The organism is Chryseolinea sp. H1M3-3 (assembly GCF_029360725.1).
Lineage (GTDB): Bacteria > Bacteroidota > Bacteroidia > Cytophagales > Cyclobacteriaceae > Chryseolinea.
Genome location: NZ_JARKMY010000002.1, coordinates 807,400 through 922,742, shown reverse-complemented (window position 1 = coordinate 922,742; position 115,343 = coordinate 807,400). Strand labels below are relative to the sequence as shown.

The 115,343-nt window shown below is 42.0% G+C and carries 113 protein-coding genes (1 of these 113 running past the window's edge); 59 read left to right on the top strand and 54 right to left on the bottom strand.

The window, feature by feature from the left end; all coding sequences use genetic code 11:
• Positions 1-359: the 3' portion of a group 1 truncated hemoglobin gene (locus P2W71_RS11490; protein ID WP_276371011.1), read on the top strand. The gene continues 25 nt to the left of window position 1, outside the view; 359 of the gene's 384 nt are visible here — the last part of the coding sequence; its start codon lies beyond the left edge, outside the window; the stop codon is at positions 357-359.
• A gap of 207 nt (positions 360-566) precedes the next feature.
• Positions 567-839 carry a hypothetical protein gene (locus P2W71_RS11485; RefSeq protein WP_276371009.1) on the top strand — a complete coding sequence of 91 codons (273 nt, stop codon included), beginning with the start codon at positions 567-569 and terminating at the stop codon, positions 837-839.
• A 103-nt stretch (positions 840-942) separates the two neighbouring features.
• Here P2W71_RS11485 and P2W71_RS11480 read toward each other — a convergent pair whose 3' ends face one another.
• Both P2W71_RS11480 and P2W71_RS11475 read right to left on the bottom strand, forming a co-directional pair.
• The gene (locus P2W71_RS11480; RefSeq protein WP_276371006.1) at positions 943-3,330 is read right to left on the bottom strand and encodes an ABC transporter permease; all 2,388 of its coding nucleotides are present in this window, start codon (positions 3,328-3,330) and stop codon (positions 943-945) included.
• A gap of 224 nt (positions 3,331-3,554) precedes the next feature.
• Positions 3,555-4,289 carry a hypothetical protein gene (locus P2W71_RS11475; protein ID WP_276371004.1) on the bottom strand — a complete coding sequence of 245 codons (735 nt, stop codon included), beginning with the start codon at positions 4,287-4,289 and terminating at the stop codon, positions 3,555-3,557.
• 627 nt (positions 4,290-4,916) lie between these two features.
• Here P2W71_RS11475 and P2W71_RS11470 point away from each other — a divergent pair.
• On the top strand, positions 4,917-5,258 hold the full coding sequence (locus tag P2W71_RS11470; RefSeq protein WP_276371002.1) for a hypothetical protein: 342 nt from the start codon (positions 4,917-4,919) through the stop codon (positions 5,256-5,258).
• A gap of 133 nt (positions 5,259-5,391) precedes the next feature.
• On the opposite strand, the gene P2W71_RS11465 is transcribed toward P2W71_RS11470, so the two are convergent.
• On the bottom strand, positions 5,392-5,895 hold the full coding sequence (locus P2W71_RS11465; RefSeq protein ID WP_276371001.1) for a heme-binding domain-containing protein: 504 nt from the start codon (positions 5,893-5,895) through the stop codon (positions 5,392-5,394).
• Positions 5,896-6,424: 529 nt separating this feature from the next.
• On the opposite strand from P2W71_RS11465, the gene P2W71_RS11460 reads away from it, so the two are divergent.
• Positions 6,425-6,640, top strand: a complete 216-nt coding sequence (locus P2W71_RS11460) for a hypothetical protein (protein ID WP_276370999.1) — start codon at positions 6,425-6,427, stop codon at positions 6,638-6,640.
• A 50-nt stretch (positions 6,641-6,690) separates the two neighbouring features.
• Here the strand turns inward: P2W71_RS11460 and P2W71_RS11455 are convergent, their stop codons facing one another.
• The gene (locus P2W71_RS11455) at positions 6,691-7,368 is read right to left on the bottom strand and encodes a response regulator transcription factor (RefSeq protein WP_276370997.1); all 678 of its coding nucleotides are present in this window, start codon (positions 7,366-7,368) and stop codon (positions 6,691-6,693) included.
• A gap of 17 nt (positions 7,369-7,385) precedes the next feature.
• On the bottom strand, positions 7,386-8,615 hold the full coding sequence (locus tag P2W71_RS11450) for a HAMP domain-containing sensor histidine kinase (protein WP_276370994.1): 1,230 nt from the start codon (positions 8,613-8,615) through the stop codon (positions 7,386-7,388).
• A gap of 214 nt (positions 8,616-8,829) precedes the next feature.
• On the opposite strand from P2W71_RS11450, the gene P2W71_RS11445 reads away from it, so the two are divergent.
• On the top strand, positions 8,830-11,889 hold the full coding sequence (locus P2W71_RS11445; RefSeq protein WP_276370992.1) for a DUF2723 domain-containing protein: 3,060 nt from the start codon (positions 8,830-8,832) through the stop codon (positions 11,887-11,889).
• 81 nt (positions 11,890-11,970) lie between these two features.
• Here the strand turns inward: P2W71_RS11445 and P2W71_RS11440 are convergent, their stop codons facing one another.
• Positions 11,971-12,315 (bottom strand): helix-turn-helix domain-containing protein, encoded by a 345-nt coding sequence (locus P2W71_RS11440; protein ID WP_276370990.1) that lies wholly within the window; start codon positions 12,313-12,315, stop codon positions 11,971-11,973.
• Positions 12,316-12,438: 123 nt separating this feature from the next.
• On the opposite strand from P2W71_RS11440, the gene P2W71_RS11435 reads away from it, so the two are divergent.
• From P2W71_RS11435 to P2W71_RS11415, 5 genes are all read left to right on the top strand, one after another.
• Complete coding sequence (locus P2W71_RS11435; RefSeq protein ID WP_276370988.1) at positions 12,439-13,200, top strand: SDR family NAD(P)-dependent oxidoreductase; 762 nt, start codon at positions 12,439-12,441, stop codon at positions 13,198-13,200.
• Between the two features lie 334 nt (positions 13,201-13,534).
• The gene (locus P2W71_RS11430) at positions 13,535-15,130 is read left to right on the top strand and encodes a hypothetical protein (protein WP_276370986.1); all 1,596 of its coding nucleotides are present in this window, start codon (positions 13,535-13,537) and stop codon (positions 15,128-15,130) included.
• Positions 15,131-15,338: 208 nt separating this feature from the next.
• Complete coding sequence (locus P2W71_RS11425) at positions 15,339-15,902, top strand: ferritin-like domain-containing protein (protein WP_276370984.1); 564 nt, start codon at positions 15,339-15,341, stop codon at positions 15,900-15,902.
• Positions 15,903-15,971: 69 nt separating this feature from the next.
• Positions 15,972-16,352, top strand: coding sequence for a hypothetical protein (locus P2W71_RS11420; RefSeq protein WP_276370982.1), 381 nt, complete (start codon positions 15,972-15,974; stop codon positions 16,350-16,352).
• A 120-nt stretch (positions 16,353-16,472) separates the two neighbouring features.
• Positions 16,473-16,850: a hypothetical protein gene (locus P2W71_RS11415; RefSeq protein WP_276370979.1), complete on the top strand. Its 378-nt coding sequence runs from the start codon at positions 16,473-16,475 to the stop codon at positions 16,848-16,850.
• Positions 16,851-16,870: 20 nt separating this feature from the next.
• On the opposite strand, the gene P2W71_RS11410 is transcribed toward P2W71_RS11415, so the two are convergent.
• Positions 16,871-17,296 carry a response regulator gene (locus P2W71_RS11410; protein ID WP_276370977.1) on the bottom strand — a complete coding sequence of 142 codons (426 nt, stop codon included), beginning with the start codon at positions 17,294-17,296 and terminating at the stop codon, positions 16,871-16,873.
• A 138-nt stretch (positions 17,297-17,434) separates the two neighbouring features.
• Entirely contained in the window at positions 17,435-17,746 is a 312-nt protein-coding gene (locus P2W71_RS11405; protein WP_276370975.1) for a hypothetical protein, read from the bottom strand.
• A 360-nt stretch (positions 17,747-18,106) separates the two neighbouring features.
• Between P2W71_RS11405 and P2W71_RS11400 the strand changes: the two genes are divergently transcribed.
• The 10 genes from P2W71_RS11400 (at position 18,107) to P2W71_RS11355 (ending at position 26,436) form a co-directional block, all read left to right on the top strand.
• Entirely contained in the window at positions 18,107-19,405 is a 1,299-nt protein-coding gene (locus P2W71_RS11400) for a hypothetical protein (protein ID WP_276370973.1), read from the top strand.
• Positions 19,406-19,416: 11 nt separating this feature from the next.
• A complete protein-coding gene (locus P2W71_RS11395) occupies positions 19,417-20,127 on the top strand; it encodes a hypothetical protein (RefSeq protein ID WP_276370971.1) in 711 nt (236 codons plus the stop codon).
• A 158-nt stretch (positions 20,128-20,285) separates the two neighbouring features.
• Entirely contained in the window at positions 20,286-20,567 is a 282-nt protein-coding gene (locus P2W71_RS11390; protein WP_276370969.1) for a hypothetical protein, read from the top strand.
• 106 nt (positions 20,568-20,673) lie between these two features.
• Positions 20,674-20,931 (top strand): hypothetical protein, encoded by a 258-nt coding sequence (locus P2W71_RS11385; RefSeq protein WP_276370967.1) that lies wholly within the window; start codon positions 20,674-20,676, stop codon positions 20,929-20,931.
• A 167-nt stretch (positions 20,932-21,098) separates the two neighbouring features.
• The gene (locus P2W71_RS11380) at positions 21,099-21,302 is read left to right on the top strand and encodes a hypothetical protein (RefSeq protein ID WP_276370965.1); all 204 of its coding nucleotides are present in this window, start codon (positions 21,099-21,101) and stop codon (positions 21,300-21,302) included.
• Between the two features lie 176 nt (positions 21,303-21,478).
• Complete coding sequence (locus tag P2W71_RS11375; protein WP_276370963.1) at positions 21,479-21,835, top strand: nuclear transport factor 2 family protein; 357 nt, start codon at positions 21,479-21,481, stop codon at positions 21,833-21,835.
• 318 nt (positions 21,836-22,153) lie between these two features.
• Positions 22,154-22,591 carry a hypothetical protein gene (locus P2W71_RS11370; protein ID WP_276370961.1) on the top strand — a complete coding sequence of 146 codons (438 nt, stop codon included), beginning with the start codon at positions 22,154-22,156 and terminating at the stop codon, positions 22,589-22,591.
• A gap of 160 nt (positions 22,592-22,751) precedes the next feature.
• Positions 22,752-24,464, top strand: a complete 1,713-nt coding sequence (locus P2W71_RS11365) for a PQQ-dependent sugar dehydrogenase (protein WP_276370959.1) — start codon at positions 22,752-22,754, stop codon at positions 24,462-24,464.
• A 60-nt stretch (positions 24,465-24,524) separates the two neighbouring features.
• On the top strand, positions 24,525-25,700 hold the full coding sequence (locus tag P2W71_RS11360; RefSeq protein WP_276370957.1) for an aminotransferase class V-fold PLP-dependent enzyme: 1,176 nt from the start codon (positions 24,525-24,527) through the stop codon (positions 25,698-25,700).
• Positions 25,701-25,947: 247 nt separating this feature from the next.
• Positions 25,948-26,436, top strand: a complete 489-nt coding sequence (locus P2W71_RS11355; protein ID WP_276370955.1) for a DUF2061 domain-containing protein — start codon at positions 25,948-25,950, stop codon at positions 26,434-26,436.
• Between the two features lie 53 nt (positions 26,437-26,489).
• On the opposite strand, the gene P2W71_RS11350 is transcribed toward P2W71_RS11355, so the two are convergent.
• Positions 26,490-27,728 carry a DUF2264 domain-containing protein gene (locus tag P2W71_RS11350; RefSeq protein WP_276370952.1) on the bottom strand — a complete coding sequence of 413 codons (1,239 nt, stop codon included), beginning with the start codon at positions 27,726-27,728 and terminating at the stop codon, positions 26,490-26,492.
• A 530-nt stretch (positions 27,729-28,258) separates the two neighbouring features.
• Entirely contained in the window at positions 28,259-28,465 is a 207-nt protein-coding gene (locus P2W71_RS11345; RefSeq protein ID WP_276370950.1) for a hypothetical protein, read from the bottom strand.
• Positions 28,466-28,749: 284 nt separating this feature from the next.
• On the opposite strand from P2W71_RS11345, the gene P2W71_RS11340 reads away from it, so the two are divergent.
• The 4 genes from P2W71_RS11340 to P2W71_RS11325 all read left to right on the top strand — a co-directional run bounded on the left by P2W71_RS11340 (position 28,750) and on the right by P2W71_RS11325 (position 31,121).
• Positions 28,750-29,799, top strand: coding sequence for an LLM class flavin-dependent oxidoreductase (locus tag P2W71_RS11340; protein WP_276370948.1), 1,050 nt, complete (start codon positions 28,750-28,752; stop codon positions 29,797-29,799).
• Positions 29,800-29,847: 48 nt separating this feature from the next.
• Positions 29,848-30,030, top strand: a complete 183-nt coding sequence (locus P2W71_RS11335; protein WP_276370945.1) for a hypothetical protein — start codon at positions 29,848-29,850, stop codon at positions 30,028-30,030.
• Between the two features lie 132 nt (positions 30,031-30,162).
• Positions 30,163-30,663 carry a hypothetical protein gene (locus P2W71_RS11330; protein ID WP_276370943.1) on the top strand — a complete coding sequence of 167 codons (501 nt, stop codon included), beginning with the start codon at positions 30,163-30,165 and terminating at the stop codon, positions 30,661-30,663.
• A gap of 2 nt (positions 30,664-30,665) precedes the next feature.
• A complete protein-coding gene (locus P2W71_RS11325; protein WP_276370941.1) occupies positions 30,666-31,121 on the top strand; it encodes a YetF domain-containing protein in 456 nt (151 codons plus the stop codon).
• Between the two features lie 24 nt (positions 31,122-31,145).
• Here the strand turns inward: P2W71_RS11325 and lepB are convergent, their stop codons facing one another.
• The gene (gene lepB / locus P2W71_RS11320; protein ID WP_276370938.1) at positions 31,146-32,270 is read right to left on the bottom strand and encodes a signal peptidase I; all 1,125 of its coding nucleotides are present in this window, start codon (positions 32,268-32,270) and stop codon (positions 31,146-31,148) included.
• 130 nt (positions 32,271-32,400) lie between these two features.
• Between lepB and P2W71_RS11315 the strand changes: the two genes are divergently transcribed.
• Complete coding sequence (locus P2W71_RS11315) at positions 32,401-32,781, top strand: hypothetical protein (RefSeq protein WP_276370935.1); 381 nt, start codon at positions 32,401-32,403, stop codon at positions 32,779-32,781.
• A gap of 15 nt (positions 32,782-32,796) precedes the next feature.
• On the opposite strand, the gene P2W71_RS11310 is transcribed toward P2W71_RS11315, so the two are convergent.
• The 3 genes from P2W71_RS11310 to P2W71_RS11300 all read right to left on the bottom strand — a co-directional run bounded on the left by P2W71_RS11310 (position 32,797) and on the right by P2W71_RS11300 (position 34,429).
• Positions 32,797-33,495 carry a hypothetical protein gene (locus tag P2W71_RS11310; RefSeq protein WP_276370934.1) on the bottom strand — a complete coding sequence of 233 codons (699 nt, stop codon included), beginning with the start codon at positions 33,493-33,495 and terminating at the stop codon, positions 32,797-32,799.
• Positions 33,496-33,566: 71 nt separating this feature from the next.
• Positions 33,567-33,983, bottom strand: coding sequence for a response regulator (locus P2W71_RS11305; RefSeq protein WP_276370933.1), 417 nt, complete (start codon positions 33,981-33,983; stop codon positions 33,567-33,569).
• A gap of 122 nt (positions 33,984-34,105) precedes the next feature.
• The gene (locus P2W71_RS11300; RefSeq protein WP_276370932.1) at positions 34,106-34,429 is read right to left on the bottom strand and encodes a hypothetical protein; all 324 of its coding nucleotides are present in this window, start codon (positions 34,427-34,429) and stop codon (positions 34,106-34,108) included.
• A 127-nt stretch (positions 34,430-34,556) separates the two neighbouring features.
• Between P2W71_RS11300 and P2W71_RS11295 the strand changes: the two genes are divergently transcribed.
• The 3 genes from P2W71_RS11295 to P2W71_RS11285 all read left to right on the top strand — a co-directional run bounded on the left by P2W71_RS11295 (position 34,557) and on the right by P2W71_RS11285 (position 37,850).
• Positions 34,557-35,258 carry a response regulator transcription factor gene (locus tag P2W71_RS11295; RefSeq protein WP_276370931.1) on the top strand — a complete coding sequence of 234 codons (702 nt, stop codon included), beginning with the start codon at positions 34,557-34,559 and terminating at the stop codon, positions 35,256-35,258.
• A gap of 48 nt (positions 35,259-35,306) precedes the next feature.
• Positions 35,307-36,386 (top strand): HAMP domain-containing sensor histidine kinase, encoded by a 1,080-nt coding sequence (locus tag P2W71_RS11290; RefSeq protein WP_276370929.1) that lies wholly within the window; start codon positions 35,307-35,309, stop codon positions 36,384-36,386.
• A gap of 345 nt (positions 36,387-36,731) precedes the next feature.
• On the top strand, positions 36,732-37,850 hold the full coding sequence (locus tag P2W71_RS11285; protein WP_276370925.1) for a hypothetical protein: 1,119 nt from the start codon (positions 36,732-36,734) through the stop codon (positions 37,848-37,850).
• A 7-nt stretch (positions 37,851-37,857) separates the two neighbouring features.
• Here P2W71_RS11285 and P2W71_RS11280 read toward each other — a convergent pair whose 3' ends face one another.
• On the bottom strand, positions 37,858-38,679 hold the full coding sequence (locus tag P2W71_RS11280) for a ZIP family metal transporter (RefSeq protein WP_276370923.1): 822 nt from the start codon (positions 38,677-38,679) through the stop codon (positions 37,858-37,860).
• Between the two features lie 175 nt (positions 38,680-38,854).
• Between P2W71_RS11280 and P2W71_RS11275 the strand changes: the two genes are divergently transcribed.
• The gene (locus P2W71_RS11275; RefSeq protein WP_276370921.1) at positions 38,855-39,337 is read left to right on the top strand and encodes a DUF302 domain-containing protein; all 483 of its coding nucleotides are present in this window, start codon (positions 38,855-38,857) and stop codon (positions 39,335-39,337) included.
• 12 nt (positions 39,338-39,349) lie between these two features.
• Here P2W71_RS11275 and P2W71_RS11270 read toward each other — a convergent pair whose 3' ends face one another.
• The 3 genes from P2W71_RS11270 to P2W71_RS11260 form a co-directional block, all read right to left on the bottom strand.
• Positions 39,350-40,003, bottom strand: a complete 654-nt coding sequence (locus P2W71_RS11270; RefSeq protein ID WP_276370918.1) for a phosphatase PAP2-related protein — start codon at positions 40,001-40,003, stop codon at positions 39,350-39,352.
• Positions 40,003-41,241, bottom strand: a complete 1,239-nt coding sequence (locus tag P2W71_RS11265) for a GNAT family N-acetyltransferase (protein ID WP_276370915.1) — start codon at positions 41,239-41,241, stop codon at positions 40,003-40,005. The genes P2W71_RS11270 and P2W71_RS11265 overlap by 1 nt, the downstream gene beginning before the upstream one ends.
• Positions 41,242-42,458: 1,217 nt before the next feature.
• Positions 42,459-42,836, bottom strand: coding sequence for an SPW repeat protein (locus tag P2W71_RS11260; protein WP_276370913.1), 378 nt, complete (start codon positions 42,834-42,836; stop codon positions 42,459-42,461).
• 183 nt (positions 42,837-43,019) lie between these two features.
• On the opposite strand from P2W71_RS11260, the gene P2W71_RS11255 reads away from it, so the two are divergent.
• Positions 43,020-43,469 (top strand): GNAT family N-acetyltransferase, encoded by a 450-nt coding sequence (locus tag P2W71_RS11255; RefSeq protein ID WP_276370910.1) that lies wholly within the window; start codon positions 43,020-43,022, stop codon positions 43,467-43,469.
• Between the two features lie 71 nt (positions 43,470-43,540).
• Complete coding sequence (locus P2W71_RS11250; protein WP_276370908.1) at positions 43,541-44,107, top strand: alpha-ketoglutarate-dependent dioxygenase AlkB; 567 nt, start codon at positions 43,541-43,543, stop codon at positions 44,105-44,107.
• On the opposite strand, the gene P2W71_RS11245 is transcribed toward P2W71_RS11250, so the two are convergent.
• Positions 44,108-44,626: a hypothetical protein gene (locus P2W71_RS11245; protein WP_276370906.1), complete on the bottom strand. Its 519-nt coding sequence runs from the start codon at positions 44,624-44,626 to the stop codon at positions 44,108-44,110.
• Between the two features lie 11 nt (positions 44,627-44,637).
• Entirely contained in the window at positions 44,638-45,783 is a 1,146-nt protein-coding gene (locus P2W71_RS11240) for a zinc-dependent alcohol dehydrogenase (RefSeq protein WP_276370904.1), read from the bottom strand.
• Between the two features lie 344 nt (positions 45,784-46,127).
• On the opposite strand from P2W71_RS11240, the gene P2W71_RS11235 reads away from it, so the two are divergent.
• Positions 46,128-46,880, top strand: a complete 753-nt coding sequence (locus P2W71_RS11235) for an OBAP family protein (RefSeq protein ID WP_276370901.1) — start codon at positions 46,128-46,130, stop codon at positions 46,878-46,880.
• A 45-nt stretch (positions 46,881-46,925) separates the two neighbouring features.
• On the opposite strand, the gene P2W71_RS11230 is transcribed toward P2W71_RS11235, so the two are convergent.
• From P2W71_RS11230 to P2W71_RS11215, 4 genes are all read right to left on the bottom strand, one after another.
• Positions 46,926-47,315, bottom strand: coding sequence for a hypothetical protein (locus P2W71_RS11230; RefSeq protein WP_276370899.1), 390 nt, complete (start codon positions 47,313-47,315; stop codon positions 46,926-46,928).
• 75 nt (positions 47,316-47,390) lie between these two features.
• The gene (locus tag P2W71_RS11225; RefSeq protein ID WP_276370897.1) at positions 47,391-48,692 is read right to left on the bottom strand and encodes a family 1 glycosylhydrolase; all 1,302 of its coding nucleotides are present in this window, start codon (positions 48,690-48,692) and stop codon (positions 47,391-47,393) included.
• The gene (gene glf / locus P2W71_RS11220) at positions 48,670-49,800 is read right to left on the bottom strand and encodes a UDP-galactopyranose mutase (protein WP_276370895.1); all 1,131 of its coding nucleotides are present in this window, start codon (positions 49,798-49,800) and stop codon (positions 48,670-48,672) included. The genes P2W71_RS11225 and glf overlap by 23 nt, the downstream gene beginning before the upstream one ends.
• Positions 49,793-50,929, bottom strand: coding sequence for a glycosyltransferase family 1 protein (locus P2W71_RS11215; RefSeq protein WP_276370892.1), 1,137 nt, complete (start codon positions 50,927-50,929; stop codon positions 49,793-49,795). The genes glf and P2W71_RS11215 overlap by 8 nt, the downstream gene beginning before the upstream one ends.
• A 464-nt stretch (positions 50,930-51,393) precedes the next feature.
• Here P2W71_RS11215 and P2W71_RS11210 point away from each other — a divergent pair, with 464 nt between their 5' ends.
• The 3 genes from P2W71_RS11210 to P2W71_RS11200 are packed head-to-tail and all read left to right on the top strand — an operon-like array spanning position 51,394 to position 54,472.
• The gene (locus tag P2W71_RS11210) at positions 51,394-52,431 is read left to right on the top strand and encodes a manganese catalase family protein (protein WP_276370890.1); all 1,038 of its coding nucleotides are present in this window, start codon (positions 51,394-51,396) and stop codon (positions 52,429-52,431) included.
• Positions 52,385-53,107: a DsbA family protein gene (locus P2W71_RS11205; protein ID WP_276370888.1), complete on the top strand. Its 723-nt coding sequence runs from the start codon at positions 52,385-52,387 to the stop codon at positions 53,105-53,107. Before P2W71_RS11210 ends, P2W71_RS11205 begins: the two co-directional genes overlap by 47 nt.
• Positions 53,108-53,143: 36 nt before the next feature.
• Positions 53,144-54,472 carry a family 1 glycosylhydrolase gene (locus P2W71_RS11200; protein WP_276370886.1) on the top strand — a complete coding sequence of 443 codons (1,329 nt, stop codon included), beginning with the start codon at positions 53,144-53,146 and terminating at the stop codon, positions 54,470-54,472.
• A gap of 148 nt (positions 54,473-54,620) precedes the next feature.
• Here P2W71_RS11200 and P2W71_RS11195 read toward each other — a convergent pair whose 3' ends face one another.
• From P2W71_RS11195 to P2W71_RS11185, 3 genes are read right to left on the bottom strand one after another with little or no spacing between them, the layout of a single operon-like run.
• Positions 54,621-55,958 carry an SDR family oxidoreductase gene (locus P2W71_RS11195; protein ID WP_276370884.1) on the bottom strand — a complete coding sequence of 446 codons (1,338 nt, stop codon included), beginning with the start codon at positions 55,956-55,958 and terminating at the stop codon, positions 54,621-54,623.
• A 2-nt stretch (positions 55,959-55,960) separates the two neighbouring features.
• A complete protein-coding gene (locus P2W71_RS11190) occupies positions 55,961-56,524 on the bottom strand; it encodes a vitamin K epoxide reductase family protein (RefSeq protein WP_276370882.1) in 564 nt (187 codons plus the stop codon).
• Positions 56,525-56,527: 3 nt separating this feature from the next.
• Entirely contained in the window at positions 56,528-58,162 is a 1,635-nt protein-coding gene (locus tag P2W71_RS11185) for an alpha-amylase family protein (RefSeq protein ID WP_276370880.1), read from the bottom strand.
• Between the two features lie 588 nt (positions 58,163-58,750).
• Here P2W71_RS11185 and P2W71_RS11180 point away from each other — a divergent pair.
• On the top strand, positions 58,751-59,365 hold the full coding sequence (locus P2W71_RS11180; RefSeq protein ID WP_276370878.1) for a hypothetical protein: 615 nt from the start codon (positions 58,751-58,753) through the stop codon (positions 59,363-59,365).
• Positions 59,366-59,584: 219 nt separating this feature from the next.
• On the top strand, positions 59,585-60,706 hold the full coding sequence (locus P2W71_RS11175) for an AI-2E family transporter (RefSeq protein WP_276370875.1): 1,122 nt from the start codon (positions 59,585-59,587) through the stop codon (positions 60,704-60,706).
• Between the two features lie 165 nt (positions 60,707-60,871).
• Here P2W71_RS11175 and P2W71_RS11170 read toward each other — a convergent pair whose 3' ends face one another.
• The 3 genes from P2W71_RS11170 to P2W71_RS11160 are packed head-to-tail and all read right to left on the bottom strand — an operon-like array spanning position 60,872 to position 63,743.
• Positions 60,872-62,104 (bottom strand): hypothetical protein, encoded by a 1,233-nt coding sequence (locus P2W71_RS11170; protein ID WP_276370873.1) that lies wholly within the window; start codon positions 62,102-62,104, stop codon positions 60,872-60,874.
• Positions 62,101-62,541: a Rieske (2Fe-2S) protein gene (locus P2W71_RS11165; protein ID WP_276370871.1), complete on the bottom strand. Its 441-nt coding sequence runs from the start codon at positions 62,539-62,541 to the stop codon at positions 62,101-62,103. Before P2W71_RS11165 ends, P2W71_RS11170 begins: the two co-directional genes overlap by 4 nt.
• A gap of 5 nt (positions 62,542-62,546) precedes the next feature.
• Positions 62,547-63,743 (bottom strand): di-heme oxidoredictase family protein, encoded by a 1,197-nt coding sequence (locus P2W71_RS11160; protein ID WP_276370869.1) that lies wholly within the window; start codon positions 63,741-63,743, stop codon positions 62,547-62,549.
• 103 nt (positions 63,744-63,846) lie between these two features.
• Between P2W71_RS11160 and P2W71_RS11155 the strand changes: the two genes are divergently transcribed.
• Positions 63,847-64,500 carry a metal-dependent transcriptional regulator gene (locus P2W71_RS11155; protein ID WP_276370867.1) on the top strand — a complete coding sequence of 218 codons (654 nt, stop codon included), beginning with the start codon at positions 63,847-63,849 and terminating at the stop codon, positions 64,498-64,500.
• Between the two features lie 99 nt (positions 64,501-64,599).
• Here the strand turns inward: P2W71_RS11155 and P2W71_RS11150 are convergent, their stop codons facing one another.
• From P2W71_RS11150 to P2W71_RS11140, 3 genes are all read right to left on the bottom strand, one after another.
• On the bottom strand, positions 64,600-66,033 hold the full coding sequence (locus tag P2W71_RS11150) for a tetratricopeptide repeat protein (RefSeq protein ID WP_276370865.1): 1,434 nt from the start codon (positions 66,031-66,033) through the stop codon (positions 64,600-64,602).
• Between the two features lie 90 nt (positions 66,034-66,123).
• Positions 66,124-66,972: a GNAT family N-acetyltransferase gene (locus tag P2W71_RS11145; protein ID WP_276370863.1), complete on the bottom strand. Its 849-nt coding sequence runs from the start codon at positions 66,970-66,972 to the stop codon at positions 66,124-66,126.
• Positions 66,969-68,165, bottom strand: a complete 1,197-nt coding sequence (locus P2W71_RS11140; protein WP_276370861.1) for an MFS transporter — start codon at positions 68,163-68,165, stop codon at positions 66,969-66,971. Before P2W71_RS11140 ends, P2W71_RS11145 begins: the two co-directional genes overlap by 4 nt.
• 354 nt (positions 68,166-68,519) lie before the next feature.
• Between P2W71_RS11140 and P2W71_RS11135 the strand changes: the two genes are divergently transcribed.
• Positions 68,520-69,713 (top strand): M20 family metallopeptidase, encoded by a 1,194-nt coding sequence (locus tag P2W71_RS11135; protein WP_276370858.1) that lies wholly within the window; start codon positions 68,520-68,522, stop codon positions 69,711-69,713.
• A 98-nt stretch (positions 69,714-69,811) separates the two neighbouring features.
• Here P2W71_RS11135 and P2W71_RS11130 read toward each other — a convergent pair whose 3' ends face one another.
• Positions 69,812-70,312, bottom strand: coding sequence for a DinB family protein (locus P2W71_RS11130; protein ID WP_276370856.1), 501 nt, complete (start codon positions 70,310-70,312; stop codon positions 69,812-69,814).
• Positions 70,313-70,529: 217 nt separating this feature from the next.
• The gene (locus tag P2W71_RS11125; RefSeq protein ID WP_276370853.1) at positions 70,530-70,778 is read right to left on the bottom strand and encodes a hypothetical protein; all 249 of its coding nucleotides are present in this window, start codon (positions 70,776-70,778) and stop codon (positions 70,530-70,532) included.
• Between the two features lie 139 nt (positions 70,779-70,917).
• On the opposite strand from P2W71_RS11125, the gene P2W71_RS11120 reads away from it, so the two are divergent.
• The gene (locus P2W71_RS11120; RefSeq protein ID WP_276370851.1) at positions 70,918-72,489 is read left to right on the top strand and encodes a hypothetical protein; all 1,572 of its coding nucleotides are present in this window, start codon (positions 70,918-70,920) and stop codon (positions 72,487-72,489) included.
• 1,207 nt (positions 72,490-73,696) lie between these two features.
• Here P2W71_RS11120 and P2W71_RS11115 read toward each other — a convergent pair.
• Together P2W71_RS11115 and P2W71_RS11110 are read right to left on the bottom strand one after the other, a co-directional pair.
• Positions 73,697-74,260 (bottom strand): transposase, encoded by a 564-nt coding sequence (locus P2W71_RS11115; protein ID WP_276370849.1) that lies wholly within the window; start codon positions 74,258-74,260, stop codon positions 73,697-73,699.
• Positions 74,261-75,326: 1,066 nt separating this feature from the next.
• The gene (locus P2W71_RS11110) at positions 75,327-75,506 is read right to left on the bottom strand and encodes a hypothetical protein (protein ID WP_276370847.1); all 180 of its coding nucleotides are present in this window, start codon (positions 75,504-75,506) and stop codon (positions 75,327-75,329) included.
• Positions 75,507-75,730: 224 nt separating this feature from the next.
• On the opposite strand from P2W71_RS11110, the gene P2W71_RS11105 reads away from it, so the two are divergent.
• The gene (locus P2W71_RS11105) at positions 75,731-76,213 is read left to right on the top strand and encodes a DUF4251 domain-containing protein (protein WP_276370845.1); all 483 of its coding nucleotides are present in this window, start codon (positions 75,731-75,733) and stop codon (positions 76,211-76,213) included.
• Between the two features lie 262 nt (positions 76,214-76,475).
• Here P2W71_RS11105 and P2W71_RS11100 read toward each other — a convergent pair whose 3' ends face one another.
• Positions 76,476-78,410 (bottom strand): family 20 glycosylhydrolase, encoded by a 1,935-nt coding sequence (locus P2W71_RS11100; RefSeq protein ID WP_276370843.1) that lies wholly within the window; start codon positions 78,408-78,410, stop codon positions 76,476-76,478.
• Positions 78,411-78,720: 310 nt separating this feature from the next.
• Between P2W71_RS11100 and P2W71_RS11095 the strand changes: the two genes are divergently transcribed.
• From P2W71_RS11095 to P2W71_RS11055, 9 genes are all read left to right on the top strand, one after another.
• On the top strand, positions 78,721-79,335 hold the full coding sequence (locus tag P2W71_RS11095) for a GNAT family protein (protein ID WP_276370841.1): 615 nt from the start codon (positions 78,721-78,723) through the stop codon (positions 79,333-79,335).
• A 336-nt stretch (positions 79,336-79,671) separates the two neighbouring features.
• Complete coding sequence (locus tag P2W71_RS11090; RefSeq protein WP_276370839.1) at positions 79,672-80,109, top strand: helix-turn-helix transcriptional regulator; 438 nt, start codon at positions 79,672-79,674, stop codon at positions 80,107-80,109.
• Between the two features lie 193 nt (positions 80,110-80,302).
• A complete protein-coding gene (locus P2W71_RS11085; protein ID WP_276370837.1) occupies positions 80,303-82,864 on the top strand; it encodes a hypothetical protein in 2,562 nt (853 codons plus the stop codon).
• Between the two features lie 10 nt (positions 82,865-82,874).
• Complete coding sequence (locus P2W71_RS11080) at positions 82,875-84,131, top strand: hypothetical protein (protein ID WP_276370835.1); 1,257 nt, start codon at positions 82,875-82,877, stop codon at positions 84,129-84,131.
• A gap of 41 nt (positions 84,132-84,172) precedes the next feature.
• Positions 84,173-84,580, top strand: coding sequence for a hypothetical protein (locus P2W71_RS11075; protein ID WP_276370833.1), 408 nt, complete (start codon positions 84,173-84,175; stop codon positions 84,578-84,580).
• 20 nt (positions 84,581-84,600) lie between these two features.
• A complete protein-coding gene (locus tag P2W71_RS11070) occupies positions 84,601-85,872 on the top strand; it encodes a hypothetical protein (protein WP_276370831.1) in 1,272 nt (423 codons plus the stop codon).
• Between the two features lie 122 nt (positions 85,873-85,994).
• Positions 85,995-88,424: a peptidoglycan recognition family protein gene (locus P2W71_RS11065; protein ID WP_276370829.1), complete on the top strand. Its 2,430-nt coding sequence runs from the start codon at positions 85,995-85,997 to the stop codon at positions 88,422-88,424.
• Between the two features lie 12 nt (positions 88,425-88,436).
• Complete coding sequence (locus P2W71_RS11060; RefSeq protein ID WP_276370827.1) at positions 88,437-89,483, top strand: hypothetical protein; 1,047 nt, start codon at positions 88,437-88,439, stop codon at positions 89,481-89,483.
• Between the two features lie 433 nt (positions 89,484-89,916).
• Complete coding sequence (locus tag P2W71_RS11055; RefSeq protein WP_276370824.1) at positions 89,917-90,558, top strand: response regulator transcription factor; 642 nt, start codon at positions 89,917-89,919, stop codon at positions 90,556-90,558.
• Between the two features lie 107 nt (positions 90,559-90,665).
• Here the strand turns inward: P2W71_RS11055 and P2W71_RS11050 are convergent, their stop codons facing one another.
• Both P2W71_RS11050 and P2W71_RS11045 read right to left on the bottom strand, forming a co-directional pair.
• A complete protein-coding gene (locus tag P2W71_RS11050; RefSeq protein ID WP_276370821.1) occupies positions 90,666-91,103 on the bottom strand; it encodes a DUF302 domain-containing protein in 438 nt (145 codons plus the stop codon).
• Between the two features lie 11 nt (positions 91,104-91,114).
• Positions 91,115-91,768, bottom strand: coding sequence for a class I SAM-dependent methyltransferase (locus P2W71_RS11045; protein ID WP_276370819.1), 654 nt, complete (start codon positions 91,766-91,768; stop codon positions 91,115-91,117).
• 51 nt (positions 91,769-91,819) lie between these two features.
• Here P2W71_RS11045 and P2W71_RS11040 point away from each other — a divergent pair, with 51 nt between their 5' ends.
• Complete coding sequence (locus P2W71_RS11040) at positions 91,820-93,670, top strand: adenosylcobalamin-dependent ribonucleoside-diphosphate reductase (RefSeq protein ID WP_276370817.1); 1,851 nt, start codon at positions 91,820-91,822, stop codon at positions 93,668-93,670.
• Positions 93,671-93,719: 49 nt separating this feature from the next.
• On the opposite strand, the gene P2W71_RS11035 is transcribed toward P2W71_RS11040, so the two are convergent.
• Positions 93,720-94,607: a universal stress protein gene (locus tag P2W71_RS11035; protein ID WP_276370814.1), complete on the bottom strand. Its 888-nt coding sequence runs from the start codon at positions 94,605-94,607 to the stop codon at positions 93,720-93,722.
• A 343-nt stretch (positions 94,608-94,950) separates the two neighbouring features.
• Between P2W71_RS11035 and P2W71_RS11030 the strand changes: the two genes are divergently transcribed.
• Both P2W71_RS11030 and P2W71_RS11025 read left to right on the top strand, forming a co-directional pair.
• Positions 94,951-95,463 (top strand): hypothetical protein, encoded by a 513-nt coding sequence (locus P2W71_RS11030; protein WP_276370812.1) that lies wholly within the window; start codon positions 94,951-94,953, stop codon positions 95,461-95,463.
• Positions 95,464-95,507: 44 nt separating this feature from the next.
• Positions 95,508-96,182 carry a BON domain-containing protein gene (locus P2W71_RS11025; RefSeq protein ID WP_276370810.1) on the top strand — a complete coding sequence of 225 codons (675 nt, stop codon included), beginning with the start codon at positions 95,508-95,510 and terminating at the stop codon, positions 96,180-96,182.
• 64 nt (positions 96,183-96,246) lie between these two features.
• Here P2W71_RS11025 and P2W71_RS11020 read toward each other — a convergent pair whose 3' ends face one another.
• Positions 96,247-96,492: a hypothetical protein gene (locus P2W71_RS11020; protein ID WP_276370808.1), complete on the bottom strand. Its 246-nt coding sequence runs from the start codon at positions 96,490-96,492 to the stop codon at positions 96,247-96,249.
• A gap of 354 nt (positions 96,493-96,846) precedes the next feature.
• Between P2W71_RS11020 and P2W71_RS11015 the strand changes: the two genes are divergently transcribed.
• From P2W71_RS11015 to P2W71_RS11000, 4 genes are read left to right on the top strand one after another with little or no spacing between them, the layout of a single operon-like run.
• Positions 96,847-97,536 carry an alpha/beta hydrolase gene (locus tag P2W71_RS11015; RefSeq protein WP_276370805.1) on the top strand — a complete coding sequence of 230 codons (690 nt, stop codon included), beginning with the start codon at positions 96,847-96,849 and terminating at the stop codon, positions 97,534-97,536.
• A gap of 22 nt (positions 97,537-97,558) precedes the next feature.
• Entirely contained in the window at positions 97,559-98,050 is a 492-nt protein-coding gene (locus P2W71_RS11010; protein ID WP_276370803.1) for a DUF892 family protein, read from the top strand.
• Positions 98,047-99,042, top strand: a complete 996-nt coding sequence (locus tag P2W71_RS11005; RefSeq protein ID WP_276370800.1) for a CapA family protein — start codon at positions 98,047-98,049, stop codon at positions 99,040-99,042. Before P2W71_RS11010 ends, P2W71_RS11005 begins: the two co-directional genes overlap by 4 nt.
• 13 nt (positions 99,043-99,055) lie before the next feature.
• Positions 99,056-99,715 carry a phosphoribosyltransferase family protein gene (locus tag P2W71_RS11000; protein ID WP_276370798.1) on the top strand — a complete coding sequence of 220 codons (660 nt, stop codon included), beginning with the start codon at positions 99,056-99,058 and terminating at the stop codon, positions 99,713-99,715.
• A 49-nt stretch (positions 99,716-99,764) separates the two neighbouring features.
• Here P2W71_RS11000 and P2W71_RS10995 read toward each other — a convergent pair whose 3' ends face one another.
• The 3 genes from P2W71_RS10995 to P2W71_RS10985 are packed head-to-tail and all read right to left on the bottom strand — an operon-like array spanning position 99,765 to position 102,130.
• Positions 99,765-100,022, bottom strand: coding sequence for a hypothetical protein (locus tag P2W71_RS10995; RefSeq protein WP_276370796.1), 258 nt, complete (start codon positions 100,020-100,022; stop codon positions 99,765-99,767).
• A gap of 29 nt (positions 100,023-100,051) precedes the next feature.
• Positions 100,052-101,080 carry a hypothetical protein gene (locus tag P2W71_RS10990; RefSeq protein ID WP_276370793.1) on the bottom strand — a complete coding sequence of 343 codons (1,029 nt, stop codon included), beginning with the start codon at positions 101,078-101,080 and terminating at the stop codon, positions 100,052-100,054.
• 15 nt (positions 101,081-101,095) lie between these two features.
• A complete protein-coding gene (locus tag P2W71_RS10985; protein WP_276370791.1) occupies positions 101,096-102,130 on the bottom strand; it encodes a ribose-phosphate pyrophosphokinase in 1,035 nt (344 codons plus the stop codon).
• 122 nt (positions 102,131-102,252) lie between these two features.
• Between P2W71_RS10985 and P2W71_RS10980 the strand changes: the two genes are divergently transcribed.
• On the top strand, positions 102,253-102,738 hold the full coding sequence (locus P2W71_RS10980) for a hypothetical protein (protein ID WP_276370789.1): 486 nt from the start codon (positions 102,253-102,255) through the stop codon (positions 102,736-102,738).
• Between the two features lie 417 nt (positions 102,739-103,155).
• Here the strand turns inward: P2W71_RS10980 and P2W71_RS10975 are convergent, their stop codons facing one another.
• The 8 genes from P2W71_RS10975 to P2W71_RS10940 all read right to left on the bottom strand — a co-directional run bounded on the left by P2W71_RS10975 (position 103,156) and on the right by P2W71_RS10940 (position 111,778).
• Entirely contained in the window at positions 103,156-104,037 is an 882-nt protein-coding gene (locus P2W71_RS10975; protein WP_276370787.1) for a universal stress protein, read from the bottom strand.
• Positions 104,038-104,369: 332 nt separating this feature from the next.
• Complete coding sequence (locus tag P2W71_RS10970) at positions 104,370-105,656, bottom strand: glycoside hydrolase family 57 protein (protein WP_276370784.1); 1,287 nt, start codon at positions 105,654-105,656, stop codon at positions 104,370-104,372.
• Positions 105,625-106,959: a glycosyltransferase family 4 protein gene (locus P2W71_RS10965; RefSeq protein ID WP_276370782.1), complete on the bottom strand. Its 1,335-nt coding sequence runs from the start codon at positions 106,957-106,959 to the stop codon at positions 105,625-105,627. The genes P2W71_RS10970 and P2W71_RS10965 overlap by 32 nt, the downstream gene beginning before the upstream one ends.
• Before the next feature lie 295 nt (positions 106,960-107,254).
• The gene (locus P2W71_RS10960) at positions 107,255-107,725 is read right to left on the bottom strand and encodes a YbhB/YbcL family Raf kinase inhibitor-like protein (protein WP_276370779.1); all 471 of its coding nucleotides are present in this window, start codon (positions 107,723-107,725) and stop codon (positions 107,255-107,257) included.
• A gap of 9 nt (positions 107,726-107,734) precedes the next feature.
• Complete coding sequence (locus P2W71_RS10955) at positions 107,735-107,983, bottom strand: YtxH domain-containing protein (RefSeq protein ID WP_276370776.1); 249 nt, start codon at positions 107,981-107,983, stop codon at positions 107,735-107,737.
• 166 nt (positions 107,984-108,149) lie between these two features.
• Positions 108,150-109,478 (bottom strand): erythromycin esterase family protein, encoded by a 1,329-nt coding sequence (locus P2W71_RS10950; protein ID WP_276370774.1) that lies wholly within the window; start codon positions 109,476-109,478, stop codon positions 108,150-108,152.
• 9 nt (positions 109,479-109,487) lie between these two features.
• The gene (ftsH, locus tag P2W71_RS10945; RefSeq protein ID WP_276370772.1) at positions 109,488-111,425 is read right to left on the bottom strand and encodes an ATP-dependent zinc metalloprotease FtsH; all 1,938 of its coding nucleotides are present in this window, start codon (positions 111,423-111,425) and stop codon (positions 109,488-109,490) included.
• Between the two features lie 50 nt (positions 111,426-111,475).
• Positions 111,476-111,778, bottom strand: coding sequence for a phosphoribosylpyrophosphate synthetase (locus P2W71_RS10940; protein ID WP_276370769.1), 303 nt, complete (start codon positions 111,776-111,778; stop codon positions 111,476-111,478).
• A 230-nt stretch (positions 111,779-112,008) separates the two neighbouring features.
• On the opposite strand from P2W71_RS10940, the gene P2W71_RS10935 reads away from it, so the two are divergent.
• Entirely contained in the window at positions 112,009-113,718 is a 1,710-nt protein-coding gene (locus P2W71_RS10935) for an alpha-amylase family glycosyl hydrolase (protein ID WP_276370767.1), read from the top strand.
• A 16-nt stretch (positions 113,719-113,734) separates the two neighbouring features.
• Here P2W71_RS10935 and P2W71_RS10930 read toward each other — a convergent pair whose 3' ends face one another.
• Positions 113,735-115,315, bottom strand: a complete 1,581-nt coding sequence (locus P2W71_RS10930; RefSeq protein WP_276370764.1) for a PAS domain-containing sensor histidine kinase — start codon at positions 115,313-115,315, stop codon at positions 113,735-113,737.
• Positions 115,316-115,343 lie beyond the last annotated feature (28 nt).

Here is a 115,343-nt window from a genome sequence, read left to right as displayed (position 1 = left end):
GCTCCCTATTTGAACAGTTAGGGGGCATGCAGGCTGTAGAAGCAGCCGTGGATGTTTTTTATGCTTACGTAAGCAATGACGAACGGATAAGCTATTTTTTCAGATGGGTAGATATGGAAAAACAATCCAACAAAATGAAATTCTTTTTAGCGTATGCTTTGGGATCCCCAATAAATTACTCGGGCAAATCCTTAAAAGACAGTCATGCCCGGCTTGTAAAAATGGGATTAACCGATAAACATTTCGATGCAGTGGTAGAAAATTTAGTGCTCACCCTTCGCGAGTTGGGAATTGCAGAAAACTTGATTGCACAAGTAGGTAAGATAGCGGAAGGGACAAGGGAGGATATTTTACGATAACCTCCACACCATTCTGTTTCTGTATTGACTGGCTTGAGACGATTGTTCGATGAACGCAATTTTGGTCAGAGAGCAAAAAGTAGCCACGCTACATTGTGCTGCTTCGGGGTAAAAATATACAACCGGCTTAAAACGTCCCGGTAATTGATGTCTGGGCTAAAAACACAAGTGCAGTTTTATTGTTCTAAAGTTATTAGCAACAGAACCATGGATGCAGAACTCAAAGTAGGTGACGAAGTATACTACCGGAAATCTCCGGGTGAGGCACCAAAGAGAAAGGTATATCGGATCATTAAGATTGAGCCAATGGAAGTACCGGAGGCTGTCAAGCAAACATCAGTACAACAGCATAACAAATCGCTTTATGGACGAGAAACAGATAAAATCTCGCAGCCGGATTTCTCCTATGTCATTGAACCTTTAGGTGGTGGTGAGAATCTAACGGTGAGGCAAGGCGAAATTGATACGGTCGGGAAGTGACCAAAAGGCCGACGTAAAAATAACCAGCATCGCCTTGCTGCCTTTATACTCACTAAATATTTTTCATTTTTCCAAGAATCTTTCAGCGTACGCTATCAAGACCTTATTCCGATTTCAGCGTCTCTGCCGGATTTGAGAGTGCAGCCTTGATGCTTTGTAAACTGACCGTAAAAAACGCAATAGCAAGCGCCGATAGCGCAGCGATCACGAAGGTCCATCCGCTAATTTCTGTACGGTACGCAAAACCTTGCAGCCATTGTTTCATGAGCAGGTATGCAAGTGGTGAAGCTAGTAAAACGGCAAGAAGTACCAGCATCGTAAACTTACCCGAAAGAAGCTTTACAATATTGACCAGTGAAGCGCCAAGTATCTTTCGTATGCCGATTTCTTTAATACGTTGTTGAACGACAAAAGTGGACAAACCAAACAACCCCAGGCAAGCCAATACAATTGCAATACCCGAAAACAAATTCATGACTGTACCCAGTTGCTGTTCTGATTGATACAAAGAATTATAATCGTCGTCGAGGAAATGATATTCGAACGGAACAAAAGGCAGCAGTTGTTTCCACTTGGCTTCAAGAAATGAAATGGTTGATGATAACTCCTGTCCATTTACTTTTACCAACAAATTGCCGTGACTGCGAATTTCTGTAAACAACACAAGCGGCTTAATATTCGTATGCATAGATTCAAAATGAAAATCACGAATCACTCCCTTGACAAAACCTTCACGATGCCCCATAAACATTTTTTTTCCTACAGCTTCCGCCGTTGACCAGCCAAGTTCTTTGGCGGCGCTTTCGTTCAGAATAAAATGATAAGTTCTCTCCGCAGAATTTTTATGAGAAACATCTTTAATGTCCTGTTCTGTCAGATCAGTTCCGGCGATAATTTCAAGTCCTGTGGTCTTGATATAGTCTTCGTCCACAGGAGTTGCTGTCACAGAGATTTGCTCTTGCTCTCCCATGGCGGCGGACCGCATATTGTAACCACCGGCAATCTTCACCGGCGTGCTTACACATCGGGACACATTTTCAACAGCAGGATGGGTTTTAAACTCCTGTTTAATGACACTGAGGCGATCGAGGACTTGCTCATGCATTGGCAGTACAACAATATGATTGCGGTCGTATCCCAATTTTTTATGCTGAATAAAATAAAGTTGATTTTGGATGATCAGGGTAGCTACAATAAGGAATACGGAAATAGCAAACTGAAAGACGATTAAAGATTGCTGTACCCATTTGGCTGAATCCGTTTTGATGATTCCTTTTAAAACTTTGACGGGTTGAAAACCTGAGAGTATGATAGCAGGGTAACTTCCCGCCGCAAAACTTACCGTCAGTGCAACAAGCAAAGAGAAGCCGATAAAGGGCAGCGACAACAAAGAGGCAAGTGGCAATTCTTTTTTTATGAGCTGATTGAAAAAAGGAAGCGACAGGAAAATAAGTTGAAAGCTGAGTACTACTGCAACCAGGCAAATGATAACAGACTCATTAATAAACTGCCAGAATAATTGAGATCGTGCAGCGCCGATCGATTTGCGTATACCAACTTCCTTCGCTCGCGCTATGGAACGCGCCGTACTCAGATTGATGTAGGTGAACGAAACGATGACAAGAATGAGCATTGCGACACCAGATAGAATGTATAAATATGTAATGCTGGTGTTGGGCACAAATCCGGTGTACTCCGAGTGCAGGTGTATTTTATCAAACCGCTCGAGCATAAAGTTTACAGAGGCACCCGAACCTGCCATCGCCTTTTCCATGAAGGGTGTGATTTTTTTCTGCAACGGATCAAAGGCATTTTCATCCTTCAATAAAAGATAGGTAGTATAATTTGCGTCAAAATATGTTTCTTCCTGATTGGCGCCCAATGACGAAAACGACGCCAGGAAATCAAATTTAATCTGTGAGTTGGAAGGATAATCACGAACTACGCCGGTCACCTCATAAGGTTCTTCATCGCTGCCGGTCAACAGCATCTTACCGAGGGGATTTTCGTCGCCGAAATATTTATTAGCCGTGGATTCTGTCAACACTACTTTATTGGGACCGTTCAATGCGTTGTCCGGATTACCATGAATGACATCAGCGGAAAATATTTTAAAAAATGTAGAATCAGCAAACAGGAAATACGGTTCTGTAACGGCATTGTCATTGTGCTTCACGATCATATCACGATCTGTCATTCGTATGCCGTACTCAACTTCCGGAAAAGTTCTGGAAAATTCCGGCGCTACTTTGGTGCTGGTAAAATTGCCTCGCTTGCTTTCGGTGCTGCCATCGAAACTATATTCCATGATGACTCGTGCAATGCGCTTTCCATTTTTCTGAAACGCATCGAAGCTTGCCTCATGTTGAATGTATAACGAAATCAACAAACAGGAAGTGAGTCCTACGGTTAAACCAAAAATGTTGATGGCCGAGGAAACTTTATTTTTCCCCAGGCTACGCACGGTTATTTTGAAATTATTTCTGAGCATAAGGCGATCAATAAACCATCATTAATTTACTATAAAGACGCCAAAACTATAAAATCGTTGCTTGAGCTGCATTAGTTCGACGAAAGTACCCCATATTTCCTAGCAACGAAAGTTTCACCTAAAACGAAACGCTACTGAGACAAGTTACAGCGCATCGTAATGGATAAAAAAAAGGCACCCCGTCTGGAGTGCCTTAATTTTATTTACATCGAAATTTGTATCGTCTAATTATCGGGATCCTTCAACTGAAGTTCCGTAATAAAAACCTTATTACCTTCATTGTTGATATAGTAATACTTCCCTGCTTCGTTGACATAAACCGTCTCTCCACCAGGCCCTACTTTATCTTTGATTTTTTCATCTTTGATCGCAGCTGCTGCATCATTCACACCTTCCGAAATTTTGTCGCCCGCAGATTGGGCTTTCCGGTCAGCCTCTTCGGCAGTCTCATTTGCCTCACGTTTTACATCCTCTTTAGTCTCCTTAACATCCTGTTTCATGGCCTCCTTTTCATCCCGGTAACTATCGGCGCCACTGGGTTGACCGGTTTTTAATCCGTAAAGAGCCACGTCTGCCTTTTCGCCTGCAGTATTTTCTGTTGTCTTGTAAGTAAAAGCAACTTTATCAATGTCACGGTCGGGATGTTTTAATTTAATAACCCTTGATTCTGAACCAGCCTTCATATCACTCCGGACATTAATTTCTTCCATATCACCGGATTCATAAAACACTTGCAACCGTTCGATATGCAAAGGAGCCTCACTCACCTTTAGTTTAATTGCAGTAAATTCGTCAGCCCCCAAAACTTCGATTGATTCGTTTTGGGTTTTGAAACTTGCGCTCGTCTGACCAATATGCTGCCATCCTTCGTTATTGGTAGAAACCACCGCTGGCTTTTGCGCCTGGGTTGAACCAAAAATGGCGAGCAATGTTACCAACGTTAATCCTAATTTTTTCATAAATATTATAGTTAGTTTATAATTTCTGAGACCGGCAATTTTGCAGCCTCTCCGAATAATTTTTCAATAACTGTGCCATGCAATGTGTTACAGTTGATAATTTAATCTTCGTATAACAAGCCGGATTACTTCGAAAATGGGGTGAATGTTTTATGCCACCGAATACTATAATGTTCACAAACACTGGATAGAATTTCTTGAGGAATAAAAGTCACACCAAGTTGAATTAATCAACAGATACGATTGTAAACGGATCGCACCCTTACTTCCTTCAGCATCCTTGGAATAGATCAAATGGTCAAATATTTTTTTCGTCCATACTTCGCTTTTTGCTTCCAGATGGTCTCAAACTTTTATGGATTTATAATTATGGATTTATAATGATTTATTAGAGATGATGAGTCACACGCACGAGCCGCCTAAGAACTCAGTCTTATAATGAAGACCTTTTCCTTGTTGCCCAACGCTTGGGGTGAAGGCAAAATTTTCCCACTGTGGAATTCATTCAGCATATGTTAAAAAGAATTTAATTTAAATCGATTCGGCACGGCCGTCTGTTAAAATGGCACGATCTTTCTATCAGCCGAACAATAAAAAATTTAAATAAACAATAATTAAGATTACAACATGAAAAAGGTATTAATGACACTCTGCGGTGTAGCAATGATGAGCCTCGCTACAATGGCGCAACAGCAGGATACAGTAAAGAATTCTGCAGGACAAAGCAATGACATTAGAACGAATGAAAGCCAGTCATCTCAAGGAGCAACTCAGGATCAGGGCGTGACTCAAGATCAATCAACTCAGTCTTCACAGGACCAATCCACTCAAACCGGACAAACAAGCCAGGGCGCTGCCGGTCATACTGGAAGTGAAGCCACTCCACAGGATCAATCAACCCAGTCTGGTCAATCAGGACAAGATCAGACAGATAAAAACAGAAAAAAGACAAAGAAAGACAAACCATAGTCGGGTTTGATTTTCATGATAAAGGCCTCTGAGCATTCAGAGCCTTTCTTCATGTAAAGTATTTTAACAGAAAAAAAGTTTTCCCGTCTATGTCCAAGGCAAATACCCAACGGACCACTTGTTGCTTAGTCCATTATCTTTTCTTACGAACTAAACTATCCGCAGGATATTGTTGCTTCATGGCATTCATTTGCTCTTCAGCCCAATGGATAAGAAGATCTTTTTCCTCTTGTGAAAGCTTCGCCTCCGGATGCATGCCCACCCAGGTGTACGACGGCAAAGGCATCTCTCCCTCTTTGACGGTCTCTACTACTTCTTCGAACTTGTGAAATTGAATAGCCAATGGACGACTCGTAAAAGTCGAAAAGTTCAGTTCACCTTTACCTTCCTCCACGTGATCATTCATCCACCATGCAATAGGTTGAACTTGAGAATACCAGGGATATCTTGTGTTATTGCTATGACAATCAGTACAAGCTTTCTCGAGGACACCTTTTACAGGATCCGTTATTGAATACTTAGTGCTGATGTCTGTCGGACTAGGCTCGGATGAAACATTTTTTTCCGGACGAATAAACTGAATGATTACAATTATTGCTATAATAATCAGGAGGACTTTCGATTTCCAGGATCGCATGCGTGATAGTTTGTTAAGGTTTGTAATTAACGTTCAATATAACGTAAAAAATTCTTACGCAACAGCCGCTAAAGCAAGACAGTATTAGAAAGGATTTGTCGGTTCAATTTGTCATCCCTGCATTACATTTCGCATATAAATGTCTCTCGTCATATATTTATGGGAGCAATAACAGGGCTTACTTAATGCCTTTGTGACATCCTTCTCCAGGGTGTGTTGACATTTCTTCTCAATCCCAACAACAGTTGTCAGATAGTCCATTTTAGGAATGTAAAATACTGATACCCATCCTCACTTATTTTTTTCAATAATTTCATTTAGTTCGCTTCATTGGAGACCAATTCATTTAAAATTCTTAAGAAAAAAAATCATCAGCGCCTCCCACTGACCCTCCAATATTCTCTTCGAATTATCATTAAAAATAAGCCTGAACGTGATAAATTAAGGCATCCTTTTAGTACTACTTTTTGCAGCCGGTCTTCGCAGATCAGGCAGTTACTTAAGACGCCCATGATTAAAAATAATTCCTATGGCACACATTGATCAAAACATCATCATAAACTTTCTTTGTACGCACAAACTAGACAGTACCAAAGTGGATTTTGATCCTCAGCTAATGGAAAAGGATCTGATATTTTATCCTGTTAACCATCGAAGATTCCCCAAGCACATTGCTGGTGTAAATGACGATCGGTATTTGGAGCGGATGAACTTTTTGTTTTCTCCCGTCAGGGAAAAAAATTAGTTAAGATTATATCCATTCTTAAACATAGGATTGTTCAACGCAAGTAAGTTCTATCTAACCACCTTCATCACATATCCTATTCCCCGTATATTTTCGATCTTAAGTGCGTGATCGGTAGCCAGGTATTTTCGTAGTCTTGAAATAAAAACATCCATACTTCTTGCTACAAAGAATCCTTCATCTTCCCATATTGCTTTAAGAAAAACCTCTCGTTCTATCAACTTGTCAGAATGCCTGAAAAACATTTGCAGCAGTTTACACTCCTTATACGTCAAACGTGTAGACATACCGTTAGCATTCAATAAAAGATTGTGAATATCCAGTGAGGAGTTTGCAAGTTGCAGGACTGCGCTTTGATGAACTGAAGCGGTTGTTTTAAAGGATCTTTTTAAAACGGCCCCAATGCGATATTTGAATTCTTCAATACTAAAAGGTTTACTCACAAAATCATCGGCGCCCAGTTGAAAACCGCGTATACGATCGTCGATTTGACTTTTTGCTGTTAGGAAAACGATCGGCACGGCTGGATTATATTTTCTGATTTCGATCGCAAGCTCAAACCCACTTTTGACTGGTAGCATAATATCAAGGATGCAAAGATTAAATTCATGATGATGAAATGCCGTAAGTGCTTTTTCACCATCGGCACATAAACTCACCTTCCAGTTAGACGCTTCCAGGGCATCCTTTATGAGAAAGCCAAGACTCTCGTCATCTTCAACCAGCATTATTTGGGCAGTTTCATTCATATCTTCGGAAAAATAATTCTTACCTCTGTTCCTTTATTTAACTCACTAAAAAGGCTGATTTGTCCACGGTGCGAACGTATTATGCTTTTCACAAAGCTTAAGCCCAGGCCGAATCCTTTGACGCTGTGAACGTCGCCCGATGGTACTCTGTAAAACTTTTCAAAAACCTTTGACTTCATAGACTTTGAAATACCAATGCCGTGGTCGGTAACCATGATCTCGATGCCGCCTTCACAATCTCTTGTTTGAACCGAGATATGCGGCTTACTTAAGGAGTATTTCTCGGCATTATCGATAACGTTGTTGATCGCTTGGGCAAGTAAGTCTCGATCCCCTAAGATCAGCCCCTTGGATGCGTTGAAATTTAAAGTCAAGTTGCCATTCCGCTCCTGGATCTTAAGTTGAAACGAATCGGCACAATCGGAGATGAGCTGATGTACATCAACAACTTCTAACATGCGATGCTTCAAATGATCAGAAGCAGATCCTAACAAAACCTGATCAATTTTCTGTCGAAGCTTTTCATTTTCCTTAAGTACAATATCAAGATATACTTTTATATCCTCCCTGGCCGCTGTCTTGTCCCTAAGGATTTCCCCTGCAATTCCAATGTTAGTGACGGGTGTCTTGAATTCGTGAGTCATGTTGTTAACAAAATCATTTTTCAGCTCCGAAAATTTCTTTTCTCGGAGCAGAGAATGAATAGCATAAGCAAAAAAGCCCACCATCAACAAAAGGATGAAGGTGGAAAAAATCCAGATATCAAGCTTCGCCGTGATGTAGCTTCTTTTCGTCGGGAAATAAACAGCAAAGTTTTTTTTGGCCCCTACAACGTGCAGGTTAGAGTTTATATCGCTTTCCTTGGCTACTGTAGCTGATACATAGTTGCCATACACTAACGTATCATCCTCAGCATTATAAACGCCCAACTCATAATCCACCTCCAGATTTCGTTGTGAAAATTCGCGTGCCAGCAAGCTATCAACGTGATGATCATTCATTGCGTGGTTGGTTTGCACAAAAAAGAAATTAGAAGATACTTTCTCCACTTTAGAATATCTTGAAACAGAATCAGCTACTTTTTTCAAGGCCACCTGGACACTGTGATCAAATTGTTTCTCGGTCACATCAAAGGCCTTTTTGAACCAATACACTTGCAAAACCAAAAGACACATGAGAATGAGTGTTCCCAAAAGGATGACCGACTGTAAACGTTTATTCTTCATTCCATTAAGTTAAAGCTTTTAGCGAATTGCAGATGCTGCGTCCGCATTTTTTAACACTGCATTAACACTTCTTTACACTGTTTAACGCTTATCGTGACCAATTGAAAGTATCATTGCCAACCCTTGGAAGTTTATTTACTGTATAAACTTATCCCGTAGCTAATTCGATTCACGCATGTTCACTAAAAAAGATTATAAACTGTTTCTTATTTCCATGCTATTAATATCAGTAGGATATTTATGCATGGCGGTTGACCCAATGGCAAATGGCTTTGGTATACTAACACTGGGAATCGCGCCTCCCTTGCTTCTGCTTGGATTCTTTCTACCGATCGTGGGAATCATTGGGATCCAACAGGTGGCTCAATATTTTGCCATAGGAAGCCTAAAAAAAATCAACCGGTGGAAGGTTGCATTTGGACTGACAGCCTTTCTAATTTCGTTCATGGTCTACCTGATGACGCTGGAACCTACAGCAAGTCTTTGGGATTGCTCAGAGTTCATTGCCTCCGCATACAAGCTCGAAGTACCGCATACACCAGGGACGCCTTTGTCATTGCTTTTCGGGCGAATCTTTACAATAATTTCCTTCGGTGAGTCATCTAAAGTAGCATGGAGCATCAATGTGATGAGCGCCTTCTTTTCTGCGCTATCTGTGTTGTTGGTCTACAATATTATTTATTATGTCGGAGAACGGGCGACGCAGCCAATTAAAAACAAAAATTCGTTTTTGATCATTGCTGCATTGTCCGGAAGTCTATGTCTTGCTTTCTCAGACACATTTTGGTTCTCGGCAGTGGAAGCTGAAACCTACGGAATCGCTTGCTTTTTTCTGCTGCTCATTGTTTCGCTTATTATCAAAGCCAAAGGTCTTAAAGACTCATCGCGCAAGCGTCAGCTAGTCCTGATCTTTTACATCAGCGGGTTATCTTATTGTATTCACCCTATGTGCCTGCTCGCGCTGGCCATGTTGCCTTTTGAGTGGGTTATTCAATATGGCAAATTAACATTCGCAAGATTATGCTCTTCCTTCTTAGGTGGGCTCGTCATTGTGCTGGCCATTAACCGACTGGTAGCCGTTGGGTTGTTTGAATTGGCATTCTCCTTTGATTTATTCTTTGTCAACAAGGTCCATTTACCCTTTTATTCCGGCGCCATTTCTTTATCGGTGCTGCTTGCGATCACATTTGCCTTTTTGGTAAAAAAATACCCTCGTTACTCCTCTTACACCTGGGCTGTAATCTTCTTAGTTCTCGGTTTTACCCCCTACATGATGCTTTTTATTCGTTCCAATCATAACCCTCCGATCGATGAAACAAATCCTGAAAATCTAGCCATGATCAAAGCATACATGAACCGGGAATCATACGGTTCACGGCCATTACTCTTTGGTCCTTACTTCGATGCCGAAATCGACGCTGTCGCCTACAACAAGGAAATGTATTTCAAAAATGAAACACGCTATGACGTTGGTGGCATCCTACCCACTTATCAATATGAAAAAAACCGGAACACCATTTTGCCAAGAATATATAGTAACGATCAAGACCATATTCGTTCTTATCGGCTATGGACAGGTTTGGAGGACCACAAAAAACCAGGGTTTATCCACAACTTAAAATTTATGTTTTCCTATCAACTGGGTCATATGTACTTACGCTACTTCATGTGGAATTTTTCCGGACGAGAAAGTGATCGTCAAAATAGCAGATGGTTGACACCCTGGGACAGTTTCTTGTCTTCCGACCGATATAATAAAGCTCATAACCAATACTGGATGCTGCCCCTAGCCCTGGGGATATTCGGGATCTTTTATCAATACCGGAAAAATTGTAAAGATTTCTTTTCCATTTCTACATTTTTTCTGGTGACCGGACTTGTCCTTGCCCTATATCTTAACTCAACTCCAAACGAACCAAGAGAACGCGATTACATTTATATAGGATCCTATATCGCCTGGTGCATCTGGGTTGGTATGGGTACAGTAGCACTATACAACATTGGATCAACGGTACGGATAGTGAGTTACTTGATAGCCTTCATTTGTTTGGGTATCCCGGTCTGGATGTTATATCAGAACTATGACGACCATAATCGTTCTGGCAGAACATTTCAAATTGATAACGCCCGGAATACGTTGAGCAGTTGTGCTGCCAATTCAATTTTATTTACCGGGGGTGATAATGATACATTTCCGCTCTGGTATATTCAAGAAGTAGAAAAATTCAGGACAGATGTAAGAGTAGTGGTGTTAAGTTATTTTAATACCGATTGGTATATTAACCAACTTAGGAAGGGTTACTATGATTCAAAGCCATTCAAGTTAACACTGAATCACAAGAACTATCGGCAATACGGCCCCAACGACGTGTTGTATGTTCAGGAAACAATAAAAGGAGGAATCGATCTCAAAAAATTTCTTCAATTGTTAAAAGAAGAATATGCAGGGCTGACAATGCATACATCGACTGGTGATAGCTATAACATCGTTCCATCCAAAACACTGAAAGTGACGATAGAGGAGAAAAGTGTGGCAAAGGAAAAATTGCAAGCAACATCCATTTCTGCCGATAACATTTCCAGGGAAATAACACTTCCGATAAAACGAAAACATCTGCCAAAAAATGCCCTTGCTTTTCTCGACATCCTGGCAAGCAACAATTGGGAAAGGCCCATGTATTTCAATTTTACGTCACTGAACACAATAGACCTTGATTTAAGCGCTTATGTTGTCCAGGAAGGAAGTCTTTATAGGCTAACACCAATTAAAAACAATGAGAACAACATTCGGGTTGACACAGAAACCTCTCGCATTAACCTGTTAGAAAAAGCCGATTATAGAAATTTATCCGTTGACGAAATATATTTCAACTATGAGGATTATCACGCAAGAACGATCTCTCCTTTGAGAGAGTCGTTCAATATATTGGCTGTTGCATACGTGAACGAGGCAAATTTAGCTAAAGCAGAGGAAGTTTTATTGTTTGCAATGGCGCATTTATACGCTAACCATCTCAGGCCTTCCTTCAGCAATCTCCAGGCCGCTGAAATTTTTCTTTCGTTAAATAAGAAAGACTTGGCTCAAGCTTTATGCGTCTCCTTATTTGATTTTCATTTTGAGCAACTGCAAGCTAATCTGAAAGCTGATGAAGAGGCAGACAGACTTGACCTTTACCTCGCAAACCAATCCGCAGAATTGCTATCTCGAATTGGTGATGAACAATATTTAAATAAAATGAATGCATTGGCTGTGGGATTAAAAATTGATCGATAACCTCTCTTCTCCCTGCCAAAATCGTGGCCGTGTCTATGCACGGATTGACCCTATCCCGCTACGATCCCCTTAAAAAAATTACTATTGTTGCGTGACCTCCATTTTTCCGGTGCCTTTTCTGAATTTTTCTGACCACCTCATCATTTCCTCCAGTACCGGCTTTAGCGTTAAACCTTCTTGGGTTAGACTGTATTCTACAGTAATCGGAACGGTGTTGAATGTCGCACGATTTATTACACCAATCTCCTCCAGGTCCCTAAGTTCTTTACTTAACATTCTGGCAGAGATCCCTAGAATTTCCCGTTCTAGTTCTTTGAAGCGTTTCTTATCGTAATATAGAATCGACAAAATGTGAATTTTCCATTTCCCTCCCAACACATCCAGTACAAATCGCAGGGAGTTCAAATTTTTTTGACAATTGTTCATACTAATTTATTTCATAATGAATTGAATATCTTGAACGTTACTTTTTGTTTACCAATGCACTTTCAGGTAACTACTTTCGAATGTATTCTTATAAAACTACATTCGAAATCTTAAAAAAGAAACATGTTACACGGCAATACCATATTAATCACGGGTGGTGGATCAGGAATTGGAGAAGCTCTTGCTATTAATTTATCCAAAGAAAACAAGGTTGTGATTTGTGGTAGAAACGAAGACAAGCTGAAACGCGTATCCGCAAAGAGTGACAATATTGATTATGAAGTATCAGATCTATCAAACCCTGAGTCAATCGTAAAACTATTTGCCACCCTAAAAACTAAACACATTCTTCTCGATGTGCTGATCAACAATGCTGGTGTAGTTGAAATATGGAATTTAAGCAAACAACAGCTGACACCTTACGAAATATTTGAAAAAATAAGCACCAACCTGTCAGGAGCCATCGCACTGACACAGGAATTCATTCATCAGGCAGATCACGCTAAAGAGAATTTAATTATTAACAATACGTCCGAAATTGTGATAATGCCAGTACCTATTTTACCGCTGTATTCCGCCTCTAAGACAGGACTGAGCGTTTTTACAAAATGTCTAAGAATTCAATTAAAAAAAACCAAATTTAAAGTCATAGAAATCCTCCCGCCCGCCGTGGACACCGATATGCCAAAACAAATAAATAATCCAGGGGCACTTGTCAATACTGATGCATTTGCATCGGACGTTATAAAAAATATCCGACGAGGTGGCACAGAATATGCGCCGGGAGCAAACATTGTTTTATTGAAATTGTTTAAAAGTCTCTTCCCCAGCGCCGTAATAATTTTGATGGACCGGCTAAGCAAAAAACTATTGACGAACAGTTAAGAGGCATTTGGAATAGTCGGTTAATAACGCCTCGCCTACTAGTACTGGGAATATTCCCCATGTCCGGTCTGCACATTTAGCATATTTATGTATAAACGCTGTCCTCTGCGTAAATAAAGGAGATGTTAATCTAATAAACAGCGTGCGCGTCCCCTTAAATAAATGCCGAATTAGATGTTTAATCATGGAGGTTCGTGTAGGCTGGCTAAAAATATTCATTGCCTCCTAAAAGGTATTTATGGTTTTTCGGTCATTGTTGACTAACTTAAACCGAGTTATCTTGTTCGTTATCAAAAAGCCTTCAAGTGATAACTACTACCTTATTTAAATCCTGATGAGAAAATTAAAAATCGGCGTGATCGATCTGGTGAGCAAAGCTCCAACAAATACCCTATGGGCAAGATTTATGCATGCCAATTTAGCCAGTATTATGCCGCAGGTAGTGGCTACGTGGTGCGAGCAGGAAGGACATAGTGTAACGTTCGTTTGTTATACGGGGCTTGAAAACCTGCATGATGAATTACCAAAGGACGTTGATCTGGTTTTTATTTGTTCGTTTACACAAGCAGCATTCCTCGCTTATGCATTGAGTAACTACTTTAGGGCCAGTGGTGCAGTAACGGTCCTTGGAGGCCCGCATGCACGTTGTTATCCCGACGATGCCGTAAAATACTTTGATTATGTGTTGGGTCTCACGCACCACGCTACTATCAAAGAAGTTTTAGCTGATTGTTCACAACATCGGCCGCTAGGCCTTCACCTTTCTGCCAACAAGCAACCGGTAGAATTTCCAAGTTTGAAGGAGCGTTGGAAGTATATCGAACAAACGCATAAAAAAGCATATTTTCTCAAGTTTGTGCCCATGATGGGCAGCGTGGGTTGTCCATACACCTGTTCCTTTTGTATCGATGCAACGGAACCCTACCAGCAAATTAGTTTTGATATTATAAAAGAGGATCTGAAGTTCTTGCTTACGAAATATGAAAAACCGATGGTGGCATGGCAAGATCCGAACTGGGGAATACGCTTCAAAGAAAACATGGATGCTATCGCCTCGGTAGCCCCTCCAGACCGTTTTCGTTTTCTGGCCGAAAGCAGTTTATCCATACTCACGGAGGACCATTTAAAAATCATGCAGCAACATAATTTTATAGCGTTGTTGCCAGGGATAGAATCGTGGTACGATATGGGAAACAAGTCGATGGCCGCACAGCTGGGAGCAGAAGAAAAGATGAACAAAGTCTCCGAACAGGTTAACATGATTCTCCGCCATGTCCCTTATATACAAACCAATTTTGTTTTGGGTCTTGACTGTGATTCCGGAGCAGAGCCCTTCGAATTAACCAAACGTTTTGTCGATAAGTCACCAGGGGCATTTCCTGGTTATTCTCTGCTCACATCATTTGGTGAAGCAGCACCCATTAATCTGGAATATCAAAGGGAAGGCAGGGTACTTCCTTTTCCATTCCATTTTTTGAATAATCATCTTGCTATGAACCTGAAGCCAAAGAACTATGAGTGGGTGGATTTTTATGATAAGGTCATTGATTTAACAGAATACACTTTTTCCAAAAAGGCGATATACAATAGGTTCAAGTCGTCCACGCACTTTACAACGAAGGTCATGAACGTCATGCGCGCGATTTCTTCGGAAGGGTACGGACGTATTCGTTTTTATAAACTTGTAAAAGAAAAATTAATCAAGGATAAATCGTTCAGACAATACTTTGAAGGAGAAACGACGGAGCTACCCACGTTTTACCATCGTATAATAGAAAGGGATTTAGGAAAATGGATGCAATGGTTGCCCGAAGGCGCCCTGCAACACGATACAAGTGCTTACCTGAAAAAAAGATCCCAGGATTCAAAGACGAAAGCAAAAGCAGGTAAATGGACTGATTCACTTTCCCCGGTTATTCAACCATTGTAACCTCGTAATCTGAATGGGTGATTGAACGGCGTCTAATGAAACGCGGGCGAGCCAGTACCTTCGATTCTGTACGGGAATAAGTTCCACACATCCCATATTAACAAGGCATCTTATCCCATAATTAAAAAGGGATGTCCCGTTTTAATACTTTCCTTCCATATTATTCGATGGCACCCTTGTTGTCCTTTTGCAGGAAACAAACATCATTATGGCTAAGACCTCCACAACAAGAACAAAAAATCAAACAGGCGCTCCCCAAATGGATGACACCACAAAGTCAGCTTTGCAGGAATTATTTACAGATGAAATAAAAGACATCTATTGGGCGGAAAAACATTTGGTAAAAGCACTACCTAAAATGAAAAAAGCAGCTTCTTCAGAAGAACTTAAACAGGCAATTGAAACGCATCTGGAAGAAACACAAGGTCATGTCACACGATTAGAAGAAGTGTTCACCTTACTCGATGAAAAAGTTGAAGCTAAGAAATGTGATGCCATGGAAGGTCTCGTCAAGGAAGGCGAAGCCATTGTAGAAGATACTGAAGATGGTTCCGCTACCCGTGACGTTGGAATTATTTTAGCCTCACAAAAAATTGAGCATTACGAAATAGCGACATACGGCGGATTAACACAATTAGCAAAAACACTTGGACTGGATGACGTCGCCGATCTGTTAGGTGAAACACTTTCGGAGGAAAAAAAGACTGATGAGCTGTTGACCGAAATTGCAGAGAATAATATTAATTATGAAGCAAGTGAGGAAAAAGCCTAACGTTAACTTCGTTTTCAATCTTTAAACATTTTAAAAAATTTTAACTATCCTTTTAACTAAGGAACAAATATGAAACTATCGAAAATAATTTTACCATTAGCAATCGGTGCCTTATCCTTCTTTGCATTCGAATCTTCAGCGCAAGATCAATCACAAACAACGAGACAGGAAAACAGTAGCATGGACAGTATGAAGACAGTGTATGAGCGCGACCAAGCTAAAACGCAACGGCAACAAGAAAGCGATCGTATGACAGACGCAAAAAACGAACGCAGCGAAACAAAGGCAAAAGCGAAAGAAGCTCAGCGCATCGAAAACGATGCTGACGATGCCGCCAAACAATCTAAAGATGCATTGAAAGCTGAAAAGAAAGCACAGAAAAGCCGGAGAAAAGCCGACAAACAAGCTGAAACCGCCGAAGATGCTCGGCAAAAGTCAGATAGAAATTAACCTGTGAGTTATTTATAGGCAAAACCTGTAGGGATAAAGATTATGTCTTTGTCCCTATTTATTTGCAACACGTCGGAAGCAACATATAAAAGTATTAGCGTACCAGTTAAACCTCAAAGCATGATACGAGTTCTAATTATTGACGATGACGAAGATGATGTGATTATATTAGTTGAAGCTATTAACCATTTGTGGCCAAACGCCAGCTGCGAGTCCTCAACCATCGCCTTATGGAGAAGTTTGATTAACCATCTTCCACCCACGTTAATCTTTGTCGACGCTTTTTCCTCCTTAGGCAAAGATTGCCTGGCAGATTTGATAACTATAAGTAACAGGGATTGCACAACGGTGCTGGTATACAGCGACGACTCCAGAACATCGGCGCTAGAGGAATTCAAAATGATGGGAGCCTTCGATATAGTGTTGAAGACCGGTGATTATGACGAATTAAAAAAATCGCTCAGCAGGCTAAATGATATCGTTTTAAAGTCGGCTTAGCACAAATACATCAGTACACGTTACTTGACGTAATTTGGTGATATACATTCCTGCCAATATTCAACTATCGTTTTTACGGTACTTCTAAGCTTTTCGAAATTTGAGGGTTTGATAAAAAAACCCTGAATCGATTTAGAGTATGCGTCAATTACATGTTTTTGTTCAGCACTCGTAGTAAAAAACAAGTAAGGAATTGATTTCAATCTAAGATCCTCGTTGTTGTGAACTTTTTCTCTCAGTTCAACGCCATTCAATTTAGGCATGTTGATATCAGAGAAGATAATAAAAGGTTCAATTGCAGTGTTGATTAAAAATTCAAGGGCTGCTTCTCCATCCCCAAAAAAAATTATCTGGTTAGAATAATTTAGCTCTTTGAATATCTCGGTCAAAATTTCCTGATCATCGCTATCATCTTCAATAATGATTATTGGGCCACGCTTATTCATATTTACGTGAGGGTTAGTTGGTAAGTAATTATTAATTAACAGACAGAGGGTAATGATTCGCAATGTACTTACTCAGCAAAAAAAATAAGGCAACTTGAAAGTCACCTTATGTTATTTTTAAAGTAAAGGTCCCTGGCGTTAGTTTGAATTTGATTTGTCTCTTGAACGTGCCGCTTTCCTTGACTGAGCATCTGCTTTCTTTCGGGATTTTTGGGCTTTTTTTTCATTCCTGTATGCTTTTCTTGACTCTGTTGCAGCTACATCTGCATCTTGTTCAATCCGCCGTGCCTCTCTTGCCTTTGCTTTAGACTCTCGTCTTTCCGATTTCAAATCTGACAAGGTCTGAGCATCCTCAGTTTTTTGGCTGCTTTCATCCTGGCCAATTGCCCCCGTTGCTGAAAGTAATAAAGCGCCGAAAGCGAAAGCAGAAATAAGTGTTTTGATTTTCATAATGATTGTCGGTGCATTGTAGCAACGATGCATTCATAACAATATCTCTCCCATTAACGTTGCAACTTCCCTATAATAAAGATAAACTTTAAGAACTATTTCAAAAGACGCCATAGCGTCTAAAATGTTATAACCATATAGATATACGAACTCATCTTTAATTTGCATTGGTGCTGTCGAGCGGCCTGCTAAGCTATTCCAAAGCAAAACACCTATTTATTTCTTTTCAGGTGAAAAGTTAAGTCATGGACAGGGATGTTGTCAAACTTAAGCATTATTAATAACTTAAGCTTCGAGAGCAGTTGCCTCGTGGACCACCCAGAAGCATGCTTTCCAGGTGCTCCTCTAACCAAAAGTGTTTTGGAAGAAAAGCAAACCATGTTAAATCGTCAGCACCCAGACTTTTGGATGCGGCTTGATAATGCAGCAAAAATATATCCTGCCGTCCAATCTGAAGAACTGACTGCTGTATTCCGCCTTTCGTGTATCCTGAAGGACCGTATTAAGATCATGCCGCTGCTGAAGGCGGTTCAGTTGATTGAAGACCGTTTCCCCTATTATAAAGTGAAACCGAAACGAGGATTTTTCTGGTATTACCTGGAACATCACAATGAAAAAATATCCGTTGTTCCGGATGTCACCACACCCTGCCGGGCTTTTCAAAAGGGTGAATTAATATTCAGAGTGCTTGTGAAAGCTAACAGGGTTAGTGTTGAATTTTCGCACATCCTTACCGACGGATCGGGCGCGTTCGAATTTCTTAAAACGTTGTTAATAACCTATTTTCATTGTTGCAATATTTCAATACCTGAAAAACTTTCTTTTCTTAGTCCACAAGACATACCCTTGCAGGAAGAGTTTGAAGATGCTTATTCCTCTCATTTTCAGAGAAACCTGCCGCTCCCTAAAAATACTCCCAAGTCATTTCACCTGCCCTTTACGCTAAATCCAGTTCCAAGATTTAAAGTAGTTGTTGCCATGATACCGTTAGACGCTGTATCCAAGAGTGCCCGACAAAATGACGTAAGTATTACGGTATTTCTTGTTTCAATTTACCTGATGTCACTACAAAATATTTATAACCGGCTTTCAAAATTTCAGAAACGCAAAAGCAGAAAAATTTTCAGGATACAGGTACCGATTAACCTTAGAAAGATTTTTCCTTCAAAAACAATGCGCAATTTCTCTCTGTTTGTCACTCCTGAAATTGATCTGCGTCTCGGGCAGTATACGCTCGAAGAAACTCTTAAAACGGTTCATCACCTCATGCAACTGGAAACCGATAAAAAACTAATGAATAAAATCATTAGCCGTAACGTTAGTGCAGAAAGAAATCTTCTATTAAAAAATACGCCGTTGTTTATCAAATCACTGATTTTATATTTCACTTACAAGGTAGCCGGAACAAGCCGATACAGCGGTGTAATCACCAACCTGGGCAAAGTAAATTTCAATTCCGGGCTCGACACTCTGATTGATCATTTTGTATTCATTCCGCCCCCGCCTAATAAAACCCTTAAGGTAAATTGTGGTGTATTGGGTTTTGGGAATAAACTAATTTTAAGCTTCGGAAATATCACAAATTCAAAAGAGCTTGAGCGGGAATTTTTCAGTGAACTAATGAAATTAAATATACCGGTAAAAATTATGAATTATTAAAAAGGACCAATATGCTACTGTGCAAAACTTGCGGCGTTGAACTTGATGAAGGATTGGATCACTGCCCTTTATGCGGAAGGTCTGTTCATGACGACAAGAAAACACTGAACGCTCCCCTACCGGCGTCTATATTTAACAAAAAAACAACAGCCGCCGGTGAACTATATCTATTGCAACGAATTACATGGCAAGTTACTGCGGTATTGCTTCTTTCGGGAATTATTGCAACGCTGATCATAGATGCATGGGTGCATAAAAGGATTACCTGGTCTGTCTTTCCGATATCCGTTTGCACCATCTTACTTTCCTATGCTGCTGTTCTGGCGCTTATCCGCACAGGACTTGTGCTACAGCTCATTATTGGGTGGATTATTTCTACAGGTGTACTTATTGGCTTTCATTATATATTTCAGGATACAGGATGGATGTTACGACTCGCAATACCCATACTCTTTATCACAAACTTAATGACTATGGTCCTAATTTTTTTAATGCGATCTGTAGGCACAAAAGGGCTGAATGTCTTTGCCTTTTCACTTTTCATGATTGCCATCTATTGTATTTGTCTTGAAGGATTAATTTCGCTTTATACCCGCAATCAATTTTTTATACAATGGAGTATCATCGTTACAGCTTGTCTGTTGCCGGTTACAGCTTCACTACTTTTTATTCATTTCCGGATAAAAAGAAATAAGCACCTCGAAAAAATATTCCACACGTAAATGACCTGGCATCTGTTTTACGGCTGTTCGTAAGAAGTGGGATTAACTTGAAGATTTCATTTATTACCTCCTTTGATCTATTGTATAAAGTTTCGTGGACATCCGTTGTAATAATGCGAGCTTTACTATTTTTGCATCGACAAACTCACTAGAGAAGAATGAATGAATCGAAAGATAATAAGCATGATAACAAGTACCTGGAAGTCGCTTTAATCCTGTGCAATTTTATTATCCCATTTGTCGGTTTACAATACGCTTTTAAAAAGTACCTGGGAGGCTCTGACCTCTCATTTTCTTCCACCTTCTTGCTGGTATTTATTGCCGGTAATATTATGACCTGGATGATATTTCTTTTGGATGGCAAAGCGCTCAAAATCAAATTAATGTGGGGTGCATTACTCATCATTGCCATGGTGCTCGTCAATTTTTTTGTCAGGTAGAATGACGCATACACCGCCACGTATTGACACGCGACTTTATAGCCGCCGCCATAAAAAAATTCAAGTGAGCCAATAACTTTTTCGGTCGCATAGAGTTTTAGAAATTATGAACGATATTCTCGAACGACCATTGAAGGAACTATTTGCGGCTGTATTTCATAATCATCAAAAGCAGGACAGCCTTAGCATTCGCGCCGATCAGGAAAAAGTTTTGAATGAACTTCTCAATCAACCCCCGGATTTTAGAAATAAAGTTCTTTTAACACCGGACGGGTTGGAAGTGTTCACCCAAAAAGGACAGTTGCAATACATTCATTCAGATAGTGTCGATTCGCGCATTATTAAACTCCGGAAAAATAATTAATCTAAATCGTTTTTAACTTACTGGTACTAAATGCTGTTAAAGCGTTTTTCCTCAATAAGAAGACCCTGTTTTCCTGACTTCTTTTTCTCTATTAATTCTTAAGAGCTTTTCCCTTTTATAACCTTTTAAAATCTCCGTTGTTGAATCGTAAGATAAAGGATACGATTATGCATATAGAAGAAGATCCAAAAAAACCGACCTTTGAAGTAGGTGACAAAGTAATGTTGTTACAAGATTCCGAAACAGTCTGGATCGTGACGAAAGTGCATTCAGAAGATGGAACAGTAAAATATGATCTTAGGCCCAATGCGCCCAAACCGCTAAAACTGGTTCCTCAAGATGAAATAACAACACCAGTAGGAAGTTTATAGTGTATGGCAAGGTTTATAGTGGGGTGTACCTAATAATCAATAGACTATTCTTAACGTTTACTTCATCAATAATTTAGTATTTCAAAGGGCTTCACACCTGCCGTGAGATAAAAATTCTCATCAGTTTATTATCTTGAGAACTAAGCAGGCTCTTAACACCTGTTGTAGTTTACAGTATGCAACAGCACCAGATAAAACCCGAAATTCTCGTTGAGCAAAACGTAGCATGTTATAACAATCGTGATCTTAACGGCTTTATGGAATTGTTCAGCGAAGACATTGAATTGTACACCTTTCCTGAACATGCGACAACCATCGCTGGTATCGACAAGCTGCGTGAAATGTACAAGAGTCTGTTTGAATCTTCTCCTCATTTACATGCAACCGTCCTAAACAGGATCGTATTTAACAATAAGGTTATTGATCACGAACGTATTGAAGGCAGAATGGGATCAAAAGCGTTTATTGAATTCGTTGTTATCTACGAAGTAAGTGCTGGAAAGATCCGCCGGTTAACGGTCATGCGCCAGTAATTCAAAAAGGCGCAACACAATTTTCACCAACCTAATTCAACTAACGCGAAAGATAATTCTGTGTCTATTGCACAACGTTGGTCTATGACGTCAAAAAAGCAGTTTGATTGAACACTTACGTTTCGTCGCTCAACTGTATATATATCCATCACACTAGTTGTTGGAATGTGGAGGTAGTAATAAAAGTGATAGCATCATACGGCACGTATTACGTTGTAGGTCATTCAAAAATGTGAACCAACAATTTAAACAATAGGCAAAGAGGGCGTTCATGGTGAGCCTTCAAAGCTGTAATACACTTTTTAAACGAAAAATGCTATGAAAACGCTATTCTCTCTCGACTTCCTTGATTGCTTTTTGGATGAAGAAGCAAAAATCCTGTTTCACGTTTGGAAGAAAAAACCAAAAGGTGATGAATTCAGAACGGGGCTTACAAAAGTTTGTAATGAATACGTAGAGCTTAAAAAAACAGAGCCGGTTTTGCACTGGCTTGGTGACACGCAGTTGCTCGGCGTGGTACCTATTGAAGACCAAGGCTGGTTGGACAAGACCTGGAATGAAATGTTGTTTGTGAAAGCGGGTGTTAAAACTCACGCGGTTATAATAGGCACCGACATTTTTGCCAAATACGCCATGGAAAAATGGAAAAAGAATATGCAGGCAAAATACGCCGGACAAAGTCTAATTCTTGAAAATTTTGCCACTAAAGAAGATGCTTATAAATGGTTTAAGGCTTCCGAGAAAAGTCGGATGTAGCTCGCTCTTTCTATAAGAGAGAAAGACCATCATCAGGCAAGAGTTTACCGCCTGATAGCCGCGGGGCTTCGTTTGCAGCACCACATCCTCCATTGAGAGATGTATACCGCTAAAGTTATAACAGCTATAAGGATTCGGGAAAAATACGCATATTAACCCCATGATCCGATATGTAGTTTTTGCCGTACTAGCCTTAGGAATTGCTGTTGTTGCTTATCTCCTGACGGATAAAAATGATTATGCTTCCGACGAAGAAACCCTAGTAAAAGGAAAAAACCTCTTTACTAAAAACTGCATGTCATGCCACAGCCTGGAAGGTGATGGCATAGGCCCTCCGTTAGGTGGGGTTACGAACATACTTTCCAGGAAAGATTTAACAACTTTCATTAAGAACCCGGCGCAAGTTATTGAAGCTAAAGGAAAACGGGCCGTCAGCCTCTTAGCACGATACAAGCAGGTGATGCCTCCCTTTGAGGGAATGCAAGACCCCGACATCCATGCTATTTTATCCTACATTCATCATCAAACAGAAGTCCATAATCTCCAGGCTGTCCTACTATCGGACACCACCAAAGGGGGTCTAACTGGTAGACTGGTGCAACCGATAAAACAATCACCTATCAAAATTGAATTAGAGCAAATCGTCCAGATTCCCAGAAAAAAGGATGCGTCTCCTGATTTAGGCATTGTAACGCTCAGAGCACACCCGTCAGGTGATGGCTCCTTGTTTGTTGGGGATCAGAATGGAACAATCTATAGCGTCCGCGATGGTAAGCACGAGATTTTTCTCGACATACGGGCGCACGTTAAGGATTTTCAAAGCGGACCAGGAATCGCTACCGGCGTCGGAAGTTTTGATTTTCATCCCGACTTCCTCAACAATGGGCTCATTTACATTACGCATGCCGAAACATACAAAGGACAACGGGCTGACTATACTATTTCAGATTCTTTAAAGTCAGTGGTACAGTGGGTAATTTCTGAATGGAAAATGGACAATGTAAATGATAAAGTCTTTCGGGGAACACACCGGGAGATGCTAAGGCTACATGCCCCTAACTTTGCCCATGGTTGCCAGGAAATTGCATTTATTCCGGGGCTGGACACAAAGGATCCTAATTATGGCTTGCTATACATCGGCTATGGTGATGGTGGTTCCAATAACATCAAACATCCTGAGCTGGGTCATCACTTGAAATCATTTCTGGGAACTGTTATGAGAATTGATCCCGCAGGAAACAATAGCAGGAACGGTAACTATGGCATTCCCGCGGATAATCCGTTTGTACATGAAACTGATCCTGCCATCGTGAAAGAAATCTACGCCTTAGGTTTCCGGAATCCGCACCGGTTATCGTGGGATCCGACCAATAGCAACAGAATGATGGTCACGGACATCGGTGAAGCCAACGTGGAAGAACTTAACATTGTTGAAAAAGGTGGTGATTATGGATGGCCAAATCGTGAAGGGACTTTCGGAATATCAACATTAAAGGATATGAAAAAGGTTTATCCGCTGGGAAAGAGCGACCGCGACCTGTATAAAAAACCCTTTGTTCAATATGATCACGAAGAAGGTAACGCCATTGATGGTGGACATGTTTATGAAGGTGAATTAATGCCATTGAAAAACAAATATGTTTTCGGTGACATCGTGAACGGTAAGCTATTTTATATAAACATCGATCCCCACCTCAGTGATTCAACCATTTACGCTTTAGCGATTGTTAAAGATGGTAAAGCAACCACGCTTCAGGAAATGTTCAATACCAAACGGCTACACCAGCGGATTGCTTATGACCCATTCAAAAAAGATCTCTATGTAATTACCAAAGCCGACGGAAAGATTTGGCGTGTTTCCAAAGCTTATTGATTCGAAAATTTTTCAAAATCGCTTTGTACAAACTACAAACCTCAGCCCTGGATTGTCGTTATGAGTACAAATCATCACCTGCATAGCATGACTTCTCAAAAGCATTTATTTGATATACCCCCGGACATACACTATCTGAATGGCGCCTTTATGTCGCCCCTCATGAAATCAGTTAGCGAATCAGGTATGGAAGGAATGAGGCGTAAACTTCACCCTTGGGCTATACACTCCGAAGACTTCTTTACGCAAGCTGAAGCAGTAAAGGAAAAATTCGGGCGACTCGTCAATAGCCCTGCGCAGCAAATAGCCATCATTCCTTCTGCATCTTATGGACTCAAATCTGCAGTCAATAATATTCCTGTGAATACCGGTAATCACGTCGTGGTTGTTTCCAATGATTTCCCCAGCGATTACTATACGATCCGGGCATGGTGCCAAATAAATAAAAAGGAAATGAAGGTAATAGATGCCCCGGATATTCTGAATGGACGAGGCGCAGCTTGGACTGAAAAAATTGTCAATGCTATTTCAACCGATACCAACGCGATTATTCTTTCAACCATCCACTGGACCGATGGCACAAAATTCAATTTGAAAGAAATCGGAGAAAAATGTAAAGCAACAAATACGCTGTTTATTGCAGACGGTACGCAATCTGTCGGGGCAATACCTATTGACGTAACCGATTTTCATCTGGATGCTTTGGTATGTGCCGCTTACAAATGGTTGATGGGCCCCTACTCCATTGGCGTAGCGTATTACAGCAAGGCTTTTAGCAACGGTACGCCTATTGAAGATTCGTGGATGAATCGTTCGAATGCCAATGACTTTACCAAACTTACACGTTACGTGGATGATTATAAGCCTGGTGCTGCAAGGTACAATGTTGGTGAATTCAGCAACCCCATTCTGCTGTCAATGCTGGACAGGGCGTTGCAACAACTGCATGACTGGAAAATTGATGCCATCCAAAATTATTGTAGCCAGTTGATTCAGCCGTTGTTACTTTATCTCAAGGAAAACGGATATTGGTATGAGCAGGATCAGTTCAGGGCGAATCATCTTTTTGGATTTTTACTTCCTGCTTCGATTGATAAAGATTTGCTTCTACGGGCGCTGCAAAAAAATAAAGTTTTCGTATCCGTCCGCGGTGATGGTATTCGGGTATCTCCCCATGTTTATAACGACGAATCAAACATTAATGCCCTGATAAATACGCTGAAGCAGCAACGTTAAAATAACAAGGTATCATAAGTGGAAGCGGCCTGACCATAGTTGTGCCGTGATTCTTTAAGGCGTTATATTTTGTTTCAATCCTAAAAATTTAAAGTTTTTAATCTCCGGCACACCTCCTGCCTAAAACGTTTGCATACGCTTATTTTCCAAGATCCCGCAAAAATCTGCTTAATTGAGCCAATTTGGATGAAGTTAAAGTCTAGTAAATCGGTATATTTTAAATATATTGCATCCAAAACCAGATTACGTGAGAGATTCGCATAGCAGAAGTTTACTTAAAGGGGTTAGTTGGAGGACGTTAGGTACCATCGACACCATTGTCCTGTCCTTTATCGTTACCGGAAGTTTTGCCAATTCAATAAAAATTGGGATGACCGAGGTTGTCACGAAGATTATTCTGTATTATCTCCATGAACGGGTTTGGGATAAAATTCCTTGGGGAAGAATCCACGGTGTTGGTCCAACCCATGGCCGAAGCCTGGTGAAGGGAATCAGCTGGCGTACGATCGGAACAATTGATACTATTTTCATCGCCTATCTTATCACGGGTGTTCCACTTAATGCAGTGGCTATTGGTGGTTTTGAGGTGTTTACAAAAATCGGGTTGTTTTATCTGCACGAGCGCATCTGGGGTAAGATCTGGTGGGGTCGGATAATGGATAAACCTGTAGAAGTGCCGGTTAAAATTTCCGATACGACCATAATTCCGAAGGAGTCGAAGCAAAAGGTCTATTAAACGACCACTTTGATTTATTAGCGCCAGACTGCAAAAAGCCTTTAACTTTTACGTCATTTTAATGCTTTGTCAATAGGAAAATTTTTTCCTGAAAAAGCTTTCTTGCTGGTCCATTCAACGGATGGGCTGGACCAAAACTCATCTATCGCGGGTAATCCGAGCGGCAGAAATGCCACCGAACACAGGTATAAACTGCCAGTCGAAATGTAGGGTTCTCCCACTTCAGGTTGGTGTCCCGCCAATCCAATGGAAAGCCATCCATCTTTATCAAATGTACCCGGTGCATATATGGTTCGCGAGATGACGGCGCTTAGCGCACTGCGAATTTGAGCTGGTTGCAATGAATCGGGCAATTGTTTTTGAAGAGCCATCTGTGCCAATAATTGAAAAGCTCCGCAGCGATATGCAATGGATCTTCCAATAGGCGGAAATGTTCCTTCTGGTGATATCAATCGCTCCTGGATTTCCGCATATCGTTTCGCTCTTTTTTGGATAAGGGCGAATTCATCTTTCATTTCACCTCGTTCTTCTACAACAGTTTTTATAATGTCCAGCATCATGGGTTGAATGACGTAGCTGTTATAGTAGTCAAAGTGAAAATCAGGACCATCACCATACACGCCATCTCCTTTGTACCAGACTTCGTGTTGTTTGAGTGCATAGTCAACTCTAACAGCATCGTACTCGTGCGCAAATTTTAGGAGCGCCGCTTCAATCATTGCAGTAAACAGGAGCCAGTTACTATAATATGGTTTTATGATACGCGTGGCCTCCAGCGCGTTGAGGATATTTTCTTGCGCACCTCGATCCATATTCCCCCATAATTGTTTTGGTGCACGCAACAATGCATGCGCGAGGAATGCTGCATCTACGAGTGGCTGGCTTCCTTCTGCAAAGTTCATATAATCCAACGATGATGGATTAACAGCATTTTTTAAAGAAGCTGTTGCCATCTTTATAAACTGCATTCTAATTTTTCCCTCCGATGTATCATCCGGGCCAAGTTCAAGCCACGGCGCCAACCCGGCCATGCTCCTTCCAAAAGCTTCGAGGTATGTCACTTTTTTTCTTCCCTCTATACTGTTAGGATAAGCTTCGACAGGCATTCGGACCTTGAGTTTTTCCTGACTTAGCGACTCCAGCACTGGCGACGTAATTCGCGTTAAGGTATTCACCCAATATGCCCTTTGATCTTCGAGTCCATCAATTTTTGCGGCGACGGCAGCATTGCTATTTACTACACTGCCAGCGCCTAAAAGCGAAAGTCCCTTTAAGAAATTTCTTCTAATCATGATGGCTTAATCATTTACTTTATCTGCCTACGATCATTATAAAGTGGCTGAAAGATGTTTGATGTGTATCTACCCAACCTCAGCAGGTATTTATCCAAAAAAGGCTATAAAAAAGAGCAGAGTCCCTGAAACAGGAACTCTGCATTAGACAAGATAACCCAATTAACCATACCTTGCCAGTTCTTAAATTTCTTATTTACGCCGATATATTTTACATCTTCTGCATATTTTTTTTAAAAAAAATTTTAGTGAGCTCCTAATTAACTGACCTCTAACAATCTGCGTATTTACACGGCGACCGGGTACGGTAAAAGAATTCATGCCAAAACCACTGTGCGTAAGACACAGCGTGCATTTTGTTTCTACATAGAGGCTGATTACGTTGTTTGAAAGGGATTTCAAAGCGGCTTAGTATTCCAGCAACGAGTTAGCTACTGGCACAGCGGAATAAACTGATCAAACGTACGCTAGTGGACGGATAAAAATAAGTCCGCCATTGAAGATCATTCATCAACGGCGGAATATTATCCTTATTTGATAGAATCGTCCTTGTGAAGTTCGGTACCAAGAGAATCGGTCTCTTGCATACTAGCAGAATCTTCCAGTGCAGGGGAAACGGTTTCGCCAGCGTTTTCCTCCACACTTTCATTAGCGTCTACATCCGATGTCCGGTTTTTGCCATCTCCGCAGGCAGCAAGCATTGCAGTCATGCAAAAGATAAATAATAGCTTTCTCATAAATCGTGTGTTTTTAGTGGAACAAGTTATTTTACACAACGGCAGTCAAATTTTATGCCCTCGCTCTGCAATCGAATACATACGCATTTTTCAAAATTTGCGGCTGGTGCCTGTGGCCAGAACTCCTCACTTCCACACGATGTGGGGTACGCAATGTTAGCGCGATAATCTTGAAATAGAAGTGCTTATTGTTACGTATAATAAACCTAGCCCCCAATACCGGATTACCTTATAAGGCAACGGCCTCCGAACTTTTTCAGCAGGAAGCGCGTACATTAAACGATATGAAAAAAGAATTAGCAGATATCCCAGTTTCGGTTTTAGATCTGGCCACCATTATTCAAGGAGATCCTTCAGCCACAGAGGCTTTCAAAAGAAGTATGTTACTAGCCCAACATGCTGAACAGTTAGGCTATACGCGGTATTGGTTTGCGGAACACCACAACATGGAGAGTGTGGCGTCAGCCGCTACCGCCGTACTCATTGGCTATGTTGCCGGCGGAACATCCTTTATCAGAGTCGGATCGGGCGGTGTTATGCTGCCTAATCATGCACCACTCGTGATCGCCGAACAATTCGGAACGCTCGCTTCATTGTATCCGGGACGCATAGACCTTGGGATCGGACGAGCCCCCGGAACAGATGCTGTTACTTCATATGCGTTAAGAAGAAACCTGAAAGGAGATATTAACGAATTTCCTAATGACGTAGTCGAACTCATCAATTACCTTGGTCCGCGAGACCCTCAGGCAAAAGTAAGGGCTGTGCCGGGGCAAGAGACAAATGTACCGGTGTGGCTACTGGGCTCAAGTACCTATAGCGCAGGCTTGGCGGCTTTGTTAGGGTTGCCTTTTGCCTTTGCGTCTCACTTTGCGCCAACGCAGCTGGAGGATGCTTTACAATTATATAAGAAAAACTTCAAGCCTTCTGCATTTCTTGATGAACCCTATTCGATGGCATGCGTAAATGTTACTATTGCCGACGATGATGAAGAAGCAAATTTTCTCGTAACCTCGCTTTACCAAATGGCCTTGGGTATGTTTCGAAATACCCGGAGACCTATGCCTCCACCAGTCAACTCCATGGAGAAAATTTGGACCGAAGTAGAAAAAGCGGGTGTCTTACAAATGATGAAATATACTTTCGTCGGCAGCCCAAAAACCGTAAGAGAATCGTTACAATCATTTCTTAACAAAACAGAAGTCAATGAAATCATGATTGCTTCCCACATTTATGATTTGGATGCGAAGAAAAAATCCTTTGCGCACGCTGCCCGTCTCTTTAAAATGAATCCCTACCCAACTTCTTCAGGCCCGTTTGTCAATGCTGGATAACCTATCTATGGGCGGACATGTTATACCTTCAAACAATGATCAATCCATATGAAAGCCAAAGGAAAAAATACACCAGCAAGGCCGGAAGGGAAAACCCCCGCCGCTAAAAAAACCAACAATAAGCATCCTGAACTGCAGCAAAAAAAGGCGGCACTTGGCGAAATTCAGTATGGTAATACCATCGGACGCCATGGAACTGACGAAGAGAAAAATCTTAACCCGGAAGAGTAAATTGTTGGATTAGTTTCTGAGGAAATTAGAATTGAGGCGATATTTCAACACTGGGAAATGCCTTAGAAACGCTGTACGCTCATATTGAAGACTGGTACATTATTTATTGGAGTCGTTTATATTTTTTGTGAGATGTCAAAAAATAAGCATTCAGTAGAACATATCAAGACTCAGCTTCAGATTGACGAGCACATGTCAATGCAGGAAAGGGGCTGGAAGGTACAAGCTGTCGGGTTGTATTTTATTTTTGCGCTGGTGCTGACTGCCGCTGTCGGTTTATATGGAGATGGTTTAATCAGTGCCAGGAAAATTACCAATGGCCATGTTACGGTTGAGTACCAGCGACAATACCGGTTTCAGGCAAGAATGGAAATTAAAGTGCAATTACAAAACAGCACTGATGGTGCGATGGTATCTTTCCCTACCGCCTATCTTAAAAAGTTTGAAGTTGCATCCATTGTGCCGCAACCAAATGAAAATAAATTTCAGGATGATCGCGTGCATTATTTGTTCAAAGGAAGTGATGGAATGTCGATCACATTTTATTTAATCCCGCAGCATGTGGGTAACATCAATGGCTCAATACAAGTGAACAACAAGGAGTTTGATATCAATCACTTTATATTCCCTTAGTTATGAATCCGGTTATAAGAGGCGTAGCGGTTTACCTTTTTGTCTATGTAATATTTCGAATACTCGGAAAACGCAGTCTGGCTGAGGTTACAACGTTTGACTTTGTTCTGTTACTCATCATCAGTGAAACTACTACTGACGCTCTTATCGGGGAGGATTATTCTTTGATGGCCTGTTTTGTGATGGTTTGTACCCTGGTCGGCATAGACTACCTCTTCTCTCTTCTGAAGGAGAAATCAAAATGGTTTCAAATTACAAGTGAAGGCGCACCACTGGTCATTGTGGACCATGGCAAGCCATTGGTTAAGCGGATGGAAAAATCCAAAGTGGATGAAGAAGATGTATTAGAAGCCGCGCGCGAAACTCATGGATTGGAACGTATGGATGACATCAAATATGCCGTGCTCGAACGGGATGGCACCATATCTATTATTCCCAACGCCAAAGACAAACGTTAGTCCATCAAACGTTATTTCAGAAATCTATTGAGCTGCCTTGAACAGCCGGCGCCACCGTATCTTTTGCAGCAGATCGCCATCCTGGTTAACGGAAAACCAAATGAATAGCGGCTTGCCCACAATATGATCTCCAGGAACAAATCCCCAGTAACGGGAGTCAAGAGAATTATTCCGGTTATCGCCCATCATGAAATAATAATCTTGTTTAAAAGTATATTCCTTCAATGCATGTCCATTAACTATTAATGCTTCTCTCGTCACTGAAATGTCTTCAACATGTTCGTATAAACGGATCGTTTCACCGTACATCCCAAGCGTTGAATCGTTGACTTCAATAGTCATTCCTTTGCGGGGAATAACCAGCGGGCCATAGTTATCATTGTTCCAGGAAGTATTCATGATCGTGGGGAAAATATCTTTGTCAGGACCATCATGCGTTGTATAGTCGTCGCCAACATTGGTTATGTAGGTTGCATTTTTAACACTCTCTAACTGAGCTGTAGTCAAAAGCATTTTATAAATTACTTGATTGTTATTGGTCCTGCCAAGGAAATAGTAATCATCGTCATCCAAACCCAACCTGGTAAGATTGCGTTTATTGATTTCATCTTTTGAGGTCACCAGATAACTAACTTTCATATCGGGTGGAAGACTGAGTAATTTTCCGTTGACGCTAACCGCACGTTCCTTTATCACCAATGTATCTCCGGGAATGCCCACGCATCTTTTCACATAGTATGTTTTAAGATCAATAGGCCGCTCCACCCCTTCATTCATGGTCAGGTCAGGAACATTAAATACCACCACATCTTCTCTTTTAACGTGACTAATACCAGGCAAACGCCAGGATGGCAATTGAATCCAATCCAGGTACGATGGAATCTCAGTACCCCAAATTGTTTGATGCGTCAAGGGTATTTGAAGCGGTGTTCTTGGAGTTCGTGGGCCGTAATGTATTTTACTGACGAAAAGATAATCACCAACCAAAAGTGAATTTTCCATCGATGGTGTTGGAATCACGAAGGCTTCCACTGTTCCCCAGCGAATGAGCGTTGCGACAACCACAGCAAAAACGATAGCCTCACGCCACTCACGAAGCTTTGATTTTGGTTTGCTTTCTGTTTTACCGGCAAAAAATTTCCAATTCATACGCGTCTCGATTATTTCCCCATCAGTAGCCGGTTTAGCCGGAGAATTACAAATTCAGCCAACATTCTAATGTGTTAGAACCTAACTTTTCTTTTCCCGTTAGGCACAATACCATCAATTAACAAATAGTATGACTGGAGACGTAAAATTCTCGGGAGGCATCAACATTGCCATCAAGATTCCAAAAAGCAAATATGATCAAACCGTGGCCTTTTACCGGGACGTGTTAAAGTTGCCCATCGCTGAAAAACCAATTGATAATCCAACTGTATCCAGAACACACCAAGTCGCCTTTGGTCCCAATACGGTTTGGCTTGATTGTGTGGATAATTACACGCACTCGGAAATATGGCTTGAATTAAAAACTCCACAGGTTGAAAGTGCCACCCAATATCTGGAATTGAAAGGTGTTCACCCGTGCGATGAACTTGAGGAGATACCAAATGAAATGCATTGGATCATGGATCCCGGAGGTACAGTTTTTATTCTTTCTAAAGATGATCCGAAATAGGATTACATGCGCGATTCAGTTCCGTTCTGCCTTTAGATAAAGCTGAACTTTCTCCAGTTCTGTGGACATAGATCCTTCTTTGGCAATGAAGGTTAGTTCATAATAATATTTGCTGATGTCTTCATACTGATCTCGCGGCTCGACAACAGCACAACCTCGATATTCAATAGAAACATCCTTTTTAATTTTCCCGGTGACCGGATGAGGTGTGCTAACTCTTATAGTGTCCGATTTACATCCCTTCATTTGCAGACCCAAGCGGTTGTAGAATTCATTAGAAAAAAGCGAGTCTTCATTAAATGCCACCGGTTTATTAAAGTAAAACTCGAGTAAGTTAACGGTTCGGCTATCTGGCGGTCCACTGATACGAATAAACAAATCACCTGGCCGTTTAATGGTGGCCTCCGAAGTTCCAAGAGAATCGGCAATTTGCTTTTTGTCTTTCACTCCTAACACATTCTTGATATTAGAAAAACCGGAGGCGCGATAAGAGATCACAGGGCGGGCGCACTTTTTGCAGGGCTTTAGACCGTCAATATTTTTTGTTTTCCTGATTTTTCCACCTGAACAAAATTGCAACGCGGAACAGCTCGTTTTATCATGATATACGTCTGTGGATTGAAAGCAGACGTAATGGTTTCTATTGGACGCTTGTTGTGCCTGCGTGGCGCCCCAGCTTGATAGGCTGAGGAGTATAAGGATAGTCACTTTCAAATCTGAACGCTTTTGAGTCAGTACAAAGTAAAGTAAAGCATTCGATTTTTTCTAAAGATTTATGCACTACACTAACTTAAGTTGAATGCATCTGAATTGGAATCGATACTTGTTTGCTTCTGCGATTCAAAAATTCTTTCAAGTGTCTTGCATAATTCGGAAAAGGTATTAGGCTTGATTATAAAATCGTTCGCTCCCAACTGTGTACAAATACTAATTTCGTCAGGATTTTTGCTCGTGGAAATCATAAACACTGGGATCTTATGGAACCTGGTAGAACTTTTAAGCAAGCGAAGCGTTTCCTTTCCATTCAACACAGGCATATTAATGTCTAAAAAAATAATGTCAGGTGTAACGGCTTCCAGTGTTTTAAGGCCGTCACGGCCATTTACTGCGGTCACACAAGAACATGCCGGGTCAATTGTCTTTATCGCCTCTACAAAGAATTCGACATCTTCCTCATCATCATCTATATAAAGTGCTACCATTTGTGCTTTATTAATTTTTTCAAAAAGTTTTTAGCCGGACAAGTTGCCAGCCATTGGCGATGGTTTAAATGTTACACAGGTTCTTCATAGGTGTGCAACAAATCGATCCGGGTAACAAATACTTATGGCACGTTATGTAAAACGAGCGAATTTTCTTTGGCAGCCGTCAACTTAAGTTCTGAAAAAAGCTGCCCGTTAATATGGAGATACTTGTTTAATTTCAATCCTGAAATTGACTGGATGTCCACTATCTCCCAATGAAGTTCAGAACGCAACACGATTGCTGTTGCTTTTACCTCGTCACTGACAAACTCCTTTAGCTCCTGAATAACAAAGTATTCATGTGACCACTTACCCGAACGGTTTTTAATTGCAACGCTGATATGTTGATTCTGAATAGCACGTAGCGTTGGTTTTAGTTGGTGGTAGCTAATTTCAAATTTCATACATCATCTCTGGCCATCGGCCTTTAGTTCCTCAAAGGTATTGGCTACCACCCCAAAAAAGCTATCCGTAGATTTTGGGATTTTGTGCCAGTTTTTTCCATATGGCTTAGGTTTAAATCAACATCATATGCTTCTTTGGGTTTTACTCAATATGAACAAAAAGATCAAAGTATTTCATGTCGAGGATTATAAAATTATGCGCGACGGTATCCGTCATTTATTAAACCTTGACGACGAAATTGAAATTGTTGGTGAAGCCAAAAATGGCGAAGAACTGCTAAATGCTTTAGACCAGGTACACATCGATGTGCTGATACTGGATATATATCTCGACGCAATGGAAGACCTGAAAATTTTGAACGGATTTCAAATTTGCAGGCTGATACAACAAAAATATCCGCAGATAAAAATCGTTGCGCATTCGGTCTATGATGATGCCGACCGGGTGGCGCTGATTATCAAGTCGGGTGCATTAGGTTTTGTTTCAAAAAAAGCGGGCTTTGAAGAATTGGTACTTGCCATTAAGGTTGTTAACCAAGGCAAAAAATTCATATGCTCCGAAACTTCCAGCCGGCTTAAAAACTTAAATCAATTTCTATTGGGCCTTGAAAATAATCTTCGAAGCAAAGGCGAAATATTTTCCCAGCGAGAACGTGAAGTATTGAACTTGTTGTCGGAAGGGAGATCATCGAAAGAAATAGCCGACCAATTATTCATTACCGAGCGCACGGTAGAAACACACAGGAAAAATATGCTTGAAAAAAGTAACGTTAAAAACACCGTGGAACTGGTTGCCTATGCCTCCGCCATTGGCGTCATCAAGAAATAAACATGCCACTCTTTCTGAACAATTTGTTTGATTTTTCCTTTTTAAAATATGGAGCAATACAATGTTCAGCTTAATGAGCTTGAGGAAGTTGGCACTTATTTAAAAGATGGTTTGGTTTTATATGATCTGCGATCCCGGCAAATACAGTATACAAATTCAGCCGTTGCAGATCTTGTTGGAGATTATGTAAACCATTTCCCAAAGCACGATGAATCTATGATAGAATTGGTCGTTCCTGAAGACCGGGAATATCTGAAAAATAGCTTTGCTCAGATTTTTGAAAAACGAGCAGTTCAAGACATTGAAGTTCGGTTGAAAAGGGGCGAGGATAAAATACACATCTGTTGCAGTGCTTATTTATTGTCGAATAATTCAACGTTGCTTTTTTATTTGCGCGACATTACGCGAACAAGGGCGTATGAGAATTACCTGGTAGAATTTGGTGCACGCAAAAATACCATGTTGGATACATTAACGCATAACATCAGTGGCGCCTTAGCCTTAATGCAAAACCTATCGCAAGAAGCGGAAAAACATTTAAACGATTCTGGCAATAGTCATCTCCGAACGTATATCAGCCTGCTGCGGGAAAACAGCAAACGTTCTATTGAAATGATTAACGACCTGATGAAGAAAGAGCATGTGGAGTCGCCCGAGATTTTAGTAAAGCAAACGAGGATTGATGTTGTCGATAAAATTAAAATCGTGCACCAGGAACTTCAACACATTTACTCCCACCGGAAGTTTCTTTTAATTCATGACTCAAAATCCATATTTACGTTTACGGATGATCTAAAGCTTTTGCAGGTAGTAAATAATTATCTCTCCAATGCTATTAAGTTTAGTCCGCCAACCGAACCGATTGTAATAAAAATAGAAGAAACTTCCGACGAGGTTATCATAAGCGTTGAAGACCGCGGTATTGGCATTCCGGATGATTTGCAGCCTTATATTTTTGATCGAACGGGAAAGATTGGCCGAACCGGATTAAACGGTGAAAAATCGGTTGGCCTTGGATTATGGATCTGTAAAAATCTCATTGAACTTATGGGTGGCCGGGTATGGTTCGAAAGCGAGGAAGGGAAAGGCAGCACTTTCTGCTTAAGCTTGCCAAAATTAGTTGATTGAAATCTCTAAAATCGCATAGCATATATTGACCGTTATAATTGAATGCACCTTCCACTTGGTTGGAGCCTTTCGGAACCCGGTGACGGTTTCAATTTCGATATTGCCTCCAGCCATAAATAGCTTTGACCAATGCTATAGCACCCGAGATACTGATGTTATGATGGATTTGTGGGTTGACCGGCAGCAGACGCGGCAAAAGTTTCTTTGTCGATTGATAAAAATCCGTTTCCATTCTGATTTTCATCATACACTTTCGATGTCTTCACAGCTAGTTTTGATTAAATAATCGGCGCCTTTCTATTGGAGAGTAATTGCCTTTTATAACCCCATCAAAACACAAATCGTATGAATCTATCCGACATCAAACAATTGCTTACAGAGAAGGGAAATCCTTGTATAACGATAACAGTTCCGACACACCGATATTCACGGGAACGAATGCAAGATCCTATTGCCGTACGGAAAGCCATCGATCACGCTAAAGATTTATTGAACAATAGTGCATGGCCAAAGCAGGTTGGTATGCAGCTCCAGGAGAAACTTGATACGCTATCAGAAAAAATCGATTATCTACGACTGCAGGAAGGCATGGCCATTTTTGTCTCGCCTAATGTATCCAGGATTCTTCTGCTTCCATTCGAAGTCAAAGAGAAGGTCATGCTTGGGAAGAACTTCGAGATTCGCGATCTCTTTTACTTTGCACAATTTCTGAAACCATACTATTTGTTAGCTGTAAGCAAAAAGCGGGTTCCACTTTTTAAATGCCAGGGATGGGATTTACAGGAGATCAGGAATGATGATTTTCCTAAACAGTATTCCGAAGAATATGAGTATGCCAGGCCCAGTATAACAAATGATTCCAGCTCCGGATTAAAAAGTTACGAGCGAGATAAATCCATTCTCCAGGAAACGAGGCAAATCGCCTTCATCAAGCAAGTTGACGAAGCCATCGATAAATATATAAAAGGCGACGTCCCATTGTTAGTGGCTGGTGTAGAAGAACAGTTAGCCAATTTCGAACATGTTACGCATCATCGTGAAAATGTAATTGGAAAAATTAGAGGTAACTACGAATACGATGCACTGCATCCGCTTTCAGAATTAGCATGGTCTAAAATGAAGGAATATATCAGGTCATCTCAGAAGGAAACGTTGCAGAAATTGCAAGAGGCCTTTGGAAAGAATCTGGCAACTGACGGTATTCGGGATGTCTGGAAAGCGGCCAATGAAGGCAAAGGATTAACATTACTGGTGGAGAAGGATTACCAGGAAGCCGCATACAAAGATCCGGGTAACGACACGCGGATATATTTAAGTCCACCGGCTGGCAACTACGAAATAATTAGTGACGCCGTTGACGATCTTATAGAAATCGTGAATGAAAAAGGTGGAGAAATTGTCATTGTTGAAAACGGCGAACTGGAGAAAAATGGCAGGGTTGCCATGTTGCTTCGGTATGCGTAACGTTTATTTATCCTAAGCCTACATCCAATACCATCATGATGATAAATCCGCCGATAAACCCAAGCGTGGCAAAGTCGGCGTATTTATCACGTTGAGTTTCGGGGATAACCTCCTCGACAACCACGTACATCATGGCACCGGCCGCAAATGCCAATGCGTATGGAAGAATGGGAGTGAAATAAATAACGAAGGCTGCACCGGCCACACCTGCGACAGGTTCAACTGCGGCGGACAGTTGCCCCCAGAAAAAACTTTTCGAGCGACTTAATCCACTTCCTCTCAAAGGCACTGCGATTGCAGTTCCCTCAGGGAAATTTTGAAGGCCTATACCAATAGCCAAAGCAATGGCCCCGGTGACTTCAGCTCCTTCGACATTGGCCGCAGCAGCACCGAAGGCAATTCCGACGGCAAGTCCTTCCGGGATGTTGTGTAATGTGATTGCCAAGACCATCAAAATAGTTTTATGCCAACTGGTCGGCACGCCCTCTTTCTCGTGCGTTAAGAAATTCAGGTGAAGGTGAGGAAGTAGTTTATCTAAACCATATAAAAACATGGCCCCAAGAAAAAAACCGCTGGCCGCCGGAAACCATGAAGGTACTCCAAGGTTTCCTGAAATTTCTATCGCGGGTGAAAGCAGTGACCAGAAACTTGCTGCCACCATTACACCCCCGGTGAAGCCCAACATTATGTCAAGCATTTTACGGCTCATATCGGCAAATAAAAAAACAAGGGAGGCACCCAATGCGGTTAGTGCCCAAGTGAAAATTGTGGCAACAAGGGCTGCGAGTAGCGGATCAATGCTTGAAAAAAAATCAATTAACAGTTCCATAGGTCATAAGCAAAATCTGTTTCTTTGTTAAGTTAATACTTGGAGGGTGTCACATCCAATGTTCGTTTATTTGGCGTTCATAACCTTCATGAATATTGTCAGTTTTGCCGGTGACCAATATCATTGGCCGTAGGTACTGAAGACGCTAGTATGCATCAATAAAATCCTTCACAACATGCAATACTACTATTCCAGAAGAATTAAAATGTCCTTTGAGGATGCAGTGAGCAAAATCAGTCAGTCGTTACAACAGCAGGGATTCAGTATAGTAACTACACTGGATATAAAGGATGCACTGAAACAAAACATTCAAATTGACTTTCGTAATTATAAAATTATCGTTGCCTGTAGTCCGCAGTTGGTTTATAATGCCATCAGTATTGAATCACATATTGGATCAATGCTTCCTTGCAACATCGTCGTGCAGCAACATGAAAATGGAGAGCTGGAAGTCTCTGCAACCAACCCAATGGAAGCGTTGGATAATTCACTTGCTACAACAAACCTTCCGAACATTGCCGCCATGATCAGCAACCGAATACGAACGGCGATTGATGATCTTCACCGTCAAGGAGAAGAACCAAATCATAAAGAAGCGCTTCCAGTCTATACACAAGAATCGGACATGTTTTCTTCCCTGCAAGCGGAGGACCATTAATGCCGCTGCTTTTCAACCACCGACTTGACGGTTTACCTCAAACAGTTTTGTTAACCTGTAACAAATCCAGGCAAAAACCGGGGCGGCTATGATGTCAATGGAGTAATGGACATGTTGTATAAGAATCAGTATCGCAACGGCCAGGGTAATCACTACATATAAATACTTCATGAGCGGATTCGGCAGGGCAAGCACCAGCAAAAACAACGTAGCTACATGGCCGGAGAAAAAAAGGTCTTTTGTAATCACATTGTTAGCGTAAAAAAATTGGTCAATCAACGGATCCCTTAACGGAATAATCGACTCCGACGGCTCCAATGGAAACATAAAAATCGTACATACCCTTATAAATACAACCATCACATAAGCTTGTAGTACCCGCAATAAAATCATAGGATAAGGTATCAGATACATAAGCCCAATGATCAATCCCAGATAAATCAGCACAAAAATGTAAACAGACATATCATAAGGTGGAATCTCATTCAGTATCGGATCATTCAGCGGAGCCCCCTGCCTTGTCTGAATAAATGCAAAAAACTTATTGATGGAAAAGGCCAGGAATACCAGCAATAGCGCGGTGACAACTGCCTGAGTTCTGAACTGTTTTGACTGCCATGCATGATGCCATGCCGTTGAAACCTTAGAGAAAGAAGTCGCCATCATCACATATTTAGGAATTTAATATAACACCTGCGCCGTTTATAAAATCTATTTTCATAATCCTTCCAGAAAGAAATCATCTGGCTGTTATTCTCCAAAATTGGATGGGTAATGGCAGTGGTGATATTTTTTCTTCTTAATTTTTTGCTCAGGTCTTGAATCAACAATGCTGTGACTCCCTTGCCTTGCAACTCCGGGTGAATACCGATGAGATAGAGATCTGCAACCGAATTTCTTTTCAACGCATGGTATAGATAAAATATTCCTGCTGGAAAAAGTTTTCCTTTCGCTTTCTGTAAAGCTTTTGATAACGACGGAATAGCAATTGCAAAAGCTACTACACTGCCTTGTCGTAAAACCAACGAAACGTACGACGGACTGATAAATGAAAAATATTGATTTGTATATGCCTCGATTTGCTTGGCAGACAATGGCACAACACCGTATAAGTTTGCAAATGATTGATTAATCAGCCCAAACAAGCCGGATGCATAAGGCAACAATTCGCGCGATGTCCGCACCTTCAAAACCTCAAGATTATACTTTGCCGTTGCCGCATCAGCCAGTTTCACAACCCGGGAAGGAATCACTGCAGGGATCAATACTTCAAACTCAATCCAGTCTACGTCTTTGTTGTAGTTAAATTTTTCCAGGTACTTCGGATAATATGGAAAATTATAAAGGGTGGTCATAGTACCCAGTTTATCGAATCCGTCGACTAACATTCCCTCAGCGTCAAAGTCGGTAAAGCCCAAAGGCCCCTGCACAGCGACCATACCCTTCTTCAATGCCCAAACTTCCAAAGCATTTAATAATGCTTCACAAACGTCGCTATCATCGATAAAGTCAAACCAGCCAAAGCGTGCGTACTGGTTGCCGGATTTAGCTATAAAGGCATGGTTAATAATACCCGCGATTCGCCCGACAGGCTGGTTGTTTATATAGGCCAGCCAGTACGTTGCTTCACAATATTCAAAGGCCGGATTTTTATTCGCGGAAAGCGTAGCTTTCTCGTCGGCTTGTAATGGAGGAACCCAATAGGGATGCCGGGCATAAAGACAGTTTGGAAATGTGATAAAGGTCTTAAAATCCTTTTTCGATGACACTTCCCGGACTATGATTTCCATTGTGTCCAATATACAAAAAAGTAAAGGCGGAATTCCTTCCGCCTTTACAGACAACGATAGCATTGCTAACCTGCAGTACTTTATGTTATCCTCGTGATCCAAACGCCACGCCATAAGCAGACGTTGTTTATCACAACAGTTTAAACGAATAGTTTCATTACTGTTATCTATTACTCAACTTACTTCACCGGAGAGGAGTTTGAATCGCGTGAACAAAGGACTGATTTTTTGATGAAGAAGGGGATGACGAATGTCTTCGAACCAAAAAGATCTTCATCATAAGGGCAAAAAAGTTGTCAGCCGCTTTTGTTATTCCTTCCGCTACGGCCAATAAAAAAGCATTCCCGGAACTCCCGCACGCATGTCATAGAAATCGCCAAAGGGGAATTTAATCCCTTGCTTATTGTGAAAAAAAATCCACAGGGACATTTGTAACTACTTCCTAATCATGATCTTATCCACAATAGTTATACACAATGTGCATAACTCAAGGGTTGTGAGTTTTATTCTTTCCGAAAGTAGCGGCCCTGATGTAACCGGCCAATTCTTTGAACGGTTCTCCACATCGACCAGTTTATGATTATACAGGTCCGTAATAGGCATGATGAACGTACCGGGGCACGCTTGAGGCGTCTGCTAACTTGCTACCACTGTACCATGGCTGGCAAGGTCCATCTTCGGCCGCGAGGCTTGCGCTGAGGTACCTTTTTGTAAGCTTTTACATATAAGTAAAACCCCAAGAGCCCCAGCGGTCAAAATATTGTTGGGTTTAGCAAACACACTAGTCGTGAATTATCATTTCTCTATAAAGCACATTTGAGATGACTCGACAGCGTTCATTGAAGCTCGTGGGTTTAGTTATAAAATGGACTGCGCCCAACTTTTCACATTCCATTTTTTTTCGATGCTTTTCGACGTTGTATAAATAACGACCGGGATGTCCCGTAACAACCGATCGCCTTTGAGTTCCTTTAAGCATTGAACACCGTTTTTACGCGGCATGTTTAAATCAAAAAAAATTAATCTTGGTTTTGGGAATTGATCGAGGCGAGGCTAGTCAACGCTTCTTAACCATTCCGGGCCAGGAAACATTTAATTTTTGGTTCGATTTCATGAATCGCGTCGCAGAGTAAATCTCTGTCGTCTTCGTCGTCTTCAATTATAAAAAGATGTAGCATTTTATGATGGGGTTATTGCAACTCATTACGGACATCGTCGTCACCGCTGTGCGGTGGGTAATGCAATAATATAAAAGAGCTAGCTTTTTTACCTAAACACAGCAAAGATGAAAGCCAGAACACTGGCCTTCATCTTTAACAAAAAGAAAAAAACTAATGCACGTTGTGACCAGCGCTATAGTCATAGCGCGGAGTTACCTCTGTCATGGAGGCTGCACCGATTTCAACAATACCTAAGATCAGGTGCGGTAGATAAACATAGTCGTTAAATCCAAAAATCCATGGCGACGCTGCTAACAAAATTCCCGACATGAGATCAAGCGTTAAGTGCGTCCGCATAGAAATACTTTTAGAAACGCTTAATTCATAATTTGTGAACAAACTGTACATAATCGCGCCGGCACCCAAGGCAACAGGTATCCAGGTCTCTGCTCCACCTCGATTAAAATTTAATAACCACGGAGCTACTATTAAGATAGCGCCCATGAGATAATCCAATACCCCATGAACCTTCGTTGATATAATCTTCATATAGTTATATATTTTTGGTTTTTGAAGAGAAGCACAAACGTTAAACCATATGCGGTTCGCCTTAAATTTGCATAGTTTCATAGTTCGTTAACCCCGGCCTATGGCAATATCTCAACACTTAGAAAACGATTCCACAGCGAAAAAAATACCCAGAACATACGGACTACCATTAACATCAGTGCCATGGAAAATAATGTAGAAATATTAAAAGCTAGTGCCGATGATCTAAACTTATTCAAAGGGCTATTGACAGTTTTTGAAGAAACTTTTGAAATGGTGAATTTTAACATTCCAGATGATAAATATCTGTCGACATTGCTAAAGAATCCAACGTTTATGATATACGTGGTTCGCTCGAACAAAGAAGTAATCGGCGGCCTAACTGCTCATATCCTCCCTTCCTACTATTTTACATCTGCAGAAGTCTACGTTTATGATTTGGCCATCAGGCCAGCGCATCAGCGAAAAGGATTTGGAAAGCAATTGATGTTTCTATTAAAAAAAGATTGTAAGGCGATGGGATTTAAAGAAGTATTTGTTCAGGCTGATCTTGTCGATACGCATGCCTTAGATTTTTATCACGCCACGGGCGGTATACCGGAAAATGTCGTGCATTTTTATTATCCGTTATAACACTGCTGTAAATTAGATATCCAGGGAACAATTTTAACATAACAGGTGTCCTATACAAGAAGAAAACGATCATGGATACCCTTTTTCCTTTTGACAAGTTTCTGCCGGAAGGCTTTGTATATCTCCCGGATTTCCTATCGCCCTTAGAAGAGGAACATCTGTGCAATCAGATAAAAGAAACATCGCTTCATACGTTTATTTTCCAGGGATATGAGGCGAAAAGAAAGGTGGCCAGCTTTGGTTATGACTATAGTTTTGATAAACGAGTCCTAACAAAAGGAGCGGATATACCAACGGATTTTGATTGGCTTCTTCAAAAAGTCAGGCGCAGGGTAAATGCATTAAACGAATTTGCTGAAATGCTTATCACGGAGTACCCTCCTGGCTCTGTCATCAACTGGCATCGCGATGCACCGCCTTTTGATATGATCGTTGGCATTTCGTTAGCAAGCAATTGCACCTTTCGTTTTCGCCCACATGACAAAGCGAAGCAAAATCGAAAAGCAATCATTTCCTTCCCGTTGGAAAAACGGTCATTGTATGTGCTGCAAGGCGCCTCTCGTACGGAATGGCAACATAGTATAATGCCTGTCAAAACCTTACGCTATTCCGTTACTTTGAGAACCCTTAAACAATGATTAATCGTTACTACGGTCTTTATTTTTGTTTCTGAGTGCAATCAAAGCAACAACCGCTGTGGCAACTGCTGCACCAATTACTGCCTTTTTAATTACACCGTTGCGATTATATTTCCATTCTGCTTTCCAGCCGCGCTCAGCCAGAAGGTTAGGGAAGTGTCCTTGTTTTATGTCATCGATAATACCTTCTATTACGTTTACCCTGTCAGCCAGTATTAACGGCAACCAATGTCCCCAACTACCTTCACTGAATTGAAATGCATATCTCCTGATTTTACCACTCAGGCCCGATGGTGGTGTAGAGGTACCAAATACCGCTGTAAGGCCAGGTCTCTCATTAGATTGCAAAACTTCGATATCGGTGGTTTGTAAAGGCGGACGTGCGTAGTTCAGACGCTTTCTGTCGTCGCCCGTAAATTTTTTCATCGGATACGTTGGTTCGTTTTCCCTGTCCGCATCGATGCCCCAGCCTTTAATATTTTCATGCTCGCGTGTCGGGGTTTTAATTGTTGATTCCATATGATTTAAATTTATGAAGGAATGAGAATAGGTTTAATGCAATTATCAAGCTTGGTAGAAAATATATGATAAGCCTCGGACACTTCTTCCAAAGGAATCCGATGTGTTATTATCTCTTTCGGATTAAGGCGTCCCGCCTGCACATGTTCAATCAGCTTAGGCATCAGGCGTTTCACAGAAGCCTGGTTAGCACGAATGGTCAGACCTTTGTTAACTACATTCCCAATGGGTATCAAGTTACCCGTTGGGCCATATACGCCAACGATAGAAACTACGCCGCCTTTTTTAACGGAGTTGATAGCCCAATGTAACGCCGTAGCAGATCCCGCCTGAAGCATCATCTTTCGACCAGTCAATGTCTGCATGCTACTTCCTGCGGCTTCGCATCCCACAGCGTCAATACAAACATCGGCTCCAAAAAAATCAGTTGTTCTCTTGAGAAATAACACGGGATCGCCAAGTTCTTTAAAATTATAAGCCTCGCATTGCGCGTAGGTCCGGGCAAACTCAAGCCGGTAATCAAGCTGATCAATAATAATTACTCTTCCTGCACCAAATAGCCACGAACATTTTGCAGCCATGATCCCGATCGGACCGGCGCCGAAAACCACCACCGTATCACCTGGCTTTATGCCACCCATTTCAGCCGCCTGATAACCCGTCGGCACCACGTCCGTTAAAAGCACTGCATCGTCAAGATCCATATCCGGTGGAATTACCATAGGGCCAACGTCCGCATAGGGTACACGCACATACTGCGCCTGTCCTCCATCATATCCGCCCGCCGTATGAGAATATCCGAATATTCCTCCTACTGCGGTAGCCTCAGGGTTGGATTCGTGACAGTTACCATAAAGCTCCTGTTTACAAAATGGGCAGACGCCACAAGCTATATTAAACGGAACCATGACATGGTCACCAACCTTTAAGTTCTGTACTCCCGAACCAATTTCTTCTACTATTCCTGTAAACTCATGACCGAATGTCATTCCTACACGCGTATCAGGAACAAGTCCATGGTATAAGTGAAGGTCTGATCCACAAATACACGAACGTGTTACACGAATGATCGCATCGTTAGGATGAAGAATTTCCGGGTCAGGTTTATTATGATCTGCGCGGACTCTGAAAGGTCCTCTGTAATTCATTGCCAGCATACTATTTTTTTTTAAAGTGAATTGTCCAAACACTGAAATGTAGTAGAGGGAAGTCAAAAATTATGCCTCACAAGGATATCGCCAAAAATTTTGTATCGACTCATCGTTTAACCACATAATCAGATTTATTGTAAGGGAATATCATCGTATAGAAAGGCTAATTTTTCCACCCCAATGTTTAGAACGAAAAAATTCCCCACAATTGTGAGGAAACCACCCCACCGTTAAAACTCGATTAGACAACTTAGGTTAAGCCGGCATTTTTTCAATGACAGTCATTTAAAAAAATCGGTATCAATTTAGCGCTGGTGATGACTTATCATTTCATATTTAATTCATGCTTTATGAAATACTATCATTATCCCATGGCTTTTTGTTTTTTACTTTTAGTAAACTGCGGCGGAAAGAACACCGGATCGAATGTCGAGGTACCTGGTGGGGAAAAAGATTCAAAATCAAAAACACTTGAATCGGGGGCCGACCTGATACAGAATAAATCGCCTTTGAAGAAAATAAATACTTACCTGGATGGCTTTCACTTTTACAACGGGAATATGAAAGCACAGATGGAAGCACATCATTATGTCTCTCAACTCAATGAAGATTTCCATCAGGCGATAATTTATGACGGAAACGGAGAGGACGCAAAGATTATGGGTGTTGAATATATCGTGTCAGAAAAAATTTTTCAACAGCTTCCAAAAGAAGAAAAAAAATTATGGCACTCGCATCATTATGAAGTGACGTCTGGAACGTTGGTTGCCCCAGGTATACCCGACGCGGTAGAGCATGAGCTTATGGAAAAATTGGTATCTACTTACGGAAAAACCATTCATACCTGGCATACCGATCAAGAAAGAGAGCTCCCTGTCGGAAGTCCAATGATCATGATGGGGTTCACAAAGGATGGTCAAATCGATCCAAAGCTTGTACAGGACCGGGACGAGCGCTTCAATATTTCCACGGATGAAAAAAGAAAAAACAGGGCTGACATTTCTACCCCACAAGTCGATCCGCTAGCCAACGCCTGGGAAAGAGGTGAATTCCGACAATTTATCATTACAGATAAATTAGACTCGGCAAAGCACAAGCATTAAATTTTTAGATGATAGTTTCTACAGAATGCCTATGTCGAATTTTTGTTATTCATTACTTCTCCTCTGAATCAACCTGTCATGGTGTTTCGCTAAAATATAAATCCAACAAAATAGAAAGACAATCTGGACGAATCCATCAACCAGGTAGATGTCAGAAATCACATCCGTTAAGGCGTAGTAAAAATCAATGCTGATAAATGCAAGGCAAGTCAGGACTCCAAGAATGACTGCGGGCCTCCGATCTCTCCAGATCCACAAGAAAGAAAAAAGACATGAGGCAACAGGAATCAATAATGCGCCCACGGTTTTTACCAGCCACACATCCGTCTTATATCCCGTAACTTCCATGAAACTTTGTATATGCACGATGGGCCACGCTGCTGTTATAAATGTGTATGACGATTGAACAATAATCAAGGATTTGAAAACATTCATAACGAATTTATACTAGCTGACGCAAACAAAACGACCATTTAAAAACAGTCATTCTGCACCTACCTAAAATCAATTCTATTGATCAATTCGATCTGCCATTAAAAATCGATTTTCCAATTGCCACCAGCCCTTCTCATACAATGCCGGATGTTTAAAGTAAGGGTCGTCTGCCAACGCCTTTAGAAAACGAGTGTATGCGGTCGGCTTCGGATAACCTGGCGACAGATCGAACACCCCCCTTTCATATTCGCCTGGTGGCTCCGTTAATAATTTGCTCCAGCCATAAGAACCGAACATTGCCCAGGCGGTAACAGCCTTAATATCTACCCCGTTCTTCACTAGGTCCAGGCAGGTACTCCAGATATGGTTGAACCAACGAATCTGATCTTCGGCAGTACCATGTATATGTACTTCCGTTATTACAATAGGAATTTTATACCGGTTCCAGCACTCTTGCAACAAGACTTTAGGTCCATGCGGCTTGTTAAGTTTTATCCGGATCGCTTCCACATCGGCGTACCTGTGCTTTCCATTTGATCCGTGAACATGCGGGGGATAATTGTTTATATGCTCATCCAAAAAGCGTTCGGATGTTGCATAATAATCAGCACCGATAATATCTGGAGGACAGGGATTATCAATAAAAAATGCCAACGCATCTTCTTGTATTCCAACCCAGGTTAAATATTGCCACATAGGATGTCCTGGCTTAACCACACCACACAACAGGTCATAGGAAAGCCAACGCCGTTCATTTTCAAATTCGGCCTGATAAGTCAGCAACGGCGTGCTATAAGTTTTACCTAAATCCTCTGTTTGAACCAGCTTTGCATGTGGGTTGACTTTCCGTACAGCTTTCATGGACAAAACGGTTGCCTTTAATTCATTTAGCAAAATTTCCGCAAAAGATTTCGCGTCTTTTTTGTGCGGATACCAAAACCCATAAAGCCCGCAAAACCGCGCCGTAGTTAGTGGTTCATTTATGGGGGTGTAATATTCGATCCAGGGAAATTTACGAGCCACCTGAGCAGCGAACTTCTCGATTTCCTTACTAAAGCACGGATCATTAACACATGCGTGAATTGGCCCGCTGCCGTGATGCACAAGACCTGCGATCGGTTTTATGTTATAATACCGTAAGGCATTCAATTGCCTTTCAAGCCAATCCCAGGAAACATCGTCCTGGCCAGGCTTATAACGTTCCCATATAATAGGATATCGCAGGGCACGGAAACCAACTTGTGCGATGTACTCAATATCCTGTACACCCCTTCGGTAGTGGCCACAATAATCAAGCTGGTCGCCATAGGAATCGCGGACTCGCGTAAAAGAACATTCCAGTCCGCCCCAAATTTCAGGAAGCCTTGGCATGTCCATTAAGCTCGAGTTTAATTTTCTGTTGTGTCAGCTTTTCAAACAACGTTAGTGATTGTGCAACAACCTGATCCATGTTATAATACTTATAGGTACCTAATCTTCCTGTAAAGAAAGTATTTGTCATGCTGTCTGCAAGCAACTTATATTTTTTGTAGAGTTCGGCATTTTCCGGACGGGGGATCGGATAGTAAGGATCACCATCTGCTTTCGGATACTCATAAACGATGGTTGTCTTTGAATGCCGTTGTCCGGTAAGATGCTTAAATTCCGTAATGCGGGTGTACGCGTGTTCATTCGGGTAATTAACAGTTCCCGTCGGCTGATAATGTTCCGTGTCCAGGGTATCGAATTTAAACTCGATTGACCGGTACGGGAGCTTTCCATAACAATAGTCAAAGTAATTATCAATTGGTCCGGTATAAATCATTCGGTGAAAAGGAATAAAATCCACGACCTCCTTGTAGTCGGTGTTCAGCATCACCTTAATATTAGGATGCGACAACATGTTTCTAAACATTTTAGTATAACCATGCAGCGGCATAGCCTGGTATGAATCTGTAAAATAACGATCGTCTTTATTTATCCGCACAGGAACACGGGAAGCAACCGATGCATCCAGCTCAGAAGGATCCAAATCCCATTGTTTTTTTGTATACCCCTTGAAAAATTTCTCATACAACTCCCGGCCTACCTTACTAACTACAACATCTTCGGAGGTTCGGATCTTATCTACTTTTTCAGCCTTCAGGTTGAAAAAACTTTCAACCTCATCACAATTTAAGCGTAGCCCGTACAGCGTGTTGATAGTAGTAAGATTGATAGGAAGTGGAACCAACTGTCCATCGACACTCGCTAACACCCGATGTTCATAGGGCCGCCACAATGTAAACTGACTTAGGTAGTCAAAAACTTTCTTGCTGTTGGTATGAAAAATATGGGGGCCATATTTATGTACCAGAATTCCGTTATGGTTATAGTAATCATAGGCGTTTCCTCCGATGTGATCACGCTGTTCTACGATCAACACTTTTTTGTTCGCTACTGTAGCCAACCTCTCCGCGAGCACGCACCCTGCGAACCCTGCGCCAACGATCATATAATCAAACATATTCTTGTCTTTTTTCTTCTAGTTTATTTTCTGTAGAATTTAAGGCTGTCAAAATCAATTCATTCATTTTATGCCATGTCTTATCCCATGAATTTTCTTTTAAAATTTCATCAACGTTATCTAACCACATCTGATTCTGCACAATCTTATTTTCCGCGATGTGAATAAACTCTTCTGCCGTCTCCGCAAAATGAACAACAGTACTGTATTGTTTAACTACGTCGTGTATCGGTGTGGATATGATTGGCTTTCCTGCAGCTAAAAACTCCGGAGTTTTAGTTGGGCTGATATACCTGGTGGCCTCGTTTCGGGCAAAAGGCATAATGGCAACATCCCATCCTGCCAGGTATGAAGGCAGTTCTTCATACTTTTTCATTCCCAGATAATGAATATTAGGAAGGCGAGGCAAATCCTGTTCGCTGATTTTGACCACCGGCCCCAGTAAGATAATATTCCATTCACTTCTTTGCTCAGCGATGTCCCGCACTAGGTCAATATCCATTCTTTCATCGATAACCCCATAAAAACCAAAGCGTGGATTGGATATGTTGATTTGGTCAATGGGATCCTCGACAATTGTTCTTGCTTTCGCAAAATGATGGTATTCAATACTACTCGGGAACGGATGTATAGAATGATGCTGGTGTTTTTTAGCTTCATAGAGACTGTACCCACCGGTAAACACCACGTCCGCTTTCTGCAGTAACTTTTTTTCAAGGTCTTTGAGCTCTTGCGGCGCAAATTTAAACCCCGTCAATTCGTCCATGCAATCGTACACGATCACTGATGGATTAAGATGATCCGTAAATCGCAACGCCATCGGTGTGTAGTACCAGGCAACGTATTGGCTAATGTTCATATTAACAAGCATCCTGGAGATGAAGTCCCGCTGGTGCTTGATGATCTCCGAATCGCTCATTCCTTTTCGCAGGTGTGGAACAGCAATCCATAAGTTATCGCTCACGTTGGTAATTTCAAATGAAACCGTATCGTCAAAGTATGGTTCCTCAATGTAGATAACACGCATCGCCTTGGAGAACCGGCTCATTAAATGTTGCGGCCGTTGGTAGACAAAGTTCCAGCGGAGATGCGAAAAGCAAATCAACGTTGTAGTTTCTGGCGTATTCATAATGTTTAAAATTTTAATGAAAGTTAAAATGCGGCTAACGGGCGCCAAGAATTATTACAATTCTATGCCAGATATTATGTATCGAGACGTGGCAATTATTAATGATAAAAAAAAGGTACGAAGAGGAATACACTATTTTCATTCGTGAAGGTTGTTCCTCAATCTGTAGAAAATTCTGAACGACAGATTATTGTCAGAATAAAAAATACCAAAAAATCGGTATTAAAATTCACGAGTGATATGGCCCGCTGACCTCCATACGTTTGAGGCAAAACATTCTCACAGCGGGGAATTGCCTAACCAAAACTGCATGCGCACAGTGAAGCTTTGAAATCCATCAAGCAACTATTTCGAAAGAGAGAGTAGAAATTCTGGTCATTACGGAAAGTGGACGCGAAAAATCACAAGATGACAAACGCGTGGCATATTAGTTGACGCATTAAAAAAAATTAAAACAACACATTATGTTCTATCATGTAAAGGATTTACAATTCAATGCAAGAGTTTCAGGACCAGACCCGCGATTTGCTAATTTACTATTACAGCAATTTGGTGGACCTAATGGTGAACTGAAAGCTGCTATGCAGTACTTTGTGCAAGCCTTCGGTGCAAAAGAGCCATATCCAGATAAATATGATTTATTGATGGACATTGCTACCGAGGAATTCAGCCATCTCGAAATTGTTGGCGCTACGATTCAAATGCTTCTTTCCGGCGTCAACGGAAAACTAAAAGACGCAGCGGATGAATCAGAGATCATGAAACTGCTCGGCGGAAAGGCCTCAAAAGAAAATGTCATCCACGAAGCCATGGCAAATCCGCATTTCCTTGTGGAAAGCGCTGGCGGCCCCGTGCTAACTGACAGCAGGGGTATACCATGGAGCGGTACCTATGTGAATGCCAACGGTGACCTTACTGTTGATTTACGTTCAAATATGGGTGCCGAGGCACGTGCAAAAATTGTCTACGAATATTTGATGAAATTCACAGACGATCCATACGTAAAGGAAACATTGAAGTTTTTGATGACGCGGGAAATCGCGCACTTCCAAATGTTTGATGCTGCATTGCAAACCATTACTCCAAACTTTCCGCCAGGTGTTCTTCAAGGAGATCCACGGCATAGCAATACGTATTTTAACATGTCTAACGGACAGGAAGTACGCGGACCATGGAACGATGGCGTGAGTCCGGAACTCGGTGAAGTTTGGCAATATATCGATGACCCGATTGCCCATGTCGCAGCCACTAATGGACTGGTCGACCAGGAGATCGAAGGTACGGAACGAACTGAATCTACCGTTCGTAAAATGGATGAAGAACTGAGCAAAGAGAGGAGCGCGGAAGTTACAGCAGCTACACCGATAGGAGAAAAACAGTGGAGCTCGTATGGCGGGCCTTCTGGAACGACCCCTGGTGGAGACTTGTCAAGTGGTAGAACTAGAAAAAACCCCGATGCAGCAATTTCAAAAGCAAAATCTTCAGCAAAAAAATCTAAATAACACAGACAAAGTGGGTCAGATAAAAATCAACTATTATACTGACCCACTTTGCTGTTGGAGTTGGGCGTTCGAAATACACTGGCAAAAACTTCTTGCCGAATATGGCGGCCAGATCAGTCATAACTATGTTATGGGTGGCCTGATACCGCATTGGAAAAATTACAATGATCCCATCAATTCCGTTACCAGGCCTATTCAGATGGGTCCCGTTTGGATGCACGCTAGTGAAGTCACACAGACGAAGATGAAATACAGCATCTGGCATGAAGACCCCCCAAGCTCTTCATATCCAGCTTGCATTGCCGTTAAAACGGTAGGGCTACAGTCGCAAGCAGCAGCAGAAAAATATTTACAGCTAATTCGAAAGGCGCTGATGGAAGACGGCCAGAATATTTCGAAACCCGAGATACTTTTGTCTGTTGCAAAAACATTAGAATCCGAGTTGTTTAACTTTTCAACTTTTCAAAAGGACTGGGATCAGGGAAATGGAAAAGAAGCATTCAGAAATGATTTACAAAAAACAAAGTTCCACTCCATAGGACGGTTCCCTACGCTAACCTTCCAAAATCCCGCATCTAATAAAGGGATCATCATTGTAGGTTACCGGCCGTATAACATCCTTAAGCAAGCATTTGATACAATCAATGCTTCTTCCCTTGAACAACAGCCATCCTGACAATAAAAAATTTCTTTTCACATAATTAAAATCCTTATGCCGTATCGATTTTTATTTGCGACTGGAATAGAAAACAGCATTCCAACGATCAACAATGGCCGGGTAAGAATGGACGAATTTGAAAAGTGTGGCCATTACAAATATTGGCAAAAAGATTTTGAGCTGGTACAAGAGCTGGGAATCCGATTTTTGCGTTACGGTCCACCTATCCACCGAACCTTTTTAGGTGAAAATAAATATGACTGGAGTTTCGCCGACGAAACCTTTCAGGATCTTCGTAAACGAAAGATAGTTCCCATTGTAGACTTATGTCATTTCGGTGTTCCCGATTGGATCGGAAATTTTCAAAATCCAGATTTTCCCAGGCTTTTTGCCGGGTATGCAGCGGCATTCGCCAACAGGTTTCCCTGGGTCCAGCTGTATACACCCGTCAACGAGATGTATATCTGCGCGATTTTTTCTGCCTACTATGGATGGTGGAACGAGCAACTCACCACCGATCTCTCCTTTGTAACGGCATTGAAACATATTGTGAAGGCAAATGTACTGGCGATGCAGGAAATCTTGAAAGTTCGGCCGAACGCGATATTTATTCAAAGCGAGTCTTCGGAATATTTCCACGCAGAAAATCCTAAGGCGATCAAACCGGCGGAGTTGATGAATGCCAGAAGGTTTTTATCCCTGGATCTCAACTATGGAAAAAGAGTGGAATCAGAGATGTATGAGTATCTCATGGATAATGGGATGACACGTGAGGAATATCATTTCTTCACTTCCAACAATTTAAAGCGTCATTGCATCATGGGCAATGATTACTACATGACCAACGAGCATCGTGTTGCTGAGGATGGGAGCACCCGTGCATCGGGGGAGATCTTTGGATATCATACCATCACATCTCAATATTATGACCGTTATAGGCTACCCATTATGCACACAGAAACGAATATGCAGGAAGGACCCTCAGGCGATGCCGCTGCTAACTGGCTTTGGAAGCAATGGGCGAATGTCATGCGGGTCCGGAACGACGGGATGCCCATCTTAGGATTTACCTGGTATTCGCTTACCGACCAGGTGGATTGGGATTCTGCCCTTCGGGAAAATAATGGAAATGTAAACACGCTAGGCCTATACGATCTAAACCGAAACATTCGGGCGGTGGGCAAAGCTTATAAACAACTGATCATTGATTGGCAGGATGTGCTACCCATGCAAAGTGTATGTTTAACAGTACCAATCGTGTACCCTGACCGTGGCGACATGGAAAGTTCTAACGTACTGAATCATAAACGACGCAGGAATAAGCGCAGTGTCGAGGACTTATTTCAGGCTGGAAAAATAAATGATAACGATCCCTTGAGGTGAGTGGCTGTGAGGACAAAATGAAACGATTGTTTCGACCCGTGATGTAGCATAAATGATGAGGGAAATATGCCAGCAGTTCCATCGACGAAACAACCCATCTGTGTAGCATCCATAACCCTCCTGCAGCAGGGGCTTAGACGGTAACCCATTAATAAAAATATAACAGCGTGAGTATAACGACCACGGCAATAAAAACGGCAGCCCGTACCCAATTGCGATGCATTGAAATCCATAGCGTAAAACTTTTGCCGGTCGCGATATCTTCAAACGCGCCGTAAGCACCGCGATCTTCTCCTACAGGTTTCCACAAATTATCTTTTCTATCCTGATCTACTGGTACATCGGTTTGTTGACCTTTAAACCCTTGCCGTGCTAAAACCCAATCGGCGTACCAGGGTGCGATTTTATTTCCAACAATAGCTTTGTAGGTAGGGAAACCAACCAGCACTTCCCTTCGATTATGAAGTGCTGCAAACAAAATCGCCCGCGCCGCTACCTCTGGCTGATAGACTTTTCCCATCGGTCTGGTTTTATTCGGCAATTTATTTAGTACCCATCCGAACTGTGTTGTATTCATGGCAGGAAGCTGGACCATACAAGTTTTTACGTTTGACTTCTCGTGCATCAATTCCGTTCTCAATGAATCATAAAATCCCTGAATGCCATGCTTTGCGCCACAGTAAGCAGACTGTAATGGAATACCTCGATAGGCCAATGCTGAGCCGACGAAAACAATTGAACCTCTATTACGCGATAACATTCTGTTAAGCACAGCCATGGTGCCATACACCGTTCCCAGGTAAGTCACTTCTGTCACCCTCGCAAATTCCTTGGGGGTAATCTCCTTGAATGGAGCAAACACACTGTTCATCGCGTTGTTGACCCATACCTCGATGGGGCCCCACTCATGCTCTATACGCTCAACGGCTTCTTCGAGTTTTTGAGCATCTGCTACGTCGATCGGAATAGCCATCGCCAGGCCACCGTAAACTTCAACTTCTTTGGCCGTGTTTTCCAATTGCTCTTTGTCACGAGCAATGAGAACAACCCGCGCTCCCACCTTTGCAAAATGCCATGCCGCAACACGCCCTACCCCACCCGTTGCACCGGTAATAACCACCACTTTGTCCTTGAAAAAAGAATAATCTTCTTTGAACAATGGCTCCCATCCACCGCCATATCTACGGGTAATTTTTCCTTTAATTAACGACAAGATAATAAGTAGTACGCCGGAAACTACACTTCCTGTAATGCCCAATTGCGTTTCATACGGCAGTAACAATGGTGAGATCATCATCCATATACCGGCTACAAAATTAAAGTATCGAGCAGACCGGTTAACTTCCCAAATTGCAATAACAGCGGCAGTTACCACCAAAGGCCCGACGATAAAAAAATTCTTCCCTTCGATGTGGCCAAATGCATAGTATTCAGGCGCAGCCATCATCCACAAACCAATTAAAACGCTAATAACCGCTGCCCACATAGCTATTGCACTTTAGTATGTACGGAAGTCTTACCCCAAAATGCATCCCACCACGAGTGTCCTTCCCGCTTCGCGCGCTTTAAATACTGGAGGCTCGCCAATAATTCGTCCATGGCCGGACTAATCATAACAATGGAAATCACGGCAGTCACGAGGCATAGCGTGCACCATGCGCCGACCAGAACAGGTTGCAATATTACCAACAAAACGCTTGTTAAGCCTAGCGGCCCCGTTGCAAGTCCAAACAGCACAACAATCCATGGTTTTGTCTTCCATCGTTTGGTACCTCCAACGACACCTGTAACCGCATCTAACAAATAGCTAAATGCACCCAGTATAGCATCGGGCACCGGCAACGCCTTTGAAACTGCTGAGTTCAAAACTTTCTCACTTCCTTTTCCGAAAAATGGGTCCCACACTTCAGCCACAATACCCAGTTGATAAAACCCCAGGTACAATGCGATTTGAAAGCCAACCAACGCAATGAGGATGAGTGGCCAACGTTGTGACCATGCAGAAGGATTATAATCCCATTCAGGTGGAATGTAAAGCGCGGATGTTGCCATGTTTTATAAGAATAATGAACTCCTTCTAAACCACCGATATCCGAAAGGTCCAAGTTTCAGTATCCTCGTTGAGACATCGAATGGTGTATAACGCCGATCGGCAAAACATTCGATGAGGTGATCCGCCTGGTCTTTTGTCAAGCGTAATTTCACCTCACACGCTTTGTTGTTAAAATTATGAACGGCAAGGGTGTGACCATTTTGCCAATGACAAAAGTGGGCCAACACCCTGTCGTTATTTGTTTTAATCAGTTCATAATCGCCCCACCCAAATTCCCTGCATTCTTTTCTGACACTGATAGCCCGCTCCATCCAATTTAGCAATGACTTAGGATTTCGCATTTGATCATGCACATTGATTTTTTTGTATCCATTTTTACCGTCTTTAATAGCCGGCAACGGGATGTCTTGTTTTTTAGAAGCGGAAAAACCTCCATGGTTTTCCATGGACCATTGCATGGTGGTGCGTACACTATTTCGCTCCTCCAGGGAAAGATCATCTCCCATTCCAATTTCATCACCATATCTTAATACGGGAGTACCCGGCAAAGAAAATAATAGACTGTAAGTCAGTTCAATCCATGCCCTGTTATTGCCCAGCATAGGGGCGAGACGACGACGTATACCCCGACCGTAAATTTGCATATTTGGTTCGGGCGCAAAAGCTTTGAATACCTCTTCGCGCTCCTTCTTGGTTAAGCGTTCCAGGTCCAGTTCGTCATGATTTCGGATAAAAGTCCCCATTTGTTCCTTAATAGAAGTTTGAGGAATATCTTTCAGCGCTTTTGCAATAGGCTTACCCGATTTTCTCGCAAGTGCCAGGTATATATAATTATTTAAATAGAAATTAAACAACATCTGCACCTGGTCGCCCTGCCCAAAGAAATCTTCGTACTTCTCGGGTTCAGTGTCAACCTCCGCCAGAAGTATGGCGTCGTTCCGTTGATCTTGGATAAAACTGCGAAGGTCCCGCAGAAACTTAAAAGGGTCTCCTTTAAATTTTGATTTGCCTTTGTTTCGGAGCATGTGAGGCACGGCATCCATGCGAAATCCGGAAATACCGAGTTTTAACCAAAATTGAAGAATATACCGTATCTCTTCCTGCACATCCGGGTTTGTAATATTCAGATCGGGTTGGTGCTGATAAAATGTATGATAAAAATATTGGCCAGCCACTTCATCGTATTCCCAATTACCATCCTGATGGTGGGCAAAGATGATATCCTCATGTGAATTGGCTGGCTTTTCATCCAACCATATATAATAGTTGTAATACTTTGAGTTTTTGTTTTTCCTCGCTTCCTGAAACCACGGATGATCCACCGAGGTGTGATTTAATACAAGGTCGATGATAACACGAATTCCATATTCTTCGGCAGCGTCTACAAATTCTACAAAGTGCCCTAACGTTCCAAATTTCTGATCGACGTTTAAGTAATCAGAGATATCATAGCCATGATCTCTATTGGGTGATGGAAAAAAAGGCAACAACCAAACACATGAAACACCGAGCCCGGCCAAATAATCAAGTGATCGCGTGAGTCCTTTAAAATCCCCGATGCCATCGCCATCGGCATCCATAAAACTCTCGACATGCAACGAATATATTACAGCATTTTTGTACCAATATTTACTCATGAGTTATCGTCAGATTTCAGTTGCGAACAATGAAGACAATATCGTGCCTTCGTTCGTGGGCAAGCCATAAACGTTATGTTGTCAAGGTAAACGGCGACCTTCGTTATCGCCTAAGTGTAGAAATAAATCAATAACTGTGGAAAATATTGTGCTTAAAACATCATTTCCCTGGTGACCAAACGCCTTACGCGATTTGCTTCTAGATCTTTCTAAAACGCTGCTTCGCCAGCTGATAATTTGATGCTGCACGATGATGATACAACGCAAGCATTGACCAGGCAAATTAACATCGTGTGCCTTTCCTATGATTAAGTTTCTTGGCTGAAGGTTTTAATGAAATGAGCAATCTTATGTTCATTCATTGGACTTGATAAGTATGTGAGTGAAGATCTTCTAACTGCGCGAATGTTTTTCTGATGAGCCTTTTTTGAGTTTTTTTAGAAGCGACGATCTGACGTACTCTAGACAATCTCATTCACAACCAATAATCTACTGCATCATTGTCGCGACGTCAAATGGCACGCGATTAGTGCACAATGGTTGAGTTTGTATCAAATGCCTTCAACGAATTTTTAAAATGAGACGGTTATGAAAGAAAAAAAGCCCTCCGACATTGTCCCTGATCAACATACGGGAAAAGCAATTGATGCTGAAAGCACTGTTGATTTACCGAGTGAGGAAGATGCGAAAGCTTTTTTTAAAACCGTTAAAAGCCGGCTGCAAAATGTGAACGAATGGAAATCGTATGCTGGAAATTTGTCTGCTGTTTTTCAGTTGGTAGATCCCCAGGGAACTGAGGTGCAACGAGATGTTCAGAAGGGAGATTATTTCAAAATAGATATACCGGGTCCTGGGACTAAAAGTGGCGAAGGTTATGATTGGGTGCAGGTGGAAGACGTTGAAAATGATAACACTCCGAATGGTGACCGGTTTGCATTTCGTGTCCGTCCTACCGACAATCCGCAAAGTAATGAAAACGATGTGGCTCACTTTTATTCGGATCAGTCCACAAGTTCATTTGTTGTTGAACGAAACGGGAACACCATCACGGCATCCATACACGACAGAAATACAAAACCGAACACATCTGCGGAACGTACGTCGGATAAAATTCGTGACGCCGTTGTAGGTGCTGCTGGTGTTGCAAGCTTTTCGAAAATACAGTGGAAAAAATTGACCGATGGGTTGTTGAAAACATCTTAGCTCCTCCTCTCTGATTTTTATCGTTCGATTCCAGAATGAATTAACTGAAGCTATTGTTAAACGATTTACCTTCGTCGTTTAGGGCACGTCACGTCCACCTGTAAGTTATCCAATCAATATCAGGCAAGGTCAACCATCAACCAAATTCTACATTAACCAAACTTTAAAGGGTTCTGAATGTTTCATCTCTAAGTAAATCATTGCGTGAACAGCAATATTATGCAGGAACGAAAACTCTTTAAGACCGCAGCACTCCTTCTTATCATTGTACTCGGTGTTATCATTCTAAAATTCGGAAAACCATTTTTAGTACCACTCGCCTTTGCAGCAATCTTATCGATGCTTCTATTACCCATCTGTAATGGATTGCAGAAAAAAGGGGTGAACAAAGCGGTAGCTACGATCCTTTCCATTCTCCTGCTGGTGGGAATCTTCGCAGGGATATTAGCCTTCTTGAGCTGGCAAGTTTCCGACCTCGCAGAAGATACTTCAAAACTCGAAAAACAAATCACAGAAAAATACCAGCAGGCTCAACAACTCATTAGTGAGAAGCTAGGTGTACCGCCAGAAAAGCAAGAACAGATGTTGAAAGAGCAACAAAAGTCCGGCGGTGGAAAACAGGGCCCCGTTGCAGGACTCATCGGCGGACTTGGAGGAGTGTTAACAAACAGCCTGCTGGTCCTCGTCTACATTTTTCTGCTGTTGTATTTCAGAGAACATCTTGAACGATTCATCCTCAGAATTGTACCGGATAAAGAAGAAGGCAGGGCAAAAAAAGTAATCCATAACATTCAACAAATCGCTCAAAAGTATCTGTCAGGTCTTTCTCAAATGATCATTGGCCTATGGATCATGTATGGCATCGGTTTTACAATTGTAGGCGTCAAAAATGCTGTCTTCTTCGCGGTGCTGTGCGGCCTTCTCGAGATTGTTCCATTTGTTGGAAATATAGTGGGAACGTTGCTCACCATATTGATGGCCGTTAGTCAGGGGGGCGATACGAATATGATTATTGGAATTCTGATCACATACGCCACCGTTCAATTTATCCAAAGTTATATTCTTGAGCCACTGGTTGTCGGTGCAGAAGTGAATATCAATCCATTGTTTACCATTCTCGGACTCATTGCAGGAGAACTGATCTGGGGACTCCCGGGAATGGTGTTGGCGATTCCGTTGATGGGTATGGCAAAAATTATCTTTGACAATGTAGACGCACTAAAACCATTTGGAGAGCTTATCGGAGAAAATAAAAAGGAACCTAACAAGCTTAAAAAGAAAATTGTTACAGCGCTTAAAAAGGTTCGGCAGCAAGTCCCAGGAAAAACTAAACAACACTAAGAGGCGCTGATAATGAGATCTTAAATAGATATTTGAAAACCGGAAATTGGTATCTACCCATATCGTTAGATCATTTTGAGAGACTTCAGTATGGTGCAAGATAATATCCTGCTGGGGAAATATCTTGGTAACCGTTTACTGGAAAATGACCTGGCCCAATGCTGTTTAAAAATAAGACGAGAATCCGAACTGGAAACCTGCAGTCTTTTCTGCGGGGTTACCAAAAATATCGGACTGCCAGTTATACCGGTAATTTAACCGGAGAACAGTTTGTGACGTAGGTCTCCAACTAACGCCAGGAACAACAGAAAAGAAATCATCCCGGATGGTTGTTCCCGTTTCATTAAACTTACCGTTATTCCAATCGACGTACTCTACGCGAAAGACTGCATTAATCATAGACCTTTCGAAACCAAGAATATCCTTTTTAATAACGGGTTGTACGAAATCGACAAAACCTCCCCGTTGTTTGTTTCCAAATTGCTGACTGTACGTTTCGGGGATGTCGACATTAACCCACGCCCATTCCGTATTAATCCAGGTCTTTGTAAACGGTACGGTTGTGTTAAAGTCGACGGCAAACACATGCAGCCTTCTTTTTTTATCAAACACCAACCCGTCCTCTTTAAATTTATTGTAGACACCTCCCATATAAGATATTCCGAGCTCACCTACTTTTTTGTATCGTATCGCAGTTTTCGCTGTGATCAATGGCACACCGTTAAAACTTTCTTCAAACCGATCAGGGTTTGCCTTCGAGGCCGGAAGAAATGTTTTGTTTTCTCCATTTGAAATAATCTTGTCGTCAAACCCATTCGTCAGGTATGCTTCATAGGCATAAACCCAATCTTTCCGGTATAACTTGCCGTACAGACCAAATCCAACATTACTCCAGGTAGCAGGTAGCATCTGCGTTGCAGAAACCGGTCGGTCCACAAATTCCCATTTAGGACCATCATGATTTTGATTAAATGCACCAATGGGATTCATTACAACACCACCCCGTAAATTAAAGAGCGGATGAAACTCAATGTCAATGGAGGCAAACTCAATGTTGATTTCTTTTGTGCCGTCTTCAAATTCTATTTCCGACAAAAATTTAATGCGTCTATAAATTGTCGATGCAACAAACAAGGTCAGCCTGCGCATTTGAAACTGGTGACCCTCACTCACACCGTTGGTACCCAAGTGTTGCCAGTTAGCTTCCACATATCCTCCCAGCGCTACGGGCAATTTGCCAAAGGAAAGAAAAGGTCGGTTATAAACAGCATCCATGTTTAACTGCATCCGGGAGGTATCCGGTGCAGCTCTCCTTAAAAGGGTTGTGTCGATCTGTGCTAAAACATCGTGGCAGTAAAAGAGACCTGATATAATAAAACAGCAGATAAGATTTTTCATGCCCTGAGATCGATAAAGATTTTATCACCTATTGTACTGACTTTAAAAGTTCGGAGGTTCTTATCAGCAGGCCCTTGCTCAACGGTACCCCTGTTGCTGAATTCACTGCCATGGGCGGAGCACTGCAAATGATCACCAGAAGCCTGCAGCTCGTTGCCCTGGTGTGTACATTTCATCAGGAGGGCCGCATACTCCTCATCAGAAAATCTATACAGGTATATTGGAAATTCCATGGAATCGTTTCTAACGATGATGTAGTCGCGTTGTACGGGTTGGTCTTTTTTGAGATACGTAAATTCGGAACGTGCCACTGATATGCCATTGGGTTCCAATACGCCCTTTGCGTAATACGTCGATTGACACGCGGACATAACAGGAACTATTGCTGAACTGGCTAAGCACATTATGCATGTCTTGGTAAATTTCCTTCTATCCATAGTGATTAAAGACTTTCTAAAAATTTGATAAGTTTCGTTTGTTCGTCCGGAGACAAAGACTCATAATTTTTACGGCTGCTATCACCCTCACCACCATGTAAAACAATTGCCTCTTCTATACTTCGGGCTCTTCCGTCGTGCAGTAAAAAATATCCGCCCCCTTGTGAAAATTTTGATAAGCCTAATCCCCAAAGGGCCGGCGTCTTCCATTCGCTCGTTTTGGCAGAGCCTTCTGTATACCCATCATCAAGTCCGGGCCCCATATCATGCAACAATAAATCTGTATAGGGATAAAACGTTTTTTCCGATAATGCAGCAATCGATGATGCGCCGGTTTTCATTTCAGGTCGATGACACCTGGCGCAGCCTATTTCCATAAAAATCGATTTACCCGCAAGAATTTCTTCCTGATGAGATCCTCTGGGTATCGGCGCCTTTAATGTTTTCAGATAGAAGACCACGTCGAGAATAGTCTGATCGGAAATTTCCGGATCCGTCTCAACGCCGGTGTATGTATCGTATGCCTCGTATGACGAAGTGACGCCAATATCCTGGTTATAGGCCTGGGCTGTTTGCTGATGTAAATCATAAGCGGCGCCTTTTTTACCAAATCGGCCGATATACCTACCGTTGACCTCGACCGTGCCAGGTCTTGCAAATAAATACTCCTTCATTTCAACCCAGTTGGGAACGCCGCTAATGCCATCGCCATCCGCATCGTTGGGATCCGCCCAAGATAAAATGTCTGCATCGCTTACAGCATCAATATAACCCAGCCCGGTGTTGGCAGGGGGCGTTAATTTCGAAAACCCGACGCCAGCGGGAAGCTGTTCAGGCTGGTACCCTGGGATTGCACGGTTCTGTAATTGAGGACCTCCCAGGTGGTTGTATTGATTACCGGTATCATCATGCTGACCAAACCGAACCAAAGTGGTGAAGGGATGCCCTTTGCCATCGCCCGGATGACAACTGCCGCATGAGTTCGCTACAAACAAGGGCCCCAATCCTGAGCTCGGAACAAAGACCTCGTCGTTAAAGGCGATATCCCCATTCAAAAACCTAATATTTTCAGCTGCTGACAACCCATCTACAGGGCCATCCAATAACCTATCATCCGGAGGTGCCGAGGGTTCGAAATTCTCACAGGAATACATCCCGACAGTGACCCCTAATACAGTTAAGAAACAAATTAAACGTCTCATACCACAAATATACGACGAGCAAAATACAAATGTTAGACTAATCTAACATTTATTTTAGCTATTTCCTTTTTACATGTCTTAATTTTGAACGAAATTTGAACGAATGGGGTCCCTAACAGAAGAAAATTACATTAAGACCATTTATAGCCTTTCGCTCGAGCCGGGTGAGGTGACAGTGTCAGAATTGGCCAAGAAGTTAAATGTAAAGCTTCCCACCGTTACGAGCATGATCAAAAAGTTGTCCGTAAAGAAACTGGTATCCTATGCTCCCTACCAGGGAATAAAAATTACGGAAAAAGGAAAAAAAGAGGCTTTGTCGATCATTCGTAAACATCGGCTTGCCGAGCTCTTTCTTGTTAAAATTCTAAAGTTAGGATGGGAAGAGGTACATGAAATTGCGGAGCAGCTGGAACATGTTAATTCAGAAAGGTTTTATAACAGAATCGACGAGTTATTAGGTTATCCTAAGGCGGATCCCCACGGCGAGCCTATTCCTGATGTAAATGGCAAAATTATATCGCAAAAAAGTATTCCATTGAGTCAGGCTGTTATAGGATCCTCCGTACGCATCAGCGCGGTAAGCAACGATGAAAAATCTTTTTTGGATCATCTGAACGCTAAGGGATTGCAAATAGGTGATCTCATCACGGTAAAGAAAAAAGAACTTTTCGATGGTTCCCTATCCATTGTTACAAAAGCAAAAAAAGAGACCATGCTTAGCCACCAGGTTGTAGAAAAGATTTGGGTAGAGTTATAATTTAAGATTTACGTCAGGTGGATTTTGTCGGAATGTCGAGAAAATACCGCGCGCTGGATGTTTCATTCCGTTCGTCAACCTTCAAAACTACATCAAGAATTAAGGCTTTGCTATTTTCGGATTTTCCTGTTGGTCCACCCCTACCGATTCCATCATCTTTTTAGCTGCGGCGAGTCTCAGTCTTTTATTTTTTTCCACCAATCTGCCCGTAATAATATTTTCCAACCTGCTATGAATGGGAATTAACAAGCCAGCAATGCACACCATGATAATTAGCATCAAAAAAGGTACGTTATCGGTGATGCCGCTAATAAAAGGACCTAGCAAGAGATTTATGAATTCAAATAAAATCAGTAAAGCAAGAACACCTAAAAATCTTATCAATTGAGGGCTGGCAAAAATACTATGACTTAGCAATAAAAAAACGATTAAAAACAAAACCAGGCTTAAGGCAATCGCTCCGTATTGAATATTATTTCTTCTTTCGGTTTTCTCTATCATTTTTAATGATTCTATCTCTTGCTGCCGCAATGCTTCGCCAAAACTAAGCGCTTGTATTTGTTGATTTTTTTCCTGGCTGAAGAGGCTATCCTGTGCAGCAAGTGCAAGTTTATGATATCGCAGGCTTTCCTTGTCCTGCTTTCCCTCAAACAATTCCGACAACAGTAAACTAGAGTTAAATAAGGTGGCGGATAAATTTGCGCGTTGCGAGATATCAAAAGTTTTTTGAGCATGCGACAAACAGGAATCCAGTTCGCCCATTTTCTTAAATACTTCTGCTAATTGTTGGTGCGCCGCTGCAATTCGAAAATATCTTCCATCCCTCTTACCATTTCTAAGTGACAGTCGTAAGTATTCCAACGCAAGTGGGTAATTTCCTTCGCTTGCATGAATTTCACCCAATCGTGCTGTCGCGAAGTATAAAGGCAACGGTTCATTTAATGTTCTCGCAATTTCATAACTCTCCTGTGCATATTTCAATGCCGAATCCGTCCGGTTTAATTCAAGAAATGCCTTACTCAACCATGAAGCTGATAATGTCTGTAGATTCAAATCTTTATACTTCATGGATAATTGTCGCGCTTTTCGGGAGTATTCAACCGCTGTGTTATAATTTTTGAGATACAAGTAGACTGTTGCTATACTGTTGTAGCTTCTCATCAGTCCTGCGTCGTATTGAAAGCTTTCGGCGAGCTGAATTGCGTGTAAATAACTCTCCAATGCTTTGGGGTAATTGCCTCTTTGATTAAACCAGTATCCCACATTGTTGTAGGCCTCTGCCTCCCCTTTCTTAAAAGAAATTTTACGCGACAATTTAATGGCTTGCTCTGCTAATACTAAGGTAGTATCTGAGTTCTGGATATTTCTGCCCAGATTATTTAAGGCCCAAATCCTGCTGGTGTCATTGAGCTTGCCCGATAAGATGTTAATCAGGCTGTCAACATTATACGTTTGAGTAGTTTGCGCTGTAGTTTCCGTAAAACCAGCGGCGAACAACAAAATCGCCGCGATTATTTTTTTGATAATTTGCATAGCCATCGTCCTGCTTGCGGAACAATTAAGTTAGTCAATTCTAGTAATTTTAAAAACAGAAGCCGATTCGGTTGCTGCACTAGAAAGTCCTCAACCAAACTCGGGCCCAAGGATGGCAAACTGCATTTTTGGATCACCGGGATAAACATTAGCCCCACGATACATTCGAATCAACGGCCGCTGTTCAACAAACCCCAATGACGAAGCAAATCTGATAAATTCCGTATGATGCTGTATCACATCAATAATCATTTCTTTTCCACTGTTATGCTGCATAACAGTTGATAGAAGACGGAAGGCATCGCGTGAATCAAAAGCAATGACCGGCCCCAGGTGATAGAAGTTATAACCCGGTCGTCCGAAACAATATCCTTTAAGGTTTCCTTCTTCTTCCAGCAAGAAAGCAAGTTGTGGAGCAGCCTCAAATAACGACTCAAGAATAAGTTGTCGATCGGCACCAAACACGTCACGATCCAGTTTCAATATTTTTGGAAAATCAGAGATCTCTATCGGTCGGCCAGGAAACTTTGTTATGTTATTGTATACCGATCTGGCTAAACGCATTCTGGTAATGGCGTATTCGTCAACAAAATCCAGTTTTAAATAGACCTCCCTGCCCGCAGGCGTAGCATCGAGTTTTACGGTGTCGTCGTGTTTCGCTAACGCAAGCGCCTCCATCAGCAACTGGGTACCTATACCTTCACGGCGACGATCCGGATCAACGAGCACCATGCCAATCCATGTGAAATGATTTTGATAAGGGAGTGTCGTTACAGTACCAATAACATTTCCCTCGATATCCAGTCCAACACGACAACCGTTTGGGTTTAATTTGAGAAATAGTTCCCAATCTCGCGCCAGTTGGTTCCAACCCGCATGCCTGCACAATGAAAGACCAGCCGGAATGTCCGCGGGAATCATCGTACGAAAAGTGATCATGTTTTTGCTTTGCTTGGCAACATGGCAACAGCAATGGTTCCAACAACCGCCAGAATGATCAGGGCAGCGAATCCATTGGCATAACTTCCAGTCTCATCACGAATCCATGCTGCAAGCATTGGCGCAAGCGCTTCCGCCATACCATCAATCGTGATGACAAGGCCCATGACCCGTCCCATCACTTTAACGCCAAATAATTCTGCTGCCATTAGCGGAATGATCATGTAATCGCCACCTAATGCGACCCCAAAAATAAAAGCAAACACATAGATGATACCCGGAGATGTAGCAAAGTAAAGCAACGGTATGGATAGTGCAACTAAAGAGTAGATCAGAATCATGACATACTTCTTCTGAATTTTATCTGCTAGCCATCCCATCAGCAAACGCCCAACGATACTGGATGCAAGAACGATCGACATGACATTCGCAGCCAGCTCCTGCGAATATTTGAGATCGATGCTTAAAAATAACTTTATGTTTTGCGATGTCCCGGCAACTGCCCCTATTGAACACATGCTGCCGATGACCAGCAGATAGAATGGCCAGGTTTTTAAAATATTACCAAATGGAATCTTTGGCTCTTCCTGTTTGACTTGAGAAGCTCCTTCTGTTGGGTTTTCTTTTACGAACCAGGCCATCGGAAATGCAACGGCGATCATCAGAATACCCAATACCATCAGCGCATCGCGCCAGCCATAACTTGATGTAAGTCCCCTGGCAATTTGAGGAACCAACATACCCCCTATCCCAATACCGAGATAAATAATTCCCATCGCTTTACCCCGCGACTTGCTAAACCACCGGGAGACCAAAACCTGGTTAGGCAACGGACCTCCGCACATGTATCCTAACGCATTGAAGAGATAGAAAACATAAAACTGCCAGAGCGATGTCATTCGGCTCAGCCCGATCAATGCAACGCCGCCCATCACAATCCCGGCAAGCATAAGACGTCGCGGTCCAAACCGGTCAATGATCCAGCCTGCAAGAAATCCAAACAACGGACCAATAATCAGTTTCGCTAAGGCATTACCGGACGTAACCTGAGCCCTGGTCCATCCAAAGTCAGTAAGCCAGAAATCATAGAAAAAAGGAAGTCCGTAAAACATAATGCCAACCAGGGAAAATAGACTTAAGAATCCGGTGGCGGCAACCTGAAACTGGTTTTTACTAAGCTTTTCGACTTCCATTTTTATATTGACTGTTATAAATTCCTTTTTTTGCTGCTAAGTTTCCAACGCACACGATAACATTGTTACATGTTATCGCTAATATAATTAAGTTAGCAGGTGATACTTCCGGCGCTAAATTCACGCTGGGTATCTTTAAACATTTTAAGATATAGAAAATATATTCAAAAACAGTAGGCTAGATAATTATCGATGCTGATAATAGTATCCTGGTCTGAAGCTGGATACAGCCTGAAACAAAAGCGTATGAACAATAGCGAAACCGGAGTATTTATTTTATAGATAAGATCCATCGAAGAATGAACGAACTTACCTGGTATCCGGAATTGCCTTTTACTATTCAAATATACTGACATGCTAACGGAAAAAATCAAAGCGTTGTCACAAGAAATTCATCCCGACGTAGTCGGCATACGAAGACATCTTCATACCTATCCGGAACTTTCATATGAAGAACATCAAACCTCAGCATACATCAAGCAACGCCTGGATGCATTGGGAATTTCATGGAAAGCCGTAGCAGGCACCGGCATACTGGCAATGATTCGCGGAAAACGTAATTCCGATGCAGTCATAGCGTTGCGAGCAGACATTGATGCATTACCCATTCAAGAAAAAAATAATGTCGAATATGCTTCCCGTCATCCTGGCGTGATGCATGCATGCGGCCACGATTTTCATACCGCCTCTTTGTTGGGGACTGCACAAATTCTTCAAGCGGTCAGCGATCAATTTGGCGGAACCATAAAATTGCTTTTTCAGCCGGGTGAAGAGGTTTTACCCGGTGGTGCAAGCCTGATGATCAAAGAAGGCGTCCTCGACAACCCCAGGCCTACTGCAGTATTAGGACAGCATGCCATGCCAAGATTAACGGTTGGTAAGATTGGTATCAGAAGTGGCAAACATATGGCCTCTATGGATGCCCTGATCGTTCGTGTTATTGGCAAAGGTGGCCATGGTGCCGAACCTCATCATGTGATAGACCCGGTGGTCATCGCTTCTCACATTGTCATCGCTTTGCAACAGGTTGTAAGTCGCATGGCACATCCCGGCGACCCCACAGTATTATCCTTTGGAAAAGTGATCGCGAATGGCGCCATTAACGTTATTCCAGACGAAGTTTATATGGAAGGAACATTTCGTGCGATGAACGAAGCTTGGCGAAATGAAGCTCACAAACGAATGACAGAAATGGCCAGGGGAATTGCATCCAGCATGGGTGCCACCTGTGAATTCACCATCAGGCGTGGTTTTCCATTTTTGATCAACGAAGAGAAACTTACCCTGAAAGTGAAGCAATATGCCGCTGAGTATCTCGGACCAGAAAATATCGTAGATGAAGACATCTGGATGGCCGCAGAAGATTTTGCTTACTATTCTCAAGTTGTAGATTCGTGCTTCTATTTATGTGGCGTTGGAAATCCATCGCAAGGCATCACGTCAGCATTGCACACACCGACGTTTAACATTGATGAGAATGCCCTAACCGTAAGCGCTGGATTAATGGCTTACATGGCCGTAAGGCGTTTGGGAAATGATGCTGATTAGATTTCAACTAAATAAAACAATCCGCGCCAACTGTGCTGCCACTGTAAAATACGCGTTTCTATCCGACCAGCATAAGCTTAAATATAAGTTCTGTTAAATCAAAAACCTTTCTCATCAGCAGAAGGACCATAGATAGATGGAACGGCGATATTATTTAACCGCATATACACCGTTAGTTGTCCGCGATGGTGAACCCAATGATTGATCGACGACCTGATGTTTTCTTTTTTGGGAGCGCTGTACAGTACCTGACCATTATTCTTCAGGAAAAAAGTTTCTGTAAGGGCCTCATCTGAAAGTCCGCGAAGGGCTCGTCTGACACCTTCAATATTTTCATCAAAATGTTTAACCAAGTTGGCAGTCGTGCCTGGCTTAAATTGCGGATAAGTAGCCAAATCAATTTCCGACTTTTCTATCGTAAAGGTTACCCACTTTGGAATTTCAGCAACAAGCAGCGCAAGATATCCCATATTCATAGATTTTTCGTGCGGCTTCCAGTCGTATAAGCTTTCAGGAATTCGTTCCAAACATTTTCTTGTCGCCGGAATTTCGTCTTCAATTTCGCTTAGATACTCTTTGCCGAAGTTAATTGTTTCCATAACAGTCATTGGTTTGTTTTAGATATAACATATTTAGCATCAATAGTTCTTACAGCGTAGATCATTTTTATCATTTACATCTGATTTCAAAAGAATATATTTAAATAAGCACACACGTTATTCAAAAACACTTCCTTCACAATAACCTCTTGAACCGTGTCAGGTAAATAGACTTTGACGCATTACCTACCGTCTACTATAGACGACACGAAGTGTTTTATTTTTCTTTGATAATGCTAATGACGGAATCCAGTGTATGCCTGTAAAGTCCGGTTTTGTCTTTGGAAAGCGAATTTACAACTTGCGCATTTGACAAAGTCATGCGTGTAATAAAAATCAAAATCAGTATACTTCGCATGGCAGCGAAAATAAGCATAACCTGGCGCCCAGGCCAGGTTTGGTTACCAGATGTGAGAATAGTTGTATTCAGGTGGATCACTTTCGTGTAAGGGGTGGCGTAGGTCATTACAATCCGATTTCCATCATGAATTACGGAGTATAGTTAGTCTTGATCCAGCATCAGTTACCACGGTATGAAACCGTACGAAATAAAGTTGTTGGAGCCGACCATATTGATAAAATGAAGAAAACTCTACCTTTGCTGTATGTTGTCTAAAGTTTGCTTTTTTTTCCTGTTGAGCGTTATGGTGTCATCCACCACCTTTGCTGAAACCGACACCCTGGTGTTTCGCTCCCCATTCGAAGAAAAAATTATCCTTCAAGCTATCCAACGGCATAATCCTGATTTAGTCACCCTGTTTTCTGTTATTAACACCGACTCTGCCGATGCTGCGCAGTACAACGCGAGGCTCAATAAATTCTATGCTTTTCTTGATAGCAAGGTTAACGCAACAAAGTCGAACAAACAAAAAGCAAAAGTTATTTTCAAGGAAGTACATGACTACTTCCTGAGCCAATATGAAGAACATACGTCCTTTAAAAACGTTTTTGAGAACGGACGCTATAATTGCGTGACCGCGTGTATGCTATACTCCATCGTTTTGAAAAGGTATGGAGTTCCTTATGCGATTAAAGAAAAACCTACCCATGTGTATCTTGTGGCATTCCCGGGCAGTGAGAATATTTTATATGAGACCACGAATCCGAAGGGATTGTTCGTCTTCGACGAAAAACAAAAGAAAGCCTACGTTGACGGGCTCATTGCGGTTAAGTTTACTACCCAGGAACATGTTTCCAATGTAGGTATATCGAACGCTTTCAACGAGTTTTATTATAACAATGATAACATTGACGAGACCCAGTTAGCGGCTCTGCAATACATGAACTTTGCGTTGACTGACCACAATAATGATCGGCATCAAGATGCAGTCAAACATATAGTCAAGACAAATTTATTATTTCCGTCGGCCAAGCATCAGTTTTTACAATTGAATATCATTGGAACGGCTTTGGCCAACAGCAAGTTTGACAATCCGCGGGACGTCATGTATATAAGCGAATATGCGAACGCATGTCGCGATATAGCCGACAAAAAAAGAGTCGTCACGATGTTCGGTGACATCATTCAAAAAAGGCTAATCGAAAACGATGATCAGGCTTTTGTTGTAAACGCCTTCGCGATCTGCAAAGAAAAAATTCGCGACACGACCGTCGTGAAAGATATCTCCTATAACTATTACTACGCGATGGCATACACGCAATCCACAAAAGGTGACTGGACAAGGTCATTGGAATTTGCTAATCACGCATTCGAGATTAATCCAAAGAACATCACTCTGCAGGAATTAATTTTGCGAGGCGTCGTCCTTTCAGCTGATGGTGCGCCGAATAATGAGAAGGCAAGCAAAGTGGAAGGCTATGCTGAGGCTTATCCATTTCTTCAGAACAACAAATCGTACAAGGCGCTACTGATTTACGCCTATGTATTTGAGTCATACACCAAGTTTTCCCAAAATGCCGAAGTCGACGGGTATGCTTACATGAAGAAGGCTGAATCGGCCATGAAATCCGACTGGACCAATATGCCGCTGCTCGACCAGATGATCGGCCTCATGTACGCGGAAGCGGGGGCTTATCATTTCCGAAAGAAGCAGTATACGAAAGCAAAAGAAATCTTATTAGAAGGACTCAAAGTTGCTCCCAATCATTCCGAGATAAAGGCGAGACTGGAGATCGTGGAAGATGAAAACATGAAGCCTACCGTCTATAAGAATTAGCCCCGCCTGTGCATTGGGGCCCCATCTAACGCAAGCCTTCCGCGCTTTCAACAACGCATTGACTGGCGCGGGTGTTGTGTGTCGGCTTGTAGCCCCATCCCTCCGAGTGCCTATAGAGTGCCTACCGAGTGCCTAGCGATAAACATGCATTCAGGTATCATCCATGTATCATCGTTGATGCATTGTTCATGCATGCGGCATGCGATGGAGATGCATGGTGTTCAGATGCTGTATAGATGTTGTATAGATGTGGTTCATAGCAGCCTTCATGCCAGGCATCGTTTCGCATGGCACTCGCCAGGCACTCTCTGGGCACACGCCGGCTACGGGGGATTAAGTTCCTTGTTCTGAGTCAGGTATTGAAATGAATTGAACACCGAATAACGAATAGCGAACTCAAGTGGCGGTATACCACCACCACCGCTAATCCACAATTACGCGGATCACGCCTTGTGCTTGTTGCTCGCGATAGGCAAGGAAAAGAGTCGACTGTTGAGCAGGTGTTGTAAGCACGTCTGCTGTCGATGTAAACTGGTAATTATTATTAAACTTTAAACAAAAACTGCATGAAGAAAACAAAGTACAAATAACGTATCACCACTAACTCAAAACAACCTATGAGTCAATATGACTTTGCGTCCCGCCTGAAGTTGCGGGACGCTTTTTTTGTTCCCCCTTAGCGTCACCGGTCTCCTTCCCCCTCAGAGTCACCGGTCTCCGGGACTCTGAGGACTTCTGTGACGCAAAAGTCCAACGTTAACTCTATTTATTTCAAATCCTTCCACTGGATTGTGGTGGCTATATTCCAATCTCTGTTCCTTTCATGAAATTATAGTGGATATATGCCAACATCTTTCCCCTCCGCGGCACCAGTTTCCGAAACGCTGAGGACTGCCAACGTTAAGCCTACTTGTTTACGTCCCCCCTCAGAGTCACCGGTCTCCGGGACTCTGAGGACTTCCGTGACGCTAAGGTCCAACGTTAACCCTACTTGTTCAGCTCCTTATAATGCACAACATTAAAATTTCCACGGTTACCCAGTTCATAGAAACCTGCACTTGAATGTTCATAGCGCGTAAAATCTTCAACAAGATTCCACTTCCCTTTCACGGGATTATGGTGGATATACTCCAACTTCCTTCCCCCTCAGAGTCACCGGTCTCCGGGACTCTGAGGACTTCCGTGACGCTAAGGTCCAACGTTAACCCTACTTGTTCAGCTCCTTATAATGCACAACATCAAAATTTCCACGGGTACCCAGTTCATAGAAACCTGCACTTGAATGTTCATAGCGCGTAAAATCTTCAACAAGATTCCACTTCCCATTCACGGGATTATGGTGGATATACTCCAACTTCTGTTCTATCATTTTCTCATCGTGACATTCACGTGCATCAAATGATAATCTGAAAACCTGGTGGATTTTGCCTTTTGCCAATTCTTTCTTCTGAACACCAGATCGGAGTTCTTCCAATAAATTTTCTTTTCCTTGCTTTTTCAAGCCTCCTACAATATCATAAGCCATGAATCTTTTACCAGTGCCGACTAATGTATTTAAGGATGTGCCCGTATGCGAGAGAAATAAAAGGACGTGAAAATGGTTGGGCATAATAACATAGCCTACTACGTGACATCCATCATTTTTCAAGTGGTGAAACCATCGGTATACCGATGAATACGTTTGGGATTCTTCAATGAGTGGAAGCCATTTGTAACAGGTGACGGTACAAAAGTATACCTCCTGAATTTGGGTATGTAAAGCGTGTAGCACAACGGGTTTTATTTTTTCTGTAAGCTAATTCATGCTGGTCTTTTCTGCAACTGAGCGAGTGTAGTCCTCAGAGTCCCGGAGACCGGTGACGCTGAGGGGGGAAAGGTGTGCGCAGGATCTGGAAACAATTTTTTATTTCCACCCGATAAGTTGATTCATGCTGGTCTTTTCTGCAAACCGAGAGATCGTAGTCCTCAGAGTCCCGGAGGCCGGTGACTCTGAGGGGGGAAAGGTGTGCGCGATAGCTGGAAACAATTTTTATTTTACACTCGATGGGTAATTCATGGTGGTCTTTTCGGCAACTGAGCGATTGTAGTCCTCAGAGTCCCGGAGACCGGTGACTCTGAGGGGGGAAAGGTGTGCGCATGATCTGGAAACAATTTTTTATTTCCACCCGATAAGTTGATTCATGCTGGTCTTTCCTGCAACCGAGAGATTGTAGTCCTCAGAGTCCCGGAGACCGGCCACTCTGAGGGGGGAAAGGTATGCGCGGTAGCTGGAAACAATTTTTATATTTCACTCAATAATTAATTCATGCTGGTCTTTTATGCAACCGAGAGATTGTAGTCCTCAGAGTCCCGGAGGCCGGTGACTCTGAGGGGGGAAAGGTGTGTGCGGTAGCTGGAAACAATTTTTTATTTTACGCCCGATGCTTAATTCATGCTGGTCTTTTCTGCGACTGAGAGATTGTAGTCCTCAGAGTCCCGGAGACCGGTCACTCTGAGGGGGGAAAGGGCGTGCGCGGTATCTGGGAAACAATTTTATTTTACACCCGATAGTTAATACATGCTGGTCTTTTCTGCAACCGAGAGATAGTAGTTCTCAGAGTCCCGGAGACTGGTGACTCTGAGGGGGAAAGGTGTGTGCGGTAGCTGGAAACAATTTTTTATTTTACGCTCGATGGTTAATTCATGCTGGTCTTTTCTGCGACTGAAAGATTGTAGTCCTCAGAGTCCCGGAGACCGGTGACTCTGATGGCGAAAGGTGTGCGCAGGATCTGGAAACAATTTTTTATTTCCACCCGATAAGTCTGAGGGGGAAAAGGTCTCCGACAAACTATAGACCATTAGTTTTTTAATTTTTCTTTTTCAACATATCCCAAGGCCTTAGCGAGTTCTTTGTTGTCATATAAAAACTCGCGAAATTCTTGGAGTGTTTCAAAGGATTTACTGCCGCGGCTGTATTGATCTATCCAGTATAGGTTGATCAATATTTCTTCGATGGGTTCTTTTACGGGTACTTTCATGGTGTTGTTCTTTGGAGCCCCTAAAGATAAACCAATATTTTTAGTTATTAAAGATGATAATAAACTAATTATATTAGCTTTAATGGTAGCATTTAATTATGCGAATTGCATCATAGTAATGCACTGAAACACACGCCCTCTCTCTCAGAGTGTTATGCGCGTTTGCTTAAATTTTTCTTGCTTGATTTTTGTTTCTACAATGGATATTAAAAATCGAACCTCTTATGAAACATTTAATATATTTTCTGCCATTCGTTTTTGTGACGGTTATCTGTAACGCTCAGGGCGCGAAAAAAGCACCAGAAAGTCCGGATGTTAAAGCGCTCGTTGACGCGCAACATTTTGAATTTGTCGCGGAGTCGGCCAATCCTATGCGCGGAAGATCTATATATCTTTCTCCCGGCTATACGTTCTATGTTTCGAAAGATACCGTTGAAAGTGATTTACCTTACTACGGTCGTGCCTATCAAGCACCCATGAACCCAAGTAGCGCTGGAATTAAGTTTACATCGACAGATTTTACATATACGATAAAGGATCGTAAGAAAAAGGGCTGGGATATTTTTATAAAGACAAATGACGCCTCGCCACCTACACAGGCCAACCTATCCATTTTTGCTGACGGATCTGCCTCATTGCGGGTAACTTCGATGGATAGACAATCTATCTCCTTTTATGGATATATTAGAAAACGGTCGAGCAAATAGCTGCTGCGTTGTACAATGCCATCACTACAATGGCGACCGTTGATGGCCCTCAATGTATTGCCACTTACTACACTGTTGTACATCTGAACCGGGGATTTTCCCGGTACGTATAACTTTTAAAAACTTTCTTAAGGATACTGTTGATAAAAAAACAATAGCGCAGAACTCAACCTGCGCTATTATTTATTTTCAATTTTTATTCTTCATCATTACCTTCAACACCTTAGATTTCTACTGTTGGAATTTTAAGGTAGCTGCCCTCCTATTTCTTCACGCGCTTTTCCAAATCCTCCGCTTTAAGAGAAATCAACCGGCCCATCGGTTTGTTATTTCTATAGGTTATCACGCGTAACATATCAGCACCCTCGGGAAAAGTAATTGTGCCGTCATATTTAGGATAATATTGATTGGGTATGGAATTATCGACGGTATAAAAAATATCTACGTTTTGTACTTCTGAGCTTAAATCAATAGTAAGCTGACCATTTGAATTCTTTTTAACGTCAATGATTGGATCATAAATGCTCGGCGCATAATTAATCTGTGCTTCATCAAATCGTCCTAAATGATCTTCTACACGGGAAACAAAACCATTCCACTCTTTTTTGTTTTTCGGCGACCACACCGTCTCGGATATTGCAAAAGCGCGGGGATAAGTCATGTACTCAGCGTGCGCCTCCGTCGGGATTTGTTCTGTCCACAAATTACCTTGTCCTCCTAATACATATGCCGAGTCAATTCCTTCAGGAAGTAAATTCAACATATAAGTATCTTTTAGTCGTGCCGTACTGTAGACGGGTGGCTCAATGGACGGGTCACCCTGCATCATATCCAGGTAATACTCGGTTGCAGGGCTCATCACCACCGGGTGCTTTAAGTGCGATGCCTCAATCCCGCCTTCGGTTCCGCGCCAGCTCATAACGGCTGCACCAGGCGCAATTCCACCTTCAAGAATCTCATCCCAGCCAATCATTTTTTTCTTTTTACTGGCAATGATTTTTGCGACTCTCTTGGTAAAATAACTCTGGAGTTCTTCTCCATTCTTCAGTTTGTTTTTCTTCATGAACGCCTGAACAGCAGGATCCCTCTCCCAGTATCCTTTATAGCATTCGTCACCACCCATGTGAATATATTCATAAGGAAACAAGGCGGCGACTTCGGTAAACACCTTATCCAAAAATTGATACACCTTTTCATCGGTAGGATTAAGTGTGTTGTCGATATGCATCTCAAATTTCCCTCCACCAAACCACGTAGAGAACTTTGTACCCGGATTTACTTTAATTGATGCATCCTTCGTTACGCTAAGCTCGGGATATGCTGCAATCGCAGCCATGCTATGTCCGGGCACATCAATCTCCGGAATAATTTCTATGTATCGATCCTTCGCAAATTGTACCAATTCCTTAATATCTTCGTGGGTATAAAATCCACCATACGTGGGTTTCTCTCCAGGCTTAGCCGGTTCGTTGCTTCCAAATGTTCCGGTGCGTGGTACGCGCCAGGCACCTACTTCCGTTAACCTGGGCAAACTCTTTATTTCCACTCTCCATCCATTGTCATCCGTTAAGTGGAGGTGCAGGCGGTTAAATTTATACCGGCCGAGCTGCTCAATATATTCTTTCACGTATTCCTTCGAAAAGAAATGGCGGCTTACATCAAGCATGATCCCTCGCCATGCGAAACGCGGATAATCCTTTATCGTGACAGCAGGTGCTTTCCAGGCCACCGCCGATTGCAACTTATTGCTCTCAATTTCTTTTGGTAGTAACTGCAGGAAGGTTTGCACACCATAAAATAATCCCGAAGGCGCATTCGCGGAAATCTTGATTTTATCGGACGTGACTTCCAGCAAGTACCCTTCCTTCCCTAGTTGGGTGTCAGTTTTTGAATTGATCACAAACTCAATTGTCGAACTGAATGACCCAGAAGCTACCTTTAATGTGAGGCCAGTCGCAGGTTTAATTTTAGCAACTAAATAGCTGGCAACTTTCTGAATTTCCGGCTGCTGCGCGGGAACGGTGATCACCGTGCTATTGGAAAGTTCAAAACTACCGTTACCCTTTTGCACGCTTACAGGCATTGGGATGAGCGACAAATCCTGCGCTGCTGCCGGAAAGTAATTAATGGACAACAGTAGGCAACAAATTGCAAAGAATTGTTTACCCCGACCAGACTTCAATTTTGTATTCATCATTTCTAAGTTTAAAACGTTGCTAAGTGATATGGGCAGATACCTTTCAATTATTCGAACGTATCATAGTTTTCTGATTATCGCCGGAAGACATCCATAAGAGTCCATTTGGTCCTGCGATAATTCGTACCTGGTCTATGGTTCTTTACTGCCCGAATTATTTGTGATTTACCTCGACAAAGTATGATGTTTAACTTTGAAATTCCCAAACACACCGAACACATGTTTGAATCGGTAATAAGCAGCAGCGGACGGTTAAATTTTTATCCCTTGTTGCAAACCATTATCTTTTGCGCGAAAACAAATAACAGCCATGACCTACAGTTATCCACCTGATTCAATAACACTCACCGGAAACCATGTGCGACTATTGCCCATGGATTTGACACACCTTGAAGGACTGCAAGAAGCTGCAACAGATGGTGAACTGTGGAAGCTGTGGTATACTTTTATTCCAACGCCCGAAGGAATGGAGGCGTGGATAAGAAAAGCCTTACAGGAAAAAGAGGATCGCGTATCATTGCCTTTTGTTGTTATACAAAACAGTACCAATCGAATCGTGGGATCCACGCGCTTTATGAATATCGAAAAAGATGTTCGGCGACTTGAGATCGGCACAACCTGGTATTCAAAAAGTGTACAACGCTCTCCGATAAACACAGAATGCAAATTACTGCTCCTGCAACATGCCTTTGAAAATCTAAATTGTATCGCAGTTGAATTCAGGACACATCGTTTCAATGAGCAATCGCGTCGGGCAATTGCAAGATTGGGTGCACAACAAGACGGTATTCTCCGAAGTCATCGGATGAGTTCGAATGGAACTGTACGCGACACCGTTGTATTCAGCATCATACAGCATGAATGGGGAAATGTTAAAAGCAACCTGCTTTTTATCCTCAATGACAAATATGCATCGGCCACGTAGAAAGAAATTGCGTAAAAAAAACGTTTAGTTAAAAATTCAAGTTGGATAATTTGAATTTCTTATGCGATAAATATTTCTTTTTATACCGCTCTACAATTAACCTGTTAACTTTTATCAGAGAGATTTAGGTCCAGGGACAAGGTTTTACAAAATCTTATCTAGTTAAAGCATCTTTAATAATACCAGAAAGCTGGGATTGTTAAACTTTAATCGCAAATCTACATTCGTATCGCGAGTCCATTGATCAGGTCGCTCTGTTCGCTAGCGCACTTTTCAATGGTATTTCTATTTGGTGAATCATTCGCCTCGGTGTCAGTTATGTCTACCAAACTTTGTGTGCAAATATTGTCCGAGCGCGCAGAAACTTGCGCGGAGCTCAAATTCTTTGAAGCGGAGAAGTGGACTGCCGAAAGTGAAAAGCAATTGATCATTAAAATACAAGATTTACTAAGTGTTGCAAGACACTGCGGTGACTCCTTTGAAGTTAAGATTAATATGGAAGTGAGAGACGTAGATGAAGCCGTCTTTCTTTTGAAGAAGAAACTCAACAATCATTGCGAAATTAAAAATCAAAAACTTAGCCTCCGCGAAATCGAAGTGCTTGGGCTCATCATGCAAGGTTTCACGAACAACGAAATAGCAGAAAAATTATTTGTCTGCTATGAAACCGTAAAGTCACATCGCAAAAACATCTTGTTAAAAACAGGTGCAAAGAATACAGCAGCGCTTATTAATCATTACCATCAGACTTTTTTTGAGAAGGAGGCCGGTTAGCCAAGATGCCTTTAATTTTTCCCCGAGATCAGGCACAAAAACCCTTTTACATTATTTCAACCCCGAGCTGAGGCTCGGGGCAATTGCGCGTTTACTCCATGATTTTTGGTATACGAATTCACCCTTAAGGGGGATAGCCATAACGTGGCACGCAAGTGTACATTCGTATCATCAAACCATAAAACAATACGATATGAACAGTTATGCAGGAAACGGCATGAGTTCTGAACTTGCCATGTTTGAAACGCCCTTTGCAGATATATCAACGTTAAAAGAAGCAACCCGCTCAAATGAGCCGGCTGAAGTAGCTTACAGTAATTTTCTCCACGAACTGGAAAGTCCCTTTACAAGAACTTACGAAGTTGCAGGTAACAGCGCTGTCGTAACACAGGTGGCAGAAGAATTTGTTCAATTTCTTGGAGAGCTAAACGACGCTGAATTTTCTGATAGCCTGTATGAGCTTGCATCCGAGATGGAAGACAGATGGCTTCCCAAAATCTCTAATGAAGCGGCGATGGGCGATCACTATGTACCCTTTGCAACACAACAGGCTCGTGAATTCATCACGCCATTGTTAATGGAAACCGAAACGATGATCGACAAAGTTGCGCAACACTTTTCTGGCAACAACCTTTCCGACTATAATGAAAAAGAAATCGAAACTTTTTTCAGTGAGCTTGAATTTAGCGACAACAACTTTTCACCAGCACAGGAACAATTTTTTGGAAAGATCATCAATAAAGTAAAATCGGTCGTCAAGAAGGGTGTAGATCTGGCAAAGAAAGGTATTAATGCTGTCGGGAAAATATTACCGGTTAATATCATTCTTAATAAGATCAAAGGGCTCATCAAACCGCTGCTGGATAAAGTATTGAAATTCGCCATCGGCAAACTGCCAAAAAATTTACAACCCCATGCCCAAACGCTGGCAAAGAAATTCTTAAAACTCGAGGCCCCGGCTGCACCAGAATCCACAGAACTGTTTTCATCTGGTGAAATAGATGGCATTCAAACAGAATTCGACACCACCGTGGCCCAGCTTCTTTTTACTGCTGATGAAGTGGAAGGCAATTCCATTGTATCGGAGTATGAATTTTCAGATGAAGTCATCGAACGTGAACTCGCGTATGAAGCTGGAGGAATCACACCCCCCTCGTTAGAGTCCGCCCGCCAGCAATTTATAAATGAGCTTAAAAGTCTTCCACCAGGAGAAAGTCCCGCACCCGCCATTGAACGTTTTCTGCCTGCAGCCATCCTTGCACTTCAACCCGTTATCAAGGTGGCTATTTCTGTTATTGGCAGGCAAAAAGTAATCAACTTCCTCGCTGGCTTGCTTGCAAAACTTGTCGGGAAGTACGTACCCGAGAACGTAGCGAAACCATTGGCAGCAAGCATTATTGACGTGGGCATGAGTGCCATTGGGTTTGAGGTTAACGAAACCAATAAAAGCGATATTGGATATGAGGCAATCGCAAATGTGATCCAGGAAACGGTGCAACATATCGCAGAACTGAATGAAGCCACCATTCAAGATCAGGAAGCACTCACGCTACAACTATTAGAAGCGTTTGAAACAGCTGCCGCTAATAATTTCCCTCCGCAATACATTAAAGAACAACTTCGTCCCTCCATACAACCTGGGGTCTGGGTGCTGAAGCCACGAAAAGGCCCGAAGCACATGTACAAAAAATTTACTAAAGTTTTTAATATCACCATTGATCCACAAAGTGCACAAGCGATAAAATCTTTCAGAGACTTACCTCTTGCCAATTTTCTGAAAGACAAACTTTCGTTAGATCCTTCAAAACCAATTCAGGCAAAGGTTCATCTGTTCGAAACCATCCCGGGCACCAAACTTAGTAAGATTAGCAAATTCGAAAACATACCAGGCTTCAATGCACAGCAACCCTTTGCCTGGGTACAACTCCATCCACTCACGAAACAGGCTGCCGCTATTCTGTTGAAAGAACCTGCACTTGGAAAAGATATCTCACAAAAATCGAACGCTAAGCGCCATCGCACTGGCGTAGGCCAACGCTTTTATTACCTTGAAATCAGCGGCGCCCGTTTAAGAATTCCTGCTGTTAATCGTGGCGCAACCAAAGCTGGTAAGCCCGGCAAGATGCGTGCACCGAAGCCCAGTCAATCGGGCGACATTCAAGGTGTGATTAATTTCGTAAAGTCGGAAATCAGTTTCAGCTACTACTTCAGCGAAGAGGATGCAAAATCTGTCGTAGAAAAAATCAATAAGAACGATTTCCTCGGAGCCGCTATCTCTATCCGGCATGCGATTAAGAATGTATTAAACGGTATGCTTTCTAAAAATGTATCTAACAAGGTCAAGATCATTCATGAAGCTATTCCAGAACTTTATCTTGAACACATCGGCGATCATGAACAGGAATCAGCGTTGGCCTCGCTGGCAAAAACCGCTGGCGGAATTGTTTTGGGAGGCAGCAAAGAAATGCTCACCAAACTAATCGAGCAGCTCGTTGAAAAAATATCGGAGCATGCCTACCAGGCAGTCGCCAATTTCTTCAAGGGCCGCGCCGCAGAATTTAAAGAAGCGCAAGCACAACCTCAAGACGGTGTGACCATAAAAATTAGCTGGTCAAATATTCAAGGGATGACAGCCATAAGAACTGTTATTAATGCCATCCGAAATAAAAATCCGCTTGGAAATATTTCGGAACTCACGCTTCCAAATATTCCATCGCCGGAAATAAAAATTGTAGCCGACAAGAAATTTGACTGACGAAAAAATTATGGAAGTCATTGCTTCACATCATACGTCGTTATTGCGCCAGGTAAACCATTGGCTCCAGGCCGCTACACGGCTATCGTCACTGGACCATCTCGCGTCGGGATATGCCTGGCAGGGTATCGATCACAAAATTGGAACACAGCTAAAAGAATCTTTGCAGCAAAGCATCGGCGAAGTTGTCGCACTCGCAAAAAACCTGCAGAAGCAATTAGAGAATTCACAGGATGGCAACGCACTCCGACACATCAAACGCGGATTGATTCAATTGCGCGACAGATACCTGAAAACGGAAGAGACGATACATTTTTACACTGTCGCGATCAATTCACGGACAACACCCAATGTTTCTGCGCTGCTCAGGGCGTGTGATATACTGTGTGCCAAGAGCATGCAAGACCTGTTACGACCACTTGGAAAAGATACGCCGCCCGTATTAACGTATATCGACAAAGGCGTCGGCGCCTCCATTCTTAAAGCAGGTCTTAGGTTATGGGATGGAAACATTAGTCATGTGGCAGCTGTAAAAATTACGCAACATAATTTATTTCGTCCAACGGCCATCATACACGAAACGGGGCATCAGGTTGCGCACATCCTCAATTGGAATGAAGAACTCTCCGTTGCATTGGGGAACAAACTGACAAACCACTCCAAGATTGTTGGCGCAGCATTTTCCGGATGGTCGAGCGAAATTGCTGCAGATGCCTTTGCCTTTGTTCACACAGGATTCGCAGCGGTAGCAGCTTTACACGATGTTGTCAGCGGAACACCCCAGGCAGTCTTTGCTTACCACCAGCATGATCCACATCCCATTGCTTACTTAAGGGTGCTGCTGAACATTGAAATGTGCCGGCAATTTTATGGCGCCGGCCCCTGGAATGATCTTGAAGAATCGTTTAAGAACGACTACGATGTAAATCTTGTCAACTTTTCATCTGTTGGCTTGATCAAGTTGTGTGTCGATGCACTCCCTGATGCTGTGCAATTAATTCTTAAGTCACCCTTTCATTGCTTCGGCAATCAAGCGCTCTCGCAACTTGTCCCGCCCAACAAGGCTAGTCCCCAGGCATTAGAAAAATTAGAATACCTGGCAGGCCAGTCTCTTTATACTTCGCACGCCTGGATCTGGAATGAATGTATCCGGTTGCTGGCGCTCAACGGGTATAAAATCGGAACAGGCAAAGGTGATTTAACAGCGCTTTACAAACAACAGGAAGACTGGATGACCAAACTCGGGTTCTCTGTGGACATGAACTGATTCAATAATAAAACAATAACAGAAACTAAATTTAAAAAAATATGCCTACCAATGTTGATGAATTAAAAGGAAAAAAAGCAGCGCTGGAAAGTGAAATAAAAAGATTCCAGGATGCGATCGAATACAAATTTTCCAAAGGCGAATTTGACGTTGACAATATGTGCGGCCGCGTAAACCAATTGGAGAGACTACTGCAAATTATTTTAAACCAATTGCGCGCCTGCGATCCTTGCAACCCTGATCTACAAACGGAACAGGACCGAAAAGCAATCGCGATTATCGGTGGAGGACGAGGGGTGGAAATTCGTGCAAAGAACGACGATACCACAAAATACATTGCCAGGAGGCGTCTATCCTACGATGAAATCATTAAGAAGCGGCTAGTCGGTAAACCTAACGGTCAGGCTAAACAACAACAACCACTGCAACCTCAAACCGTCCAAATTTAATATTATAAACATATACTACTATGGATATCCTTGACAATGTCATATTTGCGGCATATAACCGCTCCCTTACCGGAAACCGGCCTATTCAAAGCGACTATGTAGCTGTTCCCTCCGCACCAACCGCAGTGCTCACTAATCCTACCAGCCCCGCCCCTATCTGGACGTACCAGGTATTTGACAAACTTAATTTTTGCACGGTAGAAGATCCGGCTTTCATTGAGACGGCTATCATTCGTCATTGGTATGACGTCGATGCGCAAGACATCTACGAATTCCCTGTAGCCAGTCCTACCGATCAGTATAGTTCCTTCGTGGATAGCAGTACCTATCACCTTATGTACGCATATCTTCTTGAAAACACCAGGATCCTCCAAATCTTCGAACGCGTCATCGAACGTTATATGAATGATGAAGAGCTAGGCATTTCTAACGGTCTGTCTACCTACAATTGGATCCATAATTCTGAACGTTTATTCTTCAAAAGTGATACCTCGAAGGTTTCCAACCTTCGAAGTTTAATCCGTCCCAGCGCGGATGCAAGCAGAAGAAATGCCTACCAGCGTATGTTCGGAATGGATCTCGCCTTTGGTGATGCCGCTTCACAAAGCGATTCGCTGGCGTATGTTCGTTCCAAATCATCTAATCAGCAATTCATTGTACTTTTCGAAAGATATCTCAGTGAAATCTGGCAAGGATACATCAACGCCAGAAATACATCCGGCGCCAATACTTCAGATACTAACATCCTTGTTGAGTATGCACAACAATTGCAGGAAATGATGGCGGCCCGGCGGGGCGATACGGCAAATAATACTTATGCACATTTAAATCTTTCACGCGAGGAATATTCTTCCGTGCTGATGACAAGCTGGTTCAGCTTTATTATTTCTTATGACTCTCCGGTTGTAAATTATCTCAGCTGCCAATCCAGTACCATCGGTGAAAGACTAATAAAAATCGGAAACAAAGTTGGGATTCAAGCACATCGCAAATGTCAATCGCTTTTCGAAATGGCAGGATCAGCGGCCACCATTTTACTTGCCATTGAAACCACTGGTCTTTTGGATGACTCAGCGTGGGTAGGAAGAATGTTGTCGAGTTTAAATCCGCCAGTGCCCACGCCGCTTTCGATCGAAGGAAACTTCATGAATGCGTTCCTGACTGTAATCAATAACTGGGAAAAAGCTACAGGACATAAGATCAAAAATCCGGAAGCCAATGTAATGGGGACCGTAAAGGTGCAACCTGCCAGCAACGGTGCAAGCTTAAAGCAAAAGGTAGCGTTGAATTAATAAAGTAGCTAGGAGCAAGCGTTCTGGTGGCGGCAATCTTTTGACAATGCAATGGTGGTACTCACCATGGTTTGACTTTGATACAGCCAACGTTCTCCTCCTTTCAACATAAACACAACAACATGACAAATACTTCCACGAAATACAACGGGGTGGATACACTTACGTTAGATCAATTTGAAACCCTGGATGAATTTGAATCGAACGGACCGTTTTCGATTGAACAACATGTTCCTGATATTTTTGAAACCCAGGAAACACATACTGAAATCATAGATCAGTTTGACATGGATGAAAGTGAGCAAGCAGATGAGCTTTCCTTTTCTGCGGAAACATCTCATGCAATCTCAGAATATGAAATCGCCCAGGAGATTGAACACCAGGCAAAAGTTGCTAACGCGCCGAAAGCTAAAAAATCAGAAGGCAGAACCAGTTGGGCTAAAGTGGTTTTGAACCGCGTGCTGGGACTAAATTTGACGGATAATAATGTATTAGACCCGGCAACGAAAAAAGCACTTGGTGATTTTCAAACAAAAAACAATTTAAAAGTCACGCAACAAATTGATTCGGTAACGGAACGTTGTTTACTTGAAGCTGACGCATTACTTCGCACCAAAGGCAGCGTCTTGGAAACTGCCACGTCTGATATCATCAGCGCAGCAAAAACAAAAATTGACGACTGGACAAAAAAAGCGGTGAACAACAAACCACAGCACATTTTGAACAGCTATCGTGATCCCAGAAAAGTATATGCGTTTGTCCTGCATCAAATGGCATTCAAAAGGTGGAATCCGAAATCAAAGGGTTACAGCAATCCTGAAAGCTATCTTGCCACAGGTGCGCATTTCTGCATTATGTTCGACGGCAGAATCATTCAACTCCATGCGTTTTCAAGGATGATATGGCATGGCAACTGTGTGAGCCCGGGAAGTGTAGCCGTAGAGTTCGAGGGCAATTTTCCGAACATCAAGGGCGGATGGTGGATTAATAAAGAAGCAAAAGTACCTGACAAAGACCGGCCAACGCAGGCACAATTTGAATCGGGGAAGTTTCTCACAAGCTATCTAAAAACCGTATTGGGAACGACGCATATTCTTGCACACCGGCAAAGCTCAGATTCAAGAGAAAATGATCCGGGACCAGATATTTGGTACAACGTAGGACAGTGGGCTGTTGATAAATTGGGATTAACCGATGGTGGCCCCCAGTTTAAATGCGGAACTGGCAAACCTATATTGCCGGAATGGAAGACCTGGGGAAACAGGAATAACGCACCGGTTACACGCGAGATGACCGACGAAACAGAAGATCATGAGTGCTTTGAATGTGAACAGGAATTTCATGACCACGAATCGAACACCCTTGAACCTGAGAACGAATGGGAGATGGAAACGCTGCAGGAGCCTGAAGATGAAGCAGACGCGGTCTCATCTTATGAAACGGAGGAATTGGTAAGAGATTGGTCTGAGGCAGTGAGACAAAACAGGCATTACGGTGAAAAACTGGGCTGGCATAAATATGCAGAACGCATTAACGACATGTTGCTTCCCTATTCAGGCATGTCGAATGTAAGTCTTGGCGAGGAAGCGTTTGCCGAAGCAGTATTCCAATGGCAAAGCAAGAATGGATTTACCGGAAATAATGTGGATGGCGTCATTGGACCGGGTACGTGGGCCGTTATGCGGAAAACATTAAAGATCGCTTCCGCGCCACCTTCCGGCACTTCTGACTCAAAGTTTGAATTAATCAATGGAAAACAAATTCGATTTGCGCAGAAGAAAAATGGTGGCTGGGCTGCTTATGGCGGTGGGTCGCTACGGGATAAACTTCATGCGTTAAGAAAAGATAAAAAGCTCGACATTACCGACAATGAAATTGATGTGTTTGCGTTGGTGTCGCAACCGGAATCAGGTGGTTTGATTGGCGCCATCAATTCTTACGATAACATGGGCATGAGCATGGGCTTTATCCAATTTACACTTCGGTCGAACGAGCTTGTTGAATTAATCAAAAAAGTACCGCAAGCCTTTAGAAAGCACGGTATCGAGTTAGAGCCCGTCCGAAAATATACGTGGAGCGATGGCAAAAGCACGATCGCCATCAAGAATGCTGCCCATCAAAACGATTTAAGATCATTGGAATGGGGCAAACGGTTCTTTGCCGCTGGTCTCGAGGATGATGTTATCATCATGCAAATCAAAATCGGCCGCGAACACATGAATGCCATTCGAAAACGTAATGATCTGAACGGATATCTTAATCGTTTTAATGATCATTATCCAACCTTGTGGGCGTTCATCTATGAATCGTTTAATTCACGACCAGCTATCCTGCATGTGGCTTTGAAGAGTGCTATTCAAAAATCAGCAGCACAGGGTATAAATGACTATCAAAAATTTGCCCATCTGCTGTTGGAATTATTAAAAAGCGCAACCACTGCTTACTATAGCAAGAAAACCTATAAGAGCGATGAACAAAAACAATCGACTATCAAATACGAGTTGGAAAAAGTAGGTCGCGTGTTTGATAAAACTTTTCTAGGTAAAAAATAAAATCACGCTATCATGAGAGCACTGAATGATACAACTCCTGAGATTATGCTGGAAGACGAAATACTTTCGGATATAGAACTGCGAAAAATGTCTGCAACGAATCCCGAAACCATGTTTGAAGGCGAATGGGACAACTTCCTGGAAGTTGAAGAATGGGAATTTGAAGACCTTGTCAAGGACTGGTCAAACGCTGTAAGACTTAATTACTATTATGGAAGCCAGTTAGGTTGGAATAGTCAATATGACAAAATCAACGACCTGCTCTTGCCATTTTCGGGAATGAAGAATGTGAGCCTGGGGCCGGAAGCTTTTGCTCAGGCCGTGTCCGAATGGCAACGAAGTCAGGGTTTTTCCGAAGCAGACTGCGACGGCATTATTGGGCCACAAACGTGGGGAAAGATGCAACCTTTACTCGAAAAAAAATCCTACGTTCCATATCCGACTGTTCCTGTCATCCCTGGAGGGACTTCCACGGTTCCACCCCTCACCAATATTTTTGAATACAATGCCTGGCACGCAACCAAAATCGTAGATGCAATGACCAGCGGGCTTCTCGGAACAAACTTTGATTCCAAAAATCAGCTTATCAGTATTGCCAATGGACAGCAGGTAAAGAGTGTAAATCCAAATTCTAAAATTGTTGCGGCCTTGCCTGTCATCTACCACATCATGCAAAATGCAAAGGCCGAAAACTTCAGTGACATCATCATCGGTAGTTTTATCCGCGATCCATCTAACGGTTCGTGTACCGGACACTGTGCCGGGCGGTGTATCGACATTAATTATAAAGGCGGCAACTTTGAAACGCCCGGTTCTGTAAAAATGGTTGCCAATATATTGCGCTATCTTTTATCACTTCCATCGCAATACAAAAAAAGCCTTGGCTTTGGTTTACCACTGCAAGGCGAATTCTTCGGCAAAACCAACTTAAAGAAATTCTCATCGGTCAGTCCCTCTCTTTTAAAGGATCCGGATCTCCGCGTATTGGTGCCTCAGCTCGGAATCGTATTTCCGGATAATGACAACCACTTACACATCCAAGTGAACTGGGCATCCTAGATCAAGTACCCTCCAGTAATCTTCCTGGTACAGCACTGCCAGGAAGATTATTTTGACGCCAGCCATACCGTTGCTACGCATCGATAATTACCACTTTGAAGTGTTAAAAATTGGTGTAAATATTTGTATGCGCGTCAAGATTCTTCTCACCTCAAGGACTAATAGCCGCTGGCAGCACATTTCCCCTTGATACCTACGTACTTCATTATCGGACAAATTCCGAAACTATCAGTTCTTTTTGTATATCTTGAGGATACTCATAGTTTTAGGTACCGGATTTGCACTATAATTAGGCATACCACCCCAATTCATTGTAGAAACCATACCAACACATCAAACCTTTAGCGAGGTGTGGATTACTGTAGAAGAAACTCTATTCAGTTGTAGAGTTCGGATGACAAATTTATTTCTACAACCCTTTTATGTTTGAGAAATGGAAGAACAGGGTGGAAAATTTTTATTAGTAGATGATAACGTTGTGGTAAGAACTGGGCTCAAAGTTCTCCTCAGTGATCTATTTCCACGCACAGAAATCCATGAGACGCCCAATGGCGATCACATGCACAATAAGCTTAATGATCATGTATACCGGCTTGTCATTATGGATGTGCAGTCCATCAACACCATTCATTTTAAACAGATCGAATATGTTGTAAATAAGTTTCCAGAGACACCTGTGTTGATCTTTTCCATGTGTTCGGAATCGATCTACGGGAAAAGATTTTTGAAAGCTGGTGTAAAAGGAATTTTATCGAAGGAAGCACCATTAGACGAATTACAAAAGGCAATTAACCTTGTTCTGAGCAATAAACGATACGTCAGCGATGAATTGGTAAAAGTTCTGGTGGACGACGTTTACCAGGATAAGCCGTCCAATCCATTTTCAATGCTCTCTACACGCGAATTTGAAATTGCTGCATTGCTATTAAATGGACATACCGTTTCAGACATCTCCAACAAATTAAAAATTCAACCTACCACAGTGGCAACGCACAAAGCCAGGGTATTTGACAAACTAACCATTAAGAACCTTTTGGAGCTGAAAGACCTTGCAACGGTTTATAATTTTCCTTAATCGTAAAATGGGTCGTTTCTGATTTCTTTTAAAAGCACTAGCAGAAAGAACAACTTTTAGAAGACGGGAATGTCACGTTTACATCGGCAGCCCTTAACATCTAATACTTAACCCCACGACGTAAAGAGGTCAGGCGTACCTGTTGGTTCTCGTTCCAAATTACCAATTGCTCTTTCCAGTCTTTTGCTCACTTCAACCGCCAGATTTTGCAACGATGAATCTTGCATGTCATGTGAAATCAATTCCGTAACATTTACCGGAATAATCTCGACTTCCCCAGGATGCGTCTCTATCATTGTAATACTGCAGGGTAGCACCACACCTTCCAAAGGCTCGAAAGACAACATTTGTTGAGAAAGGTAAGGAACATGAACCGACAATATTTTATACTTCTTGAAATGGGTACCTAACCGGTCCTGAAATTCCTGCTGAAAATCTGTTACTGCTGTTATGGTGAAACCTTCCTTCGCAAGCTCCTCTTTTAATTGGATAATCAGACTTTCAAGTGCAGATTTAATAATCGTTTTCTTAAAAACGCGTGTCATAAAATCAAAATTTATTCGTTCCGCTCTGGTTGTTTCATAGCTTTGATCACTACAAATGAACCTTCTCCATATCCAGGTTTGGCCGGCTGTAATTCTTTTATTTCCTCCAAAGGATTAAAAAGTGTTTGACAAACAGCACTGTGTTTGAATCGTGCCTTGCTCAGTTCATCCAAAACTTTCTCCACTTCATAAAAATTGGCTTGCTTATAGAAAGTACTTTCCGGTTTATGTTCATCATAGTACCGACCTATAATGCTATTTTTATCGATAAAGCCTACTACCAAAACACCATTGCTTTTTGTAACACGATGAGCCTCTTTGAATGCCAAATGCAGATCATCAAAATAACTGATACAAAAATTCATCAACACAAAATCGAAACGATGATCTCCATAGGGCAGGCGCTCTGCAACAGCATTCATTATCTCTATTCCACGTTTGATCGCTAGCGCGCGCATATTTTCGGAAGGTTCAATGCCTTCCTTTATTCCAAGGGCTTCTGAAAATCGACCTGTTCCTGTTCCAATTTCTATTCCGTTCAACTTTTCACCAACCGGTAACATTTCACGCAACGCTTCAACTTCCGATTTAAAAACCCAAGGATACTGGTCGTACCAATCTTCGTATTCAGCCACATGGTCATCAAAAGGTAAATGCTTTTTCATAAGTTTTTTTTTATCGATACATGAAGGAATCAAATTCACCTCAATCCATCAATGAGAACCGTCATACATAAAAAAAACAATTATCATTTTTCCTGTCACGCAAAATTCCCTGCTTGCATCATCACCTTCATGCCTGTGAACCGGAATAAATTATCCAGCATTGAATTTTCTGACAATGCCATCAGGGTATTAGAAAGTCGCTATCTCCAAAAAAATGAAAAGGGTGAAATCTGTGAAACGCCAACTGAACTGATAAAGCGCGTAGCAACATCAGTAGCGGAAGCGGAACTCAATTGGGGAGGCGAATCACAACAATACATTTGGGAAAAGAAATTCTTCGACATCATCAATCAATTATTGTTTTTACCAAATTCACCCACGCTAATGAATGCAGGCACGGCAGCCGGCCAGCTTAGCGCCTGCTTTGTTCTTCCGCTGGAAGACCATCTTGAAGATATATTTTCTACGCTCAAGTTAGCGGCACTCATCCAACAAAGTGGCGGTGGCACCGGGTTTAACTTTTCACACCTCAGACCCAAAAATGATATTCTTTATCACGCACAAGGAGCAGCATCAGGACCGGTTTCATTTATGAAGATATTCGATATCTCCACGGAACACGTTAAACAAGGCGGAAAACGAAGAGGGGCCAATATGGGGATTCTGAATATCGATCATCCCGATATTGAAGAATTCATCACCTGCAAAAGTATAGAAGGAAATCTAAGGAATTTTAATATCTCAATCGGCATTTCGGATGCCTTCATGATGGCCTTGCAACGGGATGACCATTGGTCGCTGATTCATCCCAATTCTCATGTCACCACAAAAACAATTAAAGCAAAATACCTTTGGGATCTAATTGTCCACAATGCGTGGAAAAGCGGAGATCCAGGGTTGTTATTTTTAGATACAATTAATGAGTCGAATCCTATCCCGCACGTTAAAAGAATAGAAGCAACCAATCCTTGTGGGGAAGTTCCGTTATTGCCCTATGAATCCTGCAACCTGGGATCTATCAATCTTTCCCAGTTTGTAGATCCTGACAAAGAGACTTTGATAAACTGGAGGAGACTGGAAGAAACGGTCCATATTTCAGTTCGTTTTTTGGATAACGTTATTGAAGTCAACCGCTATTTATCACCTCAAATTAAAAAGACTGTTCAGGGCAACCGAAAGATTGGGCTGGGACTTATGGGATGGTCAGAAACATTAGCCAGACTCGAAATACCCTATGAATCGGATGAAGCCATTCACCTGGCCGAACGTGTCATGAAGTTCATTGCCGAAAAAAGTTTTGATGCATCAGCTTCGCTGGCAAAGGAACGCGGCTCATTCAGGAATTGGAAAAAAAGCATTTACTACCCTGCCACACCGATACGAAATGCTACACGTACAAGCATCGCTCCTACCGGTACGATATCCATCTTAGCTGATACATCGTCGTCAATTGAACCCTTCTTTGCGTTATCGTACGAAAGACAACATGTGCTTCACAATGAGACATTGAAAGAAATAAATAAACCATTGCTTCAATATTTGAAGAAACACCAAATGGCTTCTCAAGATATTCTTAATCATATTGAGCAAACAGGTACTTTGGAAAAGGTTAGTTCACTCCCTCAGTCGGTAAAGAACATTTTCAAAACAGCCCTTGAGATACATCCCTTTTGGCATTTGAAACATCAGGAAGCGTTTCAAAAATATACGGATAATGCTGTTTCAAAGACCATTAATCTTCCGCAACATGCGACCCCGTCGGATATCGATCACATTTACCAACAAGCGTGGCGAAGTAAACTTAAAGGAATAACAATCTTTCGATACAATTCCCGGGAAAGGCAAGTATTGAAACAGGGTATTATAAGCGACGTAAAATCTTGCAAGGTTTGTATTGAATGAGGGTCGACCTTCCGGGTTAAGTTTTATCTGGGCATCGCCCGAACAAAAATCATTCATTGGTGAATGCCTCTTCAATGAGCGCACGTTCCTGTGTCAGTTTTTCATTTGTATTGATAACCAACACCGGTTTACTCTGATGATTTATAATACTTTCTGCTACACCATGTGCCAGGAGTCGATAGAACCCCCTTTTGCCATGCGTAGTAAGAACAATCAAATCGATTTTACTCTGTTTGCAGAATTCTGTGAGACCCCGTTCTTCGTCGAGTGCATTAAATATTACCGGAGTATAGGATATCCTTGGAAACTGATGCATGAAACGACCAATATCAACCATGCTCTCATGTGTTTCCCTGAAATGATAGGGCGTATTAACATACAATAAATAGATTTCAGCATTCCACAATCGCGAGGCTTCGATCACCTCCTGAAACGACTTGACTGAATCTTCTTCAAAAGAAGACATATAAACAATTTTTTTAATATCAAAATCCCTTTGGTCCTCCTTGATGACCAGCACAGGCACCGGCGATCGCCGAACAAACCGTTGCGTGTTAGAACCCAGAAAAGTCTCTTTAATACCGCTGACACCATGAGATCCCATCACCACAAAGTCGATATGATATGCGATCAGGTAATCTTCGATCCGCTCCTGTCCTTTAGCAAAAATCAAAATTGGTTCAGCACAAATGCCCAACACCTCGGCTTTGCTTACCATTTTATCGAGGGAATCTTTTGCTTTGCCAAGTGCCGCATTTTGGTGGTGGCCATCTGGTAGAGACGATCTCTGATGAGGGACGTGACTGGATATCTCGTTATCAAAATACAGATGCAAAAAGAAAATTTCAGCAGAACCTTTTTGTGCCATGCGTATTGCAACTTCCATCGCTGCGTTCGCACAAGGCGAAAAATCCGTGGGGACTAATATTTTTTTCATGTTCGTCAGCCCTCGCTGTGTTTAGATTTTTGTGTGCAACCTCGCTACGTTCGATGAACATCGAACGTAAGCAACTCTTCAGATAAATAAAGATCAAAAAAATCTTACTGATGCGACTATGATAGCCGACAGGCGGGACCAATGATTTTTATCAGTTTTTAACTCTCCATAAAAACTTTATGGAACAAAAAACAACCAACAAATCAGCCCATGAGGTAACAATTATCATCGACTTGCGCGCTGTTTACCTATAGCTTAGCCTGGAAATATCATTTCCGCTTGCTGTTATGCGCCAGTGAATTTTACAAAAAACTTAAACAGGTAACATTAAATATTTACACACATGAAACGATGGATAAAAATTATTGCTTGGGTTATTGGAAGCGTTGTGGTCGTGTTCTTCTTGTTTGCATTGTGGTACCGGCAGACTTACTCGATGAATGTTGCTGCTGCCTTCGAAGTAAACAATCCTTCCCACCCACAACATATACTTATCGCAACGCAAGGAAGTGATTTCAAGGACTCGGTTGTACATGAACTGATCAGGGAATTTAAATCAAAACAGATGTACATCAAGGTAATTGATATTACAGATTTGCCTTCAATAAACGAAGACACGTGGACCGCCCTGATCATTATTCATACCTGGGAATATTCAAAACCTCCAAGGGAAGTCAAGAGCTTTGTTGATCGAACTAAGGATAAAAAAAAACTCATCGTGCTCACCACTTCGGGTGATGGCAACTATAAAATCGAAGGCATTGATGCGATTACATCAGCTTCAAAGCTTTCTGACGTGTCCATAAATTCAGCCGAGATCATTAACCGTGTTAATAATTTACTATCGACCCAATAGGCATTCATTTAATATCAATAAATAAAAGTTTAAAACGACCCTTTATGAAAACGAACGATGAAATTCAAAAAGACGTGATGGCGGAAATCAAATGGGATTCGCAATTACGAGATGTTTTTCCCGAAATCGGTGTCTCCGTAAAAGATGGTGTTGTGACGCTCACCGGAACCGTGGATAACTACGGGAAGAAACTTGCAGCAGAACATGCCGCACAACGGGTACAAGGTGTTAAAGTTGTAGCATCTGATATTGAAGTGAAGATACCCGCCTTTGGTATGAAGACAGACACCCAAATTGCGGAAGCGATCAATAATGCCTTGCGGTGGAACAGCGCCATTAATGAGGACAAGATTGAAGTCAAAGTAGACAATGGTTGGGTAGACCTTGATGGAGAGGTGGAGTGGGAATACCAAAAAATTGCTGCCCAAAATAGTGTGGAGGATTTACTTGGCGTAAAAGGAGTGACCAATAATATTCATGTGAAGCCAACCATTATCGATTCAAAGGACATTAAAAAAAGAATCACCGAAGCCTTTCACAGGAACGCAACGATTGACTCTGGCGCCATAGAATTGGAAACTTCCGGAAGTGAAATTACTTTAAAAGGAAAGGTAAAATCCTGGGCAGAACGCAAAGAGGCAGAAAGAGTAGCGTGGTCCTCTCCCGGTGTTTTGGCTGTTAATAACCAGATCGAAATCGACGCAGGAATATTCGTGTAAAATATTAAACCCTTCCATTGTAACCGACGGCTTATTCAAGTGTCGTTACAATGGAAGGAAAAATTTATCTGCGTGAAAGCGCTTGTTTCATGTCGTTCCATGATCGAGTATTCAGAATATTTTTTGAAGTACACCACGCTCGTCTTGCAATGTCTATTCCCAGCTGCATACAAAAAAAGTCGCTGTATTTATGACTGTCGGTACTGATCACGATTTTTGCGCCGCTCTTCTGGGCGAGCATAGCAAACTCGTCGTTCATATCCATCCGATCACATTGCGCATTAATCTCTAAAGCGGTTCCCGTTTTCACCGCTTCAATCTTCTTTTCAAATATACTGTCATATCATCAGACAAGCCTTTTATTGTCGAGAAGCATTTTGGTAGGCCATCGCGCGAAACGGGTTTTGACCTCCCAAGAACCGGTACATGGACGCTACATCATGTAGAATGAGGGCCAGTTGATTATTTCTTTCTGTCATATCAAGGAAAAAGGTCAATCAAAAAAACGCTACCTGGGTAACCTAATCAATGATGTAGATCAGATTCCACGTTGTGCATTTGTCATAGGAACGCAACCTGAACCGAAATACTTTCATATCGTGAACCGGATCACGTATGTTGTGTTATAAGTATAGTCCTCATTAGCCATAAAACGATTTGTTGTATGAAGAAAATCTTAAAAATTGAGGTAGATAATATTACCCTGGAAGGTGAATTAACATTGCCCGAGAATGCTTCGGGTCTGGTTATCTTTTCCCATGGAAGTGGGAGCAGCCGATTTAGTCCTCGAAATAACTTCGTAGCACAACACCTGCAGCGGAGGGAACTTGGCACTTTCTTATTTGATCTGTTGACAAAAGAAGAAGATGAGGTGTACAGCATGCGTTTTAATATCGAGTTACTAGCGCAACGGTTGGTGAGCGTTACGCAATGGTTAATGAAATTGCCCGGACTTCAGAAACTAACAATTGGATACTTCGGAGCAAGCACGGGTGCGGCGTCAGCTATTACCGCTGCTGCTATTCTTGAATCCAAAATCAGTGCCGTAGTATCAAGAGGTGGACGACCCGATCTGGCAAAAGATCAACTTTACCTGGTCGAGGCGCCAACCCTTTTTATCGTAGGAGAAGATGACCAGGTTGTGCTTGATTTGAACAGAAGCGCCTTGGAAAAATTAGCAGGCCCAAAAAAGCTTGAGATAATCAAAGGTGCTACTCACCTGTTTGAAGAGCCCGGAACATTGGAACAGGTTGCGCAATTATCCGGAGATTGGTTTACAAAATATTTGATTCGTGAACCTGCGCCCGAAAGTCGGTCTACGGGGTCTGCACCCTCGAAAAAGAAAACACCCTAAGGGTAAAATTGACCCGCTGGTTATGAAAGAATCAAATACTATTTTACGTGTCTCGTTGATAAAGGCGTTACGATCGTTATACGACGCTGAACTGATGTTTTATAACAGCCTACCGGAACTTAGGGCTCTCATCCATTCTCCAAACGTAAAAGATTTTATCGATGAAGAAATTAAGGAGAAGAAAAAACAGCTTCAAAGATTGGAAGGTATCTTCGCTGTATTGAACGAAAAACCTGAGGGGGGCAGTAATGAAGTCGTGAGGACAGCCTTAAAACATCAGTCTATCAATCCCGAATTATCGCAACAGATTCCAATCAAGCTTAACCGTGTGGTTTCCAGCCACCTGATCAATGCATATCAAACAGCGATTATTTATGCGGTACAACTTAAGTATGAGATCGTGGCGACGATCTTGAGAAGATCACTCCAGCGCGAAAAAGATATTGGTCAAAGACTAGAGACATTGGAAGCTTGCTGTAATCCTGTTATACGGACAGAAGAATTTATAGAATGAGTAACGTAATAACGATAGGGCTAACAGGCGATGTAATGTTGGGAAGGACTTTAGACTCCGTGATCGCTAAAAGAGGCTATAATTATCCTTGGGGGAACATGCTATCCCTGATGCAACAGACCGATATCAACATCATTAACCTGGAAACAACACTTACACACAGCCAGCAAAAAGTTGCAAAGACCTTTAATTTCAAATCAACGCCTGCCAAAGTAGAATCACTGCTGAATGCCAATGTCACCGTTGCTAACCTTGCTAACAATCACATTCTCGACTATTCCGCAGCAGGCCTTACAGAAACAATTCGGATATTAGACAAAGCGAATATCAAACATGTAGGCGCAGGAGAAAATTATGATGACGCTACTCGATCTGTTGTCATTGAAAAAAATAATATCCGTATCGGCGTCATGGGTGCTACCGATAATGAGCCAGGTTGGAAGGCCGATTCCGGGCCCGGAACGAATTACGTTGACCTGACAATAGAAGATGAAAGGGAAAAAATACTTGATGAAATAAAACGGCTTCGAGGACAGACAGACATTGTAATAGTATCCATCCATTGGGGCCCGAACATGCAGGAGCAACCATATCCGCATTTCATACAATTTGCCCATGACATGATAGATCATGGCGCACATGTTGTCCATGGTCATAGCGCCCATATATTGCAAGGAATTGAATGTTATCACGGCAATCTGGTTTTGTACGATACAGGGGATTTTGTAGATGACTATGCTGTTGATCCGGATCTTCGAAACGATCTTTCTGCCTATTTCATTTTGCATGTTGACAACCTTGGTGTACATAAACTCAGATGTGTTCCGGCAAGAATATTTCAGTACCAGGTTAACCGGGCACGCAATGACGACTATCAGTGGGTAATAAACAGGCTGAAAAATTTGACTGCGGATTTTGGCACCGAAATGGACGACGGCGTGGTTAGCATTCATCATAAGTTGCAACAAACAAATCAAACGAACAGGGTTTAAATTTATCACCATCATGTTTAGAGACAGAAAAGATGCTGGAGAACAATTAGGACGCGCATTGGAAAAATATCGCGATCAGAATGTTATTGTCATTGGCATCCCCCGTGGTGGCGTTGAAACAGCGTACTATGTTGCAAAACATTTAAATTCAGAAATGTCGCTGGTCGTCACCAGGAAATTAGGATACCCATTTAATCCTGAAGCCGCCTTCGGTGCAGTCGCTGAAGATGGCAGTCTTTACATTGCCGACGCCCCAGATCAATATATTTCGACAGCAGAGGTGCAGCGGGTGCTCAAAGAACAGAAGCAAGAAATCAAGCGCCGTGTACAAAAGTTAAGACAGGGAAAACCGATGCCCAAAATGGAAGGAAGAATTGTTATTATTACCGACGATGGTATCGCAACGGGCGCCACTTTATTTGCCACGATATCCCTATGCAAAAAAATGAAAGCCGCCAAGATCATCGTTGCAGCGCCGATCGCAGGCGAACGCATGGAATCCATTTTAACGGAGATGGTCGATGAGGTGATTATACTGGAGAAGCCATCATTTTACAGCGCAGTGTCTCAGGGATATGAAGATTTTGATAACTTAACAGATGAAGAAGCTTTAGCATTCATGAGCAAGTGGGAAAAAGAATTTCATGAGAAGAAATTTCAATCCCACTCCTAAATGGTACCAGATTACAAATACCCACACGAACAGCGTATTTTTTAATTAATCAATCTGGCACATCTCCAAAACCAAGCCCATCATGTTCGTCTTGAGAAAACGCCGGTTCCACTTCCTCATTGACAAGATCACCATCATCATTAAAGCTTAGCTTATAGATATAATCATCTTTTGATACCTCGATTTCATATTGAGGGTGTTCTTTTACCTGAATAACTTTTTTCAATTCAAATAAAAAATCTTCCTGGAAACGCTCCCGGATGTAGTCGTTTATCTTATACGGAATGGCTTGTGTTACTCGGCTCATAGGACTGTTGTTTTTAGTTTAAAAATTCATTAAGATTTTTTTGGAAGTCGGTCACAATAAACGCGCGCTGCGGCGAGATAATTATTACAGCGGTTTATCCACTTTTGTTTTTCAGTTTGGTATCTTTTTTCGAGTAAATGGTGAATTGAAAGTTTCGCCCGGAGAAATGCCCGTTTCGCTTTATAGAAATTAATCAGCTCCTTCGGGATCTTGTCATAACTTTTCGTTTCATAGACCTTTAGAAATATTTGTCCCACGGCGGGTGAATTTAAAATCTCACATTCTAATGCGAGGAACGAAAGTTCTTCTGCAACATCCAATACCCGAAGATTTGTGTTGAACTCAATCCTGTCGATGATTACAGGTTTTGGGGCGAGGCAGATGTGTTCAGGCCTCAAATCACCATGACCGTCGACAATTCGTGAGCGAGAAACCCGTTCGTCAAAGTAATTTGCATAGTTGAAAACAAAATGAAGAAGGTCTGTTGGTATCCTTACCACAGCGGACTTCTCTAAATTAAATTCCTTGCGCAGCAGTTCGACACTATTCAATTCGATCTCCCGAATAAATTGTTGTCTGAAATGATGAGCGCTGATTCTATTCGCTGCAGATGTCATATAAAAACCAACCAGCATTTCAGCGGCATCTTCTACCCGATCATTGGAGGCCAGTCCCCGCTCTATCGCTTTATCAAGCATGTATTCTTTGGGAAGTCGCTTCATTTTCACCAGCCAATCGATCATGTCTCCTTTACCATCCAATGAAAAGCCGTGATCAGAAAAAGTCAGTGGTACCACATCAAGATATGTATCTGATGCCAACGGCTGGTTTATTCGCAATTCTTCCATGCAAAAAAAGTAACGGGAGGCCTTAGACCTGAAATCTAAAAAATCATATAGCACGGGCTTCTTCAGCTTATAAACAAACTGATCCGCAAAGAAAATATACGACATATGGGTTTCCAGTACTTCTACCGTTGTAGCCGGGTAGATTTTCGGGTTACTCAGAAAATCTACTTTATCCTGCAATGAATACGTACTATCGGATACAGTCGACATTTCATTCAACATAAGTCATTCGATATCCATCAAAGAAACAATCGAGCCTCCGGAATTCAATCTCCGGATAGTCTCAGCAAACAGTGGCGAAACATCTAAAACAACCAACTTATTTTTAAAAAATGTTTCGTCCAGCGTAGCTGTATTTACGGTATTCGTAACGATGATGCTTGTCAAAGATTTTTCTCGAAGTGCCTCCTTTGCTTTCTTATTGAATACTCCATGAGTGGCCACGGCATAAACTTTTAACGCACCAAGTTTTCCACATGCAGCTGCTGCCCTCGCAATCGTACTGCCGCTGTTGATCAAATCGTCAATAATTATAACGGTCTTCCTGTTTACATTTCCCACAACGGTCTCCCCGCTCACGATCCCTTTACTGCGGATTTTTTCCATAAATGCCATGTCAACATCCGCTGCCAATCCTTTTGCCAATCTGTCCCTAAATTGCTCTGCACGTTTTACACCGCCGATGTCAGGCGACATTACCACAACCTGCTCATCCTTTTGCAAGACACTCAGAAAATAACTTACAAAAAGCTGATATGCTACAAGATTTTCGGACTGGCAATGAAATGCATTCTGATAAGCCTGAAGATTGTGCACTTCTATCGTGACTATGGTGTCTACGCGGACAGCTTCAAACAGCGTTGCAACATACCGTGAGGTCACCGGGTCTCTCGCTTTGGTTCGCCGGTCTTTCCTGGCGTAACACAAGTATGGAACAACTGCCGTGACTCGTTTTGCACCGGCGTCTTTTAAGGTGGCAATGAAGAATAACAGCTTGCATAGTTTATCATTCACACTTTCCCGTTCATCGGCATAAAGGGCATGAACGACATATACATCTTCATCGCGTACGCTTACTAATGGACGGATCTTATGCTCGCCATCTTCAAAATTTCTTTCCTCGAGGGAATCAAGCGACCGGTCAAGAAAGTCTGCCACTTTCTCAGCAAAATCCTGACTGGTATGAAGTGCAAATATTCGCATATTCTTCCTGTTCGAAAAGTAATGTATGAAGGGGTCATCAGGGATAACAAAAATCATTGTTAAGAGTGATTTTTGTTATTTCAAAATTTACGATGGTCGACCATATTCGATATGCATTATCCAACTGAAAGAATATATTTCCCACCTCGGATAAACTTTAACGACTAAAACTTACTACTATGTCGATCAACATTCTTACCGCAAGCCATGTGGAACTTAAAAAGAAAATTCTAGACGATGGCATCAAAAAACATCAGACCGTTATTGACGATTTCAGACGAAGTATTAAAGATATGTTATCCAGTGAGACTGTTGTTAATGAAGAGGAGATCGACCTCTCCCAACAAGAGTTTAATACGGCGTTAGTACAAAATTCAAATTCGATTGCCGAGCAACTTACGTTTGCCAATGAGGAAATGAAAATATTATATGACATGGCTCCAACTATTGGCAATATCCACAATACGGTTCAACTCGGTAGTGTTGTAGTAACTGATAAGGATATTTTCTTTGTCTCTGTGAGTATAGAACGTTTTAAAGTTGATGGCCTCACCATCTTTGGCCTTTCTACTCAAGCACCCATTTACCAGGCTATGGAAGGAAAGAAAAAAGGAGAAAGTTTTTCTTTTAAAGATGAGGTGTACAATATCGTAGACCTCTTTTAAATAATCACCTTCTGCAGAAAGATAATATGCAGGCTCCAAGTCATCCGCAGGTTCATATCACGCATACTATTATGTCTGAAATGATGATATTCAACATTGAATTGTTTTAGAGTAGACACATTTGATATCTCATACGTTTTATTTCGCCCTTTCCGGGGCTTGATGCCGCTTCTTACTTTTTAACGCAGGCCTGAAAGTCCTGCGTTGATGATGACGGCCATTCAGTCCTGATGTACCAGCGTAAGGGATTGGTGCCAGATTCCTGCACTCCTTTCCATCCCGATATGTTGGGCGTGCCGCACCCAGCATTCTATCATGGCGGCAACAAAAGTTTTGTTGTTCTTTCTATCATACTGAAAAAGGTTAAATTAAAAATAGTCCACCTACACATTGCTTATACCTACCCTGCTCGGAAGATCACATTGTACTACTTGCCAAATCCTTTTCAGTCTTATCTTCGACAGCAGCAGAATTTACAGAAACGGCTAACACAGGTATATGGGCATGGTAAACAACCGTTTCGGTAACGCTAACAAAACATTTGGGATGATTTTTATGGTCATAGGTGATCATCGCAACATACTCAGGTTTTTCTATTTCGAGAAATTGTAAAATTCCTTTTTCAACGTCAGGATGGTCATAGATCGCTCTTTCAAATTTTAACTCAGGATACCGCATTTCAAACGCCTTCATCCGTAGGTGAATCTCTTCGGTGTTTTTAAAGTTATCCGGCGTGTTGATATAAAGCAATTGAATCGTGGACCCCAATGCCTGAACGATCTTTCTTACCTTTCCGAAGGGTTTGCTGATGTCAAAGTCAAAAGTATCAGGAAGTACAACCTTGTTCCACTTCACATCGCGCTTTTCTTTTTTAACCGCTAATACAGGGCGCGAAGATTCACGGATTACTCTTTGTGTAGTTGAGGCAATAAAGTCTTTACCGGCGGCGGTATTTCCGTGGGACCCCATTACAATAACATCTACATTTTCCTGTTTCGATTGTCGAATAATTTCATCGCTTGTCACACCATACGTAATAACTTTTTTCACAGGGATGTCTTTAAATAGACCACTTCCCGACAGGTCTTGAAGTTTTACCAATGCTTCATTTGTGCTTATGATAACTTCGGGGTGTTTCATCTTTTCTGTCTCCGATAAAGCCTCCCAACGGGTAAGCAGGGTCGGAATGTTGTGCTGCAAAATTATCTCTCCACCAGCTGGTTTTACTATTGCCACAGCCGTAAATAAGGCATTCGTGGAATAAGCGGAAAAATCGGTAGGTACTAAAATGGTTTTCATGACAGTAGTATTATGTTTTCTGACTCGATTAAAAATTCCGTATCGTTAAGATCAAATTTGTCAATGAAAAGTGAGTTTAACAGTGACATTTATTTTATGCCCAACTGATTCTTATCATAAATTCAGCTTGGAACTGGCATACCCTTAAGTCATTTTTTAAAAGGTCATCAATGAGGCTTGGTGCAGAGAAAACTGACTCAAAAAACAGCCAGGTATATTCAAGAGTTTGCGGCAATTGACTATCACTTTGTCTACCTTTCCGTATATGCTGTAAGCGGGCGGAGAATAAGCGGGCGGGATTTTCTCCGCACCGCTGTACCTCAACAGAAACATTATTTAGCAGCAATTGATGTGTTCACGCCGGGTGTTTCACGCTTCACGAATTGATACCAGTGACTTCGCGCTTGTTTTTCCATTTCATTCTTGACTTTGAGCTCAAGGTCTCCCAATACATTCATGTAATTCATAAAGGCTTCGTAAGGAGAACCATAGGGGCTAAAATACTGATGCACATTGCCATCATTATCCTTTTTTGTGCACATATAGTAAAAATGGTCGCTAGTCTGCAAGTAGCGATAGTCAGCTATAAGTTTCGCATTACCAGTGCCTAAAATTTTGCTATGCAGTTTCGTTAACGTATCAAACGCGTCAGCCTGCAAGTCCCCACCTAACCAGGCGGAAAGATCACGTTCCTGATCTGCCCAGGAAATCAGTTTACTTGTTGAAACAACATCGACTGGTTCCAACAGCTTAATCGCTTCTGATGGCGTTACAAATTGAAACTTTTTATCATTGGCCAGGTTGGACAAAACGTTCTGCATAAATTCAAAAATTCCGCAATCAGCTTTTTTGTGTTCACCAAAAGTTTCATAATCCAAACCCAGTCCGATGAAATTCTGATCGGCGGGAATACCTTTCAGCCAAGAGACATATTTGTTCGGCGTTAAAGGATATTCACACCAATTCGTATCTGAATAACGAAAAGCGATATCGTCACTTAAAGCATAATTGCGTGGAAAAAGGATTAGATCTGCAGCAGGGTGTTTATATAATGCATTCGGTGTTTTTCCTTTCAATAAACTCTCCACACCATCCAGGTACATTCCTTTAAAACCCAATTCATGCACAACTTCACCAATACCATTTGAATAAATCAATTCCGTGTTTCTGAAAATTTGGGGCTTGACACCAAAAAGCTCACTAACTTTTTTTTGATGCTGTTTTACCTGTGTAACAAATTCAGTTTTATCTACCATAAATGACAACGAATGATAATAAGTCTCGCCTAAGAATTCTACAGCGCCCGTAGCCGCAAGGGCTCGAAAGCTCTCCAAGACTTCGGGAGCATAGGCCGACAGTTGGTCCAGCGCTACCCCGGAAATGGAAAATGTGATTCTTATTTGCTGATGTTTTTTGATAAGCTTAAGAAGCATTTTATTCGCGGGCAGATAACAATTTTGCGCGATTCTTTTTAATATGTTTTCATTCAAGGCATCATCAAAGTATGAAGCGTTGGATCCGATATCAAAAAATTGAAATTTTTTGAGGCGTTTCGGTTGATGAACCTGGAAATATACATTCAGGTATTTAGTTTGGCTGGATGATGGCTGTGAGTTCATGATAGAGGTCTTTAATTTTTTTTGAAGCTTGAGTCCAGGTAAGTGATTCAAGCTCCCTTTTGCTGTTGATCTGAAGTAAGCTTGAAAGTTTTTTGTACTTTAAGACGTTGAGCATCGCGCTGGCCATCGCGTCGATATCCCAAAAATCTATTTTTATAGCGTGCTCCATTACTTCTGCGACGCCGGATTGATTGGAAACAATAACAGGCACCCCTGATTGAATGGCCTCCAGTGGGGTAATTCCAAAAGGCTCTGAGACAGACGGCATAACATAGAGATCACTAACCGACCATACACGATGTATTTGATCAGCTTTCAAGAAGCCGGTAAAATGAAATCGTGACGACATTTTTAACTGCGCCACCCGTTCCATCATGGCTGGCAAAAGATCTCCGGATCCTGCCATGATAAAATGCGTTTCGGGAAAATAATCCAGGACGATGCGTGCAGCTTCAATAAAATATTGTGGCCCTTTCTGATAGGTGATTCTTCCTAAGAATGTTACGATGTGGTCACCAATCTTCGGTAAGTCTAACGTATTTATAATTTCATCGGGAGTAATTCCATTGTGAACAACCCTTACCTTGTCTTCAGGGATGTTGTATCGCGAAACGACAATATCTTTCGTTAGATGGCTGACCGCTATGATCAGGTCGGCCTCCTCCATTCCCTCGCGTTCTATTTCAAATACCTCCGGATTAATATTTTTTTCTCCCGCTCTGTCGTATTCAGTAGCATGTACATGAATGATCAGGGGTTTTCCGGAAACCTTCTTTGCTTCAATCCCTGCTCTATAGGTAAGCCAATCGTGCGCATGGATTAAATCAAAGGAATATTGTTGCGCTATAACGGATGCTACTTCTGCGTAGGACACAACTTCCTCCATTAAAGATGGACCATACGACCCTGTGAATGCATAACGTTTTCCCCCGACAATCTTCTTTTCGGTGGTGTCTTCAGTTAGATATTCGTAAGTCCACTTCGTGATAGATTTCGTTTCATGCCACGACTCAACATTTGTGTACGGCACTAACGTAGACGCTACTTTTATCTCTACTGATTCCTGTTCAGCGGTATGGATAGTCCCCGGAATTATCACTTCTTCTTCAGTTGCTCCGACTAATATTTTAGATGCGCTGATCATCTCAAACTTTTCGTCTCCATAGGCATGTGGGACTACAAACAGCACGCGGATATTTTCCTCCATCAGGGATTTCGTAAGGCCATAACACGCCGTTCCTAGTCCGCCGGAAATATGCGGCGGAAATTCCCATCCAAACATCAAGACCGTCTTTCTATCCACTTAGGTTAATGCTGATTAGTTGCTGCAAACTGTTAAAAAGAAGGGCCCATGCCTATGATTAATGGATGGACGATGTCCTGATATTTGTCATACAACGGTGTTCCACGAAATGTCTTTTCAAATCTTTACTGCAGATAGATACTTCAACGCAAGTTCATTCACGTTTTAATTTTGTTTATTGATAAAAAGGTGACGGATTGGCTACCTGATCATTTGACTTCATACGTCAAAGATCCGCATACAGGAACAGCAGTCTTTACCGGACGTTACCAAAGGATGTGAATTCCTCTGACCGCTACCGATGCGACCGCTTGTACACACCAACGGTTTCACCATACGCTAATATATGATCGCCCATCGCATCTTCCACCTCACTTCTGGACGAACCCTCCGGAAGGTCAATCAAATCATCTAAAGCATATACCTTAAAAAAATAACGGTGGGTTCCCAACGGCGGGCAAGGACCACCGTAAGCAATTCTTCCAAAGTCGTTCATACCCTGATCACCTGGCGTTTCATCCTCATTAATGTTTTCAACAACTGGTATATTCCAGACGAGCCAGTGCAGCCAAGTACCATTCGGAGCATCCGGGTCATCGACGATGAGCACGAGACTTTTAGCATCGGAAGGGATGTTTTCTATTTGCAATGGAGGATTAATATCTTCTCCATCGCAAGTATATCGTGCTGGTATTGTTCCGCCGGATTTAAAAGCGGCACTAACAATATTTAATGCCTTGCGCTCAATTTGAACGGATGAGGGCATAAGCAATGATTAGTCGATTATTTCGGCCTTAGCTGATGAACCTTCCTTTTTGACTTTCTTTAACTTCCCAGTCACGGTATCCATTACTTCTTCAAACTTTTCCTCAATCTTCTCATTCACTGAATCCATCAAGTCTTCAGTCTTTCTGGAAATACGTTTTCTGGTATTCGAACCCTTTTCCGGAGCAAATAATACTCCCAATACGGCGCCTGCGGCTAGTCCAGCCAAAACGCCTAAAAATAATTTTCCTGAACGCATATGTTTAATTTTGTTTGTGAATCAATTTACTTTCGTCCATTTGATAAAACTATGATAACAATCATAAATACAAAGTGAATTTTGTCAATCTGATTTTTATCTTCGGTTGACCTTCAACATAACTCAAAGGCCTTAGTCCTATTCAGTGAGAGAATAGTTTCAGACGCTACACGCCAAAGGGATAAGTTTCTGGCATTTGGTTTCCGTCCGGTTGAACATGCAACGCGTGCAATGCTTTAGTATGTTCAAAAAATACAAATGCATCATACCGGTAAGGCAAAACGCTGGGAACATAATTTCCAAATCTTTCTGAGTCCGGTTGATATACGACGCCAATTGCCCGGTGGCCTATCGCTTGATCCAGGATCTTTTTATCGGCAAAATCATTCAAGAACAAAAAGCCATTTTGTATGTCGGTATGATGCAATATATCTTCCCAACTATTCGTCACAGCGGGAGGCACATGCATGTGCTGAGGTTCTTCGCCCCAACGCGATGCCGCGATAACACTTCCCTGATAAGAACCAAAACCCATTAAGAAGACATTGCTGTTTCCAAATTTCTTTCGCGCAAGTTCTCCCAGGTTATGCATACCGCTTATTTGCATATCTGTAGCCCGGGCATCACCGATGTGGGTATTGTGTGCCCATACAATTGCTTTGGATTTTTTACCATGAAAATGTAACAGCTTTTCCAATGTCTCCATCATGTGGGAATCACGAATGTTCCATGTCTCGGCACCACCGTGCAACATGGCGCGGTAATACTTTTCAGCATTTAAAGCGATGTGCGCATTTTGTTCGGTGCTAAAAACATTTTCATAGTCAGAATTATTTTGAGGCGATTTTTTCCGAACCTCGGAAAGTAACGCAACAACCTCCTGGGTACACGGTTCGGGAACCAACAAGGAAGCATAGGCATATCCTGTTCCCTCATCGCGTCTATAGGGTTGAAAACACTGAAAAGCTCTTTCTGCAACGGCCAGCGCAGCCGGGTCCGCTTTCTTCAGGTAGTTAATAATCGCCTCCATCGATTCCCATAAGCTGTATACATCCAATCCGTAGAAACCCGCTTTTTTATTGACAGGCAATGACTTGTTATGATCATACAACCATTCCGCCAGTGCAACAGTTTCCCAATTGGCCCACATCCAGGTAGGCCATCGGTTGAACGAATGCAACACATCATAGGCGCTGGTCCCTGACTCCGGATAATTTTTTGCATATCGATTAAGCTTAAAGCAATCAGGCCAGTCACCTTCCACTGCAATGAAATTAAATCCCTTTTCATGGATTAGTCGTTGTGAGATGGTGGACCGCCAGGTATAATATTCGTGAGAGCCGTGAGAGGCTTCGCCCAGCATTACGATCTTTGCATCTCCGATACGGTCAAGTATGGTATCGATATCAATGGCAGTCTGCAGCGGAAAGATGTGCGGACGCAGAAAATCGGCAACCCTTTGTGTAGGGTGTATTGTAGATTGTTGGGTTTGCATAAAACAACTTCATTTGGTAGCAACAAGTTTAGGAGGTACCGTGACACCACGTTTTCCTAACACCTTCTCAATTTCATCTTTATAAATAATCTCCCTTTTTAGCAGGAGCTCCGCGATATCAATCAACTCATCCTTGTGCTCGATGAGAATAGTTTTTGCCTGCTGATAGCAAGCCTCTACAAGTTTTCTCACTTCTTCGTCAATAAGTTTTGCGGTTTCTTCACTATAAGGTTTTTGCAAAGCATTATCGTTTCTACCGGTAGAATCATAAAAACTGATATTTCCGATTTTCTTATTAAAGCCAAAGTACGCTACCATAGTATACGCTTCTTTGGTCACTTTCTCCAGGTCGTCGACCGCACCCGAGGACACTTCGTTAAATGTAATTTCTTCGGCCGCTCGTCCAGCCAACGCGGCGGTTATACGTTGGGTAAGCTGTGTAACTGTTCGGATCTGGCGTTCTTCAGGCAAATACCATGCGGCGCCAAGCGATTTGCCTCGTGGTATAATCGATACCTTTAATAGTGGATCAATGTATTTCAGCAGCCAACTAACAATGGCATGGCCTGCTTCGTGATACGCTATGATTTTCTTTTCTTCCGGGGATATGATTTTGCTCTTTTTTTCAAGACCTGCAACAATTCTGTCGATCGCTTCAAGGAAATCCTCCCTTTCAACTTTCTCTTTTTTCTTTCGGGCAGCAATAAGGGCGGCTTCATTGCAAATATTAGCAATATCAGCGCCTGAAAATCCGGGTGTTTGTGACGCTAGAAAATCCACATCCACATTTTCTTCCAGCACGAGCGGCTTAAGGTGTACCACAAAAATTGCTCTTCGTTCAACCATATTCGGAAGCTCGAGATAAATATGCCGATCAAACCTTCCCGGCCGCAATAATGCCGGATCAAGAATATCCGCCCGATTCGTAGCTGCTAAAACGATCACACCAGTATTTGTCCCAAACCCATCCATTTCAGTGAGTAATTGATTTAATGTACTCTCACGTTCATCGTTCGCACCGGTGTACAATGCATTCTTTCCACGTGAGCGACCAACTGCATCGATCTCATCAATGAATACAATACATGGTGCCTTTTCTTTTGCTTGTTTAAAAAGATCGCGTACCCGCGATGCGCCAACGCCAACAAACATTTCCACAAATTCAGAACCAGACAAAGAAAAAAAAGGAACTTTCGCTTCACCGGCAACTGCTTTTGCAAGAAGTGTTTTTCCTGTACCCGGAGGACCCACAATAATCACACCTTTGGGAATTTTTGCACCGAGTTTCGTATATCTTTTGGGGTCCTTCAGAAAATCCACGATTTCTTTCACTTCCACTTTTGCTTCCTCTAATCCAGCAACGTCATCGAAGGTTACTTGACTTTTTTTGTCGTTTTCCAATAACCTCGCAGTCGATCTACCAAAGTTAAAAATGGAAGATCCGCCGGCGCCATCGCCCTGACCACGAAATAAAAGTCTGAACATAAAGAATACGAGCACTGCCGGAATCACCCAAGGAAGAAAATCAGAGATCGAGCCTTTATCCTGATAACTAACAGGAATACGCTGATCAGCCTCAACATCTTGTTGGGCTAATTCTAATTTATGTTCAAAAGACTCTACCGAACCAATGTTAAAGGTAAAGTGAGGTCCGGGGTTCAAGCCTCCGATGATGGGCGACCTTAAAGCATCGGCAAAAGCTGAATCCTTACTAAATTCTTTTTTGATGTACACTTCAGCAGTTTCTCTGTTTATCACGACAATACGATCCACCGCTTTTCTTTTAAGCATGTCTTTTTGAAATTGATACCATGTGATTTCCCCTGGTGATGAAAAAAAATTAGGAAGAAAGATGAGTACCAATACAAACACCAAAAAAATAACCAATGGAATATTTACTTTCGGCAGCTTCCATTTCGGCCTTGTGTCGTTGCTTTTCTTATCCACTTTGATAAATTTTAAATTGACGAGTGCTTTTAAGTCGATAGGATTGTTAGCTAATGCCTGATCTCGAGGTCTCTGATCAATTGTTCATTGGCGGGGTCCGATGAAATACCGTATCCGTCCACCATCACTCCTTTAATTCCATCCTTGGATTCGATAGCATAAACAACCGCTTGATCATCAGGATTCGTAGCTCCTTCAAATCGATAAACTTCAGTAATCAAAAATTTATCCGGCGAAAGAGAAAATGGCGACTGATGAGATTGGATTCCATCAAACCCAATATTAAAGTCGATCGTATAGCCCCTCCGCTGGAGATCTTCTATTGCCTCCAGAACTGATTTGTAATTCACCATAATTTCAATTATTTACTACAATGAAGATGGCGGGACGATCCAACTATCCCTATGATGTTTTCATGACAAAAAACTGATTTAAATCACCTCTGAGATTTAACAAATGCTGCTGATAAAAGTCATCAGAATCTTATTGAAGTTATTTCGGTATTAATGAAAAATAAAATTCAACTTCGCAATACCTTGAAACGCACGATAAGTTTACTATCCAGTAAAGCGTAACTTACAATATGACCAAAAAAGGCATTTCCATTAACGACCTTGATCTCTCACCAAAGCCCGGAAAAATCTATTGGAGAAATTGTCAACGCGAATGGCGGGAAGAATTTATCTATTTTCTTATGGTTGATCGATTCCATGATGACTACGAACGAAGCCCGTTACCGTCTGCGGGTAAAACAAAAGGCTTTGGGACGGAAGAACAATTGAAGCACACTTGTGGAGGGACCCTTCGTGGAATAACGAAGCACCTGGACTACATACGCGACCTTGGCTGCACATCCATGTGGCTGAGCCCTGTATTTGAAAATAACGCAAACGCATATCATGGTTACGCCGTACAAGATTTTACACAAATCGATAAAAGATTTGGAACGCTAAAAGATTTTGTCGATTTGGTTGACAGGGCACATGCTTTAGACATGCGGGTTTTCCTGGATGTAAGCTTGCATCACTCCGGTGACAATTGGGCTTATCCACATGACTATCCATATTACTATTATAACGGCGCTGTATTTCCATTTGGAAAATGGCGTTACGAAGATAAACCTGTGCCCGTAGAATTACGCAATCCGGATTTGTATTGGAGAAAAGGGCAAATCAGAAATTTCGATAGCTATCCTGAAACACGCGAAGGAGATTTCGAAAACCTGAAAGCATTTAAAAATGATGACTCGCCGGAGGCTTTGTATGTGCAAGAAATATTAACAAAGATTCATTGCTACTGGATACGCGAAACAGATATCGATGGATTTCGATTGGACGCTGTGAAACACATGGGTGAGAAAACCATCAGTCAATTTTGTTCACACATTCGGGAATACGCTCACAAATTAGGAAAGAGAAATTTTTTTCTCTTTGGCGAGCTCGTGGGTCCGGAGGAAATGTATAATAATTACATTGGTCCAAAGACTTCAATCATCGTCGAAGATACGGCAATTTATTATGGCCTGGATTCTGTACTTGACTTCCCGCTTTATCATGTTCTTTCGAATGTAATTCTCGGAAAATCTACACCTGAAAAACTAATAAACCGTTACGAAGCCCTGCGAAGAAGCGCGTTGTCGCGTGGTGAGTTTGGCGAGTTTCTGGTAACCTTCATAGATAATCATGATCAGGTGGGGCAAACATTTAAAAGACGGTTTGGAAATGAGGCAACAGAAAAACAGATCATTGCAGGCATCGGTTTTTTGCTTTGTGCGCTTGGGACGCCCTGCATTTACTACGGCACCGAGCAAGGGTTGATGGGAAGTGGCGAAGGCGAATGGAATATCCGGGAATCCATGTTCAGTCTGGATGACAAAAAATCTAACGTGTTAAATAAGGACAATACCATCTATAAGGAAATTGCAAACCTTGCATCACTTCGACAAAAAAGTGAAGTTCTGAAATTTGGGCGCATGTATATGCGCGATTTTTCACAGGACGGCAAAACCTTTCACTTACCTGTTTACGAGGATTGTCTATTGGCTTTTTCTAGGATTCTATATGACGAGGAAATGTTAATTGTCTACAATGACTCTACCATAGAAGAAGATGAAGAATACATTTGTGTCGACCGGCATTTGAATCCGGAAGGTAGTGTATTTCGATATTGTTACGGCGCAACGGGAAAGATACATGTTTTAAAAAACGAAGATGGAAGCCGCCACTTCATCAAACTGAAATTAAAACCCGAGCAATTTGTAGTATTAACAAATTACCCGAAATCCTTTTCTTAAAAATTTTACCCCAGGTTTAATGATTTTCTAAGGTAACTTTGATCTCAGTACCCTTACCTACCTCACTTTGCACTTCAACCGAACCATTTGCCAGCTCAACGTAACGTTTAAGGATGTGCAACCCTAGCCCAGTACCTTGAACATTCCCAGCATTCGAGGCACGGAAAAATCGTTCGAACAGATGTTTTTGATCTTGTAAAGGTATCCCAATGCCATCATCTTTTACGGTAAGGTGAATAGAGTTGTTAACATGGGCTTTTACATAGATGTTTGAATTCTCCGGGGAATATTTGATAGCATTCGAAACAAGGTTGTCCATAATATTTCCTAACAACGACTTGTCAATATGATAATTATCCTCCCCTTCATGGTCAAAGATTATGTTTTGCCCGGGTTTGGTAAAGTTTTTTAAATGATCACAAGCGTTGCTTATATATTCCCGTACATTCAAAAGGTTGGGCTGGAGTTCAATTTCGCCTTCTTCAATTTTTGAAAGGGATAAAAATTCGTCCAACATTAACGTCATGCTGTTAATCGCGGATTTGATTCTGGACAGTTGCCTTCCAACTTTTTCCTTAAATTCATCAGACGCATACTTCCCTAAAATAAAACTGGAAGATTGAATTGTGGTAAGCGGGGTTCTGAATTCATGGGATGCTAACGTGACAAAGTCCGACTTCATCTTATTTAATTCCGTCTGGGCGTCAAGTGCTTTCCTGATTTCATCTTCCGCCCGCTTGTGTGCAGTTAAATCCGAAATTGCATTCAACAAACACGGTTGTTCTTGGACTTGAATGGCTTGAACAGAAATTGATGCCCAAATCGGGTCACTGTGTTTGGGTTTCAACCACACCTCAACATCTTTTACTTTGCCTGGCAAGATGGAGTGTAAAGCCAAATCATTTTTTGGATCGTCATAGTTTAAAATTTTTAACTGAATTGCAGATTTTCCTTTCAGCTCCTCTCGTGTATATTGTACCAAGTCAGCATACGCCTGGTTGCAATCCACAATAATACCATCATGCTGCCGAGTAATGACAAGTCCAATAGGGCTTTCATAGAATAATTTTCCAAATAAATCTTTTGCGTTTCTTAATTCATGCTGTACACGTATTCGCTTGTTGAAATTATAACGGATTGAAAAGAAGGTTGTGGCCAATAAAACTCCAATAGTTGCCAATAATTGCATAAACGTTCGTTCAAAAGCAGCAACGTTTTGTTCGTTCTCCTGTTGTTCTTTGAACAGCTGTCGTTCCTCCTCTCCAATTACATGTGTTACCAGGCCTCTGATTTTTTCCCGATAAAATTTATTGCCTCGCAGTTTCGACTCGATGCTTCTCTGAATATCCAAATTTCGCTTTTGACTAATGAGAAGAAAAGAATCGGAAAAGGATATAAGTTGACCGAGAACCATCTCAAGCGAATCCATTCGTGCGCGCTGTGGATCACTATCATGAAGCATCAAACGGATAGAAGTAATATCCGAAAGACCTTTTTTTGCCCCATTGTAAAATTCAGCAGCGGATGTATCCTTCATGAAGAAGAATGCATTGCTTTCCAACTGCAGGTCTTTGGATAAGGAGTAGAGTTTTTGCATTTCATCTATAGATGCGCAAGTATTTAAG

Excerpts from the sequence above, each read along its gene's own strand:
- P2W71_RS11140 (WP_276370861.1), bottom strand. The coding sequence starts at position 68,165 with ATGGAAGTCGAAAAGCTTAGTAAAAACCAGTTTCAGGTTGCCGCCACC.
- P2W71_RS11230 (WP_276370899.1), bottom strand. The coding sequence starts at position 47,315 with ATGAATGTTTTCAAATCCTTGATTATTGTTCAATCGTCATACACATTT.
- P2W71_RS11480 (WP_276371006.1), bottom strand. The coding sequence starts at position 3,330 with ATGCTCAGAAATAATTTCAAAATAACCGTGCGTAGCCTGGGGAAAAAT.
- P2W71_RS10990 (WP_276370793.1), bottom strand. The coding sequence starts at position 101,080 with ATGTCGACTGTATCCGATAGTACGTATTCATTGCAGGATAAAGTAGAT.
- P2W71_RS11460 (WP_276370999.1), top strand. The coding sequence starts at position 6,425 with ATGGCACACATTGATCAAAACATCATCATAAACTTTCTTTGTACGCAC.
- P2W71_RS11085 (WP_276370837.1), top strand. The coding sequence starts at position 80,303 with ATGAACAGTTATGCAGGAAACGGCATGAGTTCTGAACTTGCCATGTTT.
- P2W71_RS11130 (WP_276370856.1), bottom strand. The coding sequence starts at position 70,312 with ATGGAAACAATTAACTTCGGCAAAGAGTATCTAAGCGAAATTGAAGAC.
- P2W71_RS11435 (WP_276370988.1), top strand. The coding sequence starts at position 12,439 with ATGTTACACGGCAATACCATATTAATCACGGGTGGTGGATCAGGAATT.
- P2W71_RS11390 (WP_276370969.1), top strand. The coding sequence starts at position 20,286 with ATGAATGAATCGAAAGATAATAAGCATGATAACAAGTACCTGGAAGTC.
- P2W71_RS11200 (WP_276370886.1), top strand. The coding sequence starts at position 53,144 with ATGCCGTATCGATTTTTATTTGCGACTGGAATAGAAAACAGCATTCCA.
- P2W71_RS11060 (WP_276370827.1), top strand. The coding sequence starts at position 88,437 with ATGAGAGCACTGAATGATACAACTCCTGAGATTATGCTGGAAGACGAA.
- P2W71_RS11420 (WP_276370982.1), top strand. The coding sequence starts at position 15,972 with ATGAAACTATCGAAAATAATTTTACCATTAGCAATCGGTGCCTTATCC.
- P2W71_RS11280 (WP_276370923.1), bottom strand. The coding sequence starts at position 38,679 with ATGGAACTGTTAATTGATTTTTTTTCAAGCATTGATCCGCTACTCGCA.
- P2W71_RS11015 (WP_276370805.1), top strand. The coding sequence starts at position 96,847 with ATGAAGAAAATCTTAAAAATTGAGGTAGATAATATTACCCTGGAAGGT.
- P2W71_RS11105 (WP_276370845.1), top strand. The coding sequence starts at position 75,731 with ATGAAACATTTAATATATTTTCTGCCATTCGTTTTTGTGACGGTTATC.
- P2W71_RS11025 (WP_276370810.1), top strand. The coding sequence starts at position 95,508 with ATGAAAACGAACGATGAAATTCAAAAAGACGTGATGGCGGAAATCAAA.
- P2W71_RS11205 (WP_276370888.1), top strand. The coding sequence starts at position 52,385 with ATGCAGCAATTTCAAAAGCAAAATCTTCAGCAAAAAAATCTAAATAAC.
- P2W71_RS11225 (WP_276370897.1), bottom strand. The coding sequence starts at position 48,692 with ATGGACATGCCAAGGCTTCCTGAAATTTGGGGCGGACTGGAATGTTCT.
- P2W71_RS11215 (WP_276370892.1), bottom strand. The coding sequence starts at position 50,929 with ATGAATACGCCAGAAACTACAACGTTGATTTGCTTTTCGCATCTCCGC.
- P2W71_RS11150 (WP_276370865.1), bottom strand. The coding sequence starts at position 66,033 with ATGCAAATTATCAAAAAAATAATCGCGGCGATTTTGTTGTTCGCCGCT.
- P2W71_RS11255 (WP_276370910.1), top strand. The coding sequence starts at position 43,020 with ATGGAAAATAATGTAGAAATATTAAAAGCTAGTGCCGATGATCTAAAC.
- P2W71_RS11160 (WP_276370869.1), bottom strand. The coding sequence starts at position 63,743 with ATGAGACGTTTAATTTGTTTCTTAACTGTATTAGGGGTCACTGTCGGG.
- P2W71_RS11415 (WP_276370979.1), top strand. The coding sequence starts at position 16,473 with ATGATACGAGTTCTAATTATTGACGATGACGAAGATGATGTGATTATA.
- P2W71_RS11485 (WP_276371009.1), top strand. The coding sequence starts at position 567 with ATGGATGCAGAACTCAAAGTAGGTGACGAAGTATACTACCGGAAATCT.
- P2W71_RS11290 (WP_276370929.1), top strand. The coding sequence starts at position 35,307 with ATGGAGCAATACAATGTTCAGCTTAATGAGCTTGAGGAAGTTGGCACT.
- P2W71_RS11185 (WP_276370880.1), bottom strand. The coding sequence starts at position 58,162 with ATGAGTAAATATTGGTACAAAAATGCTGTAATATATTCGTTGCATGTC.
- P2W71_RS11005 (WP_276370800.1), top strand. The coding sequence starts at position 98,047 with ATGAGTAACGTAATAACGATAGGGCTAACAGGCGATGTAATGTTGGGA.
- P2W71_RS11080 (WP_276370835.1), top strand. The coding sequence starts at position 82,875 with ATGGAAGTCATTGCTTCACATCATACGTCGTTATTGCGCCAGGTAAAC.
- P2W71_RS11430 (WP_276370986.1), top strand. The coding sequence starts at position 13,535 with ATGAGAAAATTAAAAATCGGCGTGATCGATCTGGTGAGCAAAGCTCCA.
- P2W71_RS11180 (WP_276370878.1), top strand. The coding sequence starts at position 58,751 with ATGAAAGAAAAAAAGCCCTCCGACATTGTCCCTGATCAACATACGGGA.
- P2W71_RS11055 (WP_276370824.1), top strand. The coding sequence starts at position 89,917 with ATGGAAGAACAGGGTGGAAAATTTTTATTAGTAGATGATAACGTTGTG.
- P2W71_RS11340 (WP_276370948.1), top strand. The coding sequence starts at position 28,750 with ATGAAAAAAGAATTAGCAGATATCCCAGTTTCGGTTTTAGATCTGGCC.
- P2W71_RS11170 (WP_276370873.1), bottom strand. The coding sequence starts at position 62,104 with ATGAAAAATCTTATCTGCTGTTTTATTATATCAGGTCTCTTTTACTGC.
- P2W71_RS10975 (WP_276370787.1), bottom strand. The coding sequence starts at position 104,037 with ATGAAAACCATTTTAGTACCTACCGATTTTTCCGCTTATTCCACGAAT.
- P2W71_RS11345 (WP_276370950.1), bottom strand. The coding sequence starts at position 28,465 with ATGAGAAAGCTATTATTTATCTTTTGCATGACTGCAATGCTTGCTGCC.
- P2W71_RS11440 (WP_276370990.1), bottom strand. The coding sequence starts at position 12,315 with ATGAACAATTGTCAAAAAAATTTGAACTCCCTGCGATTTGTACTGGAT.
- P2W71_RS11335 (WP_276370945.1), top strand. The coding sequence starts at position 29,848 with ATGAAAGCCAAAGGAAAAAATACACCAGCAAGGCCGGAAGGGAAAACC.
- P2W71_RS11285 (WP_276370925.1), top strand. The coding sequence starts at position 36,732 with ATGAATCTATCCGACATCAAACAATTGCTTACAGAGAAGGGAAATCCT.
- P2W71_RS11270 (WP_276370918.1), bottom strand. The coding sequence starts at position 40,003 with ATGATGGCGACTTCTTTCTCTAAGGTTTCAACGGCATGGCATCATGCA.
- P2W71_RS11360 (WP_276370957.1), top strand. The coding sequence starts at position 24,525 with ATGAGTACAAATCATCACCTGCATAGCATGACTTCTCAAAAGCATTTA.
- P2W71_RS10980 (WP_276370789.1), top strand. The coding sequence starts at position 102,253 with ATGTCGATCAACATTCTTACCGCAAGCCATGTGGAACTTAAAAAGAAA.
- P2W71_RS11125 (WP_276370853.1), bottom strand. The coding sequence starts at position 70,778 with ATGACCTACGCCACCCCTTACACGAAAGTGATCCACCTGAATACAACT.
- P2W71_RS11035 (WP_276370814.1), bottom strand. The coding sequence starts at position 94,607 with ATGAAAAAAATATTAGTCCCCACGGATTTTTCGCCTTGTGCGAACGCA.
- P2W71_RS11070 (WP_276370831.1), top strand. The coding sequence starts at position 84,601 with ATGGATATCCTTGACAATGTCATATTTGCGGCATATAACCGCTCCCTT.
- P2W71_RS11475 (WP_276371004.1), bottom strand. The coding sequence starts at position 4,289 with ATGAAAAAATTAGGATTAACGTTGGTAACATTGCTCGCCATTTTTGGT.
- P2W71_RS11000 (WP_276370798.1), top strand. The coding sequence starts at position 99,056 with ATGTTTAGAGACAGAAAAGATGCTGGAGAACAATTAGGACGCGCATTG.
- P2W71_RS11045 (WP_276370819.1), bottom strand. The coding sequence starts at position 91,768 with ATGAAAAAGCATTTACCTTTTGATGACCATGTGGCTGAATACGAAGAT.
- lepB (WP_276370938.1), bottom strand. The coding sequence starts at position 32,270 with ATGAATTGGAAATTTTTTGCCGGTAAAACAGAAAGCAAACCAAAATCA.
- P2W71_RS11075 (WP_276370833.1), top strand. The coding sequence starts at position 84,173 with ATGCCTACCAATGTTGATGAATTAAAAGGAAAAAAAGCAGCGCTGGAA.
- P2W71_RS10950 (WP_276370774.1), bottom strand. The coding sequence starts at position 109,478 with ATGCAAACCCAACAATCTACAATACACCCTACACAAAGGGTTGCCGAT.
- P2W71_RS11410 (WP_276370977.1), bottom strand. The coding sequence starts at position 17,296 with ATGAATAAGCGTGGCCCAATAATCATTATTGAAGATGATAGCGATGAT.
- P2W71_RS11325 (WP_276370941.1), top strand. The coding sequence starts at position 30,666 with ATGAATCCGGTTATAAGAGGCGTAGCGGTTTACCTTTTTGTCTATGTA.
- P2W71_RS11295 (WP_276370931.1), top strand. The coding sequence starts at position 34,557 with ATGCTTCTTTGGGTTTTACTCAATATGAACAAAAAGATCAAAGTATTT.
- P2W71_RS11190 (WP_276370882.1), bottom strand. The coding sequence starts at position 56,524 with ATGGCAACATCCGCGCTTTACATTCCACCTGAATGGGATTATAATCCT.
- P2W71_RS11095 (WP_276370841.1), top strand. The coding sequence starts at position 78,721 with ATGACCTACAGTTATCCACCTGATTCAATAACACTCACCGGAAACCAT.
- P2W71_RS11365 (WP_276370959.1), top strand. The coding sequence starts at position 22,752 with ATGATCCGATATGTAGTTTTTGCCGTACTAGCCTTAGGAATTGCTGTT.
- P2W71_RS11315 (WP_276370935.1), top strand. The coding sequence starts at position 32,401 with ATGACTGGAGACGTAAAATTCTCGGGAGGCATCAACATTGCCATCAAG.
- P2W71_RS11050 (WP_276370821.1), bottom strand. The coding sequence starts at position 91,103 with ATGACACGCGTTTTTAAGAAAACGATTATTAAATCTGCACTTGAAAGT.
- P2W71_RS11175 (WP_276370875.1), top strand. The coding sequence starts at position 59,585 with ATGCAGGAACGAAAACTCTTTAAGACCGCAGCACTCCTTCTTATCATT.
- P2W71_RS11245 (WP_276370906.1), bottom strand. The coding sequence starts at position 44,626 with ATGGAATCAACAATTAAAACCCCGACACGCGAGCATGAAAATATTAAA.
- P2W71_RS11165 (WP_276370871.1), bottom strand. The coding sequence starts at position 62,541 with ATGGATAGAAGGAAATTTACCAAGACATGCATAATGTGCTTAGCCAGT.
- P2W71_RS11030 (WP_276370812.1), top strand. The coding sequence starts at position 94,951 with ATGAAACGATGGATAAAAATTATTGCTTGGGTTATTGGAAGCGTTGTG.
- P2W71_RS11260 (WP_276370913.1), bottom strand. The coding sequence starts at position 42,836 with ATGAAGATTATATCAACGAAGGTTCATGGGGTATTGGATTATCTCATG.
- P2W71_RS11445 (WP_276370992.1), top strand. The coding sequence starts at position 8,830 with ATGCTATTAATATCAGTAGGATATTTATGCATGGCGGTTGACCCAATG.
- P2W71_RS11250 (WP_276370908.1), top strand. The coding sequence starts at position 43,541 with ATGGATACCCTTTTTCCTTTTGACAAGTTTCTGCCGGAAGGCTTTGTA.
- P2W71_RS11240 (WP_276370904.1), bottom strand. The coding sequence starts at position 45,783 with ATGCTGGCAATGAATTACAGAGGACCTTTCAGAGTCCGCGCAGATCAT.
- P2W71_RS11470 (WP_276371002.1), top strand. The coding sequence starts at position 4,917 with ATGAAAAAGGTATTAATGACACTCTGCGGTGTAGCAATGATGAGCCTC.
- P2W71_RS11110 (WP_276370847.1), bottom strand. The coding sequence starts at position 75,506 with ATGAAAGTACCCGTAAAAGAACCCATCGAAGAAATATTGATCAACCTA.
- P2W71_RS11195 (WP_276370884.1), bottom strand. The coding sequence starts at position 55,958 with ATGTGGGCAGCGGTTATTAGCGTTTTAATTGGTTTGTGGATGATGGCT.
- P2W71_RS11155 (WP_276370867.1), top strand. The coding sequence starts at position 63,847 with ATGGGGTCCCTAACAGAAGAAAATTACATTAAGACCATTTATAGCCTT.
- P2W71_RS10960 (WP_276370779.1), bottom strand. The coding sequence starts at position 107,725 with ATGCCCTCATCCGTTCAAATTGAGCGCAAGGCATTAAATATTGTTAGT.
- P2W71_RS11210 (WP_276370890.1), top strand. The coding sequence starts at position 51,394 with ATGTTCTATCATGTAAAGGATTTACAATTCAATGCAAGAGTTTCAGGA.
- P2W71_RS11100 (WP_276370843.1), bottom strand. The coding sequence starts at position 78,410 with ATGATGAATACAAAATTGAAGTCTGGTCGGGGTAAACAATTCTTTGCA.
- P2W71_RS11350 (WP_276370952.1), bottom strand. The coding sequence starts at position 27,728 with ATGATTAGAAGAAATTTCTTAAAGGGACTTTCGCTTTTAGGCGCTGGC.
- P2W71_RS11330 (WP_276370943.1), top strand. The coding sequence starts at position 30,163 with ATGTCAAAAAATAAGCATTCAGTAGAACATATCAAGACTCAGCTTCAG.
- P2W71_RS11370 (WP_276370961.1), top strand. The coding sequence starts at position 22,154 with ATGAAAACGCTATTCTCTCTCGACTTCCTTGATTGCTTTTTGGATGAA.
- P2W71_RS11120 (WP_276370851.1), top strand. The coding sequence starts at position 70,918 with ATGTTGTCTAAAGTTTGCTTTTTTTTCCTGTTGAGCGTTATGGTGTCA.
- P2W71_RS10985 (WP_276370791.1), bottom strand. The coding sequence starts at position 102,130 with ATGATTTTTGTTATCCCTGATGACCCCTTCATACATTACTTTTCGAAC.
- P2W71_RS11465 (WP_276371001.1), bottom strand. The coding sequence starts at position 5,895 with ATGCGATCCTGGAAATCGAAAGTCCTCCTGATTATTATAGCAATAATT.
- P2W71_RS10940 (WP_276370769.1), bottom strand. The coding sequence starts at position 111,778 with ATGGTGAATTACAAATCAGTTCTGGAGGCAATAGAAGATCTCCAGCGG.
- P2W71_RS10970 (WP_276370784.1), bottom strand. The coding sequence starts at position 105,656 with ATGAACTCACAGCCATCATCCAGCCAAACTAAATACCTGAATGTATAT.
- P2W71_RS11065 (WP_276370829.1), top strand. The coding sequence starts at position 85,995 with ATGACAAATACTTCCACGAAATACAACGGGGTGGATACACTTACGTTA.
- P2W71_RS11455 (WP_276370997.1), bottom strand. The coding sequence starts at position 7,368 with ATGCTGGTTGAAGATGACGAGAGTCTTGGCTTTCTCATAAAGGATGCC.
- P2W71_RS11040 (WP_276370817.1), top strand. The coding sequence starts at position 91,820 with ATGAGAACCGTCATACATAAAAAAAACAATTATCATTTTTCCTGTCAC.
- P2W71_RS11450 (WP_276370994.1), bottom strand. The coding sequence starts at position 8,615 with ATGAAGAATAAACGTTTACAGTCGGTCATCCTTTTGGGAACACTCATT.
- P2W71_RS11145 (WP_276370863.1), bottom strand. The coding sequence starts at position 66,972 with ATGATCACTTTTCGTACGATGATTCCCGCGGACATTCCGGCTGGTCTT.
- P2W71_RS11305 (WP_276370933.1), bottom strand. The coding sequence starts at position 33,983 with ATGGTAGCACTTTATATAGATGATGATGAGGAAGATGTCGAATTCTTT.
- P2W71_RS10955 (WP_276370776.1), bottom strand. The coding sequence starts at position 107,983 with ATGCGTTCAGGAAAATTATTTTTAGGCGTTTTGGCTGGACTAGCCGCA.
- P2W71_RS11135 (WP_276370858.1), top strand. The coding sequence starts at position 68,520 with ATGCTAACGGAAAAAATCAAAGCGTTGTCACAAGAAATTCATCCCGAC.
- P2W71_RS10995 (WP_276370796.1), bottom strand. The coding sequence starts at position 100,022 with ATGAGCCGAGTAACACAAGCCATTCCGTATAAGATAAACGACTACATC.
- P2W71_RS11300 (WP_276370932.1), bottom strand. The coding sequence starts at position 34,429 with ATGAAATTTGAAATTAGCTACCACCAACTAAAACCAACGCTACGTGCT.
- P2W71_RS11235 (WP_276370901.1), top strand. The coding sequence starts at position 46,128 with ATGAAATACTATCATTATCCCATGGCTTTTTGTTTTTTACTTTTAGTA.
- P2W71_RS11010 (WP_276370803.1), top strand. The coding sequence starts at position 97,559 with ATGAAAGAATCAAATACTATTTTACGTGTCTCGTTGATAAAGGCGTTA.
- glf (WP_276370895.1), bottom strand. The coding sequence starts at position 49,800 with ATGTTTGATTATATGATCGTTGGCGCAGGGTTCGCAGGGTGCGTGCTC.
- P2W71_RS11395 (WP_276370971.1), top strand. The coding sequence starts at position 19,417 with ATGCTACTGTGCAAAACTTGCGGCGTTGAACTTGATGAAGGATTGGAT.
- P2W71_RS11405 (WP_276370975.1), bottom strand. The coding sequence starts at position 17,746 with ATGAAAATCAAAACACTTATTTCTGCTTTCGCTTTCGGCGCTTTATTA.
- P2W71_RS10930 (WP_276370764.1), bottom strand. The coding sequence starts at position 115,315 with ATGCAAAAACTCTACTCCTTATCCAAAGACCTGCAGTTGGAAAGCAAT.
- P2W71_RS11380 (WP_276370965.1), top strand. The coding sequence starts at position 21,099 with ATGCATATAGAAGAAGATCCAAAAAAACCGACCTTTGAAGTAGGTGAC.
- P2W71_RS11375 (WP_276370963.1), top strand. The coding sequence starts at position 21,479 with ATGCAACAGCACCAGATAAAACCCGAAATTCTCGTTGAGCAAAACGTA.
- P2W71_RS11425 (WP_276370984.1), top strand. The coding sequence starts at position 15,339 with ATGGCTAAGACCTCCACAACAAGAACAAAAAATCAAACAGGCGCTCCC.
- P2W71_RS11265 (WP_276370915.1), bottom strand. The coding sequence starts at position 41,241 with ATGGCGTGGCGTTTGGATCACGAGGATAACATAAAGTACTGCAGGTTA.
- P2W71_RS11385 (WP_276370967.1), top strand. The coding sequence starts at position 20,674 with ATGAACGATATTCTCGAACGACCATTGAAGGAACTATTTGCGGCTGTA.
- P2W71_RS10935 (WP_276370767.1), top strand. The coding sequence starts at position 112,009 with ATGACCAAAAAAGGCATTTCCATTAACGACCTTGATCTCTCACCAAAG.
- P2W71_RS11275 (WP_276370921.1), top strand. The coding sequence starts at position 38,855 with ATGCAATACTACTATTCCAGAAGAATTAAAATGTCCTTTGAGGATGCA.